Source organism: Bifidobacterium asteroides (genome assembly GCF_048001765.1).
Classification (GTDB): domain Bacteria; phylum Actinomycetota; class Actinomycetes; order Actinomycetales; family Bifidobacteriaceae; genus Bombiscardovia; species Bombiscardovia asteroides_K.
On record NZ_CP181447.1, the window covers coordinates 2133150 to 2215407 of the forward strand.

Below are 82258 nucleotides of genomic sequence, written 5' to 3' on the forward strand. Positions count from 1 at the left end.
ACCAAGGAGCAGCGGGGAGACAACCCTGACTTCAAGCCCTTCCTGGAGAAGATCCAGAAGATGATGGACGAGGGCAAGACCGGCAAGGATTCGGGAGAAGGGTTCTACACCTATCCCAACCCCGCCTTTGCTGATCCTGACTTCCTGAAGGCCTGAGAGAACCGTTTTCACCAAACAGGACCCACCCGTTGCAAGGGACCACAACGCAACTCGCCTCCCCGCAATGGGAGGGTCTGTTTTCACTGCCGATTTTCAAGCGAATCTAACCGTCAAGCTGCTCGTCAACCTTTGCAAATCGCCGACTGCGCCTCTTTACTACCATTGAATCAGGCATCCAAGGAAGGATGCCGACACAATGAAAGAGGTCATTCATGACAAATATCGAACAGGTCACCGTCGCCGGTGGTGGTGTTTTGGGCAGTCAGATCGCCTATCAATGTGCATTCAAGGGCAAAAATGTCACGGTCTACGACATCGGAGACGATGCCGTAGCAGCGGCCAGAGAGCGAGTCAAGGCGCTTCGCGCCGCCTATAAGGGCGACATAAAAGCAACAGACGAACAGTTCGATGCCGGATTAGGTCGAATGAGCTTCACCACCGACCTGAGCAAGGCAGTCAAGAACGCGGATCTGGTCATCGAGGCAATTCCTGAGAAGCCCTCCATCAAGCACGACTTCTATCAGAGCCTGGCCAAGCTGGCGCCCGAAAACACCATCTTCGCCAGTAACTCCTCCACCTACGTGCCCAGCACTTTCGCATCCGACACAGGCAGGCCAGACAAATTCCTGAACTTGCACTTCGCCAACCAGATCTGGCTGATGAATACCGCTGAAATCATGGGAACCGATCAAACCGATCCAGACATCTACAACCAAATCGTTTCCTTTGCCCGGGAGATTGGTATGGTCCCCATCCAGCTGCACAAGGAACAGCCCGGCTATGTGCTCAACACGTTGCTGATGCCACTCATGGGCGCTGCCGGCATGCTATGGGCGCACGATGTGGCCGATCCACAGACTATCGACAAAACCTGGATGATCGCCACTGGCGCGCCCAAGGGACCCTTCGGTTTCTACGACATGGTCGGCCTTCGGACCGCCTACAACATCCTCAGCCAGCGTCAGGGTGACAATCCTCAAGCCAAGCCCCTCCTGGACAAACTCAATGCCATGATCGAGCAAGGCAAGCTGGGCGAAGAGACCGGTCAGGGCTTCTACCAGTATCCTGATCCCGACTACCGAGATCCCGGATTCCTCAAGTCCTAATCAAATCCGACCAAGAGGGCTATGGAGGGCCAGATAAGGGCCCGCCACAGCCCTCATCATGAGGCGTGGTAAGCTGTATATTTATGGCATTTTTGTGAAAACCACCAAAGGAAGAGGCAGACAGGGAAATCACAAAGGCGGAAAAGACGAACAACGGCCTAGTGGCCGGAGAAGGAATAATGGCAGAGGACGATAAAATTTCGGCTGCAGCTAGCGGCCAGCACGAGCAGAAACAGCGTGATCGACAGACAGCCAAGCAAATCAAGAAGCAGCAGGCCGCCGCAAAACGCAAAGCCCGCAAGCAGAATCCCAAACCGCATCGGGGCTGGAGCGAGCGCCTGCATCTGACCGACATCAACGTGGTGGACAGGTCCACCCTCAAGCGGGCCATTGCCGGCACCGTGGTCGGGAACTTCATGGAATGGTATGACGTGGGGGTCTACGGCTACCTGGCGGTGACCATTGGCCGCGTCTTCCTGTCCGACGCTTCCGATGCCGTTCAGCGGCTCTTCTCCTTGGGTGTCTTCGCTGTCACCTTCATCGCCCGGCCTCTGGGTGGCGTAGTCCTGGGCCAGCTGGGCGACAAGGTCGGCCGTCAGCGCATCCTGGCTTTCACCCTGCTGAGCATGTCCGCAGCCACCCTGCTGATCGGCCTTCTGCCCAGTTATGCGGCCGTCGGTCCCCTGGCGCCTATCCTGCTCATTCTGCTCAAGCTGATCCAAGGCTTCTCCACCGGCGGCGAATACGCAGGCGCCTCGACCATGGTCACTGAATACTCCCCGGACCGACATCGCGGCTTCTTCGCATCCCTGCTGGACGTGGGATCCTACCTGGGCTACGCCTTCGGAGCAGCCTTGGTCTCACTGCTTGAGTTCTCCATCTCCCCGGAAGCCATGCTGGCCTGGGGCTGGCGTATCCCCTTCATCATCGCCCTGCCGCTGGCTGCCATCGCGGTCTACTTCCGGGCCAAGGTCCAGGACACACCTGCCTTCCGTCAGGCCCAGGATGCCAGCGACGAGAAGACCAAGAGCCAGCACAAGAGCCTACTGGACCTGATCCGTGGCTACTGGCGGGAACTGCTCATGGCCTTCATCCTGGTGGCTGCGGCCAACACCCTGAGCTACACGCTGACCGCCTATATGCCCACCTACCTATCGGGCACCCTGCATTACAACACGGCCCAGGCCAACCTGCTCTCCCTGCCGGTTCTGCTTATGGTGGCCTGCTGCATCCCCATCACGGGAGCTCTTTCCGACCGCTTTGGCCGCAAGAAGGTGCTGTTCATGGGAGCCTTTACCGGACTCTGCCTGTCCTTGCCGGCCTTCCGCCTGCTGGAGCATGAGACCACGGGCGCCGTTTTCGGAGGCTTGGTTCTGCTGGCCATCCCGGTCATCTTCTTCGTGGCCAACCTGGCATCCACCCTGCCAGCCCTATTCCCGACCGCTTCCCGTTACGGCGGCATGGGACTGTCATACAACCTGGCCGTAGCCGTCTTTGGCGGGACCGCGCCTGTCATCATGGAGGGGCTGGTGACCGCGACCGGCAAATCCCTGGCACCCGCCTACTGGATCATGTTCACCTCAACCTGCGGTCTTGTTACCGTGCTCTTCTTGGCGGAGACTGCACGACGCCCCATGCCTGGTACCCTGCCCACTGTGCTCAACCGGCAGGAGGCGCGCGACCTGGTAGCCACCCAGGACCGCAATCCCGACCTAGACGTAAAGACCATCATCAAGGATGCCGAGGAGAGCGGCGTGCGCAAGACGCCAAAAAAGCTGGCTGCCGAGGCACGCAAACTTCTGGGCATTCCCCGCTCCGGAGCCAAGAACAAAAAGTAACAATCGCATTCAAGGCGCATGAACGTCTACTAGCTCAGGTTGTGGGAGTTGAGTCCGAATTGAAGACAGGATGCTATCTTCTCTTCCGATAATCGGGATGAAGATAAGGATTTTGCATCGCCAGCATCTGGAGAAGGCGCCAAGCGCAGCATTCGGCTGGTGGGCCAGAATGGAAACCATTCCTGGCCCACCAGCAGATTTTATCCGCAGATTTGATCTCACCAATCAGAGATATAAATACCCATTACCACTGGTTTTGGCAAAACCGACGTTGAGGAGCACAACTTTTGCTGGTTCTTTCTGCTCTTCAGACAAGAACGGAAAGTCTTCATCTAGACAAGACCTTGGAGTCCGTGGTCTTTCCCGTCACGCGCGAATACTGGGATAACATCAATCGGAGTCTGAACCTGCACCTCTTGTCCACCTCTTAATTCCTCACCCGTGTTCAAGTTACACCAACGAAGACCCTCATCACCAGGCAACCAGACTTTCCTCGCTCTGGCACCTGCTTCGACGACGGGAGCCACCAGCAGATCGGGACCAAACATGTATTCGTCCGATATATCCGCCGCCATCCTGTCTCCAGGGAATTCGAAGAACAGCCCCCGAACCAAAGGAAGACCGCATTCATGCGCCTCTCGGAAAAGACTTCGAGTATAGGGTCTCATCACCTCCCTGGCCTTAATGAACTTGCGGAAGACCTGCTCAACCTGCGGCCCATAGCTCCAAGGTTCATTGTCGGCACCTGATGGCGAACGGCGGCATCCATTAGCAGTTTTCACGCTCTCCTTGCCACCTGCGGAATGAAGACTACGATCACCGTGGTTGCGCATCACAGGCAGGAAACATGAGAAGGCGCACCATCTGGAAAGGAGCTCACGGAAGTCCTCCGTATCGACAATACCGTCATGGAAACCACCCATATCCGTGGTAAACCAAGGAATGCCAGCCATTCCCATATGTATGGCACAGGTGATCTGCGAGCGCATATCTTCAAAAGTAGAACCGACATCACCTGACCAGACCAGTGATCCGTACCGTTGCGAACCCGCCCAAGCACATCTGGTCAGGTTGACGATCTGTCCCTTGGCCCCCTCAGCTACTTGTCCATCGTAGAAGCCCTTGTTATACAGCTGAGGATATATGTTGCCTACATTCAGATCACTACCGAGACTGTACCGGTAATTGCGGAAGTCGTATACTCCATACTCTGGTTCTGCCTCATCCAGCCAGAAAGCACGAACTCCTTTATCCCAGTAATTCTTCTTGCAGAGGTTCCAAACGAATTCCCGAGCACCAGGGTTGGTCGCATCATAATTGACGCTAGGCTCTTCGAACATCATGTCCAAATCCAAGCCTGCCTCAGTGCTGGTGAGGTAATTCCGCTTCTTCATTTCAACGAAATTCTCGGAAGCAATCGAGACCTGCGGCCATATGGACACCATGAGTTTGATGCCTAGTTGATCCAGCTCCCTGACCATGGCTGCAGGATCAGGCCAGAACTCATCCTCGAACCTGTAATCACCCATGTGGGGCCAATGAAAGAAGTCAACCACAAGGAGATCCAAAGGTATATCTCTTTCCTTAAAACCATGGGCGACCTTTATTACCTGATCCTGATTCCAATATCGCAGCTTGCTCTGCCAGAATCCCAGACCCCATTCAGGCATAACAGGGGCATGACCGGTGGCATCCGCATACTGTGACTCGATCTGCGCGTAGTCGTCACCAGCGGTGATCCAGTAATCAATCTGATCACTAGAGCGCGCCTCCCATTCTGTTCTGTTCTTTCCAAAGACGGCCCTTCCGATGGCTGGATTGTGCCAAAGGAAGCCATACCCGGCAGAAGAAACGACAAAGGGCACGCTAGCCTGAGAATTGCGATGAGCGAGCTCGAAAGTACACCCTTTGATGTCCAAAATATTCTGCTGATATTCCCCCATACCGTACAGGTGCTCATCCTGCGACGAAATGAACGAAACTTTCAGACCATAACTCCCGCCAGCTATTGGTTCATACTGTCTGGCTTTGAGCATCAGAGACCCGCCTGCTGGGGCCTCACGCAACAGGCATCGCCCCTTGTCGTCCCAGAAACTCAGTTCGCACCTGAACACCTCATAGCCAACGCTTCCAACATAATGATGAGATGACCGTGCCTTCACAATGATCGAGCCATTGGTCAGTGTCGCTTCTCCCTTATTCTGATCGAGACTTATGCTGCAGGACTCGTCAGATGTCTTCTCAATTTTGTTTTGATAATCTATCGTGCTTTGATTCGCCTCCACCACCTTGTCTTTGGGCAGCAGAGCCCAATCATGAGGATTAAAAGCATCGTTTCGAGTGGCTCTTACCCGAACGCTGTTCCGTCCCCAGGCTTCAATACGCATCGTCTCTCCGGCCCCGGTCCAAACCAGGTAATCCTGTCCAATTTGAAAATCCTCGTACACCTTGTCTCCTTTGTGCCATCCGTCATGGTTGCGCAAATTCAGTCTTTAACGGCTCCTGCCGTAACCCCTGCCGCTACGTATTTCTGGGCAAAGACCAGCAATATAGTCGCCGGAATCGATGAGAGAACAGCCGTGGCCATCATCGGTCCCCACTCCTGTGTCTGAGCCCCGATATAGGCATATAGTCCCAAGGTGATCGGTCGCCTGCTGCCTCCACCATCCAGAGTACTGGCAAAGAGGAAGTCAGACCATGCCCACAAAAAGGCGAACAGGCTGACAGTAACAATGGAATTGCGTGACAGTGGGATGACGATGCTAATGAACCGTCTCATTTTTGTCGCGCCATCAACTTCTGCTGCCTCCAAGAGGGATATAGGAATGCTCTCCATGAATGAAGTCAGGAGCATAACCGCGAACGGAACGGCAATTGTTGAATCCGCAAGCACCAGCCCGGGAATCGTATCAAGCAGGCCAATCTTGTTGTAGATCTCATAGAATCCCAGCGTGACAACAACGGCGGGAATCATCTGCGCAACAATCAACAGAAAACTGATCACCCTTGAGCCTCGTACACGCAATAGCGATAGGGCATATGCCGAGGGCAAGGCTATGAGCAAGGTCAAAATCACACAGCACAGGGCCAGGATGATCGAGGTGGCCAGATTGGGCAACTGGATATCAAGCACTCGGGCGTAATTATCCAGAGTGAAATCCTTGGGAAACAGGTCACCGGATCTGATAGACCCCTTTGCGGTGAAAGAGATATTGACCATCCAGTAGACAGGGAACAGCATAATAGCCGTAAAGAATATTCCCAGCGCAGTTTTGAGACCAGAATGTCTGTGCATCATCAGTTCTCCTCCTGAGACTTCTGCACCCATAGGTAGATGAAACCGAACACCAGGGCAACCAGTATCAGGATGCTGCCCAACACCGCCGCCTGCGAGTACTTGATCGTGGCAGAAGTTCCCTTGCCGAAGGCCATGGAGTACGCCCACGTCGCCAGAGTTTTAGAGCTTCCTGTGCCCATGCTCATCACCCAGATCACGTCTACAACCTTCAAGGTGTATACGAAGCCGAGCAGCAGAGTAATGGATGTGACCGGCCGCAACAGCGGAAACGTGATATTCCAGAATCGGTTCCAAGCATTACAACCGTCCAAGGCGGCAGCCTCATAAAGATCGGCACTGATATTCTGCAATCCCGAATAGAGAATGACCAAGTTGAAGGGAATGCCAAGCCAGATATTGGCAATGGTTACCGCCCACAGCGAATGATCTGCCTGCAGCCACCAAATTGGAGCAATACCGAATAAGCCGAGGAATTTGTTGAGAATTCCGCTATCCGGATTCATCATCCATTGCCATGTAGTCCCTGAAACGATCAGAGGCAAGAGCCAGGGGATGAGCATGATGCCACGCAAAAGTCCCGACAATTTGAAGTTGTCGTTGAAGAATACCGCCAGAGCCAAACCAATAACGTATTGGAAGACCAGCGAAACCACTACAAAGATCAAAGTCTGCAGGACCACAGGCCAGAATTCAGATGAAGTGATTACCTCACGATAAATATCCAGCCCCGCGAACGGGGCATCGCCGGTAACGAAAGTGCGTCGAGTATAACGATGCAGGCTCATCGATATGTTCTGGATAAGTGGCGCTGCATAGAAAATTAATAGGTAGACAATCAATGGCAGCACGAATCCGATTGCTGCTATCCGCCCGTCTAATCTGCGAAGTATGCCACTACGACGATTCGATCGTCTCGACAGCTCGCTCATTTCACTCGATTTGTGTTCCATGGAGTCCCGTCCCTTTCACACATGTCTTCAATATCCAATCCACGGCGGTACAGGGGTCAATCAGACCTCCGATACCGCCGAGGATGTTTGCTTCACTTCATTGCTTGTTGAGAGCATTCAGCAGGGATTCAGATAGAGAAGCGGAAGTCTCTTCATACTTAAGACCGAGATCGGAAGTACGGCCCTGAGCTTTCTCGATTGAAGCTTCCCACTGAGCTAGTCCGGCGTTTTCCTTTACCTGGCGGCTACGCACGCTCTTCTTGGCGGAAAGATTGCTCAATGCGTTATTAACCTTGAAGAGTTTGTCAGGCTCAGACAAGCACGAAATCACCTTTACTGCCTTGTCGTAATGCTCTTTGGCATTTTTCTTGTGTGTTGCCACCATGGCGAATTCACCACCAGTGGGGACCGGGGCCACACCGCCGTCCTTGGCGGGGATGGGGATCATTTTGGCATTTGCCTTGTCGGCCTCTGCCTGCATCCAAGTGCCAATTTCAACGAAACCATAGTCTCCGGCAAGGAAAAGATCCCAAGCAGCCGATTGCGTATCGGTGGTTGCGGACTTGGGGGCCCAACCCTTCTTTATCCAGCCCGCAAGCAGATTCTGAGCATCAGTCCGTGCCTGTGAATCCGGATGCTTCAAATCTCCCTTGGCGCCCCAGAACCAGGGCAAAAATTGGAATACGCCCTCTTCACCGGATATCCCGGAAAATGCGATTCCTTTATGACCGGAGTTAACCACAGCCTCAATTGCTTTATTCAGCGAATCCCAATCATGGATACTAGAGACATCGACTCCTGCCTCACTAATGATTTTGGGATTATAGATAAGGCCTAATGTGTTGGATCCACCGAGTGGAACTCCGTAGGTCACCTTGTTTACAATCCCTGGCGCCTCTAAGTTGGCATCATAGCCCGTTGCTTTCAGACCGGTTTCATCCCCGCCGGCGACCAAAGCAGCATCAACTGCCGAAGGAATCATGGGGTTGTCAATCACCGCTACATCTGGGCCATTGTCTTCCTTGACGGCAGTAGTCAGATTATTAAGCAAATCGGATGTGGCAATGGACTGTCGCTTGATGGTGTACCCTTCCGGAGCGCAGGATTTGACCAGCTTATCGAACTCGGATCCATTAGTATGACGCGTCCAGTCGTCCCAGAACTGTATAGTCTTATCATTCTTCCCAGCCTCTTTTGACGAGGAACCACAGGCACTTACCCCAAAGGTGGTAGCACAGACGCACACCAGTGCCGCCGTTTTGATCATCGCCGACTTTATCCTTTGCATATAAACTCCTCCTTGAGTATTCCGCTCAGTCTTCATTGTGGAAGTAAGGTTTACAACCACTATGTAAACCGGTTTTACAAACCGGTTTACATCACTATATACCGCCACCTAATCCTACGCAAATCACCATTCTGGAATCGGGCATTCTTCAGCTCTGAAGCAAGACTTATCTAAGCCCGCGGGATATCATGAATGGTAATCCCAAAATGGTTGAAAGGAACGGCACAGTGTCCACCATCAATGATGTGGCCAGAGAGGCAGGCGTCTCGAAAACAACCGTTTCCTTTGTTCTCACTGGTTTTCGATCGGTCTCGAAAGAAACAGAAGCCAAAGTCAGAGCAGCTATGGACAAGCTAGGATATGTGGCCAATCATTCTGCACAAAGTCTGTCAACATCAAAAACGAACACTATAGGTGTCATCACCAGTAACCGACAAGGTGCATACTTCGAGCTGGCCAGGGGCGCTTACATCAATTGGCTCTCAAAGGCGGCGACCAGCGCAGGTTATGATATGCTCATCGTCAACGACCCGGATGGAACGGCCACAGCCAATGTCTGCCAGTCGCACAAGGCGGATGGCCTCATTTTTCTGGATGTGCGAAGGAAAGACTCTCGAATCCTGTATGCTGCCAAGTCAGGAATACCAACTGTCTGTCTTGGCGTTCCCGATGACAGGATGAATCTGGATGTTGTCGACACGGATTTCGGACATGCAGCATCAAGCATGGTCGAGAAGCTTGCGTCCGAAGGTCACAACAAGATCTGCCTGATAACCCTGCCCCAGCCCATTCTGGACCAGGAACTCAATGACACATTCAGATTTATCCAATCTGCCAACAAGACTTCCCAACGCCTTGGTCTCAATCTCAGCATCCGCACTTGCACCACCGATACGGAAAAAATCGAAAGCGAACTTGATGACATCCTATCGATGCAGGCAGGGACAACTGCTTATATCATCCAGAACGAATCTGCAATTTTAGTCTTTCATCACCTTATGGAGATCAGACACGTACCCATTCCGGAGCAATATTCAGTATTGGTCTCATGCGAAAAGCAAATGTCAGATGCGCTCTATATGCCATTTTCAGCCTGGCAGAATGATGTTCAGCTTGTCACTGAAACGGCAGTAAAAACACTCATTAACCACTTCAAGCACCCTAAGCGCAAGCCCCAATTCAAGCTTCTGCAAGGGCAATATATGGACCGCGGTACTATTGCGTCACCCTGAGAGGAAACCTATTCATCATTATGAAAGAGAAGCGCCGCGTCTAGAGACTCGTACTCAATTGGGCAAAACCCAGGGATTGTAATTTATCGGACCGGATGACTGACCAAGTCGCGCTCGATCCAGGCCATGACCAGCCTAGCCAAGGCATCCACCTCGGCATCGGTCAGAGCCCGGCCGCGCGGAATGTGATGCCAGCGCTCGATGCACCCCCTGCAGCAGGTAGCCGTGGCATGCTGGGCCGTGAAGACCGGATGTCCGCGGTAGGGGGTCTGCTTGCCGTCCTTCAGCGGATGGGCAGGCCCCACACGCTTGGCCAGCATCTCATGAGCGTGGCGGTCGATGGTATCCCTGCCCTTGGCGCGGGCGTAGGCGCGATCCTTGGCCGACAGGGAGAAGCTGGCCCGGAAGCGCGAATGCCCCAATCTGGCAAGAGTGTCCTGGATCCAGGCTTCATCCGCCCCGACCGACGCTGATCCACTGCTGGTCATTTCCTGCTCGCCTCCATGCTCAGCATTACCAAAGAGTCTGTACCCAGGCAAGGTTTCCCATGCGGAATAATTCACCGAACATGACACCGATGGGGACCAGTGTCAGGGGTAGGGTGAAGACAGTACTTGTATCCACTAACTACCAGACCCGCCATGTTCGGTCATGTCCGGGTCACACAAGGGGGCTTCATGGCCAAAAGCAAGATGACTGTAGCCGAGATGATCGGGCTCTTCCTCACCCCTGACGCGCCTGTGCAGGTGACCGCCTTTGATGGGTCGGTCTTCGGGCAGGAGCAAGCGCCGCTGCATCTGGAAGTCAAGAATTCTCGTGCCATGTACTACATCACGGAAAATCCCAACGACCTGGGTCTGGCCCGCGCCTACCTGCAGGGCGATCTGGATTCTCCCGAGCTGCTGCCAGGCAACCCCTACCAGGTTCTCAAGGAGCTGATGAGCCTCAGGCACTTCGTCAAGCACCCCAGCAAGATGGAGCTGGCCCGGGCGGCTGGAGCCGTCTTCTCGCACGGAGTGCGCGTGCCCGAGCCGCCGGCCATCGAGGGACCTTCTCTGGCCAAGCGGCTGACCGAGGGCATCCGCCCCCACACCCGCCGGGGTGACGCGGCCACAGTCAGCTACCACTACGACCAGTCCAACGACTTCTATCGGCTCTTCCTGGGGTCCTCCATGACCTACACCTGTGCCGTCTTCGAGAAGGCGGACGGCAGCCTGGAGGACGCTCAGTGGCACAAGCTCAACATGGTCCTGGACAAGATGCACCTGAACAAGGGCGACCGTCTGCTGGACGTGGGCTGCGGCTGGGGCTCCATGGCAATAGCGGCCGCCCGCCGTGGCATTCACGTCATCGGCGTGACTCTGGCTGAGGAGCAGGTGGAGTGGGCCCAGAACTGGATTCGCCAGGAGGGTCTGGAGGATCTGGCCGAGGTTCGGCTGATGGATTATCGCGACGTGCCCGAGTCCGGCTTCGATGGAATCTGCTCCATCGGCATGATGGAGCATGTGGGCTATAAGCAGTACCCCTCCTACTTCAAGGAGATGATGGACAAGCTGCGTCCGGGCGGCATCCTGCTCAACCACCAGATCACCCGCACCAACTCCCACGACCACAAGCGGGCAGGCGGATTCATCGACCGCTACATCTTCCCCGACGGCGAGCTGGCCAGCCCAGCCGAGATCGAACTGGCCATCCAGGACACCGGCTTCGAGGTCATCACCCAGGAGAACCTGCGCCAGCACTATGCGCTGACCCTCAAGCACTGGACTGAGAACCTCCAGGAGCATTGGGACCAGGCCAAGCCCATGGTGGGCGAGCCCAAGGCGCGGCTCTGGGGCCTGTATATGGCCGGCGCGCGGCTCAACTTCGAGCTCGACAACATTCAGATACACCAGTTCCAGTGCATCAAGCCCGATCCCGAGACCGGCACGGACACCTATCCGCTACGGCCCTGGTGGGACCGGTAGTATAAAGGCCTGAAGAGGGGCGAGGAGTTGAATCCTCGCCCCTTCTTGTTTCCACCGCCCGTGCAGCCCACGACTTGCACAATCCGCCCAGAACTCAGGACGACCTGTCCGCCGAAGCCTCCAGCCGTGCCAGGTCCAGGGCCTTGTTGAAAGCATCCGAAGTCCAGCTGGCTCCAGCCACCTTGTCCACCTTGAGATCCTTGAGCGGGCGCCCCTGGACCACTCCAGGCACAGCCCGAGCGAAACGTTCCATATGGCCGCGTGATATAGGCGAATCCGAATGCCCCTGGACCTGGACCCGGGTCACCTGACCTCCCGACAGGTCCAGATCCACATCGACGCTGTCAGCTCCGTCATGCCCGTACTTGCCCGTCAGGGCGTAAGTGCCATCGTGATAGTTGCCCGTGTCAGCCGGAGCACTCGGCAGCCCATCACGGGAGACGGCCGTGGGCGTGCCCTCGCCCGCAGAACCGGCTCCCGACTCTGGAGCAGAGCTGGATTCAGCGCCCGACCCGGCGAACTCGTCGTCCATGGGCTTGGCCTGCTGGCTTCCGCAACCGCCTAGGAGGGAGCCGACCGCCACCAGAGTCGCCAATGTTGCCGAAGCTGTGGCCAGCCCACGAGACTTGCTTTTGGCCATCTCAGCGTCCTCCTTCTGATTCACCGGCCGATCCCGGCATAGACCCACCTGTCTTGGCCATCTTAGTGGGGTCGTGAAAGCCCACAGGAATATCCTGGTCCCCGGTGTCGCCAGAAGCCCCGCTGAAGGCCGGCCGGCCTCCGGCTGCCAGGTAGGCCCGCTTGGCCTCCTCATCATTCCACTGCTCGCCGGCCAGCACCCCGTGGTTGAGCATGATCTCCCGCTGGGCGCATGAGGCCACCAGGGCATCGTGGGTGACCACAATCAGGGAGGTCCCCTGGTCATGCAATTGCCGGAAGAGGTCCAGCACAATCCGCTCATTGGCCTCGTCCAGGTTGCCGGTGGGCTCGTCAGCCAGAATCAGCTTGGGCTCGTTGATCAGCGCCCGGGCCACGCAGACCCGCTGCTGCTCGCCGCCCGAAAGCTGACTGGGCAAGTGGCGGGCCCGATCCGCCAGACCCACCCGGTCCAGGGCCTTCATGGCCTGGTCCTCATCCACCACCGAGTGGTAGTACTGGGCCACCATGACGTTCTCCAGAGCGGTCAGATGCGGGACCAGGTAGAACTTCTGGAAGACCAGGCCGATCACGTTCTTGCGCACATCGGCCAACTGGGACTGGCTCAGATCCTCCAGCGGCCGCCCCTGCAGGCGGACCGAGCCGCGGCTGGGGGTGTCCATGCAGCCCAGGATGTTCATCAGCGTGGTCTTGCCTGAGCCGGAGGACCCAACCACGGCCAGCCACTGACCCTGCGGGACGCTCAGATTCAGGTCGTCCAGAGCATGCAGATCGCCGTAGATCTTGGAAACATGGTCCAGATCCAGCAGCATGCCGCCGCCCGACTGGCCCTCGCTAGCCTTTGCCTGCGTCATTGTCATTCCTCCCTCAAAACCAGAGCCGGATCGATACGCGAAGCCCGGAGGACCGGCCGGATGGATGCGATCATGGATATGGCCACGCTCAGCAGGACCGTGCCCAGGGCCAGCCACCAGTTGAAGCCCAGCGGCCGCTGGAAGACGGACAGGCAGAGCAGCCGGGCGAAGCCATAGCCCAGGGCAGTGCCGATCAGACCTCCAGCCAATCCGTAGCAGGCCGACTCCGCCAGAAACTCCATGGCTATTCCCCGCGAAGAGGCACCCAGGGCCTTGCGCAGGCCGATCTCGCTGCGCCGCTGGGAGACGATGGAGGCCATGGTGGTCCCCACGCCCACGAAGGTCAGGACCAGCACCACCACCGAAACCAGCCAGAAGAGCGACTGGAGCATGGCGATGGTGTGGCTGTCGCCCGCTGTGATCCTCGTGACCGGCCGAGCCTTGACCCCCATGGAGGTCATGTCGTTGATGCTGGCAGCGATGGTCTTCAGCCCCGAGGTCATGGTGTTGACCGAGTATTCGATGACATCGGTGCCCCGCTTGGTCCCGGTCAGGAGCTCCAGGTCAGCCAGGTCGGCGTAGATGATCCGATCCTCGGGACCACCGGTATCGACGATGCCCCCCACACGAAAGTCACGGCCCTGGCCTCCAGCCTTGCCTGTGCTGGTGACCTGTCCGGCCGGGTAGCCGATGGTTATCTGCTTGCCAGTGGTAAGCCCCAGTGAATCTGCCAGATCCCGCCCCACCATGACCGAACCGGGCCGGGGCCAGGAACCTTCCACGCTCCAGTGACGGTTGAGCTGACGCACCTGGTCTGGGTGGATGCCGGCCATCTCGCGGGCCCCGGCATTGACCTGCACCGTTTCATATCGATAGGTAGCGTACCGGGCCGGGGCCTTGGCGGTCACCATGTGGGTGGTGTGGTCCACCATGCCCTGTTCGATGCCGGACCCGGACCGGTTGCCCCCCTGAATGGGCGAGACGACCAGATTGGCCCCGTAGGAGCGCATCTCCTGGTTGATCTGTCTAGGGGCCTCGATGCAGACCGCCGCCAGGCAGAAGAGGGTGGCGGCACCCACCAGGGATGCCACCACGGCCATCAGGGCCCGGCCCCTACGGCGGAAGACGGCCCCGAAGAGCATGGTCAGGAACATGCGGGTATTGGTCATATGGCTCTTATGGCGATCAGCGGCCATGAAGCACCTCCGCCGGCCGAAGCCGCAGAATCGATCTGATGGACGAGATAGACGCCAACAACACTGTAATGGCCAGCAGCACGAAGACCAGCACGAAGACCATGGGTCGCATGGTGATGCCCGAGCCGAAGACCACCCTGCCTACGATCTGAGCCACTCCAGAGCCCAGTAGGGCACCGACCAGAGCCCCAGCCAGGGCGATCAGGGCCGTCTCAGCCAGCACCAATCGGGACACAGCCCCGTCGGTGGCGCCCAAGGCCTTGAGCAGGGCGAACTCCGAGGACCGCTCGGATATGGAGGACGCCATCAGGTTCGCCACGGCGATGGCTGCCGCCAGCAGGCTGAGCACGGTCATCAGGATCATGACCGCCTGGGTCTTCTGCAGAACGTCGCCCTGCAGGGCTGCCACCTGTCTGACCTGCTTGGCCATGGACCCGGGGATGGCCTCCTCGATCTGGTAGGCGATGGATGAGGGATAGGCCGTGCAGTACCAGGTCTCCCACTCATCCTGGGATAAGGCGGCAGGGTTTCGTGCGGCCTTGCGGGCCAGGTCGTTCTCGGGCGTGGTCAGAGCCTTGACCTCCACCTGGTCGATCTGATCGGTCAGGCCGGACATCTCCTGCAACGGTCGGGTGGGCAGGTAGAGGGAGGAGGCATCAGAATCACCGGAGTCGAAGATGCCCACAATGGTGACGGTCTGCTGTTTACCATCCAGACCTACCTTGACCCGGTCGCCGACCTGACGGCCGCCCAGCCGTGCAGCCAGCTCTTTGCCCATCATGGCCTCGGTCCTGCCGCCGGACCCAGCCTCGTCCTTGGGCCAGCGGCCTTGAACCTTCCACCAGGGCCGAAGACCTTTGAGACCCGCAGTACTGCTCTCACCGCTGTCAACCTTGACGGTCCGGCCGAACCAGGTGCCCACCAGGGGGGCGCCGACCTGGTCCACAGTGCCACGAAGGTCCAGGCGGGGGGCAAAGTCGGTGATGTTGTAGGCCCAGAAGATGGTCTTGATCTTTGGCACCTGGGACTCCTTGAGGAAGGCGGTCGGCGTTGACTCGTCGGCCGAGGGGCCGCCCTCCTGGTCGCCGTAGAGGTCGGAGACCACGGCATCCGCCTTGGCCTGGACGGTGATGTTGGATCCGTAGGTGGACAGTTCCGCGTTGAGCTTGTCGCCCACGTCGAAGACCACCCCCAGCATGGCCGTAGCCACGCAGGCAGACAGACAGACTGTGACGGCGATGAGCATTCTTCGCCCGAACTGGCGGCTGAATGACCGCAGCATCATTCGCATGAAGAACATACCAACCGCTCCTTCCCTTTTTCAGCTCTTGAAGTGCGATGACAGAGCGTCCAGGTCGGCAGTACTGATCAGTATGGCGCCTCGGCCGGTCTTGTATGGCAGAGGGACGGGATTGCAGCCGCCCTTGAACCCGATGGTGGCCAGATTGATGGCTACGTCGCACTTCTTGCAGATGATCTTGCCGTCTTTTTCGTAATAGCCCGCATCCCCGCAGTTCTCGCAGGCATCCAGCCCGACTCCGTAGGCTGCGCCATTCTTGCGGATGATGATAAAGCGCATCTCGGTGCCGTCCTTGGCCCGGTAGCTGAATCGATGCAGATGGCCATCCTCCACCTGGGAGAAACGAATGGTAGCCGTATCGGCAGTCAAGGAATACTGTTCCGGAGGCGAGAGCACGGGCACCTGGTGGGCCTTGGCCGTTCCCACGGTCAGAGCCAGGGTGACGCCGATCATGGCCACCAGGCTCCAGACCGCTGATGCCAGGGCCCTCCGGCGGAAGGCACGGTGGCTGCGGTCGTCGGCTGTGGAGGCTCCGGTCACCGGCATGCGCCAGCCTGCAACAAGGCAGGCCAGGACCGGAATGATGAAGACCAGCACCTGGGCAAGGACCAGGATCAGGTCGGCGTTGTAACCCAGGGCCATGACCCGGAAGGCCCAGCCGTGCAGAAGAACCAGACCGGTGGTCTGCATCAGGGCCACCAGGGCTACGACGTGCCGGATCAGCAGCAGGACCACCATGAGCAGGGCGGCCAGACGAAAGGCCATTCGAGGGCAGGAGGTATGCATGGTCCTCAGAATGGCGGCCACCGTCACAGCGGCAGCCAGACCGAGCAGGAAGCCCAGGGCCCGCAGGAGCATGGCCGAGGTCAGCACCGGCTCCCCCGGCTCCACAAAGGCCGTAAGCTGCAGGATGACATCAGGCAGGGCACGGAAGGTGGTCAGGGCTATGGCCAGGGCCGCCAGAGCATTGGCCAAATCCATGGCCCAGGGGCGGCGATGCCAGTCTGAAACCAGCCGGTCGGCGGCCATCACCACCACGATGGTCGCCAGGTCGGTCAGAACGCAGGCTACCAGGGTCGGGTAGTTGACCATGGTCCTGCGGTTTATGATCACGGTGGCGCGCAGGAGGGCAAAGACCAGGGCCCCCAGCACGCCAACCCCCAGGCCGATCAGTCGCCAGGAGGAGGAACGGGGCCGATCACGGCCCTCCCCCACCCCCAAAAGCACACTGAAAACCATGACCAGGAGGGCCGGGGCCAGCGTCCCCGGCAAGACCGTGACAAATTGCTCAAGCATGGTGCATAGCAGCTTACCACTGGTGGGGCGTATAGTCCCAGTCCCAGCTGACTACGATGGGCTCGGTCCAGAAGTGTCCCTTCACACCGGTTTCCGGGTCGACGTGCAGCATCCAACCCTTCTTCTCAGGAGAGTCGATGGAATAGGTCAGCTTGTAGGATCCGGCCTTCTCCATTTTGATATTGGCCCCGTAATGCGGGCCATCGGAGGCGTTCATCTGCATGAAGGTGCCGGACTGCTTGTCGTTGGGATCATCCTTGTTCTGGATGGTGTAGTTGACGGTCAGATCCGGAATGAACTCGCCCTTGGCGTAGCCCAGGTTGTTATTGGGCAGGGCGTGGATATCAGCCTCCAGGTGCAGGCTGGCATCCGCTGCCTTCAAGCCCATGGATGCGGGTTCCATGTCGATGGGCTGGAAGAAGACCGTGCCGATGTTCAGAGGGCCCTTTTGCTGATCGTCGGGCGGGATGGGAATCTCCTCGAACCCGGCCCCTTTGCCATCCGAAGACTTGGAGCTGCTGGAAGCCTCAGGCGCGGGGGCCTCACGGGTGCCTGATCCGCTGGAGCCGCACCCTGCCAGGGCCAGGGTGCCTGAGATCACCAGCGCGACCAGGGCGGTCAATTGTCTCTTCTTCATGATTGTCCTTCGCTCTTTGGTGTTTGCATGGATGCCGTGACCTGGGAGGGCACAGCCCCTTCGGCGGTCTGCTCGGCTTCCGCCTGATGGACGGCTGCCGACGGCGACCCGTCGGAGTCCTGATTCGACCGCGATTGCTCCTGCTTGTGCAGGCGGTGGGTCGACACAATTGCCAGCACGACCACGACCAGGGCCGCCAGAATCTGGGCGCCGATGGTCTGCGTGTAGGGATACAGCCCGATCCAGTCGCTGGTGGGCACACCGGGCAGATAGGTGGCCGGCACCAGGTCGCCCTCAATCAGGGCATGGACGCCACCCCCGGCGAAGATGACCACCATGACCGCCATGAGCAGGCTGGTGATGATGAAGAAGGGCCGGATGGGGATCTTGACCGAGGTGAAGCGGATGAGTACGAAGACGATGACCAGGACCACGGCGGCAGCCGCAAAACCGGCCCAGATCTCCCGTGAACCACCAGGGGCCATGGCGAAGATGGCCTGGTAGAACATGACCGTCTCGGCTCCCTCTCTGAAGACCGCCAGGAAGGAGAGCAGGGCCAGGGAGATCACACTGCCCTTGAAGATGGCCGCCACCGTCCGGCTTCGGATGTAGTGGTTCCAGGATTCCACAGAGGACTTGGACAGCATCCAGTTGCTGGTGTAGAGCAACATGAGCATAGCCACCAGGGCCACCACGCCCTCCAGGATCTCCTGCTGGGGACCATTCCCGTTGAAGAGCAGGGTGAAGAGCAGGGCCACCAGACCGCTGGCCACCAGACCCGCTGCAATGCCCCAGTAGATGTGCCCAACCTTGTCTTTATGGCCGGACTTGACCAGATAGGCAATGATGGCCGCCACCACCAGGATGGCCTCCAGTCCCTCACGCAGCAGGACTACGAAGGCCTGGCCGAAGGCGGAGGTCAGGAAGGACGTCCACCCATTGACCTGGTCCGCGGCGCCTCCGTCCAGAATTGCTGCGTCCTCGACTAGCATGCTCTTCAGGTCGTTCACCAGGGTTTTGGCCGGCTTGCCCGCCACCATGGCCATCCGGGTCTCCTTGAACTGGTACTCGACCTGGGAGACCCTGTTGCCGCTGATGGCGTTCATGACGTTCTTCTCGAAGCCCAGCTTCTCGTAATACTGGTAATAGGCCTTGTTGACCAGGTCGGATCCCGCCTGGCCCTGCCCCTTGGATGCTTGCGCGAGTGCCTGATCCAGGATGGGCGTCATCTCGTGGGCCACCTGGGTCCAGGTCCGGTCGCCCTTGCCCTTGTTCCGATGCTTCTTGGCCGCGTCCAGCCTTTGACGGTCCGCCTTGATCTGCTCCTGCTGAGCCTTGGCATAGGCACGGGGATTGGCCAGCCCTTGGGTGGCATCCAGCTGGGTGGCCGCAGCGGCCAGATCGGCCTTGAGTTTTTCGCTGCCCTGGGTCAGGGTCTGTCCGGCATCCGGGGCGTAGGCCTGATTCTGCAGGGCCTGGAACTGCCCGTCCAGTGCGTTGCGCCTGTCCTGCCCCAGGGTCGACTCCACGACCGAGACGAATCCGGAACCCACGTAGCCCACGTTGTAGGCTCCCATGAATTCCGATGCCGCCCCGGCGCGATCCCCCCTGGCATAGTCCTCACAACCTCGATCCAGCTGATGGGATACGGAACCAGCCACCTGGGTCCAGCTGTCATAATCCGTGGCTCCGCTCGCCGCCATAGCCGACTGCGGAGTCTGCAGGACCAGGAATATCAGGGCCAAGAGCAGGCATGAGAGCAGGGAGCCAGCGGTCCTGGCCACTCGTGTCCTGCCGACCTGTGCAACCATGGGCGATGATCTCCTTCGTCAGTCCCTCGTAATCGAACCTGCGGGAAACGGAGGCCGATTTGACAACTACCGAAAATCAATCTAGCCCAAGCACAAATGGAAAAACAGACTTGTTTATAGCGTTTTGAGGCCATATAATGCGCCCACGCTCGCAGGCGGTCAGTCGACCGACAACGGCTCACCCTTATGCTTCCACAGACAGATGCCGCCGAACACCAGTAGCCAGACCAATCCCAGTATGGCTGGATACCGGGTGTCGGGAGCCAGGAAGAGCGAGAGATAGATCAGGACGAAGAAGGCGATGGCAACGGCTCCGGTCACCCGGTAGGCCGGCATGATGAACCCATCAGGCATGAAGTCCTTGCTGGTCCGGTAGCGACGGTGAGCAAGCAGGGTCAGGATGTAGATGAATATGATGACCGCGCTGGAGCAGGAGGTGAACAGGACGAAAGTATCCTCAAAGCCGGGCAGCATATGCAGCACCGGGGATAAGAGGATCAGCACTCCGGACAGGACGATGGCCCGGGCGGGCACCTTGCCGCGGCGTGAGATTGTGTGCAGGCTGCGCATAACAGGAGAGCGGCCGGCGGCGGCCAGCTGGAAGAGGTTGCGGCCGGCGGAGTAGAGCAGGGAGTTCAGCGAGGAGCTGGCTGCCGTGATGACTACGAAGAAGACCAGTGCGGCCGCCCAGTCCACCCCGGCGTAACGGAAGACCATGACGAATGGCGAGGTGAAGCTGCCGTCGGCGTTGGGGCGGAAGGAGCGCCAGGGCACAATCAGCATGATGGCGACCAGGGCACCCACGTAGAAAATCAGTACGCGCAGGATGATCTGATTGATGGCCTTGGGCAGGACCTTACGGGGGTTCTGGGTCTCGGAGACGGTCACCCCCACGAATTCGATCATCTCATATGCGAAGAAGACCATCTGGAAGCTCATGAAGAAGGCCATCCACCCGTTGGGAGCCAGGCTCAGGCCGGTGGTGATGTTGTCCAGGCCCGCATGTCCGGCCGGGCTGATCCCGTCCTGTCCCGGCATGTGGACGGCGGGATAGTGGAATCCCGTGATGACCATGACCACGGCCGTGGCGATCATGGCCAGGATCAGGGTGATCTTGATCATGGAGAACCAGAACTCGGTCTCCCCGAAAACCCGCACAGCAATCAGGTTGATGCACACCATGGCCGTCAGGAAGCAGAGCTCGATCAGACCCCGCCAGGCGCTCAGATCAATTCCGAAGGTGCCGAAGAAGGTGACGAAGTAGGTGCCCACGGCAGTCAGCTCGGACATGCCGATCAGAATGAGCACGATCCAGTAGGACCAGCCGGCGAAGGACCCCCACCCCTGGCCTAAGTAGCGGCTGATGAAGGCGATGAAGGTGTGCTGGACAGGGCTGCGATACATGAGCTCGCCAATTGCCCGCATGAGCAGGTACATGATCACACCGACGCCGATGTATACCAGGATGATGGAGGGTCCGGTCAGGGCTATGGACTTGCCCGATCCCAGGAAGAGCCCGGTACCGATGGTGCCGCCAATGGCGATGAACTGCACATGTCGATTGCTCAGACCACGTTCCATGCCGTCGCCTGCCGAGGTGCTGTCACCTTGATTCTGCTGTGCCACAGGGCCATTGCCCGTACGGTTCATGCGACTGCACCTCCTTGTCTTCACAACCCATCTATCGTCACCGGCCAGAAGGGGACATCCTGTCGAGGCCGGTAGGTCAGCAATACCACAGAGGTGCCGATAACCGGGAACAGATGGCAGGCACCGACGCCCATGGTAGGGCCCGACAATCACGATTCGGTGAATTGACCGTCTCATATGGCGGACCCCTATATTCCACAATGCAAAGGTCTTATCATTCCGCGCGGTTCGGCTCCGATAGGGTTGGCCCTGTCAGCCGGTCATATTCAGCTGACAACCATCACCACCTAAGGAATGGCATCCCCATGGATCAACCCAAGGAGCCGCAGGGCAAGAACCTGCGCAAAACCCTGAAGAACAGGCACATCCAGCTCATCTCGCTGGGCGGCGCCATCGGGACGGGACTCTTCTACGGGTCCGGGGAATCCATCTCATTGGCAGGGCCGGCCATCATCATCGCCTATCTGATAGGCGGTCTGGCCATCTTCATGATCGTCAGGGCCATGAGCGAAATGAGCGTGGAAGACCCCAAGTCCGGCGCCTTCAGCTACTACGCCACCCGCTACTGGTCCAAGCGGGCAGGTTTCGTTTCAGGGTGGAACTACTGGATGAACTACGTGCTGGTATCCATGGTCGAACTGTCCGTGGTGGGCACCTTCGTCAACTTCTGGTTCCCGGCAATACCCGCCTGGGTCTCTGCGGCCTTCTTCCTGGTGGTCATCACGGCAGCCAATCTGATGGGAGTCAGCAAGTTCGGCGAGTTCGAGTTCTGGTTCGCCATCATCAAGATCGCGGCCATCGTCGCCATGATCATCGGCGGACTGGCTGTCGTGGTCATGGCCCTGCCCACTGCCAACGGACTGCGGGCCTCCTTTGCCAACTGGTTCACCGTGGGCGGCGGATTCCTGCCCAACGGACTCATGCGTCACGGGGCCAATGGCCAGTGGACCGGTCTGCTTATGTCGCTGGCGGTGGTCATGTTCAGCTTCGGCGGCACGGAACTCATCGGCATCACCGCGGGAGAGGCCTCCGATCCCCGTCGGACCATCCCCAAGGCCACCAACGCCATCATCTGGAGGATCCTGGTCTTCTACATCCTGACGCTTGGGGTGATCATGGCCGTGGTCCCCTGGAACGCCATCGGCAAGCCCAATGCTCAGGGTATGGTCGTCAGCCCCTTCGTCCAGATCTTCGACTCGGTTGGAGTCCACGCGGCCGCAGGCATCCTCAACTTCGTCTGCCTGACCGCAGTCATGAGCGTCTACAACTCGGCCCTCTACTCCAACTCCCGCATGCTCTTCTCCCTGGCCCGGCAGGGCAATGCCCCCAAGTATCTGGGGAAGCTGTCCAAGGGAGGGGTGCCCTACGCAGGAGTGCTGACATCGGCCTGCATCATCGCCCTGGCCGTGGTCGTGGTCTTCCTCTGGCCCCAGTTCGCCTTCAACTACCTGATGAGCATCGCCACAATCTCGGCCATCATCAACTGGTCAATGATCATGGTGACCGAGATGCTCTTCCGGCGTGCTGTTGCCCGCGGCGAGGGACCCGGCGACCTGGCGGGCAAGACCGGCGAAAACGCTCTGAACGCCCTGCACTTCAAGCTGCCCTTTGCCCGGGTGACCCCCTGGGCGGTCCTGGCCTTCCTAGCCATGATCGTGGTGCTCATGTGCTTCTCGTCCAGCTACCGGGTGGCCGTCATCGCCGGGCCCATCTGGCTGATCGTCCTCCTGGTGGCCTACCAACTGACCCAGCGGCGAGCGCAGTAGCGATACAAGCGGGAGAACTCAGCGGCCCTCCTCCTTCTTGCGGTCCGCGACCAGCGCCTCCAGCAGCCGCCGGTCGCGGTCGGCGATCATGGCCTGGCTCTCGGCCCCCTGCCAGGAATAGAACCCTTGGCCGCTCTTGGCGCCTAGCTCTCCTGCTTGAACCTTGGCCTTCAAGATCGGATCCTCGCCGGGACGGTTGTCCAAATCGTCGTAGAGGTACTTGGAGATATTGTCGAAGACATCCAATCCTCCCAGGTCAGCACTGGCGATGGGTCCAAGGATGCTCCACCGCCGCCCAAGGCTGTAGGTGACAATCTCGTCGACGGCCTGCGGGGTGGCGATGCCCTGTTCCACGATATTCAGGCACTCCCGAATAACAGCCGCCTGGATGCGATTGCCCACGAATCCGAGTGATTCCGTGGACAGCGCCACGGCATGCTTGCCGATGCGGTTCATGAGCTCGACCGTGGTGTCCACCACGCCCTGGTCGGTGCCCGCAGCAGGCACCACCTCGACCAGGGGCATGAGCTGGGCGGGATTCCAGAAGTGGGCCACAAGGAACCGCTGGGGATGTTGCAGCACCGAGGCGATCTCGGTGGGCCCTAGTCCCGAGGTATTGGTAGCCAGAATGGTCTGCTCGCCAACTATGGTCTCCACCTGCTGCCAAACCTGGTGCTTGACATCCATGTCTTCCAAGACGGATTCGATGACAAAGTCGGCATCAGCCAGAATGCCGTAATCAGTGTCCTCCTGAATCCGATCCAGCACGCTCTCCCTCTGATCCTGGGAAATCAGCCCGGCACCGATGAAGGTATCCAGATCATGCTTGATCAATCCCCTCCCACGGTCCAGGGCCTGGCGGCTGGAGTCCACCAGCCGGACCGGATACCCTCGCATGGCGAACTGGAGCGCCGTGGCATGCCCCATGGTTCCCGCTCCGATATTGCCGATTACCTTGATGTCGTCGACCTTCATCAGTGGTTGCCTTCTTTCCTAACGAATTCATACTTATCCTAAGGCAGTCAACCGGCGCAACCAGGACCGCCCAGCGCAGCCAGGGACATTGCGGATTTGCCTATCGATCATCGAGGACAGGTGAGCGGTTTGAGCCTTGTCTGAGAATCCCTCTATGCTGGCCCGTAATTGCAAAACCACTGAAGAGGTCGCCGAACCTATCAGTAACCGGGAGCAGACAGTGCGGTGTCGCCCATTCCCGGCGAAAGGAGGCCCGGCCGAAACGGTGCGGATCCGCCCATCCGTCCCGTTGGGCCCGGGTCGAACAGGTCCGGGACTGTCGCAACCCCATGTTGCGGAGCGCTATGTGCAGTGTCACGGACAGGCAATACGTCTGGATTCCGCCTGAGCGGAAATGGTCAGGACCGTCGTCATAGGGCTCTCAGGTCAGTTCGAGGAGAAGAGCAGTCATGGCGACCAGGCAGGGCGGAAAAGCCAGTCCCCCCGCATCCACCGATCGGGTCCAACGCAACCTCAAGACCCGCCACGTCACCATGATCGCCCTGGGCGGCTGCATCGGCACCGGCCTGTTCATGACCTCCGGCTCCACCATCTCCAAGGCCGGACCGGGAGGCGCGTTGGTGGCCTATGCGGCCATGGGCCTCATGGTCTACTTCCTGATGACCAGCCTGGGCGAGCTGGCCACCCACCTGCCCACTTCCGGCTCCTTTGCCGCCTACAACACCCGCTATGTGGATCCGGCCCTGGGCTTCGCCATGGGTTGGAACTACTGGCTGAACTGGGCCATCACCGTGGCTGTGGACATCTCCACCGCAGCCCTATTGATCCAGTACTGGCTGCCCCACACTCCCGGCTGGGTCTGGAGCCTGCTGGTCCTGGTGACTATCTTTCTGATCAACGCCCTGACCGTGTCGACCTTTGGCGAGACCGAGTTCTGGCTCTCCCTGATCAAGGTGGTTACGGTGATCGTCTTCCTGGTCATCGGTCTGGCCATGATCTGTGGAATCATGTTCCGCCCAGCCGTGGGCCTAGGCAATTTCACCTACAAGGACGCCCCCTTCGTGGGAGGATTCCCCGCCATCCTCAACGTCTTTCTGATTGCAGGCTTCTCCTTCCAAGGCACCGAGCTGATTGGGGTCACGGCCGGCGAATCCAAGGACCCGGCCCGGGCCGTTCCCAAGGCCATCAACGATGTCTTCTGGCGGATCCTGCTCTTCTATATCCTGTCCATCTTCGTCATCGCCGCGCTGATCCCCTATACCAGCCCCAATCTGCTCAGCTCCGCCCAGGGCGACATCGCCATGTCGCCCTTCACCCTGGTCTTCCAGCGGGCGGGCCTGGCCTCGGCAGCCAGCATCATGAACGCCATCATCCTGACCTCGGTCCTCTCGTCCGCCAACTCGGGGGTCTACGCCTCAACCCGGATGCTCTACGCCCTTGCCAAGGACCATTACGCCCCAGCCTTCTTCGGGCACACCACCCGTCATGGCATCCCCATGGCCTCGCTGGTCGCCACTCTGGTGGTCTCCCTGGCCACCTTCGCCGCCAGCATTTTCGGCCAGCGTATCTACATGTGGCTGGTGGCCGCCTCGGGACTGACCGGATTCATCGTCTGGATCGGCATCGCCCTCAGCCACTATCGCTTCCGCCGCGCCTGGGTGGTCCAGGGCCACCGGGTTGAGGAGCTGCGCTACCACGCCAAGCTCTTCCCTCTGGGACCCATCCTGGCCCTGATCCTATGCGTCATCGTCATCGGAGGGCAAAACCTCGAAGCCTTCGTCAACTGGAACTGGCAGGAGATCGGCGTCACCTACATCAGTGTGCCCCTGGTGCTTGCGCTCTACCTGGGCTACAAGATCCGTTACCATACCCGGATCGTGCCCCTGGAGACGATGGATTTGAGCGGGGATCCGGAATCGCTATGAAAGATTTGCCAGCTACCATGACACATTGTGACCACGGGAGCCGAAAGGCCACACCAATGGCATAGACTCCCTAAGCGTTCGAGGACCGGCTCAAGGACCCGGCCATATGAACCTATTCCGGCATCCGGCCGGTATATCAGGAATCGCATTTTCAGTACGACCCCGGACTCCCCGGTGCGTCGCCCAGCCAAAAGGAGGAGGATCATGACGCAGAACACCAGCAATGCAGCGTCGAACACCAATCAATCCGACCGGGCCGGGCAAGAGCATCATGGCTACGGCAGCGTCAAGCGCAACCTCAAGACCCGTCACATCTCCATGATCGCCCTGGGCGGCTGCATTGGTACCGGCCTGTTCATGACCTCCGGCTCCACCATCTCCACAGCCGGCCCCGGCGGCGGACTTCTGGCCTATATAGCCATGGGCGTCATGGTCTACTTTCTGATGACCAGTCTGGGCGAGCTGGCCACCCACCTTCCGGTGTCAGGATCCTTCGCCGCCTACAGCGCCCGCTATGTGGATCCGGCCCTGGGCTTTGCCATGGGCTGGGACTACTGGCTGAACTGGACCATCTCGGGAGCAGTGGACATCTCCACCGCAGCCCTGCTCATCCAGTACTGGCTGCCCCACACCCCAGGATGGATCTGGAGCCTGCTGGTCCTGGTCATCGTCTTCCTGATCAACGCCCTGACGGTCTCCGCATTCGGAGAGACCGAGTTCTGGCTCTCCCTGATCAAGGTGGCCACCATCATCGTCTTCCTGGTCATCGGCATGGCCATGATCTGCGGAATCATGTTCCAGCCGGCGGTCGGCCTGAAGAACTTCACCTACAAGGACGCCCCCTTCGTGGGAGGATTCCCGGCCATCATGAGCGTCTTTCTGATCGCCGGCTACTCCTTCCAAGGCACCGAGGTGGTGGGTGTGACCGCCGGCGAGTCCGAGAACCCCGGCAAGGCGGTTCCCAAGGCCATCAATGACGTCTTCTGGCGGATCCTGCTCTTCTACGTGCTGTCCATCTTCGTCATCGCCGCCCTGATTCCCTACACTAGCCCCAACCTCTTGGGAGCCTCTGACGGGAACATCGCCATGTCGCCCTTCACCCTGGTCTTCCAGCGGGCCGGCCTGGCCTCGGCAGCCAGCGTCATGAACGCAGTGGTGCTGACATCCATCCTCTCGGCCGTCAACACCGGAGCCTACGCCTCCAGCCGCATGCTCTACGGACTGGCCAAGGATCACTATGCCCCGGCCATCTTCGCCAAGACCACCAAGAGGGGCATCCCACTGGCGGCCCTGGTGGCCACGGTCTGCATGTCCCTGGCCACCTTCGCCTCCAGCATCTTCGGCCAGTCCTTCTATATGTGGTTGGTGACCGCCACAGGACTGACCGGGTTCATCGCCTGGATCGGGATTGCCCTGAGCCACTTCCGCTTCCGGAGGGCCTTCAAGCTCCAGGGGCACGACCTGAGCGAGCTCAAGTACCACTCCAAGCTCTACCCGTTCGGCCCGGTCCTGGCCATGGTGCTCTGCGTCATCGTCATTGCCGGACAGGATATCCCCTCCCTGCTCAGCCTGAACTGGTCGCACATGGCCATGACCTACTTCAGCGTGGTTCTGGTCCTGGTCCTCTACCTGGGCTTCAAGTTCGTCAACCACACCAAGATCGTGCGCCTCAAGGACATGGACGTGTCTGGTGCCGAATCCGCCCAATGAGGCAGTAGGCGCGGTGGACGCCCTGTAAATAGTTCAACGTCCTTATATAACCAATGGTGCCCCGCAGATGGTCGTTCCACCCGCAGGGCACCGCCGTATATCCTCCAGCATTGAATATTTCACACATCCATGTGACCAATCCGGTCAACGAACAATCTGACCGCCCGATTGAAACGTGAGCGTCGGGACACGACAACGAAATGGCCGTTCCGTCATCGGCATTGCATCCGGATGAGGGAACGGCCATTTGCTGAATGGTCAGTCGGACTATGCAGGGTCCTCCCGACAGAACCTAGAGGTCACTGCACCTGGGAGCGGGCGATCTTGCCGGTGAAGGACTGGGCCTCGTCGGCATCCTTGACATCCTTGTTCCAGGAGAACATGGCGCGCAGCTTGGGGCCGACCTCCTCGATCTTCTCGTGGGAGTACTTCTCCTGGAGCTCCTTGAACTTGGGGGCGCCGGCATCCTGGTCATCAATGAACTCCTTGGCGAAGGAGCCATCCTGGATGCGCTGCAGCTGGTGACGCATCCTGTCCTTGGTGGACTCGTCCACCACGGTCGAGGTGAAATCACCGTACTGAGCGGTGTCGGAGCAGGACCAGCGAGCCTTGTTCAGGCCGCCCTCGTTCATCAGGTCGACCAGCATCTTGAGCTCGTGGCAGACCTCGAAGTAGGCGATCTCGGGCTGGTAGCCGGCCTCGGTCAGCACCTCGAAGCCAGCCTCGACCAGGTGGTTGACGCCGCCCATGAGCACATCCTGCTCGCCGAAGAGGTCGGTCTCGGTCTCTTCCTTGAAGGTGGTCTTGATGGCGCCGGCGCGCAGGGCGCCCAGAGCCTTGGCATAGGCCAGGGTGATGTCCCAGGCGTCGCCGCGCGGATCCTGCTCCACGGCCACGACCACAGGCACGCCACGGCCAGCGACATACTCACGGCGGACGATATGGCCCGGGCCCTTGGGGGCAACCATGAAGACCGGATGGTCGGCGCTGGGTTTGATGTAGCCGTAATGGATGTTGAACCCATGGGCGAAGGCAACTGCCGCGCCCTCCTTGATGTTGGGCTCGATGTCGTCCCGCCAGATGTTGCGCTGGTACTGATCGGGGGCCAGGATCATGACGATGTCGGCCTCTTTGGTGGCCTCGGGCACGGTCTTGACCTCCAGGCCCTGCTCCTTGGCGAAGGGCACCGACTTGGAGTTGGCGCGCAGGCCGACCACAACGTCCACACCGGAATCACGCAGGTTCAGCGCATGAGCATGTCCCTGGGAACCGTAGCCGATGATAGCCACCTTCTTGCCATCCAGAACCGAAAGGTCCCCATCCTTCTCATACCAGATCTGTGCTGCCATTATCTACACTCCTTTATGTGCGGTCCAACCGGACCGGCTCTTCCAGGCCGGGGAACGCTAAAATACTGTGAATTCCTGTCGTTGTTCCAGGCGGACGATGCTCTTTCGACCGGGGCGACGGATTTTGTCCTTGACCCCGATCCGTACCCTGTGGATACGGTATGCCTCCAACCATACTCGTGATATGGCCAGATGGACTGTCCGCAATTCGTTGTTCGGACACCGGCGCGATTCAAAGAATCGGCCGGCGGGATGCATCCGGGGCTTACTTGGTGAAGTCCACATCCTTGGTTTCGTGGCAGGTCAGCACTGCTACCAGGCAGCAGACCGCCATAACGGCCAGGTAGAGCCCGACCGAGCGCACTCCCCAATGGGAGGAGAGCCAGGTGGCGATGGTGGGCACGAAGGCCGCGCCCACAATGGCCGCCAAGTTGTAACCGATGCCGGAACCCGAGTAGCGCACGTTGGCGTCGAAGAGCTCCGGTAGGAAGGCGCCGATAGGCCCGAAGGCGATGCCCATCAGGGCGAATCCGACGCAGAGGAAGACCATGACCTGGAAGGTGTTGTGATGGGCCATGAGCAGGTAGGGGAAGACCAGGCTGAAGACCACCAGCATGACGGAGCTGCCGATCAGCACCCGGCGACGGCCGATGCGGTCCGCGTAGACGCAGGCCAGCACGATGAAGAGGGCGAAGACCAGGATGGAGACCATAAGCATGAGCAGGTACTCCTGGTTGGTGAAGCCCAGTCCGCCGCCACCCTGGGACTTGGGCTTGGTTCCGTAGGCCAGGGACCAGGTAGCCAGGGTGTAGAAGAGGGTATAGGTGACTGCGACCAGGAAGGTGGCCTGGAGCACCTGGCGCCAGCTCTTGCGGAAGACCTCCAGCAGCGGGGTCTTGACGACCTTCTGCTGATCCAGGGCCATCTGGAAGATGGGGGTCTCCTGCATGGAGACGCGCACAGCCAGCCCCACGACCACCAGGATGGCGGAGAGCAGGAAGGGCACGCGCCAGCCCCAGCTCAGCATCTGCTCGGGAGTGCAGAACATCTCCAGCAGGAAGTAGGTTCCGTTGGCAAGGAAGAAGCCGATGGGGGCACCCAGCTCAGGGAATGAGCCGTAGAGGGCCCTCTTGCCTTCCGGGGCGTTCTCGGTGGCCACCAGAGCCGCGCCGGACCACTCGCCGCCTAGGCCGATACCTTGCACGAACCGGCAGAGGCAGAGGACCACCACGGCCCAGAGCCCCCAGGTGGCATAGGTGGGCAGGACGCCGATCAGGACCGTGGAGCAGCCCATGGTCAGCAGGGAGACCACCAGCGTGGTCTTACGCCCCTGACGATCCCCGAAGTGCCCGAAGATCAAGGATCCCAAGGGCCGCGCGATGAAAGCGATGGCGAAGGTCAGCAGGGAGGCCAGCAGGGCTACGGTCGGATCGGTCTTGGGGAAGAAGAGCTTAGGGAAATAGTTGGCCGAAGCCGTCCCGTAAGCGTAGAAATCGTAGAACTCGATGGCCGTGCCGACCATGGAGGCCCCGATGACTGTGCGAACCGAGCTGCGGGTCACACGGGTGCTGCCGGACACAGAGGCTGCCGGGGCCGGGGAAGCAACACTGACATCGTTTGCCGTCACTTCATCTCATCTCCTTATAGAAAAACCCCGCTGTTGGCAGGGTCTGATGCGATGAAGCCTATGCGTCCAGCCCCGCCTTCCGACGGGGTCGAACAATGAAGATTGTCGAGTCAGTCCGCCGGTGAGGACGGGCTAATAATTCGTGCGGACACGGTGCCGAATCGGCGGGTGTCTGTCAAGCTGGTCATCACGGCGAACCTCCCTTCATCATTCTCGAACCGGATGCGTATTCTGTGCATCCGCATTGGTGCCGACCATAGGCCTGACATCGGCCGGTCCAGCCAGACTGGTCCACTATGTGGACGGATGGACGTTGGGATCAGTGAAGAACCGGCCCGGAAATTCATCGGAGATTGCGGCCTGGCGGTCGGCATACATCAGGGCGCAGGAGAAGGAGAACCGGGCAGCCAGCACATCCGGCGGCGCCAGGAAGAGGGCGGTGGCCAGACCGTCAGCCAGGCCCGTAGGATGTTCGTTGTTCTTCTCGTCAGTCACAACCCAGGAGGCCAGCACATGGTCAACCGGACGGCCGTCAATGGCATCCAGAATGTGGTGAAGCGCTGTCAGTCCGGCCGCTGCAGCATCCTCGGACCGGTCTGTCCAATGGCGGCGGCTGGGTGCTGAGGCGCACAAGGAACCATGGGACAGCTCGATCCGCCCCACCCCTGCAGACAGATCACTGGGATCCTCCATGGCAATGGAGACCGGGTGAGAGGTCCGCATACGCATGTCGCCACCTGCATCAATCAGATACTCCTCGACCTTAGGTTCGAGCATGTCGGCAATGAGGTCAACCAGATAACCTTTGCCGACCGCCCCGAAATCAAGGCTGACCGGGCCGGCAGTCATAAGGATGACATCCTGACGCCTGAGGTCATCGCCCCAGGTCGGTCGCCCGTGGATCCGTCCCAGATGACCGACGGCGTCGGCCTGCAGCCGGAAGGTGGGCTGTCGGCCGTAGCCCAGACGGGTCAGGTCCTCGCCCACCATGGGGTCCAGGGCCCCGTCGGTGGCGGAATACAGCCTGTCATACAGATCAAAAAGCCCCCGGCAGTAGTCAGGAAAGACGAACCTGCCCCCGTGAGAGGCCTGGGCCATTTGCGCAGGTATGGCATCCTGCCTGAACCGCGACAGGGCCCGCTCATAATCTTCGATCAGATCGACGATGGCACCGTGCAGTCGTTCTCCCAAAGGCCTGTCCGTGGAGATGATGATTCCCGTCCCGACCGCCCCAGGGAAGGCGGTCAGGCAGGGCAGCGCCATAGAACTTCCTCAGTCGATCAGGGAGTGGATCTGCACGATCTGGTCGCGGCCCGGGCCCGAGCCGACGGCCGAGATGCGGCAGCCGGACAGGTCCTCCAGGCGATGGATGTAGTCCTTGGCCTTGGTCGGGAACTCCTCGAAGCTCTTGGCGCCGGAGATGTCCTCGCGCCAGCCCGGCAGCTCCTCGTACACCGGTTGGGCGGATTGGAACTCAGCCTGGTCCACGGGCATCTGGTCCACCCTGACCTGGGAGCCGTCGGACCGGGTGATGTCGTAACCCACGCAGACCGGAATAGTCTCCAGACCAGAGAGGACATCCAGCTTGGTCAGCACGATATCGGTCAGACCGTTGATCTGCACTGCATAGCGGCTGACAAGCGCGTCGAACCAGCCGCAGCGCCGGGAGCGGCCTGTGGTCACCCCGTACTCGTGGCCCTGACGGCGTAGCCATTCGCCCTGCTCGTTATCCAGCTCGGTGGGGAAGGGCCCCTCGCCCACGCGGGTCACATAAGCCTTGGCCACGCCGACCACCCGGTCGATCTTGGTCGGGCCCACACCGGTGCCGGTGCAGGCACCCCCGGCTGTGCAGTTGGATGAGGTGACGAAGGGATAGGTGCCGTGATCCACGTCCAGCATGGTAGCCTGCCCGCCCTCGAAGAGGACATTCTTGCCCTGCTCCAGGGCCTTGTTGAGCATCAGCGAGGTGTTGGCCACGTATGGCTTGAGCCGTTCGGCATATCCCGCCAGCTCTTCAACCGTGGCCTCCACCTCGATGGCCCGGCGATTGTAGAGCTTGACCAGCATCTGGTTTTTCTGGTGCAGACTGGCCTCCACCTTGTCGCGCAGATGGTCGACATTGAACAGGTCGTGTACACGGATGCCCACACGGTTGATCTTGTCGGCATAGGCCGGGCCGATCCCGCGGCCGGTCGTGCCGATCTTGTGCTTGCCCAGGAAGCGCTCGGTCACCTTGTCCAGCGTCCGATGGTAGGGGGCGATGATGTGCGCGGACTCGCTGATCCTCAACCGGCTGCAATCCACGCCGCGGGACTGGAGCACATCGATCTCCTCGAAGAGGGCGGCCGGGTCGACCACGACGCCGTTGCCGATGACAGGGGTGATAGACGGGTGAATGATCCCCGAGGGCAGAAGGTGGAGGGCATACTCCTGGTTGCCCACAACCACGGTATGGCCGGCGTTGTTGCCCCCATTGAATCTGGCGACGTAGTCCATGTGCTCGCCGATCAGATCCGTTGCCTTGCCCTTGCCCTCGTCGCCCCACTGGGCCCCGACGATCACGATTCCCGGCATACGATGCTCCTTATCCACTGGTCGCCATTCAAGGAAAACAAAGGCAGACCATCCATAGACGAGCCTAACCCCATGTATGGAGCGGAAGACCGACCGACCCAGGCACCATGACTCGGCAGCCAATCATGACTGTCCCGTCCACAGGACCATATTCGAACCGGAAATCATCGATCATCTCATGGCTCTTCCCGCACTGCCCAGTTGCTGGCAGGCCTCGACTACGCGCGCCGCCATAGCGTCCTCGGCCTGGCGCCCCCAGGAACGGGGGTCGTACTCGCTCTTTTCGCCGACCTCTCCGTCCACCTTGAGGACCTTGTCGTAGTTGGCGAACATGTGCCCGGCCACGGCCCTGGTAAAGGCGTACTGGGTGTCGGTGTCCACATTCATCTTGACCACGCCATGAGCGACGGCCGAGGCGATCTCCTCCGGCTGCGAGCCGGAGCCCCCGTGGAAGACCAAGAGGAAGGGTTTGTCAGCAGGGGCACTCGGAGTGGGTATGCCGCCGACTTCCCCATCGGATATGGCTCTGGCCGTCCTGGCCTGGATCTGCCCCAGCAGGTCGGGCCGCAGTTTGACCACACCGGGCTTATAGGACCCATGCACATTACCGAAGGTAAAAGCCACCATGTAGCGGCCGCGCTCGCCCAGGCCCAGGGCATCGACCACCCTGGGGCCATCCTCGGGCGAGGAATAGAGCCGCTGGTCGATGGCAGCCGAGTGACCGTCCTCCTCGCCGCCGACAGTACCCACCTCAATCTCCAGAACGGTGTGTGCGGCCCGGGACAGCTCCAGCAGCTCAGCCGCCATGGCCAGATTCTCCCGCAGGGGCAGGCCGGAACCGTCCCACATATGTGACTGGAAGAGCGGCTCCTGACCGTGGGCCACCTGGTTCTTCTCGTAGGCCAGCAAGGGCCGCACCCACTTGTCCAGATATTGCGGGGCGCAGTGATCCGTATGCAGGGCCACAGTGATGTTTGGATAGCGGGTGATCACCTCGTGGGCGAACTTGGCGAAGGCGATGGAGCCAGCCACCCTGTCAGCCAGGCGCTGTCCGGACAGATAGGCGGCACCTCCCACGGAAACCTGGATGATGCCGTCGGACTGGGCCTCGTCCAGCCCCTGCAGGGCCGCGTTCAGGGTCTGGGTGCTGGTCACATTGATGGCGGGATAGGCGTAGGACCCCCGTCTGGCCGCATCGAGCATCGCCACATACTGTTCAGGAGTCGCTAAAGTCATACCCTCATTATCGTCGACTGCGCAGAAAAACGGCCGTCAACCCGCGAATGCATGATCACCGATAAATTTGCGGGTCTCTGCCCTGATGGCGAACACCCCCCGACGCGCTTTGACAAGCCTTCAAGCCGCAGGTAGTTTAGCTCCGTACAGTTTGATGAAACGTTACATCAAACAGGTTGTTTGTTTCACGGCAGTAACGAATCAGCCTAGGGAAGGCACGACATAGGTAAGCAGAAGGTTGGGGCTGCCCATCCTTCTGGGAAGGAGACCAACGTGTCAGCAAGCAAGGAAACCGTCCGCAAGATCATCCTGGATCTGGACACTGGCATCGATGACACGCTGGCTCTGTCCTACGTTCTGGGCTCCCCGGACGCCGAACTGATCGGCATCACCGGCACCTATGGCAACGTGGTGCTCGACCAAGGCGTCGACAACGATCTGCGACTGCTGGCCATGTATGGCAGGGAGGATATCCCGGTCTTCAAGGGGATTGATCACCCCAGCACAGCTGACTCCTTCAGCGTTCCGCCGGACTCCGAGATCTTCCACGGGGCCAACGGCACCGGCAACATCGAAATCCCCGCACAGACCGACCGGCAGGCCAGCCAGCAGAGCTCGATGGACTTCATCATCGACGCAGTCCGTCGTTACCCCAAGGGTGAGCTGGTCGTAGTGCCCACCGGCGCCCTGACCACCATCGCCGCCGCCCTGGAAAAGGCCCCCGACATCGTCGACCGCATCAGCATCGTCATGATGGGCGGCACTCTGACCCAGCCGGGCAACGTGGGACCCTTCGCAGAAGCCAACATCAACCAGGATCCCGAGGCCGCCAACCGGGTCTTCGCCACCACCGCAGACATCACCATGGTTGGCCTGGACGTGACGACCCAGGCTCTGATGAGCCGCGAGGACACCGAGGCCCTGCGCGCAACAGGCACCAGCGCCGGCCGCTTCCTGGCAGACATGACCGACTACTACATCGACATCAGCGAAAAGGAGAGTGGGGTCTACCTGGGAGGCTGCAACCTGCACGATCCCCTGGCCGCCGCCGTGGCCATCGACCCCAGCCTGGTCACCACCTTCGCCACCAACCTGATGGTCGAGACCGAGGGACCGCAGCGGGCCCGTACCATCGGCGACCCCAGCAGGCTCCTGGACACGGTCAAGAACACCAAGGTGGCCCTGTCGGTCGACACCGAGCGGTTCACCCGGCGCTTCATGGACAGGCTCCTGACCCTGGTGCATAAGACCGAGAGCGAACGATAGAAGGACGGCAGTCATGAGCGAATCCATCACCACCGCGGCTACCGAAGCAACCGTGGACGAAAACCGCCGCAGCACCAAGCGGGCCCTGCCGGCCCTGCTGACCATCTTCCTGCTGGGCACACTGATGATCCAGGCCTTCAACCTGGTCTTCCAGAACGTGGGCGACTCCCTGGGGATGTCCGCCAACGCCTCGCTGATCAGCACCCTGCCCGGCATCGTTCTGGGCGTGGTCTGCATGCTCTACGGAACCCTCTGCGACTACATCTCCCCCCGGAAGATGACCCTGTTCGGTGTGGGCGCCCTGATCATCGGCAGCCTCCTAGGCTTCTTCGGCGCATCGAACTTCTGGGCCGTGGTCCTGGCCCGCATGATCCAGACCGCGGGCGGCCAGGTGGCTGGCTCGGTCTTCCTGGTCATGGCCATGAAGTACCTGAGCGACAAAGACCGCGCCTTCTACCTAGGCATCTTCAATGCCGTCTACTACGCATCATCTGCCGTAGGCATTTTCGCCGGCGGGCTGATCACCTCCATCGACTGGCGCTACCTCTTCCTGGTGCCGCTGGTCTCCGTCCTGCTGATCCCCCCGGTGCTCAAGTACACGCCTGACACCGGCATCAAAGGCGAGCGCATCGATGTCTTCGGCATCGCCCTGTTCGCGCTGATCGCCGGATTCGTGGCCGTCTACTTCTCCTTCCCAGCCACCTGGATGCTGGGGGTGCTGGCCGTCCTGATCCTGATCTTCGCCGGCTACGTCTGGAAGGGCGCCAACCCCTTCCTGAGCCGCGGGTTCGTGACCAACGGCGCCTACATGGCTGTCCTGCTGGCCCTCTTCGTCTTCTACTTCTTCAACTTCGCCTGCGTGCCCATCTACAACGTGATCGGCGACCGCATCTACGGGATCTCCCTGAGCCAGGTTTCCCTCTGCCTGACCATCGTCTACATCGTGGCCACCCTGGTGGGTTGCCTGTCCGGAGTCATCATGAACGCCATGGGACGCCTGCCCATGCTGATCCTGTCCGCCCTGCTCATGATCGCCGGAGCCGCCGGTTCGGCCCTGATGCTCACCTCGGGCTTCTGGGTCCTGACCGCGCTGGCCTCGGTCTTCATCGCAGGCATCACCATGTCCTACACGCCCCTCTACGACTCCTTCTCGGCCACCCTGCCTGTGGACCAGAACGGACGCGGCATCGGCATCGGAGACCTGATGATGAACACCTCGGCCTCCATCGGCATGGCTGTCTACAGCGGACTCATGGCCAATCCCCAATTCGGGTCGCATGCACTGGCGGGCGTCAAGACCGGCATCCAGGCCCAGGTGGCCAACATGTTCTGGGTCATGGCGCTGGCCGCCCTGCTGGCCCTGATCATCGTGGCCGTCTTCCACAAGGCCATGTCAGCCAAGGCTCCCCAGGAGGAGTAAGGCTGGTGTGACCTACACATACTTGGTCGGATAGCCGCGCTGCTTGGTCCACTCTTCCTGGCCTCGGGAATGAGTCGGGCCCGGCACCGGCACCCGGCCGCTCGAACCGGGGAGGGAGCGGAGTTCGGACTGCTTTCGGCAATGTGATAGTCCCCCTCTTCCCTCAGCCGCCGAAGGCAAGAAGAACGCCGCCCCTCCCCCCGGTGGAGAACCCCCGTCATAGCCATAACTGACGGGGGTTCTTCCATATCTTCAGCTCTTGTCTTCAATTCTGCGCCTATGACTCAGACCTTGCGTCGAAACTCGATTTATATAGACGCCAAAGAAGGGGAATCTGAATCTGAGAATTTTGCACACACCCGATCATCCTGTAATAGGCCTTAACGAACTCAATCGAGCCATTGGTCATCTGGTTTCACGTGAAACGTCGACGCACTGAAAATCGTCCCAAAATGAAGAGAACCCGGCGGTGCGTGAACACCGCCGGGCGAGAGAGAAGAAAGGGAAATCAGTTGTCGGACGGAGGTCAACCGCCCGTTCGGTTTTTGAGCCGATATCTATAGTAAAGAACTGCTACCTTATGGTGACGATAGTGTTATCTGAGAATTCTCTGTGAATCCAGCCAAATCAGAAGGCGGGCATAGGGCCGGTTAGACTGGATTTCAGATGGTTTCCCGCCATTGGAGAGACCCTGGACCAACGAACCTAAAGGAGATGCCTAGGCATGTTGCTCAGCGACCATGACATCCTGGATGCCCACCAGGCAGGACACCTGAATCTGGACCCGTGGACGCCCGCCATGGTTCAGCCCTCCAGCGTGGACGTACGCCTGGACCGCTACTTCCGGGTCTTCAATAACCATCAGTACACCTACGTGGATCCCGCAGAGGACCAGGGTGCATTGACCGAGCAGTTCGAGGTGCCCAAGGACGAGCCCTGGATCCTGCACCCCGGCGAGTTCGTGCTGGGATCCACCTGGGAGTACGTCAAACTGGACTCCACCCTGGCTGCCCGGCTGGAGGGCAAGAGCTCCCTGGGACGCTTAGGCATTCTGACCCATTCCACCGCCGGATTCGTCGATCCCGGCTTTGAGGGGCACATCACCCTGGAGCTGTCCAACGTGAGCACCCTGCCTGTCAAACTTTGGCCTGGCATGAAGATCGGACAGATGTGCTTCTTCCAGCTCTCCTCGCCCGCCCAGTACCCTTACGGCTCCAAGCACAACGGCTCCCACTACCAGGGCCAGCGCGGCCCAACTCCCTCCCGCTCCTACATCAACTTCTACAAGGCCGACGTCTCAGACTAATCATCCCAGACCAGGACCATAAAGGCCTGGCACCGGCATGCCTGTACCTGCATATTCGTCGACAATCCCCAAATGCCCAGGCCGGAAGTCTGCCTTCAGCCGCCATACTTGAAGCAAGCTCTGGCCACTCCCACCGCCCGGGTCCAGATTGGCAATAAATGGCAATGCCTTAATACGATGTACCCTGCCTGTTGACCGGCCATGATGGCCGGTCGGGAACTGACATCAGCGGGCAGTGAGGCGAGGCGGCGTGAAACTCAATCTCAACGGCATCTGGGACTTCCATCCCGACGACGGAGACCGGGGATATCCCGTCATGGTGCCCACTTGGTGGGACAGCCTGCCGGAGACCACCGGCTATCCGGACTCCTGGAGCCGGGATCTGCACCATGGCGTCTACCTCAAGGAATTCTTCCTGAACGCCCTTGACCCGAACGAGGATATAATCCTGCACCTGGATGCCCTGGCCACCCTGGGCAAGGTGTCGATCAACGCAATTCCAGTGGGACCGTCATCCACCAAGGGCTATCTGATGACGCTGCTCCCCTATGATCTGGATATCACCAGGGCGGTTCATGCCGGACGCAACCAGATAAGGATTGAAATCTGGAGTGTCAAATCCCTTCCCGCCGATGCCCTGACTTCTACAGAGGGCCCCGATCGGCTACTCTTCCCCTTCGGCACTGAGAACCTGGTCGGGCGGCTGGGGCTGGGCGGCGATGTCTGGCTCAGCAGCAAGCCCAAGAACCGCATCGAAGATCTGCAGATCATCCCCGATCTGGGCGGCGACGCCGACCCCTCCAACGACCGGCTGGAGCTCAATGCGACGCTGATCAACACCAGCGAGCGCACATGCAATCTGCGATTCAGGGCCGAGGTACGCCCCTGGAAGGCTTCGATGTCCAAGGGCCGGACCGTGCTGGCCTTCAACCCCGTGTCCTGCTCCCTGGATCCCGGCTCCTCCAAGGTCGTCCGCCTGCAGATGGCCTGGCCGGACGCCCACTACTGGTCCCGGACCGATCCCTTCCTGTACGTCATGCGGGCTGCTCTCGACATCGACGGCCATGTGGTCGACCGTTCCCAGGAGCGATTTGGCTTCCGGCAATTCCAGCGCCAGGGAAATCGGTACCTGCTCAACGGCATCCCCATCCGGTTGCGCGGCGACTCCCTCTGCCTGCTCAACCAGGGCAGCCGCGACTTGATCAACGAGGCCGGCGATGCCTATGGGCTGATCCTTGACGACAACCAATCCGGTCAGGACATGACCAAGGCCTGGGTTGACGCCTATCGACATGCCAACTTCAACATCCTGCGCAACCACATCTGCTCAGTCCCCTCGCAAGCCCTGGCCGACCGTGCCGACGAGGCCGGCATGCTCCTTGAGGAGGAGACGGCCTTCTGGAATCCGGGCTCTCCAGCCAATGTGCAACTGGATCCTCCCTTCCACATGAGCTATGGTCCTGAAGCCATCGGCCACTATGTCGAGTGGGCGCAACGATGGGTGCGGGCCTATAGGAACCACCCCAGCATCGTCCTCTGGTCCACCACCAACGAGGCATGGAACCCCAATGATGGCGACCTGCTCATCCCAGCCCTGCAAGCGGCAGTCCATAAGCAGGACGGCACCCGGCCAGTGGTCAATGACGGCTTCAATGCCCCCATTACCGACGAGGATTCCCGCCACTATTACGGGGGTTATCCCTCCGGCATGACCTCGGCCCCAGACATCTATGCCCTCTACGACATCGATTCGTCCCTGCCCCTGGCCGCCGGCGAGGAATTCTCAGTCTCCACCGCGGGAATTCCCCGCTACGATGGGCAGGGACGGATTGCCGACATCTACCACGGCCGGCTCAACGGCGATCCGGACACCATCTCCCGGGCGGACTTCGGCCGGGAGGTCGGACGAGTGACCAGGGGCATACGGACCACGCGAGTGGTCGACTGGAAGCCCTTCTGCATTTCCGCCTTCATCTACGACAACATCGAGGCCTGCCTGGAACCGGACCGGCGCAGAATCCCCAGGGGGCTTAACCCTAAAAGGCTGCTGCGTCCCCAGTTCGATCCCTGGCGCAGTAAGGAGGAACCATGGCAGGAGGGGCCGGCCTTTGGATATATAGCCGCCTCCTTCGCTGATGTCGCAGCCTACGACAAGGAGTTCGACCGCGAACCGCGCCTGGGGCAACCTCACAGGATCTACCCGCGCGCAGTGACCAGCCACCGCACCATCATCGTCCACAATGACGAGGAGCGGCGGGGAACCGACCTTGAGCTGGTCTGGCAAGTGGCCTGGCAGCGTGGCCCAGGGGGCAGACCGGTAGTTGTCGACCGAGGATGCCAACAGGTGCAGGTCCCATACGCCTCCTGGCGGACCGTACCCGTGACCATCACCTTGCCCAAGGATCAGGCCAGCCAGGGGGCCCGACTCCTTCTGGTCCTGTGCGTGCGCAAGCAGGGGCAACAGGTCTTCCGGGAGGAGAACTTCCTGGGATGGATCGACTATGCTGCTCCGCCTCGACTGGGGACCGCACGCCCCTGCATTGACCTGGGCCGGGTGGAATGGGTATCAAGGGAGGTCAAGCACTGCATCCATCTGCGTCAGGAGGGCGGCGCAATGAGCGAGCGCTGGAGCGCCCAGGTCCTGGAGGATGCCGAAGGCGCCTTCAGCCTGGAAAGCATGAACGGGAACCTGCGCCACGAGCAGGATATCTACTACACTGTCAATCCCTCCGGCCTGGAACCCGGGCATCTCTACCGGGCCCGCGTGCGCTTCCAAGGGGAGCTGCAGGAGACTGCCACGGTGACGGTCACCTTCACCGCCGGGCGGCGGCCTCCCCGACAGGCCCGGGCCAATCTTGCCGCAGGTGCCCGGGTCCAGGTCTCCTCCCAGGCTGAACTGCCAGGGTGGACAAGGGCCGCCTTGGTCGACGGCAGTCTCGGAGCCGCCTACGACCGATTCGGCTGGTCCAGCTCCGTCGGCAATCGGAACCGCCCGGAGTGGATTCTCCTGGAGATGCAGCAGGCTGCCACCCTGTCCCAAGTGGTCCTAGCGCCCCGGGGCCGCAATCCGTCTGGAGATGCCAGCCAATCCAGCCAGCGATCAGGCACCGATCCCTTCGGTGTGGTGGAGTACGCAACCGGCAGCAGATCGACCGACTCCAACCAAGGTCAGGGCTTTCCGCTGGACTTCTCCATCAGCCTTTCATCGGACGGTCGCAGCTGGACTCGGGTCTGCAGCCGCCACAACTATCCGCCGCCAGCGGACGGTAGGCCGCAGGCCTTCGATTTCGCCCCAATGAGCGATATCAGGTTCATCAGAATCGAGGCAACCCGGCTGCGAGCCAACCCTTATCAGGGAGGACGGTACGCCTTGCAGCTGAGCCAGATCATGGCCTTCGCCCGCCATCGTCTGCCAGCCATACCTGCAGCTCCCCAAAGCATCGACGCCCAGCCTCACGGACACCGTCTACGGCTGACTTGGCAGCACGGACCGATCCGACACCAGGCCGACGCGCCGTGCACCGCCCGGGTCCTTCTGCATGATCGAAAAGGCAGGTCCATGACCTTCTACCTGGACAGGCCTCAAGGACGGGCCGACCTGGACGGAATCCCCTTCGGCTCCTGGCGGCTGATCCTGCAAGAGGGCAACCCCATGGGAATCGGCGAACCTGCGGAGCCGCTTGAGCTGCGTATGGGACCTCCCAAAGCCGAAAGGACTGATCCGACGTTGCCCCGGCCCAGCGACCCCCAGGTCAGCATTGACCCGGCAGACATGACCGTCCGTCTGACTGTTGACCTTGTCCCACGCGGGTTTTCAGGGTGCGAACTGACCTTGAAACCGGCTGACAATCATGAGCCCAAGCCGACCGTCTGGCTGCCCGCCGACCAACAGACCCATAGTTTCCGGCAGGTTCCGCCAGGCATCTACCGGGTCATGGCAGCCTTCACCACCGAGGATGGCCGGGTCTCGCCCACCTCTTCCCAAGGCGATCCCTTAATCCTGGGGCATGCGCCCGGACGTCCGGCCAAACCCGGGCTGACCTCTTCCGGTAAAACCATGCAGGCATCCTGGTCTCCCCCAGACGATGGCGGCCTCCCTCTACAGGCCTATCTGGTCACCATGCGCGAAATGGGCAGTGGGCAGAATACGAGACTGCGATTGACTGCAAAACAGACCACCCTGACCCTCGATGATCTGGCACCCGGCAAGTACACGGTCAGCGTCAGTGCCATCAACGCGGCAGGAGCCGGACCGGAATCCCCCGCCTTCCTTCCCTGCCTCATCGCCGAGGGCGACCATGAGCGCTGAGTCCCTGCCCTGGTCCGCCATCCTGGGCTACGGACTGGGCGATGCCGCCAATAACGTCGGCTGGCAGATGACCAACCTCTTTCTGACCACCTACTACCTCTACTTGGGCATGGACCCCATGCTGGTGGCCGAGATCTTCCTGGGAGCCCACCTCTTCCAGGCCCTGGTCTACCTGGTCGCCGGAAGAATCACCGACGGACGCGACAAAGACCAGGAGGGCGGTCTGCGGCGGCTAGTGGGCGTCTTCGGCCTGCCGATGATGATCTCCGTCACCCTGATGTACACCATTCCGGCGGGTGCCCCCATGGCGGTACGCATCGGCTGGGCCATCGCCACCTACCTGCTTTATCAACTCTTTGGGGCCTTGGGCGGCGTGCCCTACGGGGCCCTTCTGGGAGCCATGACCCGGGACCCAGATGACCGCCAGCGCCTGGCAGCCTCCCGCACCTTCGGCGGAGCGGCGGCAGGGGTCATCCTGACCTTTACCCTGGCACCGCGGGTCAACGACATGGACCCCTCCCGCCTCTTTCTTCCGGTGGTCGCCGCCTGCTGTCTGCTAGGCTCCTTGGGCTATCTGATCATGGCCCGGACCACCAGGGAGCGCTACCTGCCTCCGGCAACCCCTCGCACCTCACTGAAAGAGGATTTGCGGCTCCTGGTCGACAATCGCCCTCTGCTGGTAGTCTGTCTGGCTACCCTGTTCATGACCAACCCGGTGGCCTCGCTGGCACCGATCGTCGCCAAGGAGGTCCTGACCGTCGGCAACCCCGGGCTGACCGGACGAATCACCTTCGCCCTGACGCTGGTGGGCGTCCTTGCCGGGGTGGTTGTAGCCCCCTGCTCGCCCTGGCTGGTGCAGCGCCTGGGCAAGCGAGGCACCTGGACCTTGGGCGGGCTGATGGTCATCGGATCCTCGCTGGCCTTCATCCTGGTCCGGTCCGCCTGGCCTGCCGTCGCCTGCATAGCCTTGAACGGCATCGGAGTGCAGGTCATCACCCCTTGCATCTGGGCCATGCAGGCGGATTCGGTCCAGTACGAGCAGTGGCGGACCGGCAACGGAAACACTGCCGGAGCCTCCATGGCCGCCCTCAGCATCACCCGCCAAGTCGGAGCGGCCATCAATGGATGGGCGGGGCCGGCCATCCTGTCATTCCTGGGTTACAGGCCGGGCATGAATGTTGCCCAGGATCCGGCCCTGGGCGCCAACATGCGGCTGGCTGTAGGCCTGGTACCGGCTGCCATGTTCACCATCTCGGTCCTGCTGATCCGCTGCTATCCACTGACCGAGGAGGTCTTCGGACGCATCAGTGCCGACCTGCAGGCAGGCCGTCTACAATGCCAGTGCAGCCATATCAGGCAAGGAACGGAGCATCAGGCTTGTCCAGAAGATCCCCGGAGCCCGCACAGGGGCGGGAAGGGCACCGACGCGTGCGCATGATCGACGTGGCCGCAAGGGCCGGAGTGTCCCCGTCCACGGTCTCCCGCGCGCTCAACAATCCCGGTCGGCTGAACTCGCAGACCGCCGACCATATCCGCTCCCTGGCCCGATCCATGGGATACCCCCTACCCGACCATCCTCCCAGCAGGGATGCGACCGGGCCGGTCATGATAACCTTTCTGGTCCAGGACACCTCCAACGGCATCTCCTCCCAGATCCTTGCCGGCGCTCAGGAAGCACTCCCTGAGCAAGGTGCAGTCGGCATCATCGAGGCCGGAGCCGAGCTGGGGCGTACGGAAGACCTGCTGGAACAACTGTCCGGCCATACCCACGGAATCATTCTGGCCACTGATCAGGTCCGAGCGCCGACGGCCCGGCGTCTGGGACGACACCTGCCTCTTGTGGTTCTCAACCGCCCCATGGAGGGCCTTCCCTCCGTCCTGCCCGACGCCTCCACCGGCCTGGCCCAAGCCCTGGAACTGCTCCGGCGGCAGGGACGACGGTCTATAGTCTACATAGCTAGCCGGGTGGGGGCCTGGTCCGACCGATCCCGCTGGGAGAGCCTGCAAGCACTCAGTCGGACTATGGGGCTGGAATGCCGACGAATGGGTCCAGTGAATCCGACTGTCCAAGGCGGCAGGCAGGCTGCCATCGCTCTGGAGCAGGAACCTCCCGATGCTGTGGTCGCCTACAATGATCTGATCGCCGCCGGGGTCATTCTGGGACTGCAATCCAAAGGAATCACTGTGCCCGACAGGGTCGGTGTCCTCGGATTTGACAACACCATGGTTGCTCCTGTCGTCAAGCCGGCCATAGCTACGATTCGCATCCCCCGCAGAGCCATAGGACATGCCGCAGCTGATATTCTGCTGGGTCGTAAGCCCGAGACCGGGCAGTCCCGCCAACAGTCCACCTTGATTGCGCGGCTGCGCAAAGCCGGCATCCCGCCTGTCACCGAGGACCTCGGAGCCCTGACCCTGCCTACCTCATTGATCATCCGGGATAGTCTGGGCACCTTGACTTCGAGCGCACTCGAAGGGGTATAGCTGAATCTGCCGGAATGACCCGGCCAAGATGATGGCAAGGAGACTAACCCATGGCAATCAAACAAACGGCGGGCCACGACCAGCTCGGTCGGTTCGCACCACAATTCGCCCACCTGAACGACGACGTGCTCTTCGGCCAGGTCTGGTCCCGCGAGGACGAACTTTCGGCTCGGGACCGCAGCATGATCACCTGCGCCGGTCTGATGAGCATGGGACTCTTCCCCCAGTTGAAGAGCCACATGGCCATGGCCAAGGGCAATGGCGTCACCCGCACCGAAATGGTGGCGCTGATCACCCACCTGGCCTTCTACGCAGGCTGGCCCAAGGCATGGTCAGCCTTCGGCCTGGCCAAAGAGGTCTACGGTGAGAGCCGGGACAGTGCTGCAACCCCATCCAAAGCCGGGACCGAGCCGGATTCAGGGCCCTACCCCTTGGGAGATTCGGCTGACGGCCCCAACTTCACCGGTCATGTCTGGCTGCATCGCCTGACCGATCCGGACGCGGAATGCTCGGCCAGCAATGTGACCTTCGCACCCGGGTGCGTCAACCGTTGGCACACCCACCCGCATGGCCAGCTCCTGATCGTCACCGCCGGGCAGGGGTGGGAGCAGGAGGAGGGCCATCAGCCGCGCAGACTGGAACCCGGCGACGTGGTCTTTTGCCCAGCAGGCGTCAGACACTGGCATGGGGCCTCGGGCCGGACATCCATGGCCCACATCGCCGTCACCCCTGCATCGAAGGGACAGTCCCCGGTCGAGTGGATGGAGTTCCCGGATCCTGACCAAGTAGCCGCTCTGGGATGACTCACACGGCCTGGTTACAGTGTGTCTTCGCCCTGCAGGCATTGAGTTCGACGGACATCTGACCGGTTCCCGCCTGCCTTTACACTGAAGACATGGCTAACAAGAAAGGCCCGACCAAGGGTTCGGGCGGTAAGCACCGCAACAAACTGCGCGGCCGGGGGCCTACCCCCAAGGCTGAGGATCGCGTCTACCACAAGGCCTATAAGGCCCGGCAGGCGGCCCAGCGCAGGCAGGCGGCCGATCCACGTCTGGCAGCCCGCCGCCGGGCCGACCGATTCACCTCTGATTCCGACGACCTGGTCATCGGCCGTAATGCAGTCCTGGAAGCCCTGCGCGTAGGAGTCCCGGCCAGCCAGCTCTATCTGGCCGCCCGGATGGAGCACGACGACAGGACCAGGGAAATCATAAGGCTGGCAGGACAGGAGGGACTCAACCTGCTGGAAGCCGACCGCCTGGAGATGAACCGCATCGCCCGGTCCAGCAACCACCAGGGCGTGGTCCTCAAGGTGCAGCCCTACCAGTACGCCTCCCTGCAGAGCCTGGTCGATAGGGCCGAGAAGCACGCGGCCGCTCTGGAAGGAGCCGGCCAAGCGACCAAGGTTGCCGCCCGTCCGCTGTTCATCGCCCTGGATGGGGTCACCGACCCGCAGAATCTGGGGGCAGTGATCCGTTCAGCAGCGGCCTTCGGGGCCTCTGGTGTAATTCTGCCCGAGCGACGCAGCGCCTCGGTCACAGCCGCAGCCTGGAAGGTCTCCGCCGGAGCCGCCGCCCATCTGCCCGTGGCCCGCGTGGTCAATCTGACCAAGGCCATCCAAGGGCTCAAGGAACGCGGTTACTACGCGGTTGGCCTGGACGGCGCAGGCACCACCACAGTAGGCGAAACAGGCTTCGAGACCGATCCGCTGGTGGTGGTCCTGGGCTCCGAAGGCAAGGGGCTGAGCCGCCTGGTCCGCGAGAACTGCGATGCCCTGGCCTCCATCCCCATCTCCAGCTCGGTGGAATCCCTGAACGCCTCGGTGGCGGCCGGCATCAGCCTCTACGCCGTAGCCATGGCACGCCGACGGTCCGCCAGCCAGGCCAAATAGCCCACCAGTCAGATACCGGTAATCTGAAGACAGGCAAGCCAAACGGCAAGGGTCTGCCTGCAGCATCCAGCATGCAGGCAGACCCTTGCCGCACGAACCAATCAGTCAGCTGGAGGCCCAGACCGCGTCATCCTGGTCGTCCTGGTCGGCAGCCGCATCCAGGCTGCCAGGGGCGTAGACCGATCTTAACGAGCTTCGGCCTCCATTCGCATCCTCAAAGGCTGGCTGTGACTGCACCTCTTCGCTAGCCCGGTCACGATCCGTCTGGGTGCCCGCTCTGGTCTGGCCTTCAGCATTGGCTTGGTCAGCCACCCCATCATGGCCATTTGCGTCCTTGTCGGTCCGATCACTGCTGACTTGCTCACCCCGACCGGCCTGGGCATGGGCGCCTTGCCAGTTCATTTCGTCATCAACCACACCGGCATCGGCCTCTTCGTTGATGGTCTTCATGTCCTCGGAGTCCAACCGATATTCAGGCAAGGACTCGCTGATATAGCTCTGCACGGCCTCGGCCATGGGCACATCGTGACCTGCCTTCTCGGCCATCAGCCAACGGTGGGTCAGTACCTCATGGAAGAACTGGGCCGGTTCAATCTGCGAGCGGTATTCCGGCGGAATCATGCGCACGGTAGGCTCGAAGACCTCGCGCATCCAGTCGGTGGCCACAATCTCCAGGTCCTCGCCCTGCCGCCAGGTGGATGCCCGGTAGGCATCCAGATCGTTGAGCAGCCGCCGGGCCTGGTTCTCCTGCACATCCAGACCTGTCAGCCGCAGCAGCTTGCGGGAGGCGTAGCCGGCATCAACAACCCTGGGGCGCACCAGCACCCGGTTGCCGTCCTCCTCGGTCTTCATCTCCAGCTCATCCACGTCGAATCCAAGATCGTTGAGGCGGTTGACGCGGCGCTCAATCTTCCACATCTCATCCGGATCGAAGCTGTCCACGTCCGTCAGAGCACTCCAGAGGGAGTGATAGCGATCCACCAGCCGGTTGCCCACGCCGACCTCGTCCACCTCGCCAGCCAGCAGGTTGCCGGAATCCAGATCCATGAGCTCACCGATGATGTTGGTTCTGGCCAAATCGATGTCGTACTCGCGCTGGCCATCAGTCAGGCTGGGGTGCAGATCGCCGGTCTCGGCATCGACCAGGAAGGCCGAGAAGGCATCGGCATCTCGCAGGAAGAGCACGTTGGACAGGGAGACATCTCCCCAGTAGAAGCCAGCCAGATGGAGCCGCACCAGAAGGACCGCCAGGGCATCGATCAGACGTTCGGCCGTATCCGGACGCAGATTACGGGCGAAGAGGGCACGGTAGGGCAGTGAGAACTTCAGGTGCTGGGTGACCAGCATGGCCTCAAGAGGCTCGCCCTCGCGGGTGTGCCGACCAGTGACCACGGCGATGGGATTGACCGTGGGCAGCTCCAGCTTTTGCAGCTTGCGCAGGAGCTCGTACTCACGCTCGGCCACCCGCTGGGTGATCTCCTTCATGGCATAGACATCGTCGCCCACGTGGACGAAGCGCACCACGTGCCGGGAGATGCCCCTGGGCAGGTTGGCCAGCAGATCGCGAGGCCAGGTGGCCAGCGGCCGCTCCCAAGGCAGGGTAAACATCCTGGGGTTGGAGCTGGTGGCCGTGATGTGCAGGGCAGCCGGCTCCTGCTCGGAAGAGGGGTCGGCTGTGGTCTTTATCGAGGTGGCTTTCATGGCGCGAGGGTCCAGAGAGGAGGCCGTCGCCCGGTTGATGTTCACGCTAGTCATGCTTCATCCATCCCATCGCCGCCCATCCTATACGGGAAGAGCCCCGCACGGATGCGCCGCGCGGGGCTCCTGGTCACCCGGTCAACAAGGAAAGGAGATGATATCAATGATCGATACGGGCCCTGCGGCTCGGCGGGAAACCGTGGCCGGACCACAGGGTCACAGGAATACTCAGTTCAGCCGCAGCTCACTGGCCGGGGAGAACAGGTGCATCTTTTCAGGATCGATGTGGATCTTGACCACGTCACCCACCTTGGGCAGGTCGCGCGGGTTGACACGGATGGTGGTCAGCTTGTTCTGGTCGGACATGACGATGGCCCGCTCGGCCACGCTGTTGTCGGTCAGAATGTTGCCATAGATGTAGCCATCGGAGCCCAGATCCTCCACGTTGGCCACCTTCAGGGAGAAGGCGTCCGGATCGGAGGGACTGGCCAGACCGGCGTTCTCGGGACGGAAGCCCACGACGATCTTGCCCTGGTCCTCGGGGGTCAGCTTGTCGACGGCCTCGCGCGGCAGGCTGATGGTGTCCTCGCCAATCTTGGCCTGGCCGTTGACCACGGGGTGAATGTTGATGTTCATGGAGGGCGAGCCGATGAAGCCGGCCACGAACACGTTCTCGGGCCGATCGTAAAGCTCGGTGGGCGCACCCACCTGCTGCAGGACACCCAGCTTGATGACGGCGATCCTGTCGCCCATGGTCAGAGCCTCGGTCTGATCGTGGGTCACGTACAGGGTGGTGACGTTCAGCTGACGCTGCAGGGCGGCAATCTGTGTACGGGTCTGGACACGCAGCTTGGCGTCCAGGTTGGACAGAGGCTCATCCATCAGGAAGACCTTGGGCTGACGCACAATAGCGCGGCCCATGGCCACACGCTGACGCTGACCACCGGACAGAGCCTTGGGCTTGCGGTCCAGGTACTCGGTCAGATCCAGCACCTCGGCGGCCTTTTCCACCCGCTGGCGAATCTGATCCTTGGGGGTACCGGCAATCTTCAGGGCGAAGCCCATGTTGTCGGCCACTGTCATGTGGGGGTAAAGAGCGTAATTCTGGAATACCATGGCGATGTCGCGGTCCTTGGGCTGCATGGTCGTCACGTCCTTGTCACCAATCATGATGCGACCCTTGTTGACCTCCTCCAGGCCGGCCAACATGCGCAGGGTGGTGGACTTTCCGCAACCGGAAGGCCCTACCAGAACAAGGAATTCACCGTCTTTGATGTCCAGACTGAGGTCACTGACCGAGGGCTCATCGTTGCCCGGGTAGATACGAGTGACGTGGTCGAATACCACTTCTGCCATTGTTCATCCTTTCATCGGCAGGTACGTGCCGAACGATCCGTAGTGAAGGGTTGATTTTCACTGTGGTTCCGTCCCGGGGTCAACACCGACATCGGCATGGCCATGCGACGGTTTTCTATTTTGTGGTTAAGAGAAACTCTCCCTTGAGCCATTGCCCACTATACACCAGGGTCTGAATTCGACGTGCGAACCCTAACCGAGACTCAATCCTTGGGCTTGTCGGAATCTTCAGAATCGCGCTCGAAGACCGTCCTGGCCACGTTAATCGCGTTGATGACCCTGGGGAATCCCACGTAGGGAGCACATTGAAGTATGGCTTCGACCACGGCCTGCTTGCTCAGCCCCACATTCAGGGCTCCCTGGATGTGAACAGTCAGCTGCGGAGCAGTGTCACCCTGCGTCACCAGGCTGCCTATGGTAACCAACTCGCGCTGCTGAAGATCGAGTCCTTTCCGGGTGTATATGTCGCCAAAGGCGAATTCGACAATCCAGCGACCCAGGTCCGGCGCTATGTCCTGAAGGGAGTCGATGACAGCCTGGCCTCCCTTGCCGTCAATAGCTGCCAAGGCCTCGGATCCCTTTTCAAAGCGCGAAGCTTCCATGAAGCCCCTTCTTTCTGTTGTTTTGCATATTGCCCAGCCGAGAATATTGTATCAGCGCATGTTTACGGATTATGCCGTCGACTGTCTAGCCATTTGCGGCAATCTCGGACGCGGCGAAACAGCAGGAACCGCAATCAGGTGCTTTTCAACCAGTCGGGGCACAATGGAGATATGAGCGATCTTGAGGGTTTGGACCTGAGGCCGGGACGGCTGGTCGGGGGCTACACCCTGATTGAGCCCCTGGGCGGCGGTGCCATGGGGTCCGTCTGGCGCGCACGGGATGGCGGTGGCCAGGACTACGCCATGAAAATCCTGCGTGAATCCCTGGAGGAGGACCAGGTCTCGTCAGACAGCCCCGATGTTCAGGAGCGCGCCTCGGCCCGCGAGCGCCTGCGACGCGAGGCTCTTGCCCTGCAACGGATTCGCCATCCAGGTGTCTGCAGGATCGTGGATATGGAACTTGATGATGCCCTGGCCTTCATCGTGACCGAATTAATTGAGGGGCGCAACCTTCGCGACGACGTGGCTGTCAACGGTCCCTATCGTGGCGACGACCTGGAGCGGCTGGCACGCAAACTGACCGATGCCGTCGCAGCCGTCCACCAGGCGGGCATCGTCCACCGAGACATCAAGCCCACCAATGTCATGATCTCGGTCTCGGGGCCGGTGCTGGTGGACTTTGGCATCGCCATGGGCCAGGGGCAGAGCCACGTGACCCGGACAGGACTGGTCATGGGAACCCCCGGTTTCATCGCCCCGGAGATCATCGACGGAGCCGAGGCCGACCAGGAAACCGACTGGTGGAGCACGGCAGCTGTTCTGGCCTATGCAGCCACCGGACGAGCGGTTTTCGGCGACAAACCCATGATGGCGGTCCTGGAGCGGGAGGCCTCGGGCAATGCCGACCTGTCCGGACTGCCCATGGGCACCATGAGAGCCCTGCGCTCGGCCCTCTCCCCCGACCGAAGCGCACGTTGCACCCCCCAGGAACTCCTGGAGGCCATTGGTCGGGACGCCATGGATCCGCAGGCCTGGCAAGGAGAACAAGACGACAAGGGCAGTCAGGAGACGATGCGCCCTTTTGGCGGCGGCTCTTCGGAGGCTGAGGGGCAGGCCGACTCCCCCACCATGGTCGTTGAGCCGGCCACCATGCCCATGCCGCCTATTACCCAGGCTGATCCAGACAGTCCGCGGACGGCCTGGTCACAACCTCCGACAGACAACAGAACCGATGAGCAGACGACCCTCCTGCCCGACTCGGAGCAGCCCACCAGATTCTTGAATCCCCTTCCCGCAACCCAGGAGCAGCAGGAGCAGACGCAGACCTGGCAGGACCAGCAACCCTTAGCAGATCGCCAAGATCTTCAGGCCACCACCGTTCAGGATCCGTTGCCGCCGGCACAGCCCCCGCCCAGCGGATACCGCGACGAGGCGAACGACCACTGGCTGGGAGACCAGCCCCCCGCCCAGTTGCGGCGCCTGCGCTACTTGAAAGCCGGAACCCCCTGCCTGGTCATGTTGGGAATCCTTCCCGCCCTACTGACAGCCCTTGCCCCGGTCTCGGCTCTGGCCGCTGCCGGAATCCTTCTCTGGGCCCTGAGCACCGCAGGATGGAGCATAAAAGCCCAGATCGAACGGGAGTTGCGCCGCGAAGGCCCTCGACGGAGCACCGACCGTCTGTTGAACGCAGCCGCCCTCCCCTGGCACCTGCTCAAGGGCCTGGCGGCCGCCCTACTCCGCCTGCCGGGCATGATCCTCGTCCAAGCCTTGGTTGCTCTGCCACTGACCTGGGCGGGCGCCTTCACCACCGTTCGCGCAGGCCTGACCCTGGGCGATCACCTGCTGACCTTTCCCCTGCCAGCTGCCCGACCCCTGTCCGCAGGCGGACTGGCCATGGCCCTGGCGACGCTGGTCGGTTGGTTGTTGACTACCCTGCCTACGCAGGACCGTTCAGCCCCCAAGGCCAACAGCGGCAACGTGGTCCTGCGTCTGGCGGCGGGCCGAATCCCCATGGGCCGTCAAGATCCCGATGCGCAGGACAGCCCCCGCCGCAGGTGGATTCTGCTCCTGATCTGGCTGCTGATTGTGGCCGTCCTCCTGGCCGGGTTGATTGCCCAGCCCTCCATGGATTGGGCCCCCATCCACCTCCTGCGTGCCTAAGGTCGTGCTCCACCCCTGGCGGCTACACTATGCTCAGTACGCCAAGGAAAGGATCCAGGTCATGTCCAAGGGCAAGCAGAACCGCAAGGCCGCGCTCAAGGCCCAGGAAGAGGCACGGCGGCTCCAGGAGGCCAAGGAGCGCCGCCAGCAGACCATGATCGGCGTCTTCGTCACCGTGGTGCTCATCGCTCTGATCGCTCTGGGCGGATTCCTCTACTGGCGCAGCCATCGCCCGGTCAAGACCCAGGACCTGGAGCAGGCCCGTCAGGCCGTCGCAAAGGTCAAGGAAAAGCCTTCGGCCGCCAATGACCAGGGTGGCTTCCTGATCAGCTCCCAGGGGCTCAACAAGCCGGTGGCCAAGGCTCCGACCGTGGAGATCTACATGGACTTCATGTGCCCAGGCTGCGGCGCCCTGCATCGCGGACTGGACTCAACCCTGACCGGTCTGGTGGATGCCGGGCAGATCAACCTGGTCATCTACCCCATGAGCTTCATGGACCGGCTCTCCACCGACAATTACTCGAGCAGGACGGGCACGGCCGCCATCTATGTGGCCCAGCACGACCCCGACCACCTGCTGCCCTTCATCGCCAACCTCTACGCCAAGGACTTCCAACCGGACGAATCCGACTACCACCCCATCAGCAATGACAAGATCCGTCAGCAGGCCATCAAGGCCGGGGTTGATCCCAAGGTGGCCGAGCAGGCGGTCAAGGGCCACTACCGGGACTGGATCAAGGCCATGGACACCTACACCCCTCTGCGCAAGGAGCTCTGGAATCCCTCCGGGTCCAACAAGGGACAGATGACCACGCCCACGGTCCGCATCAATGGCAATTACTGGGAGCTGGGCAACCTGTCCCGGGCGGGCTTGGACTACAGTTCGGGCCTGCTCAAGGCTCTGGGCCTGGACCAGTCCAAGGTAGGCGTCAAGGGCGCCATGCCGGCCATCGGCGCCTCCGGCCAACCGCGCTCACTGAACTGACCCGGGCAGGTCGAGAGAAATTTCGCGTCCAGCGTCCCCTTGGGGGGACGGTGATGGTACGATATCATTCCGTACCGCGGCCCGGAATGTTGTAATGGACCACCGGGACCGCCTCCTTAGCTCAGTTGGCCAGAGCAGCCGCCTTGTAAGCGGCAGGTCGTCAGTTCGACTCTGACAGGAGGCTCTACGCCAGGAACGAACCATTAAATTCGACTATTCGGCTTTGTCTCCGGGCAGGCTATAATAATGGACATTACCTGGATAATTACAAATACTTCCCTCGAGTAAGTCATTTCGGAGGCTCGTTCTCCGAAGTACGAACGGAGCTTTTCCCCAACCATCTCCGTTCGTATTCGAGGACGGGATCATTCCCCTTCATTCCCGTCCTCTTGACGTTGATCCGCCGGCCCAGGGCCCGGGTCTTGAAAAGCCGACTGACCGATGACGGTTAAGTCGGCTTTTTTATTCCCATCCGCCTGCGACAAATGTGGATGTTTGCCCGACCTTGCGGATTGTGCGGCCTCAGTCCATGCCCTCACCGCTAGAATTGCCGGGTACAGACAAGGCAGGAACGGGGAGGCGAGCACATGGCCAGACGCTGGACACCGCGGCGTTTCGTCGTGCTCAGAAGGATTCGCGTGGTCTCTTGCGCCCTCCTGGTCGTTCTGGCCATGGTCCTGACTTTCTTCATTTCCGCGCGCAAAAGCGTGGCATTGAGTGTCAACGGGCAGACCAAAATGGTGACCACCTATGCCTATAGCGTGGACGGTCTGCTGCGCGAGCAGGGAATCAAGGTCAAGACCCACGACCTGGTCGATTCCACCTCCGGAGGCCAGCTGCGCAACCATGCGGCGGTCACTGTGCGCTCCGCCTATCAGACCACCATCGTCATCCAGGGCCAGCGGGTGCCCTTCTGGACCACAGCCACCAGCATGGACCAACTGCTGGGATTCTTCGAGGAAAACCGCAAGCAGGCCATGAAGGTCACCGTGGATGTGGGCAACGTCTATAACCAGCTGACCGGCGGTCTGGTCATCAACCAGGCAGGGCCGGTCACTGTCATAGCTGACGGGAAGACCTCGGTGGCCCCTGACGGCAAGCTCCCAGCCGCATCCATACTGGACTCCAAGGGCATCGTGCTGGGCAAGGAGGACCGGGTCAGCGTGGAGCATGACCAGGGCACCACCGTGCTGCGGGTCCAACGGGTCACCCACGGAAACACTCAAAAAACAATCCCCATACCCTTCGCCACGAGGACCGTGGTCGATTCGAGCCTGGCGCCCGGTCAGACCCAGATACGTCAGGCGGGCGTAGCCGGTCAACGACTGCAGACCATCCAGGTCACCTACGTGGACGGACAGGCCGAATCGGAGCAGGTGATCAAGGAAGAGACCGTAGCCATGCCAGTGGATCAGGTGGTGGCCGTCGGTCCCGACAAGCCGAGGGAGGAACAGAACAGCGGGCAGCAGTCCAAGGACACAGACAAGGATTCCCAACAGGCCCAGAAGACGCCATCTCCGAGCCCCTCGCCCAGCAAGGATTCGCAGTCGGCAACGACACCGGCCCCTACGCCAACACAGACCAAGCCTCCGCAGACAACCAAGCCGAAACAACCAAGCACACCGGCTCCAACTCAGCCCGAGAACAAACCAGCCCCGTCGCCAGCGCCGAGCCCATCTCCTAGCGGTCTTTGGCACGCACAACCTGATGTAGCCCAGGCCTATGCCGGTGGTGCTGCCGCCCAACGCGGATGGACAGGTTCGCAGTTTGCAGATCTGGTAAAACTCTGGGACAAGGAATCGAAATGGTGGTGGTATAAGAAAAATCCCAACTCCGACGCCTACGGGATCCCCCAATCTCTGCCAGGCTCTAAGATGGCAAAATTTGGCGACAACTGGCGCGATGATGCCGCAGTCCAGATTGACTGGGGACTCGACTACATCAGCAAATCATATGGGGATCCCAGCACGGCCTGGCGCCTCTGGAACGAACGCCACCCACATTGGTACTGACCCCTTACCACACTCGCCGCACAACGAACCGACATGAACAGTAAAACCGAGAGCAATAGCCTTCTGGGCGCCGCCGACATCCGGCGCATCGCCGACCAGATCGGCATCCACCCCACCAAGCGACTGGGACAGAATTTCGTCATCGATCCAGGGACTGTCCGCAGAATCGTCCGTCTGGCCGGGGTGGAATCTGGACAGACCGTTCTGGAGGTAGGTCCTGGTCTGGGATCCCTGACTCTCGGTTTGTTGGAGGCGGGCTGCCTGGTGACCGCCGACGAGATCGATCCCGTCCTGGCCCAGCAGCTGCCGCAGACCGTCCGCGAGCGCATGCCGGAGAGCCTGGAACGGCTGACCGTGATCAACCGGGATGCCCTGACCCTGACCCCTCAGCTGGCAGGCGACGCGGGCGCGGCCACCGACCTGGTCATGGTGGCCAACCTGCCCTACAATGTAGCCACTCCGATCATTCTGACCCTCCTGGCCCGATTCGCCAATCTGAGCCGGTTCCTGGTCATGGTCCAGAAGGAGGTGGCGGACCGGCTGACGGCCGCCCCGGGCTCCAAGGTCTACGGGGCTCCCAGTCTGAAGCTGGCCTGGTACGGCCATGCCGCCCAGGCTGGCAGAATCGGGCGCCATGTCTTCTGGCCAGCCCCCAACGTGGACTCGGCCCTGGTCTCCTTCACCCGGGACAAGGATGGACCCGGACGCGAGGATGAAGGGACGAGAACCGAGGTCTTCTCCCTGATTGATGCCGCCTTCGGACAGCGCCGCAAGACCCTACATGCCGCCCTGAAGGGTCTGGTGAACGCCGAAACCTTCCAGGCTGCAGGCATTGACCCTGCACGTCGGGGGGAAACCATGACCATCGAGGAGTTCGTCGCCCTGGAGCAAGCCCGCCGCGAGGTGACCGAGTGAGCCCGGCAGCCGGAAGGGATGGCATTGCTCTCTACTGTCCCGCCAAGATCAATCTGAGACTCCGCGTCGGCCCGACCCGAGCCGACCTTGGAGGTCAACACCGCCTGGACACCATTTACAGCGCCGTGGGAATCTGGGATCGGGTGGAACTGCGGCGGAGAGAACCTGGCAGTGGCTTCCGCTTGACCCTGGAGGGCGAGCACCTGGGCGACCTGAACCGCCGGGATGCCGATCCACGCGCCAACCTGGCCGTCAAGGCCCTCCTGGCCATGGCCCAGGCCGCCGGACATCAGCCTGATGTGTCCATCCACATCGTCAAGCGGATACCTGTGGGTGCCGGTCTGGCCGGCGGATCCGCGGATGCCGCCGGAACCATGCTGGGCCTGAACCGGCTCTGGAATCTAGGGATGCCTGCCGCCAAGCTGGATCGCATCGCTGCCGGTCTGGGCGCGGACCTGCCCTTCTGCCTGCATGGAGGGCTCAGCAGAGGGACAGGTTTCGGCCAGATTCTGGAACCCCTGGATCCGGATGGCCCACAGGCCCAGCGGCTATCCCGAGCTGGGCTGACCGGGCACCTCCTTATCGGGGCCTACGATGACCAGCTGAGCACCGCCCAGGTCTACAAGGCCTTCGACCTGATCGGACCCGATCCCCACGACCTGAACGACCTGCAGGAGACCGCCTGCACCCTGCACCCGCGCTCGCGCAAGGCCCTGGACCTTGCCCGGCGGGCAGGCATCGGACCGGCCTTCGTCTCTGGGTCGGGCCCCTCGGTGGTGGTCATGACCCCTCGACCCGAGCAGGCAATCGCACTGATAAGGCTCTGGCGGGAGCAGAATGCAGTGGACAGGATCATCGAGGCTGACTCGCCAGTCCTGCCCAGGATGGTCCCACTGCGAGTCACCCATGAACAGTAGAGTAGGCAACATGACGAATCCCGAACCACTCGACGAACGCGAGGCCCGCAGGCAGTTCGTGCGACGGCGCCAGAAAATGGTCTTCACCATAGTCGTCAGCGCCCTGGTTGCCATCCTGATCATCTGCGGACTGATCATCTTCGGGTCCATCGGGCATACCGCCAAACACGCCAGCATCGCCAAACCCAACTATGGCGTCGCCGTGCCCTGCCCGCCTGCGAATGCCAAGCTGGTCAACCACCCCGATATCCGCGTGCGGGTGCTCAACGGAACCAATAAGTCCGGTCTGGCCACTGCCTTGGCCTCGGCCCTGCGTAATCGGGGATTCAACATGCAGGATGTGGCGGACTATCCGGGCAAGACCGAGACAGCCCGCACCGAGGTACGTTTCGGGGCTTCGGCCATTGACCGTGGCTACACAGTGGGGTCCCAATTCAACGATGCGGTTCTGATCATGGACGATCGCAACGACGATCTGATCGACGTGGTCATAGGGGCCACCTTTACTGATCTGGACGACGAGGACAGCAACTCCGTCGTAGGCCGCAAGATCGAAGCCATCAAGGGCTGCCAGACCGACCCCTCCTCCATGAAGAACCTGCCCAAGGCTCCCAAGGCCTGACGCCGCCGGTCCGGCGTACTGCCGGATTCAACATCACGTCACCACAACATCCGCAGTCTCCTGACCAAGGGGGCCTGGAAAGGTGTGACTTAGGGTCAGGCTTGGTCGGCGCCCTCTCTTTGCCACCAGTCCTTCAGCTCCTGCTCGGCTGTCTGCTGGTCGACCGGGCCCTGATCCAGGCGATAGTCCAGCATGTGCCGATAGGCGCGTCCCACCTGCGGCCCGGGTTCGAGGCCCAGAATCTGCATGATCTGTCGTCCGTCCAGGTCAGGCCGGATGGCATTCAGATCCTCCTGCTGACGCAGTTGAGCCACCCTGTCCTCCAGCTCGTCCATGGCGGAAGAGAAAACCTGAGCCTTTCGCTTGTTGCGGGTGGTCGCATCGGCACGAGTCAGACGATTGAGCCGCTCATAAAGCGGACCGGTCTCGCGGGCATAACGGCGGACAGCCGCATCGGTCCACCGCTCGTCCACATAGCCGTGGAAACGCAGGTGCATGGAAATCAGATCGCAGACGTCGGCGATCAGGTGGTGGTCGAAGCGCAGGGCCTTGAGGCGCTTGCGGGCCAACCGGGCTCCAACCACATCGTGATGATGGAAGCTGACCTTGCCGCCGGGCTCAAAGCGTCTGGTGGCGGGCTTGCCGATGTCGTGCAGCAGGGCGGCCAGGCGCAGGGTCAGGTCCGGGGCGGGCACAGGTCCGTCAGGTCCGGTCTCCAGGGCGATGGCCCGGTCCACCACCATAAGGGTGTGCTCGAAAACGTCCTTGTGCCGGTGATGCTCGTCTATCTCCAGCTGCAGAGCCGGCACCTCGGGCAAAACGATGTCAGCCAGGCCGGACTGCACCAGGGCCTCGATGCCCTGGACGGGGTGGTCAGCCAGCATGAGCTTGGTCAGCTCGTCGCGAATCCGCTCGGCCGAGACGATGCTGATTCGATCGGTCATGCGGGTGATGGCCTCTGCGGTCTCCGGGGCGATAGTGAATCCCAGCTGGGCCACGAACCGCACGGCCCGCATCATCCGCAGGGGGTCGTCGTCGAAGGACTGGCGGGGATCCACTGGAGTCCGCAGCACCTGCTTGGCCAGGTCGTTGGCCCCCCGGTAGGGGTCCACGAAGACCAAGTCGGGCACCCGCAGGGCCATGGCATTGACGGTGAAGTCGCGCCGGGAAAGGTCGCCCTCAAGACTGTCCCCGTAGTCCACCTCGGGCTTGCGGGAATCGGGATCGTAGGTGTCTTTCCGGTAGGTGGTCACCTCCACCTTGACCTCGGTACCGTCAGGACGCCGCCGCAACGCGCCAAGGGTGCCGAATTTGCGCCCCATGTCCCAGAAGCCCGACCCCCAATGGCGCAGGATGGGCTCGAACTGCTCGGGCCGGGCCGAGGTGCAGAAGTCCAGGTCGTGGGAGGGCCGGTGCAGGAGCAGATCGCGTACAGGACCCCCTACCAACGCCAGTTCAAAACCCTGCTCGGCGAAGAGGCGCCCGAGCTCGATGGCCTCCGGCCAGACTTGGAAATCCACGCTCACCCTTTCCTACGGAGTTGATGCGCCTACTAGCATACCGTTACCCCACCTGCACATTACCTTACGTAAAGTTGGAGTATGATTACGCCCGCGGACATGGCGCGCATGCTTGCACATAGCGCCGACTCTGCGGATATCCATGCCCGCGGCCAGCAGGGGCTGGACCACCTGGTGGAGACTGTAAGCGAACGTCTGGATCCGCAGGTCCGCGAGCGCATACAGACCGAGGATGACGCTCCCACACCTGCCCTCATGCCCCGGCATAAGCATGCCTCAGGACCTTCAACCTTTGCCTCTCTGGATGCCCAGGAGCTGCCGGTGGTGCGCGAGTATTCGGCAGGCGGACTGATCTTCGACCGGCATGACCGGGTGGCCATCATCGCCCGGCACTCCCGCTCGGGCCACCTGGAATGGTGCCTGCCCAAGGGGCATATCGAGAAGGGGGAAACACCCGAGCAGACGGCGGTGCGCGAGGTCCACGAGGAGACGGGGATACTGGGTAGGGTGACCGACTCCATCGCCACCATCGACTACTGGTTCACCGGAACCAACCAGCGGGTACACAAGCTGGTTCATCATTTCGTCCTGCGGATGATCGGCGGATCCCTGAGCGTGGAGGGTGACCCCGACCATGAGGCCGAAGATGCCATCTGGGTGGACTTCTCCGACCTGACCTCGGTGCTCAGTTACCCCAATGAGCGTAAAATAGCCTGGCTCTACGCGAGGAAGTACAAAAAACAGCCATGATCCAGACCCCCCTGCGCCCGGGCGGGCGCACCAGCCAGCACACTCATGCCTTCAATCGATGGGCCCGGCGGGCCCGGATCCTGCTGGTGACCGTCCTTCTGCTGGCCTTGGTGATGGTTCCCTGGCAGCCAGCGCCAGCCCTGGCAGCCAGCGATCATCAGAGCTCGGCCGAGGTGGCCCTGCGCTGGTCCACGCCAGTGGTGACCGACAAGTCCGGCTACGCCCTGCGCGCTGCGGTGACCAACACCGCCAACCAGCCCATGGAGAATGCCCATCTGAGCGTATCCACCAGCGCCCTTTACTCCTTCAGCTCCCGGGCCGACATGCAGGCCTGGTCCGAAGGCCACGCCCGCATCCCCACCCCGGATGTGCTGGGTACACAGGCAGTACCGACAATCCCGACCGGGCAGAGCACCGAGGTTGCCGTCAACGTACCGGCTGATCAAGACGCGATCAAGAAAATGACCAGCTGGGGGCCCAAGCCCGTCCGGCTCTCTTTGAGCGACGATCAGGGTCGGGTCCTGGGCGACGTGTTCACCTTTCTGACCCGGACCTGGGATGGCCTGCCCACCGCAGGCACCCCCGCCCTGTCCCTGACCATGGTTCTGCCGCTGACCTCCTCGGACTGGAACATTGACGACAAGGCCATGACGGCGCTGATGACCCAGTCCAGTGCCGAATCCGAGTCAGGCCCAGGCAACGATAAAAACCGGAGCGTGACACTGACCCGCCAGGGGGCCCGCCGCCAGGAGGACCAGAGCCAGCTGCTGTCCAAGCACGGGTCCCTGCAGGCACTGGGCGACCCGGTCTATCTATCCGCATTCACCAACCGTCCCCAGATCCAAGGGCTGATTCAGCCGGCCGACTTCGACATCACCGGGTATGCATCCCAGAATCAGGACCGTTATGCCCAGGCCGGAGTCACCCCCGAGTCCTGGAGTGCCCAGACCGCGGCCAAGCTCTATGCTGACGCAGCGCCTGGCATATACGCCTGGCAGGGCCGACAGGAGTGGACCATGGAGTCCATCACCGCCGCCCGCCGTGCCGGCTATCAGACGGTCATCGCCCCCCAGGGCTTCGAAGTCGGCGCCGGCACCTCCGCCCACACCGGCAAGTACACCATCGAAACCAGGGCCGGAAATGTAACCGTCCTGTCGGCCCAGCGCGAGCTCAGCAACCTGGCCAAGGGCCACCCCAGCTCCACACGCGCCACCGGTGAGCAGACCCAGGCCGGGCAGACGGCGCGCTTCATAGCTCAGAGCGCCTTCTACCAGATGGAGCAGCCCTACGCCGAACGCTCCCTCCTGGTCTGCTTCGACGCCGATGAGGACACCCAGCAGGCGGACCGGATCATGACCGAACTGGAGCATGCTCCATGGATCAGCCTTAAGTCCATGGACGACCTGATGCAGGCGCCCGACTTCACAGGTGGGTCGTCAGGTCTGCTCAAGGCCCTGGAGCCCGGCAGCGCAAAGGGCAACGCCAAACATGGCGATGGCCCGACAGGCACCCTGGACTCCCTGATCGCCAGCCGGGCTGACATCGACCGATTCGCCACCTCCATCCTGGCTGACGACAAGCAGGATTCCCAACCCACCGCCAGCGCCTCGGCAGGCAAGACCGACAGCCAGGCCCTGGCCCGCCAGGATGCCGACACCACCGCCCGCCAGCCCAAGGATCCGCATCAGTGGCTGAGCCAGCTGACCGCCGCCCACGACGACCTGGCCCTGAAGTCCCTGGGGGGAACCGCAGCCGCCTCTGGACTGGCCGATCAGGCCGAGGCCATATCCCGACGGCTCCTGGACGGGATCAGCATCACGCCCAGCGAGTCATTGAACGTCGTCAGCGAGACGGCCTCCATGCCCGTCACCGTCAGCAACAGCCACCCCTATCCTGTCCACGCCCGCATCAGCGCCCGAACCGACTCCATGGAGATCGTCACCTCGCGCATGGCGGAGGCGGTCATTCCCGCCCGCTCCGAGGCTCAGGTAACCTTCAAGGTCAGGGTGGCGGCAGCCGGTAGAGCCAACGTGGACATCGGCCTGCTGGACAGCCAGGGCCGTCCATTCGGCCAGGTGCGTCGTGCTCAGATCACCAGTAATCTGCGACTGAGCGACATGAGCGGCCTGATTATCATTGTCATCGCCGTGCTCCTGGGACTCCTGGGGCTCTGGCGGCAGTTCCACCGTACGAAGGACCCGGACGAATGAGTTCCGTAGGGCGCAATTCCGCCATCATGGCCACGGGCACCGCGGCCTCCCGCGTAACCGGGCAGATCCGCACCATCCTGCTGGCAGCCGCCATAGGCACCACCGGGATCGCGGCCGATGCCTATCAGACCGGTGCCATGATCCCTCAGGTCATGTTCACCCTAATCTCGGGCGGCATCTTCAACGCCGTCCTGGTCCCGCAGATCGTGCGCACCCTCAAGGAGCGGGACGCGGCAGACCGGCTGAACAAGCTGATCACGGTCGCCATGGTCCTCCTGGCCCTGCTGACCCTACTGCTGATGCTGGGCACCCCGGTGCTGACCACCATCTATCTGAACTCCAAGTGGAACCCGGCACAGCGGGCCCTGGCCAACTCCTTTACCCTCTGGTGCATGCCACAGGTCTTCTTCTACGGGCTCTACACGGTCCTGGGGCAGATCCTGGCAGCCAAGGGCCGGTTCACCGCATACGCCTGGAGCTCGGTGGGCGCCAACGTTATCAGCTGCCTGGGCTTCCTGGCCTTCATCTTCCTGTTCGGCAACGCCCGCAATCAGCCGGTCGGCTTCTGGGACAACGGCAAGGTGGCCCTGACCGCCGGGGCCTGGACCCTTGGAGTGGCCTTCCAGGCGCTGGTCCTCTTCATCCCCCTGATCATGAGCGGCTTCCGCTATCGTCCCCGCTGGGGCCTGCGTGGAATCGGCCTGCGATCCATGGGCTCAGTGGCGGCCTGGAGCATGTGCGTGGTCATCATCAACCAGCTGGCCAACGTGGTCAATGCCCGCATCAACAACGGTGCACCCCTGGAGGGCAACCCATTCGACATCGCCGGCAACGGCTCCTATCAGAACGCCTACACCATCTTCATCCTGCCCTACTCGCTGGTGGCCGTCTCGGTCAGCACGGCCCTCTTCCCCAAGCTGTCCAAGGCAGTTTCCGACGGCCGCATCGGGGATGCCCGCAATGATCTGAGCCAGGCCCTGCGCAATGTGGGACTGGTCATGTTCTTCTTCGCCGCAGTCCTCCTGGCCATTCCGGTGCCCATCACCCGAGCCCTGCTGCCCTCGGTAAGCGTGCACGAGTCCGTCCTTATATCAGGACCGCTGATAACGCTTTCCCTGGGGCTGGTTCCCACGAGCGCCTTCCTGCTCATTCAGCGCACCTTCTACGCCTTCGAGGATGGCCGGCATCCCTTCATCTTCGCGGCCGTCTCCAACACCATTCAGGTGGCAGTGCTTCTGGTATCCATACGCCTGTTGCCTCCCCGTTACTGGGCGGCGATGGTAGGGCTGAGCCTGTCCCTGAGCAGCCTCCTCAGCTTCCCTGTCCTGGCTCACATGCTGCGCAGCCCCTTCCAGGGAAACCTGGACGAGCGGCGGATTCTTATCACCTACGCCAAGGCCTTCCTGGCTGCGGGATTGGCCCTGGCGGCCGCCCTGACGGTCAAAACCCCGGTGACCCACCTGGTCGGCGCCTGGATTCAGGGTCGGCAGGGTCACATGAGCTGGGTGCAGGCGCTCTTCATCTGCGTGGTCATCACCCTGTTGACGGCGGTCATCTATGTCGTGACCCTGGTAGCCCTGCGCACTGAGGAATTCATCCAGCTCCTGGTCGATCTGGCCCGTCGGCTGGGCAGGACAGCCCGGCACCCCGTCCGCAGCCTGGACGCACTGCAGGAGCGACCCTCCCGGCTGGCCGACCGCTCGGTCAGGGTGGTGCACTCCTCCTCCCCCGACTCCGCTCTGCCCGGCATGGACGCAGCGCTGGAGAACTTCGAGGAGGCCCGCGAATCCGACGCTGATGGAGAATCCGCGATAGCCGGACCTCCACCGGCTCCCCCGACCCCGCAACCCGTTAGGATTGTACCTAAGAACAGCAAGGTCCACCACGGTGTCGCCGACTACAGGCGGCGCCCCACTTCTGATGAGAGCTCGGCAACCATGAACGCGCATATCGGAGACACCATCCTCGGCAGATACACCCTGGTCACCCTGCTCCGCCGCGCGAACGGTCTGAGCGCCTGGCGGGCCAAGGACAAGGTCCTGGACAGGGATTGCCAGCTCTTCATCGCGGGGGATTCCACCTGCATGGACCGGATCAACATCAACGCCTCAAGCCTGGCACTGAGCAAGGATCGCCGTTTCACCCCGGTCTATCAGCTGCACACTCGTGACAAGGTCTCCCTGATCGTCACCGCCCCCGATGCCGGCATGTCCCTGAGGGACTACATGCACGGACCCGCCGGGGGAACGCTCAGCGACCGGGCCATCGGCACCATCATGGGCGAGGTCACCGAAGCCATGCGCACCCTGCATGCCGCAGGCATGGTCGACTATGCGGTCTCCACGAGCACCATCAGGCTGGCCCCGGCCTCGATCACCCTGGCCGATGCACCCATATCGCCCATGCTTGAGCACCCATCGGCCTCGACTGAGACGGGACTGACGGACGAGGAGTATGCCATACGCGAGCTGGCAGGCGTGCTCTATGCCATGCTGACGCGCCGACCCGACCAGGACGGACGGCGGCCCAGCCTGCAGGAGCTGCCCAAGCAGACCCCGGAAGAGTTCAAAATCATCTGCATGCGTGGGCTGGGCCTGACGAACGAGCAGGGGGCCGTGCCGGTTCCACTGGTCACCCTGGCGGAGCTCTCGGCCCTGCTCAGCCCCTGGATCCCGCCCGAAGAGCTGACCGACAGCGATCTGATCTGGCCCGAGCTGGACGGCCGCGCCTCCATCGAGTCCGTCGCCCTGCGTCCGGTGGACCCCAAGAACGTACTCCCGCTTCCCGAGGGGCTGACCTCTTCAGACCTGCCTGCCGCGCAGACCGTATCCCACCGTGAGCCGCACTGGAAGACCAACCAACTGCTCTTCCCCGGCCGCAGCGAGATTGAAATGCTCAATCCGGAGGATACGGATACCGACCTCTTCTCGCTCTTTGACGAACGCCAGCGGCTGCGCTCGCTGAACAGCTCCTCCCGCAAGACCGCAGCCATGGACGTGAGCGCACTCAGGGCGACAGCGGCCAGGCCCGCAGCCGTGTATGAAGAAGAGTCCAAGGCTGTGACCGGGCGAATGCCGACCGTCAAAGACGATCAGCGTAAACCGTCCGAGGCTCTCAGCGGCAACGGCGTGACTGCCAACAATCCCGTGGAGCGAGGCTTCTCCCAATGGGACTTCCACAAGTCCAGCGGCGAGGAGAACGGTGCGGCGGTCGGCAGCAACCAGGCCACCAAGGCAACATCCAACATGAGCGCTCCACATGGCAACGTCGATTCGCGTGCGCGCCACTCAGGAACTGCGGCCTCCGAACCTCTTATTGGAGGAGAATCTGCTGCCCGGAATGAACACCATTCTTCCGCCGCTGCTTCTGACAAGACCAAGGCACCTAGCAAGGCCACTGCCCAGTCAGCCCGATCCTCCAAGAACCATGATTTCGATCAGGAGGAGCAGGAAACTACAGTCATGGAGCCGTTGCCCCCCAGCTTCACACCTGAAATCCACTCCATGCCCATGCCGGTGACTTACTCGGTACTTCCCGACGATGAGCAGGACAAGGATCTGGACGACGAGGCCGATATGGCTGACACTCGCCTGTTCGGCCGCTTCACGACTCGCTCAGTAGTCATCGCCATAGCAACCGTAATCGTTGTGGTAGCCCTGGTCTGGGCCCTCTCGACCATTACCGGATCCCGATCCAAGGTCGGTAAAAGTGAGGGCGGCTGGCCTGTCATGTCCAACGTGCCCTTCCCCGGCAAGACCAATGAGAGCGAGGAAGCAACTCCTTCCAGCAATGCCGACGGCAATGACCAAGCTCAGGCCGATGCCGACAAGGTCAGCCACGCTGACAAGGAGGCCGGGAAGGTTCCCGATCCGCCCAAGCCCAAGAACACCACGGCCTATCGGACGAGTCGCCAGATCTTCCTCAATAAGCCTGCCGGTTTGCAGGGCTATGGATGGTATATGCACCTGACCCAGCCGGAAGAGGTCTCCCGCCTGACCATCGTCGCGCCTCAGAGCGGTGGCCATGCCCAGGTCTACGCGAATTCCACGGCGGCTCAGCCCAACCAGGGACAACCGCTGGCCGACTTCAGCTTCGATGCCTCGGGAACCACCCAGGTCACCCTGCGCGAACCGGTGACGACTCAGGACCTGGTCGTCTGGGTGCCCATGGACGGCATGCCGGGAAACACCCTGCGCTTCACTTCCGTCCAGGCCTTCTGAGCATGGCTGTGGGTCGACGGCGGCGGAGGCCAGTCATCCCGACGTCGACCCACAGACCATCCATCGAGCGCAATTGCCTGCAAGTCCCATGGACCCCTTCGGCCAGACATGACTGCCTACCCATCCATATACCGATACTATGGGTGTACCGAAATGGTAATGTGTTGGATTTTTCCTCCTACATAGCGCCCGCAGGTAATACAGTTTCCTTAGACAACGGCGGCAGGAAGGCGGAAGTCAGTTATGGCGGATGATCCCAATATTGCGTCCAAGGTCATCAAGAACGATCCTTGGTATAGCTCCTATGCAACACGAGCCGAGCAGATGCGCGCCTCTGAGATTCGCGCCCTCTTCGCCGTGGCCAATCGGCCCGAGGTGGTCTCCCTGGCGGGCGGCATGCCCTACTTGGGCCGGATGCCTTTCGATAAACTGGCCGACCAGCTTGGCGACATGCTACGGAGCAAGGGCCAGGTGGCCTGGCAGTATGGGTCGGCACAGGGCGATCCCCACCTGCGCGAAGACGTGCTGCCCATTATGGAACTGGAAGGCATCAAGGACGTCCAGCCGGATGACGTGGTCATCGTCAACGGTTCCCAGTCGGGACTGGACCTGATTACCAGGATCATGTGCGACCCCGGCGACGTAGTGCTGGCTGAGGCACCCAACTATGTGGGCGCCCTGGGCGTCTTCCAATCCTTCCAGGTCGATGTGGTCAATGTGGCCATGGACGGCGACGGGCTGATTCCTGAGGCTCTGGAAGAGACCATTCTGGAGCAGCGCCGCCAGGGCAAGGCGGTCAAGTTCCTTTACACCGTGCCCAACTTCCACAATCCTGCCGGTGCCACCATGAGCGTGGAGCGGCGGCCGCGAGTCATCGAGATCGCCAGAAAATACCATGTGCTTATTGTCGAGGACAATCCTTACGGGCTGCTGGCCTTCAACGGCCAGACCTATCCTGCCCTGCGCTCTTACGACTCCGAGGGCATTGTCTACCTGAGCAGCTTCTCCAAAATCATCGCCCCGGGCATGCGCGTGGCCTGGATGGTTGCGCCTCCCGGCATCCGACAGAAGTTGGTTCTGGCCAACGAGTCAGCCATCCTTTGTCCCTCCAACATGAGCCAGATGACCATCACCACTTATCTGGACAACTTCGACTGGAAATCGCAGATCAACGATTATCGAGGAATGTACAAGGAACGCTGCGATGCCATGGATGAGGCTTTGAAGGAGTACCTGCCCTACTGTTCGTGGCTCAAGCCCAAGGGCGGCTTCTACATCTGGCTGAAGATACCCCAGGGGCTCAACGCCAAGGACATGCTGCCCAGGGCGATCACCGCCAAGGTGGCTTACGTGTCCGGCACAGCCTTCTACGACAATGGGGAGGGGGCGGACCATATGCGTCTGTCCTTCTGTTACCCCACCCCAGATCGGATCCGAGAGGGAATACGCAGACTGTCCACGGTCATCGAGAACGAACTCGCCACCGTCCGGCTGTTCGAGCCCGACAGCGGCAAGGAAAGGGGCTGAATCATGGCGGCCAAGCACAGCAAGACACCACGGCAGCAGACCGGTGGCAAAACCCCGGCAACCGGCAAAGCCAAAGCAACCGCGAGCGCGACGACGACCACAGTCGCCAGCCCGGATACCACCGCGGCCAACAATGCGTCCATGGCTACTGGCGAACCGGCCAAAAGAGCCAGGAGGACCTCGCATCGCTCCACTCGTGAGGCCACGCCGTTCACCATGGACGATGTCCTCTCCCTGGCGAGCAAGGCCACCAAGCGTGCTGATAAGTCACTCTTGGTCATCTGTGGTGGCCTCAGCCATGAGCGCGATGTCTCCATCAGCTCGGGGCATCGAGTCCAGGGATTCCTTGAGGAGGCCGGATGGACGGTCCATGTCCACGACATGGATGGCTCGCTTCTGCCTTACCTGACCGACGAGTCGACCCGTCCTGATTTGGTCTGGCCTCTGCTGCACGGTGCCAATGGTGAGGATGGCTCCATCCGTGATGTCTTGGAGATGGCTGAATTGCCTTACATCGGTTCCCGGGCCAAGGCCTCCCGGACCGCCTGGAGCAAGCCCATCGCCAAGAACGTTGTCCGCATGGCCGGATTGCACACTCCGCATTCCGTGACCTTGCCCGAATCCATGTTCCGCGAGCTGGGAGTCGAGCCTGTCATTGATATGCTCCTAGGTTCGCTGGGACTCCCGCTCTTCATCAAGCCCACCATGGGCGGCTCAGCCATGGGTTGCACCATGGTGACGGAACAGAGCCAGCTCACTCAGGCCTTGATCAACTGCTTTGCCTACGGTGATGTGGCCCTAATCGAACAGGCTGTCACGGGCACTGAAGTCTCAGTCTCCATCCTCGAGTTTGACGGACATCCCCTGGTTCTGCCACCGCTCGAAATCTGGACCCCTTCAGGCACCTACGACTTCGAGGCTCGCTCCACACCTGGCCCGACGGAGTTCTATGTTCCAGCTCGACTGGATGCCAAGACCACACAGGCTGTGAGCGATGCTGCACTGACCGCCCATCGGGCTCTGGGGCTCCGCGACATCTCGCGCACCGACTTCATCGTTGATGCCCAAGGACAGCCGCAATTCCTGGAATCCAACGTAGCGCCTGGCATGACGGACACCTCGCTTCTGCCGCAATCAGCCTTGGCTGCGGGCTACAACCTACCAGAGCTATACACTGCATTGGTTCAATCAGTTTTGAATCAAAAGCGAACCGACTGAAGCTTCAAGGCCTGTCTAGTTCTGCCTATCATTCGGTTGTCCTGAACACGGTCCGCCTGATGCATAACGCGCAAATTTGCACGCCATGCATCAGGCGGACTTGCAATATACGTAGCGTACAAATGCATGTAGAACAGATAGTGCGCAGGGCGGGCACCCTCATACATATGCACTAACAGGTTGACACAGTATGGACTAACAGTTTGTAATCATTAAAACCCATACTCTATTCTGCGTTCATTATTCTCACCATCATTTTTCTCTGGCAATCAAATGTCAGTCGTTCACCATTCACCACCCCACCGTTGGTTATTTCCCTCCCTTTATGCGTTAAGCTCGACTCACCGCTCACCCTATGCGCTCCACTTCCCCTTTACTCCCCCGCTTTTCCTTTCCTGCTCAGCCAATGCCAACATTGAGCCAAAGGTATGTTCAATCTGCTCCCGGGTTTTGTATTGTTGACAAGACTAACGTGCAAAAGCAACGCAGTCTAATAAATTGCCGATGCCAGAATGGCTGGTCACTCTCTAGGACTCAACTCACAATAGACAGCTGTATTGCTCCATACCCATGCATGCAATTGTGGTCGGTATCGAATGTTTCACGTGAAACATTCTGGCGTGGACAACTTACTTCATCGACTCCAGCGAGAGTCCCACACGGTATAGCGCCTAAGATTGACACCAAATCCTGCCTGTTAAAGGCATGAGTCGAATAAAGATATGGGACGAATGAAGACGAATACGACCTTCCTGGGATCGCAATCGCCACGAGTCCTGCATTAATCAGCACAGGATGCTTTAGCCAAATGTTTGTCAAGCAGACGTTACTGCATATATAGATATATAGGCATCGCCGCTTTTGTATCTTCGAGAATCGAACACCTCTCTACTTAACAATCAAGAACTCCGAGCGAGAGCTGAGATCGCACCAGTAAATTGCCGTTCTGTCACCGGCAATGCTCCACAAGTTCAATGGCCCCAATTCGTTGATCCTCATCGTCGAGAGCACAATCTTCCCATCAGAATTAATCCATCGTGTCATATTGGTTATTGCTTACGCTGTTTGTTCACGTGCCCACTGCAAAGCTCATCGATAAACACCCATATATACCCCGCCAGTCAGAGGTTACACATATATACACATGTCCAAGCGCATCCGTGCTTTTTGAAAGACTATGCTTTCGTAAGATCGAACTAACAGCTGAAACTGCGCCCACCGTGTTTGAAGCGTTTGCGTTACGGCCTGGCAAGATATGTCTTACTTGTCTCTGCTGCTTTCCTCGCCCTCTTTCAATGTGCGTGAAGAACTTTCACTGGGTCCCTCCTGAGTTGAGGGTGCATACCGGCCGGCAGTCCTGGCAGTCGCATCTTCATCAGCCTCAAGGCTTTTGTCTGTTATCGAAGAGTCAGCGTCTAAGTCGTCGTCATTCTCATCAGGATTTGGAGGATTCCAAAACCGCCAGCTATGCCAGCTGTCATCCTCGCTTCTATCCTCTGTTTGGTGGGTGGGGTGCTCCCGCAGCAACCGATCAACTCGGAGCATAAACCAGATCAGCACCAGAATCGTCCCAATATTGGTTACGATGGCCACTATCACGGTTTTCTCCATGGTTCAAGGATAGCCCGCTCCTGCCAGAACCCAACTGACTGTGGAATAACAAGCGCTCTTTTCGCCCACCGCGTGTGACCCAGTCATCCTAAATGGATACAGTAGCGTTATGAAGCAAACTGTTCATGATGCCATTGTTATAGGGTCCGGACCCGCAGGATACACCGCCGCCATTTATCTTGGCAGAGCCGGATATGCTCCACTTGTTATTGCTGGAGCACTAACGCCCGGCGGTCAGCTTATGAACACGACGGAAGTAGAGAACTTCCCAGGATTCCCTAAAGCAGTGCTCGGTCCCGATCTGATGGATCAGATGCGCGATCAGGCCGAACATTTTGGTGCTCAGATCGAATACGATGATGTCGTCTCAGTCGACTTGAACGGAGATGTTAAGCGGATCACTACCGACGGAGGCCAAGAATACCAAGCCCGATCCGTCGTCATCACCACTGGTTCGCAATATCGAAAATTGGATATTCCTGGCGAGCGCGAGTTCTCAGGACGAGGAGTATCCTACTGCGCAACATGCGACGGCTTCTTCTTTAAGGATAAGCCAATCGTGGTTGTTGGCGGCGGTGACTCTGCTATGGGTGACGCGGACTTCCTGACCCGTTTCGGCTCTTCTGTCACACTGATCCATCGTCGCCAAGGCTTCCGCGCTTCAAAAATTATGGTGGACCGCGCCAAAGGTAATGACAAGATCAACTTCCTTCTCGATTCGGTCGTCACACGGATCAACGGCGACGATAGTGGCGTTACCTCCTTGGATGTGCGCAATACAGCCACTGACCAGCAGACCACCATTCCGGCTAACGGAGTCTTCGTCGCCATCGGATTCACCCCCCAGACTGCTTTCCTCAATGGCCAAGTTGACCTGGATCAGGACGGATATATCCTGGTCGAGGGTGGGTCAACGAAGACTTCTGTACCTGGAGTCTTTGCCGCTGGTGATGTCACCGACAAGATTTATCGTCAGGCCATTTCTGCTGCTGGCATGGGCTGCCGTGCTGCCCTAGACGCTCAGGAATATCTTACAAGCTTGGATAACCGATAAGGGTTGGTACGCCCCCGCAAACAAGAATTCACGTGCCTGGCAGTTTACAATTGCCAGGCACTTCGTTTATCGATTACGTGCAGCTGCCTATGAGGTTTCCTTTAGTTCTTCATTGACCGCGACCGGGTATCCTACTCAAGAAACAAACAACAAGTCGTAAAACTACTCCAATCGTCCCCGCTGACATCAAAATCACTCTCCGCTGAGACGGCATACCTCAACTGGTCCTCCCCCCATAGCCACATCGATAACTCTACAAACTTCACCTGCTGAAGGTTATCAACTCCTTGTTGGGCAAGGGCCATCCTCCATCAGAAACCGGTTACTGGCTATAAGGACTTAACTAACCAACGGACACATACCTAAGCAACTTTCGATAATGCCCAACCAGCCAATCAGTCAACGACTCACTGTATATCTCACCATTGAACATACTCATCCGTTTATCGACAGCTGTGCGCTTGAGATACCAAACATTTGAGATACTGACCCACCCAGAAGTAGTCAGCTGGCACAATAACCAGGATGATCTTTCAGCAGGTTGTCACAATCCATAGCCAACCAGCAATATGCGGATTTCACACAACCATTCAGTACAGGCATCTGAGATCTTTGAATGGTACGTGCTCGTAACTGCCACATCATTCCGATACTAAGACAAAAACAGCGATTGCTATCAACTCAGACAAATCAGACTGAGCTTGAAGCAATCGCTTGCCTTATCGAGGGATTTAGTTGAGCAACACTTTCAGTCGCATTTTAAGAATAGGAGCACCGTATGTGATCAAACCCAGCCTTGATCGTCCGAATGACTGTGATTATTTGCGGATGGATTCTTCTCCAAGAGAATGGCAACGATTCGGTCCATGTCTTCAGGCGAAGAAAATACTATTTCTATTTTCCCATGCTTTTTAGTGCCCTTAATAGCCACCTTGGTATCAAAATGACTTTCCAGATCCTGGCGCACAGGACTATCCGCCCAGGCGTTTACCCTAGGCTTTTTTGCTTTCTTCTTCGCCTGCCCTGTCTGCAACGCGACAAGTTCCTCGGTAGACCTTACCGACAAACCTTCAGCAATGATCTTGTCTGCCAGGGCAGCCATGGACTTTTCATCCGGCAAGGTAAGCAAGGCGCGGGCATGCCCAGCCGACAACACACCTGAGCTAACTTTTTTCTGCACACTTGGGGGCAACTTCAACAACCGAAGTGTGTTGGTGATCTGAGGTCTGGACTTAGAAATCGACTTAGACAAACCGTCCTGAGTCAAGCCGAACTCGTCAATCATTTGCTGATAAGCGGCTGCTTCTTCCAGCGGGTTAAGAGCTACTCTATGGAGATTCTCGAGCAAGGCATCTCGCAACATGGTGTCATCGCTCGTTGTTTTCACAATTGCCGGTATTGTATCCAGGCCAGCCAATCGAGTAGCTCGCCAACGACGCTCACCCATTATGATTTCATAATGAGTTGTTTGCGGCTGATTCGATTGTTTCTCATCTGTCTTAACGTCAGATGCTGTGAATTTACTTTCCGCACTGCCAACTGAGGTTGTTTTATCCTCAATTGTTCTTGGACGGTCTGCAAGAGTTGATCTTCGCACCACTATGGGCTGCAATACACCAACTTCTTTGATGGAGCGGGACAACTCCAAGAGTTCGTCTTCATCGAAGATTTGCCGTGGTTGCTGTGCGTTGGGCCTAATATCGTCCACACGCACCTCGGCCAAGTACCCACCTTGGACGGGTTCCAACTCCTCTTGGCTATTGCCCTCCGACTTATTTGTTTTGTTACCACTGCGAACAGCACCTGCTTGATTAACGCTTTGTCGAGTCCCATTTGCCTGACTGTCGACGCCCTCGCTCGATTCCATCGTGGACGATGTTTCACGTGAAACATTTGTCGTTGTAGGTCCAAAGAATAGATCACTTGGGTGTTCTAGGCTGCTGATGGACGGGACAGACCGACGCTTGGTAGTCCTCTTCGAAGTGGGTGTTTCACGTGAAACATTCTCGCTGAGAGACTCGGAAATGCTTACACGCTTTTGTCCCGTGGCGGCACGTTTGCGACCGCTCTTAGAAGAAGTTGTCGTAGCCGCTAGTTGAGAGCTTGCACGACCCGAATGCGTAGTACCGTGCTCTTTTTTGACTCCGTCTTTTTCTGAAGAGTCCGTCATCGGGCGCTGTTTTCTGTCCGATCCCGTAGCCAAGCCTTGAGATGTGGGCTGCTTGTTGTCTGAATTCAGTCCCTTGTTATCTTGTGGCCGACTTTTGTCAGTATTGGTTTCGTCATCTTCACCTGGCAGGGCGGGAAATAGAGCCCCCAAGCCCTTGCCCAACCGTGAACGGCTTGTCATGTCCTCACTCCCCCTGTCTTCTATTGGCAATATGTTCCAGCACTTGCTCGGACCTCTGAGCGATTTCTAACGCTGCCTCTTCATAAGCGATAGCACCAGCCCCTTTAGGATCGTAGGTGACGACGCTTTGCCGGAAGCTGGGAGCTTCAGAGATTTTGACTGAGCGCGGGATGGTCGTATTAAGTACTATCTCCGGATAATGCGCCTTGACTTGATCGAACACTTCTTTGCTGAGCAGTGTCCGTCTGTCATACATGGTCAACAACATGGTCGAGATTACCAGATAAGGATTATAGCTCTGCTGAACAAGCCCTATAGTATGCAGCAATTGTTGCAGTCCTTCGAGAGCATAGTATTCAGCTTGCACTGGAATCAATACCTCATTGACTGAACACATGGCATTCAGAACCAGCAGTCCAAGACTAGGTGGGCAATCAACAAGAACATAGTCATAATGCTGATGGCAGACTTTGAGATAGTCGGCAACTGCTTTTTTCATAAGTTGATTGCGGTTGGGCATATCCGCAACTTCGAGCTCAGCCCCACTCAGATCGATAGACGATGGGACGACTTCAAGGTTTGGAAATTCAGGTGAAACCACCTTAACGTCTTCGATCCCGAGACGACCTTCAAGGACATCGTATGTTGATGGTGTCCCGGACTCGTGGGTGACACCCAGTGCAGTAGAAGCGTTGCCTTGCGGATCCATATCGATGACCAAGACACTTTGGTCAAATTCAGCAAACGCACACGCCAAATTAACGGTGGTCGTTGTTTTCCCTACCCCGCCCTTTTGGTTTGCAATGGCAATAAAGCGAGTTTTTGTCGGATGAGGGAATTCAGCCTGGCGTATTGCCTGATAGCGTGCTGATAGATCTGCCAACTCCGCACCGGACACCGAACCGGTCCCGTCAGCGAATATTCGCTTCAGAATATCCGTTGCCGTCTCCATACCTGATGTGTTCGGCGTGGACTGCTCACCGACTTCCGGGGTATTTCTCGAAACGGGTTTCACCTTCTTCGATGCGGTCACGAACCTTCCTCCTTTTGATAACCATTCAATTTTCCCGTCCTCGTTGGACATGTCAGAACGGCCGCCAGTTATGCACCGTCACTGTTCATAACTGTGGATAAGTGTGGATAGCTCTATCAAGGCCTACGCAATCGATTCTTTCCTTAATTCATTAGTTTTGCCTTGTAATTATTGACAATTCTGCCGCTTGGAACATCATGTCATAGTCCACAAACGGTGATGTGGATAAATCAATCACTGGGTCTAAATTGTGCATAACTTAAGAGCAGCGACTCAATAAATTACATACGCCGTTAGTTTAAGCAGCAACATTCATGGTTATAATCAATGATTCCATCCACACATCGGATGGCCACTATAAACACTGCCGGAACTCTAAAATCTCTGGACATTAAACCTTATACAACTGTACAGCGTGAGGTTGTTTCACGTGAAACATCTATATTGGTTTTAATGCATTGTTGCCATGTTAATAGTCAGCTTAAACGGTCGAATCACTCCGTTCTTTCTTTCATCTTCAAAGCCTGTTAGCCTGTAAGCATTAAATAAAGCCTGCTTTAGCGAACCGCACTGAATCTTTAATTTTCAAAGTGGAGTTTAACATTGTTGACCAAGTTTCAACGAGGAGCGGTCAACAGTTTTGTTCAACCTAATTAGATTATTGTTAAAGGACAATCATCTGTACATTCATACATAAAGTATCTATCAATGCTTCGTATAAAAAATTCTGTTTTTGGCCAAATGCTCCAGTAACCCTAATTAGATTTTTGCATTAGATGCTCATTGTTTCACGTGAAACATTACGACCAATCACTACAACGAAATAATGCACTAAGTTCTACTACAAATGAATAAGCTAATGAGCATAGATACCACAAAATCTAAACGTAGCAATAATGTTCTCACATATCACGCTCACGCTTCTATATTTACGCGCATCGGCTTGCTAAGTCATTGTGATCTATTGCAATTCTTATAAATAAAGCTCTCTATCTTTTACAAGCCAAAGCAAATATTAATTTGCATTGTTTCACGTGAAACATTGTTTAGTGGGTCTATCCAAAACCGATGAATACCTCTTGGGCTGCTTCATGTGATTATCGCACTACAACAGACACTACAGGACTGTTTAATGTCGGGGACAGATTCAGAAACTTCTTCGGTACGATTAACTGCTGACTCCCCCAAGCCTCATACATTTGCAGGGACCACCATAACTCTGTGAAGATTGTTGAAAAGAGAATAAAGATTAATTCACAGGTTAAGACACAACCAACAGACTCCCCTGATCTAAAGAAAATATGTATATGAGTTCTATAAACCGAGAATAACTACAAATACCCGGTACGTGAAACAGGTAAACTCATGGATCGGTAAGCAGCGAAGCGACGAGATCTCCTAGTGGTCTGAATGCAACATCAGAAAAATAGCGGTACATCCAATTCCGAGATGATCCTCATACGTCCAGGTCGCTAATGATTGGAGGAGAAAACAGAATGGAATGACACATGCGGCAAAGCAAAAGAGTCGCCATACTGTGCACAATATTCAAGAGATAGGATATCTATATTTCAAAATATATAGCAATATCGAATCAGGCGACTATCATGTATCGTGCCGTCTTAGAGCTGAACATCAAAAAAAAAATGGGAAGCTTCAGACTGAAAATACTGCCATTACAGGCAGTATGGATCACCATAGATCACCAACATACTTACATTGCCTTATGATCTGAGAGTCGACCAATCTCGATTAATTATCGGCCAAGCTGTTGCCTGGAGGAGACGAATTAAATCTAGTTTGACGTAATCGGCGATTCCCAATCAACCATTTATAATGCCCTGTGTTGATTAGTGATAATTTATTATCTTGACTAGGCGATTCTTTTCCACCTGTTAGCAGATCTTAGACACCTAAATCATTCAATAGTTTCAAATCAGTGTTCAGCTTTAGCGTTTGTCCACAAGAACCACGTGAGTATCCTCAAGACCAGGAGCAACTGGAGCTTGGCAAACTCGTGGATTCTCTCCATGACATTTTTTTATCTCTTTAGCAGCCTTATCCAGTTCAGCCTGTGCAGAACGACCCTTAAGAGCAATAAGCTCACCACCCGATCTCAAAAGAGGTAAAGTCCATCCGGCTAGCTTAGTCATGGGCGCTACAGCCCTACATGTCACGACATCGAAAGTCTGAGGAACCGAAGGATTTGAATCGACCTTTGCTAGATCTGCTCTCCCAATTACTCCCCAAGAGTCATGGCCATTTATATCTTGTTTACTGTCACCATTTCCGACTGTAGCCAAAGTTGAAGAATCACCGTGGCCGGATACCGAAACAGGCTGTTCCTCGCTTCTACGACGACCATGGCGGCGATTCTGCGAATCTCTTTTGGTATGCCGCTTCGACGCATGGGATGATTTCGGGGCCAGATCCTCTGCACGCTTGCGAAGCACAACCGCATTAGCCAGGTGCAACTCATCGACAACTTCCTGCAGCCACGTTACACGCCGCTCCATTGGCTCGACCAGGACAACCTGGCATTGCAGAAGGCAAGCTGCCAGTACAATACCTGGGAAGCCTCCACCAGAACCAATATCTGCCACTGTTGCCGCGTGACTATCGGTAGTCAATCGCTCTCGCACGAAAGGGACAATAGCAGCTGAATTGAGTATGTGCCGCTCCCAAATAATGTCTTCGTCGCGAGGGCCAATGATGCCCCTTTCCACACCCTCACGCAGGATCTTGTCGTGGAAACGCTGCATGGGTACCAGAGCATCGCCAAGTACCTGGCTTAAGAGGGGACTATCGTTCAGCTCATCATCCACAACAGCCATTTCAACTCCTCACATTCACATTTGGCGCCCAGTCAATTACAGCCACAGACCACGACAGCGTCTTGCTGTTCCGTATACAGCGAGGTTTCACTCTGCCAGAGCCGAAACCGTCGGATTCCCAAAACTATTACCAAGGTATGGTTTTCAACCGAAAAGAGCGCCGAGAGCCAAATATCAGTATCCTATCGCAAGCGGCATAAGTGCAGTCCCTGATAGAGGATCAACAACCTAGAGCATTGCTAATTAAGCATCATGGTGAACTAACCATCATTATGAGCGAGACAAGACTAAACAGCTGGCAGATGACACGATACACCTGCCAAATAGCACAACAGCCTGAGACAGTAACTGCACCAAACAGTGGACCAATCTAAAAGGCCGACGTCATAAGTACCTCATCGGCCCATAGCCATGAATGGGTCCGCAATCACTCCCTGTCGGCATCATCTGGATCGTCATGAGCCTCGTAATCAGCCGAATCATCGAGCTGATCGGTCTCATCCGCGTCCAACGGGACATCATACCCGACTGCCTCGTCCTCAATATCGTCAGGCAGGTCCTCGTCTTCGCTCTTAGCCTTCAGGTAGACAGTGACGTAACGGTGGGGTTCCTCGCCGTGGGAGCGTGACTTCAGCCCCTCCTCGCGGACCATGTCATGGACGATCTTGCGTTCGAAGGAATTCATAGGCTTCATATTGACAGGTTCGCCGGTCTCACGGACCTCGTCAATCACATCCAGGGCCTGCTCGCGCAGATGTTCCCGCTTGCGCCGCAGGAAACCGTCCACATCCACAATCAGATGGGAGCGCTCCCCTATCTTCTGCTGCACGGCCAGCCGCGTCAGCTGTTGAAGAGCGTCGACTACCTCGCCATCCTTGCCGATCAGATGCCTGATATCCGTGTCGTCGTCAGCCACAATCTGCACGGTCGGACGGTGGTTGCGCACCCCCATCTCGATATCGCCCTCGTAATCGACGATGTCCAGCAACCCCTCCAGATAGTCGGCGGCGACATCCGCCTCCTCATTGAGTTGCTCGATGGTCTTTCCCTGGTCCAGAGACTGAGACATCTATGCTCTCCTTACACGCGTTTACATCCGATTCATAACCTCAGGTCCACTGGATTCCTGGTCGGATTCCTGGTCACCAATCGAGTGTCCAGTATTGAGGATACACGGACGTGATGATTGCAGACTACTCCAGTATCCGCCCGACCGAAAGCCGGGTCATCACGCCAGCCACCACGGCCATTAGCCGCCTCAACGGCCGCGACGCTTGCGGTGGGGCTGAGAACGTTGGTGGGAGACGTTCTTGTTGTTGCGGGCCTCCTCCTCAAGCCGCTTGGCCTCCATCAACTGCTCCTCCTCCAAAGAGGGCAGCCCCTGACGCTTGCGGCGAGCATTCTCACGGTGGTGGTCCCGCTCCTCCTTGCTCTCTGCGGCCGGCGAGCCCGGCGTGGGCATATGGCGGACCTGGAAGAGGGTTCGGCCCAGATTCCAAAGGTTGTTGGTCAGCCAGTAAATCAGCACGGCGAAGGGGAAGTAGATGCCTGAGAAGATGTACATAACCGGGAAGATGAAGGCCATCATCTGCTGCATCTTGTATTGCTGTCCCTGCATGGCCGACCTGGGCATGTTCCGCCGGACGTTGTGGAACTGCGAGTAGAACATGGCCAGGCACATGAGCACAATGAAGACCACGATGACTATGCGGCCCGCACCCTGGGCGGACATGAAGTTGTCAGAAATCCGCAGCCCGAAGAAGGTGGTCTCCTCAAATTCTCGCGCCACCTGTCGGTTGAAGGCTCCCAGGGGCGCCCGCTTGCCCCGGGCGATGAAGGGCACAGCCGAAAGCACATAGAACATGGTCATGAAGACCGGGCCCTGGACCAGCGCGGGCAGACAGGACCCCATGGGGTTGGCATGGTTATCCTGATAGACCTTCATGGTCTCCCGGCTCATGGCCTCTCGGCTGGCCGGATCCTTCTTGTTACGGTACTTGTTCTGGATCTTCATCAGCTTGGGCTGCAGGGCCTGCATCTTTTGCATGGATCGCAACTGCTTGATGAAGAGCGGCAGGACGCACAGGTTGACGACCAGCACCAGCATCACTACCGAGAGCGCCCAGGCCACACCGGGACCCTTATGGAACCCGATCAGGGTCAGGAACTTGTGGCAGTAAGTCATGATGTAGGTCATGAGCCACTCGATCGGGTACAGGATCTTGTAGAAGAAGCCGTATATGCCCGTATCGAAAGTGAAAGTGTCGTTGTTCTGGAACATTGTCAGGCCGTCTCCTTGTCTGGGGCCATGGGGGTCAGCCGGGCCTCCTCATGAGCCTTGGACCACGAGAACCGATAGAAGATGGAAAATCTTTGGGGCACGTCATCGATTCCGCCGTTATTGAGGGGCGTGCACCGCAGTAGCCGCAGAACGACCAGGATGGTTCCACGCAAGGCACCGAACCTCCTCAGGGCAGTCAAAGCATATTGGGAACAGGTCGGGTAGTAACGGCACCTCGGCGGCGACAGAGGCGAGATGTGGCGCTGATACCAGCGGACTGCACCCTGCAGAACCCGGGATGCCAGGCCGCTCATGCCCTGCATCCTTCTGTGGCTTTCTGCTGTTGAATCGGTTGACCCTTGGACTCGGCGATGAGCTGCAGACCTGACTGCCTCTGCGCATCGAGACCGCCGGCAGTCTTTCCAGTCTTGCGCATAAGGTCACGGAAGAGCCTGTCCACCTGCTCCTCCAACTGCTCGTAGGTGGCATTGGCGGCGCTGGGTTTAGCACGCATGACCAAATCGCAGGAGGATGGCAGCAGGTCCTCCTTGGATCCGGCAAGTTGCCTGAATCTGCGCTTGACCTTGTTCCTGGTCACAGCCTTACCCACATTTTTGGATACAGCGAGCCCCATGCGGCGTCTGCCTGCAGGCAGGATGTCATGCCGCCCTTCACGCACAGCCGATGTCACCGGCAGCGGGGTCGCCGTCCGGTCAGATCCGGGTATCAAGTAATGTATGACCAGATCCCTGCTGCTGACCCGATGGCGTCGCCTGAGCACCGCCGTGAACTCCCGGTGGCTCCTCAGCCGCTCCACCTTCTGAAAAGGGATTGGGATCCGATTCAGGCGGAGAGGGTCCGACGACCCTTGGCCCGGCGGCGGTTGATCAGGGCGCGACCGGAGCGGGTGCGCATGCGAGCGCGGAATCCGTGCTTCATGTGACGACGGCGATTGTTGGGCTGGAATGTCCTCTTCATAATTCGTTGCTCCCGTGTGTAGACATACTCGAGTACGGCTCGTTATGAGTCAAGCTATATCACGGTACACATGAGCCGGGACGGAGTCAAACGAGCCCCCACCATCCAGCTGGCGAGAACCGCTCCATACCCTGTGCAAACCCTGTCATAGAGGGAGAAAGAGCATCTTTACTTATCCACAAATTACATTACTGTTATTCACATTCGGCGCAGATACAACACGCTATCCTGTGGATAACCGCGCAAAGTCGGTGTAACAATGGGCTACTGTCTACTTTGAGAGAAGCAGGAAGACCGGGAAATCCGTCGTCGAGAAGAGAGGAGCACACTG

Annotated in this window: 58 protein-coding genes, 1 tRNA gene, 2 pseudogenes and 1 riboswitch (1 of these 62 running past the window's edge); of the genes and pseudogenes, 29 read left to right on the forward strand and 32 right to left on the reverse strand. The window is 59.5% G+C overall.

Going from position 1 to position 82258, the window contains the following annotated elements; translation table 11 throughout:
• From ACNAOV_RS08765 to ACNAOV_RS08775, 3 genes are all read left to right on the forward strand, one after another.
• On the forward strand, nt 1–156 hold the 3' portion of the coding sequence (locus ACNAOV_RS08765; RefSeq protein WP_416517391.1) for a 3-hydroxyacyl-CoA dehydrogenase. The gene continues 738 nt to the left of window position 1, outside the view; 156 of the gene's 894 nt are visible here — the last part of the coding sequence; the start codon falls outside the window, past its left edge; it ends in the stop codon at nt 154–156.
• A 215-nt stretch (nt 157–371) separates the two neighbouring features.
• Entirely contained in the window at nt 372–1265 is an 894-nt protein-coding gene (locus ACNAOV_RS08770) for a 3-hydroxyacyl-CoA dehydrogenase (RefSeq protein WP_416517392.1), read from the forward strand.
• A 179-nt stretch (nt 1266–1444) separates the two neighbouring features.
• Entirely contained in the window at nt 1445–3103 is a 1659-nt protein-coding gene (locus tag ACNAOV_RS08775; RefSeq protein ID WP_416517393.1) for an MFS transporter, read from the forward strand.
• Nucleotides 3104–3435: 332 nt separating this feature from the next.
• Here ACNAOV_RS08775 and ACNAOV_RS08780 read toward each other — a convergent pair whose 3' ends face one another.
• From ACNAOV_RS08780 to ACNAOV_RS08795, 4 genes are all read right to left on the reverse strand, one after another.
• Nucleotides 3436–5550, reverse strand: coding sequence for a TIM-barrel domain-containing protein (locus ACNAOV_RS08780; protein WP_416517394.1), 2115 nt, complete (start codon nt 5548–5550; stop codon nt 3436–3438).
• 38 nt (nt 5551–5588) lie between these two features.
• Nucleotides 5589–6431 carry a carbohydrate ABC transporter permease gene (locus ACNAOV_RS08785; protein ID WP_416517395.1) on the reverse strand — a complete coding sequence of 281 codons (843 nt, stop codon included), beginning with the start codon at nt 6429–6431 and terminating at the stop codon, nt 5589–5591.
• Nucleotides 6401–7351 (reverse strand): carbohydrate ABC transporter permease, encoded by a 951-nt coding sequence (locus ACNAOV_RS08790; protein ID WP_416517396.1) that lies wholly within the window; start codon nt 7349–7351, stop codon nt 6401–6403. The genes ACNAOV_RS08785 and ACNAOV_RS08790 overlap by 31 nt, the downstream gene beginning before the upstream one ends.
• 97 nt (nt 7352–7448) lie before the next feature.
• Nucleotides 7449–8639, reverse strand: a complete 1191-nt coding sequence (locus ACNAOV_RS08795) for a sugar ABC transporter substrate-binding protein (RefSeq protein ID WP_306221497.1) — start codon at nt 8637–8639, stop codon at nt 7449–7451.
• 227 nt (nt 8640–8866) lie between these two features.
• On the opposite strand from ACNAOV_RS08795, the gene ACNAOV_RS08800 reads away from it, so the two are divergent.
• A complete protein-coding gene (locus tag ACNAOV_RS08800) occupies nt 8867–9871 on the forward strand; it encodes a LacI family DNA-binding transcriptional regulator (protein WP_416517397.1) in 1005 nt (334 codons plus the stop codon).
• Nucleotides 9872–9954: 83 nt separating this feature from the next.
• Here the strand turns inward: ACNAOV_RS08800 and ACNAOV_RS08805 are convergent, their stop codons facing one another.
• Nucleotides 9955–10359 carry a DUF4186 domain-containing protein gene (locus ACNAOV_RS08805; RefSeq protein WP_416517398.1) on the reverse strand — a complete coding sequence of 135 codons (405 nt, stop codon included), beginning with the start codon at nt 10357–10359 and terminating at the stop codon, nt 9955–9957.
• 189 nt (nt 10360–10548) lie between these two features.
• On the opposite strand from ACNAOV_RS08805, the gene ACNAOV_RS08810 reads away from it, so the two are divergent.
• Entirely contained in the window at nt 10549–11838 is a 1290-nt protein-coding gene (locus ACNAOV_RS08810) for a class I SAM-dependent methyltransferase (protein WP_416517399.1), read from the forward strand.
• A gap of 94 nt (nt 11839–11932) precedes the next feature.
• Here ACNAOV_RS08810 and ACNAOV_RS08815 read toward each other — a convergent pair whose 3' ends face one another.
• The 8 genes from ACNAOV_RS08815 to ACNAOV_RS08850 all read right to left on the reverse strand — a co-directional run bounded on the left by ACNAOV_RS08815 (nt 11933) and on the right by ACNAOV_RS08850 (nt 21239).
• The gene (locus ACNAOV_RS08815; protein WP_416517400.1) at nt 11933–12478 is read right to left on the reverse strand and encodes an FMN-binding protein; all 546 of its coding nucleotides are present in this window, start codon (nt 12476–12478) and stop codon (nt 11933–11935) included.
• Between the two features lies 1 nt (nt 12479).
• On the reverse strand, nt 12480–13307 hold the full coding sequence (locus ACNAOV_RS08820) for an ABC transporter ATP-binding protein (protein ID WP_416518197.1): 828 nt from the start codon (nt 13305–13307) through the stop codon (nt 12480–12482).
• Between the two features lie 44 nt (nt 13308–13351).
• Entirely contained in the window at nt 13352–14518 is a 1167-nt protein-coding gene (locus tag ACNAOV_RS08825) for an ABC transporter permease (protein WP_416518198.1), read from the reverse strand.
• A gap of 16 nt (nt 14519–14534) precedes the next feature.
• Nucleotides 14535–15845 carry an ABC transporter permease gene (locus ACNAOV_RS08830; protein ID WP_416517401.1) on the reverse strand — a complete coding sequence of 437 codons (1311 nt, stop codon included), beginning with the start codon at nt 15843–15845 and terminating at the stop codon, nt 14535–14537.
• 21 nt (nt 15846–15866) lie between these two features.
• Nucleotides 15867–17141 (reverse strand): Fe-S-containing protein, encoded by a 1275-nt coding sequence (locus tag ACNAOV_RS08835; protein ID WP_416517402.1) that lies wholly within the window; start codon nt 17139–17141, stop codon nt 15867–15869.
• A gap of 13 nt (nt 17142–17154) precedes the next feature.
• Nucleotides 17155–17778 (reverse strand): iron transporter, encoded by a 624-nt coding sequence (locus ACNAOV_RS08840; protein ID WP_416517403.1) that lies wholly within the window; start codon nt 17776–17778, stop codon nt 17155–17157.
• Nucleotides 17775–19589 carry an FTR1 family iron permease gene (locus ACNAOV_RS08845; protein WP_416517404.1) on the reverse strand — a complete coding sequence of 605 codons (1815 nt, stop codon included), beginning with the start codon at nt 19587–19589 and terminating at the stop codon, nt 17775–17777. The genes ACNAOV_RS08840 and ACNAOV_RS08845 overlap by 4 nt, the downstream gene beginning before the upstream one ends.
• 159 nt (nt 19590–19748) lie before the next feature.
• Nucleotides 19749–21239 carry an amino acid permease gene (locus ACNAOV_RS08850; RefSeq protein WP_416517405.1) on the reverse strand — a complete coding sequence of 497 codons (1491 nt, stop codon included), beginning with the start codon at nt 21237–21239 and terminating at the stop codon, nt 19749–19751.
• Nucleotides 21240–21544: 305 nt separating this feature from the next.
• Between ACNAOV_RS08850 and ACNAOV_RS08855 the strand changes: the two genes are divergently transcribed.
• Nucleotides 21545–23005: an amino acid permease gene (locus ACNAOV_RS08855; protein WP_416517406.1), complete on the forward strand. Its 1461-nt coding sequence runs from the start codon at nt 21545–21547 to the stop codon at nt 23003–23005.
• 18 nt (nt 23006–23023) lie between these two features.
• Here the strand turns inward: ACNAOV_RS08855 and ACNAOV_RS08860 are convergent, their stop codons facing one another.
• Nucleotides 23024–23980 (reverse strand): 3-hydroxyacyl-CoA dehydrogenase family protein, encoded by a 957-nt coding sequence (locus ACNAOV_RS08860; protein ID WP_416517407.1) that lies wholly within the window; start codon nt 23978–23980, stop codon nt 23024–23026.
• 174 nt (nt 23981–24154) lie between these two features.
• Nucleotides 24155–24333, forward strand: a riboswitch (Lysine riboswitch).
• Between the two features lie 96 nt (nt 24334–24429).
• Here ACNAOV_RS08860 and ACNAOV_RS08865 point away from each other — a divergent pair.
• Nucleotides 24430–25905 carry an amino acid permease gene (locus tag ACNAOV_RS08865; protein WP_416517408.1) on the forward strand — a complete coding sequence of 492 codons (1476 nt, stop codon included), beginning with the start codon at nt 24430–24432 and terminating at the stop codon, nt 25903–25905.
• 204 nt (nt 25906–26109) lie between these two features.
• Nucleotides 26110–27615, forward strand: a complete 1506-nt coding sequence (locus ACNAOV_RS08870) for an amino acid permease (protein WP_416517409.1) — start codon at nt 26110–26112, stop codon at nt 27613–27615.
• A 299-nt stretch (nt 27616–27914) separates the two neighbouring features.
• On the opposite strand, the gene ilvC is transcribed toward ACNAOV_RS08870, so the two are convergent.
• The 5 genes from ilvC to fbaA all read right to left on the reverse strand — a co-directional run bounded on the left by ilvC (nt 27915) and on the right by fbaA (nt 34401).
• Nucleotides 27915–28964 carry a ketol-acid reductoisomerase gene (ilvC, locus tag ACNAOV_RS08875; RefSeq protein WP_015022635.1) on the reverse strand — a complete coding sequence of 350 codons (1050 nt, stop codon included), beginning with the start codon at nt 28962–28964 and terminating at the stop codon, nt 27915–27917.
• A 265-nt stretch (nt 28965–29229) separates the two neighbouring features.
• Nucleotides 29230–30486 (reverse strand): MFS transporter, encoded by a 1257-nt coding sequence (locus ACNAOV_RS08880; RefSeq protein ID WP_195760154.1) that lies wholly within the window; start codon nt 30484–30486, stop codon nt 29230–29232.
• Nucleotides 30487–30885: 399 nt separating this feature from the next.
• Nucleotides 30886–31854, reverse strand: a complete 969-nt coding sequence (locus ACNAOV_RS08885; RefSeq protein ID WP_416517410.1) for an FAD:protein FMN transferase — start codon at nt 31852–31854, stop codon at nt 30886–30888.
• Nucleotides 31855–31863: 9 nt separating this feature from the next.
• On the reverse strand, nt 31864–33165 hold the full coding sequence (locus tag ACNAOV_RS08890; RefSeq protein WP_416517411.1) for an adenylosuccinate synthase: 1302 nt from the start codon (nt 33163–33165) through the stop codon (nt 31864–31866).
• Between the two features lie 171 nt (nt 33166–33336).
• The gene (gene fbaA / locus ACNAOV_RS08895) at nt 33337–34401 is read right to left on the reverse strand and encodes a class II fructose-bisphosphate aldolase (RefSeq protein ID WP_416517412.1); all 1065 of its coding nucleotides are present in this window, start codon (nt 34399–34401) and stop codon (nt 33337–33339) included.
• Between the two features lie 273 nt (nt 34402–34674).
• On the opposite strand from fbaA, the gene ACNAOV_RS08900 reads away from it, so the two are divergent.
• The 8 genes from ACNAOV_RS08900 to rlmB all read left to right on the forward strand — a co-directional run bounded on the left by ACNAOV_RS08900 (nt 34675) and on the right by rlmB (nt 47074).
• A complete protein-coding gene (locus ACNAOV_RS08900) occupies nt 34675–35667 on the forward strand; it encodes a nucleoside hydrolase (protein ID WP_416517413.1) in 993 nt (330 codons plus the stop codon).
• Nucleotides 35668–35680: 13 nt separating this feature from the next.
• Nucleotides 35681–37087 carry an MFS transporter gene (locus ACNAOV_RS08905; RefSeq protein ID WP_416517414.1) on the forward strand — a complete coding sequence of 469 codons (1407 nt, stop codon included), beginning with the start codon at nt 35681–35683 and terminating at the stop codon, nt 37085–37087.
• A gap of 724 nt (nt 37088–37811) precedes the next feature.
• The gene (gene dcd / locus ACNAOV_RS08910) at nt 37812–38393 is read left to right on the forward strand and encodes a dCTP deaminase (RefSeq protein WP_015022650.1); all 582 of its coding nucleotides are present in this window, start codon (nt 37812–37814) and stop codon (nt 38391–38393) included.
• A gap of 250 nt (nt 38394–38643) precedes the next feature.
• Nucleotides 38644–42702 carry a fibronectin type III domain-containing protein gene (locus tag ACNAOV_RS08915; protein ID WP_416517415.1) on the forward strand — a complete coding sequence of 1353 codons (4059 nt, stop codon included), beginning with the start codon at nt 38644–38646 and terminating at the stop codon, nt 42700–42702.
• On the forward strand, nt 42692–44140 hold the full coding sequence (locus ACNAOV_RS08920; RefSeq protein ID WP_416517416.1) for an MFS transporter: 1449 nt from the start codon (nt 42692–42694) through the stop codon (nt 44138–44140). Before ACNAOV_RS08915 ends, ACNAOV_RS08920 begins: the two co-directional genes overlap by 11 nt.
• Complete coding sequence (locus ACNAOV_RS08925; RefSeq protein ID WP_416518199.1) at nt 44137–45186, forward strand: LacI family DNA-binding transcriptional regulator; 1050 nt, start codon at nt 44137–44139, stop codon at nt 45184–45186. The genes ACNAOV_RS08920 and ACNAOV_RS08925 overlap by 4 nt, the downstream gene beginning before the upstream one ends.
• Before the next feature lie 50 nt (nt 45187–45236).
• Nucleotides 45237–45989 carry a carboxymuconolactone decarboxylase family protein gene (locus ACNAOV_RS08930; protein ID WP_416517417.1) on the forward strand — a complete coding sequence of 251 codons (753 nt, stop codon included), beginning with the start codon at nt 45237–45239 and terminating at the stop codon, nt 45987–45989.
• A 92-nt stretch (nt 45990–46081) separates the two neighbouring features.
• Nucleotides 46082–47074, forward strand: a complete 993-nt coding sequence (gene rlmB, locus ACNAOV_RS08935) for a 23S rRNA (guanosine(2251)-2'-O)-methyltransferase RlmB (RefSeq protein ID WP_416517418.1) — start codon at nt 46082–46084, stop codon at nt 47072–47074.
• 105 nt (nt 47075–47179) lie between these two features.
• Here the strand turns inward: rlmB and ACNAOV_RS08940 are convergent, their stop codons facing one another.
• From ACNAOV_RS08940 to ACNAOV_RS08950, 3 genes are all read right to left on the reverse strand, one after another.
• The gene (locus ACNAOV_RS08940; RefSeq protein WP_416517419.1) at nt 47180–48829 is read right to left on the reverse strand and encodes a DUF4032 domain-containing protein; all 1650 of its coding nucleotides are present in this window, start codon (nt 48827–48829) and stop codon (nt 47180–47182) included.
• Between the two features lie 171 nt (nt 48830–49000).
• On the reverse strand, nt 49001–50128 hold the full coding sequence (locus tag ACNAOV_RS08945; RefSeq protein WP_416517420.1) for an ABC transporter ATP-binding protein: 1128 nt from the start codon (nt 50126–50128) through the stop codon (nt 49001–49003).
• 203 nt (nt 50129–50331) lie between these two features.
• Nucleotides 50332–50730 carry a carboxymuconolactone decarboxylase family protein gene (locus ACNAOV_RS08950; RefSeq protein WP_416517421.1) on the reverse strand — a complete coding sequence of 133 codons (399 nt, stop codon included), beginning with the start codon at nt 50728–50730 and terminating at the stop codon, nt 50332–50334.
• Between the two features lie 171 nt (nt 50731–50901).
• On the opposite strand from ACNAOV_RS08950, the gene ACNAOV_RS08955 reads away from it, so the two are divergent.
• The 7 genes from ACNAOV_RS08955 to ACNAOV_RS08985 all read left to right on the forward strand — a co-directional run bounded on the left by ACNAOV_RS08955 (nt 50902) and on the right by ACNAOV_RS08985 (nt 58341).
• Nucleotides 50902–52890 (forward strand): serine/threonine-protein kinase, encoded by a 1989-nt coding sequence (locus ACNAOV_RS08955; protein WP_416517422.1) that lies wholly within the window; start codon nt 50902–50904, stop codon nt 52888–52890.
• Nucleotides 52891–52951: 61 nt separating this feature from the next.
• Nucleotides 52952–53875: a DsbA family protein gene (locus ACNAOV_RS08960; RefSeq protein WP_416517423.1), complete on the forward strand. Its 924-nt coding sequence runs from the start codon at nt 52952–52954 to the stop codon at nt 53873–53875.
• A 110-nt stretch (nt 53876–53985) separates the two neighbouring features.
• Nucleotides 53986–54059 (forward strand) — tRNA-Thr (locus ACNAOV_RS08965).
• A 403-nt stretch (nt 54060–54462) separates the two neighbouring features.
• Complete coding sequence (locus ACNAOV_RS08970; protein ID WP_416517424.1) at nt 54463–55887, forward strand: G5 domain-containing protein; 1425 nt, start codon at nt 54463–54465, stop codon at nt 55885–55887.
• A gap of 33 nt (nt 55888–55920) precedes the next feature.
• On the forward strand, nt 55921–56802 hold the full coding sequence (gene rsmA, locus ACNAOV_RS08975) for a 16S rRNA (adenine(1518)-N(6)/adenine(1519)-N(6))-dimethyltransferase RsmA (protein ID WP_416517425.1): 882 nt from the start codon (nt 55921–55923) through the stop codon (nt 56800–56802).
• Nucleotides 56799–57719: a 4-(cytidine 5'-diphospho)-2-C-methyl-D-erythritol kinase gene (locus ACNAOV_RS08980; protein ID WP_416517426.1), complete on the forward strand. Its 921-nt coding sequence runs from the start codon at nt 56799–56801 to the stop codon at nt 57717–57719. Before rsmA ends, ACNAOV_RS08980 begins: the two co-directional genes overlap by 4 nt.
• Before the next feature lie 10 nt (nt 57720–57729).
• The gene (locus ACNAOV_RS08985) at nt 57730–58341 is read left to right on the forward strand and encodes a LytR C-terminal domain-containing protein (RefSeq protein ID WP_416517427.1); all 612 of its coding nucleotides are present in this window, start codon (nt 57730–57732) and stop codon (nt 58339–58341) included.
• Nucleotides 58342–58436: 95 nt separating this feature from the next.
• On the opposite strand, the gene ACNAOV_RS08990 is transcribed toward ACNAOV_RS08985, so the two are convergent.
• Nucleotides 58437–59861, reverse strand: a complete 1425-nt coding sequence (locus ACNAOV_RS08990) for a CCA tRNA nucleotidyltransferase (RefSeq protein ID WP_416517428.1) — start codon at nt 59859–59861, stop codon at nt 58437–58439.
• 81 nt (nt 59862–59942) lie between these two features.
• Between ACNAOV_RS08990 and ACNAOV_RS08995 the strand changes: the two genes are divergently transcribed.
• The 5 genes from ACNAOV_RS08995 (at nt 59943) to ACNAOV_RS09015 (ending at nt 69786) form a co-directional block, all read left to right on the forward strand.
• Complete coding sequence (locus tag ACNAOV_RS08995) at nt 59943–60611, forward strand: NUDIX hydrolase (protein WP_045935953.1); 669 nt, start codon at nt 59943–59945, stop codon at nt 60609–60611.
• On the forward strand, nt 60608–62821 hold the full coding sequence (locus ACNAOV_RS09000; RefSeq protein WP_416517429.1) for a DUF6049 family protein: 2214 nt from the start codon (nt 60608–60610) through the stop codon (nt 62819–62821). The genes ACNAOV_RS08995 and ACNAOV_RS09000 overlap by 4 nt, the downstream gene beginning before the upstream one ends.
• On the forward strand, nt 62818–67041 hold the full coding sequence (locus ACNAOV_RS09005; protein WP_416517430.1) for a lipid II flippase MurJ: 4224 nt from the start codon (nt 62818–62820) through the stop codon (nt 67039–67041). Before ACNAOV_RS09000 ends, ACNAOV_RS09005 begins: the two co-directional genes overlap by 4 nt.
• Nucleotides 67042–67284: 243 nt before the next feature.
• Nucleotides 67285–68568 (forward strand): PLP-dependent aminotransferase family protein, encoded by a 1284-nt coding sequence (locus ACNAOV_RS09010; RefSeq protein ID WP_416517431.1) that lies wholly within the window; start codon nt 67285–67287, stop codon nt 68566–68568.
• A gap of 3 nt (nt 68569–68571) precedes the next feature.
• Nucleotides 68572–69786, forward strand: a complete 1215-nt coding sequence (locus ACNAOV_RS09015) for a D-alanine--D-alanine ligase family protein (RefSeq protein WP_416517432.1) — start codon at nt 68572–68574, stop codon at nt 69784–69786.
• 1260 nt (nt 69787–71046) lie between these two features.
• On the opposite strand, the gene ACNAOV_RS09020 is transcribed toward ACNAOV_RS09015, so the two are convergent.
• A complete protein-coding gene (locus tag ACNAOV_RS09020) occupies nt 71047–71397 on the reverse strand; it encodes a hypothetical protein (protein ID WP_416517433.1) in 351 nt (116 codons plus the stop codon).
• 109 nt (nt 71398–71506) lie between these two features.
• Here ACNAOV_RS09020 and trxB point away from each other — a divergent pair, with 109 nt between their 5' ends.
• Nucleotides 71507–72451 (forward strand): thioredoxin-disulfide reductase, encoded by a 945-nt coding sequence (gene trxB / locus ACNAOV_RS09025; RefSeq protein WP_416517434.1) that lies wholly within the window; start codon nt 71507–71509, stop codon nt 72449–72451.
• Nucleotides 72452–73235: 784 nt separating this feature from the next.
• Here the strand turns inward: trxB and ACNAOV_RS09030 are convergent.
• The 8 genes and pseudogenes from ACNAOV_RS09030 to rpmH form a co-directional block, all read right to left on the reverse strand.
• Nucleotides 73236–74801 (reverse strand): ParB/RepB/Spo0J family partition protein, encoded by a 1566-nt coding sequence (locus tag ACNAOV_RS09030; protein ID WP_416517435.1) that lies wholly within the window; start codon nt 74799–74801, stop codon nt 73236–73238.
• A gap of 4 nt (nt 74802–74805) precedes the next feature.
• Nucleotides 74806–75753 (reverse strand): ParA family protein, encoded by a 948-nt coding sequence (locus tag ACNAOV_RS09035; RefSeq protein WP_416518200.1) that lies wholly within the window; start codon nt 75751–75753, stop codon nt 74806–74808.
• A gap of 2030 nt (nt 75754–77783) precedes the next feature.
• Nucleotides 77784–78668 carry a 16S rRNA (guanine(527)-N(7))-methyltransferase RsmG gene (locus ACNAOV_RS09040; RefSeq protein ID WP_416517436.1) on the reverse strand — a complete coding sequence of 295 codons (885 nt, stop codon included), beginning with the start codon at nt 78666–78668 and terminating at the stop codon, nt 77784–77786.
• A 532-nt stretch (nt 78669–79200) separates the two neighbouring features.
• Nucleotides 79201–79737: pseudogene (locus tag ACNAOV_RS09045) on the reverse strand (protein jag); the annotation flags it as partial.
• 189 nt (nt 79738–79926) lie between these two features.
• Entirely contained in the window at nt 79927–80949 is a 1023-nt protein-coding gene (gene yidC, locus ACNAOV_RS09050; RefSeq protein WP_045935959.1) for a membrane protein insertase YidC, read from the reverse strand.
• Between the two features lie 2 nt (nt 80950–80951).
• Nucleotides 80952–81263, reverse strand: a complete 312-nt coding sequence (gene yidD, locus ACNAOV_RS09055) for a membrane protein insertion efficiency factor YidD (protein ID WP_416517437.1) — start codon at nt 81261–81263, stop codon at nt 80952–80954.
• 169 nt (nt 81264–81432) lie between these two features.
• Nucleotides 81433–81766: pseudogene (gene rnpA / locus ACNAOV_RS09060) on the reverse strand (ribonuclease P protein component); the annotation flags it as partial.
• Nucleotides 81767–81792: 26 nt separating this feature from the next.
• Entirely contained in the window at nt 81793–81927 is a 135-nt protein-coding gene (gene rpmH, locus ACNAOV_RS09065; RefSeq protein ID WP_015022700.1) for a 50S ribosomal protein L34, read from the reverse strand.
• Nucleotides 81928–82258: the final 331 nt, after the last annotated feature.

Coding starts and splice junctions, on each gene's coding strand:
- ACNAOV_RS08870 (WP_416517409.1), top strand. CDS start 26,110: ATGACGCAGAACACCAGCAATGCAGCGTCGAACACCAATCAATCCGAC.
- ACNAOV_RS08905 (WP_416517414.1), top strand. CDS start 35,681: ATGAGCGAATCCATCACCACCGCGGCTACCGAAGCAACCGTGGACGAA.
- ACNAOV_RS08925 (WP_416518199.1), top strand. CDS start 44,137: ATGATCGACGTGGCCGCAAGGGCCGGAGTGTCCCCGTCCACGGTCTCC.
- yidD (WP_416517437.1), bottom strand. CDS start 81,263: ATGAGCGGCCTGGCATCCCGGGTTCTGCAGGGTGCAGTCCGCTGGTAT.
- ACNAOV_RS08820 (WP_416518197.1), bottom strand. CDS start 13,307: ATGCTGCTGGATCTGGACCATGTTTCCAAGATCTACGGCGATCTGCAT.
- ACNAOV_RS09035 (WP_416518200.1), bottom strand. CDS start 75,753: ATGGAGACGGCAACGGATATTCTGAAGCGAATATTCGCTGACGGGACC.
- ACNAOV_RS09005 (WP_416517430.1), top strand. CDS start 62,818: ATGAGTTCCGTAGGGCGCAATTCCGCCATCATGGCCACGGGCACCGCG.
- ACNAOV_RS08825 (WP_416518198.1), bottom strand. CDS start 14,518: ATGACCAATACCCGCATGTTCCTGACCATGCTCTTCGGGGCCGTCTTC.
- ACNAOV_RS08860 (WP_416517407.1), bottom strand. CDS start 23,980: ATGAAGGTCGACGACATCAAGGTAATCGGCAATATCGGAGCGGGAACC.
- ACNAOV_RS08805 (WP_416517398.1), bottom strand. CDS start 10,359: ATGACCAGCAGTGGATCAGCGTCGGTCGGGGCGGATGAAGCCTGGATC.
- ACNAOV_RS08815 (WP_416517400.1), bottom strand. CDS start 12,478: ATGGCCAAAAGCAAGTCTCGTGGGCTGGCCACAGCTTCGGCAACATTG.
- ACNAOV_RS08845 (WP_416517404.1), bottom strand. CDS start 19,589: ATGGTTGCACAGGTCGGCAGGACACGAGTGGCCAGGACCGCTGGCTCC.
- ACNAOV_RS08775 (WP_416517393.1), top strand. CDS start 1,445: ATGGCAGAGGACGATAAAATTTCGGCTGCAGCTAGCGGCCAGCACGAG.
- trxB (WP_416517434.1), top strand. CDS start 71,507: ATGAAGCAAACTGTTCATGATGCCATTGTTATAGGGTCCGGACCCGCA.
- ACNAOV_RS08890 (WP_416517411.1), bottom strand. CDS start 33,165: ATGCCGGGAATCGTGATCGTCGGGGCCCAGTGGGGCGACGAGGGCAAG.
- ACNAOV_RS08885 (WP_416517410.1), bottom strand. CDS start 31,854: ATGGCGCTGCCCTGCCTGACCGCCTTCCCTGGGGCGGTCGGGACGGGA.
- yidC (WP_045935959.1), bottom strand. CDS start 80,949: ATGTTCCAGAACAACGACACTTTCACTTTCGATACGGGCATATACGGC.
- ACNAOV_RS08880 (WP_195760154.1), bottom strand. CDS start 30,486: ATGGTCGGCACGGCCATCGAGTTCTACGATTTCTACGCTTACGGGACG.
- ACNAOV_RS08955 (WP_416517422.1), top strand. CDS start 50,902: ATGAGCGATCTTGAGGGTTTGGACCTGAGGCCGGGACGGCTGGTCGGG.
- ACNAOV_RS08985 (WP_416517427.1), top strand. CDS start 57,730: ATGACGAATCCCGAACCACTCGACGAACGCGAGGCCCGCAGGCAGTTC.
- ACNAOV_RS08945 (WP_416517420.1), bottom strand. CDS start 50,128: ATGGCAGAAGTGGTATTCGACCACGTCACTCGTATCTACCCGGGCAAC.
- ACNAOV_RS09040 (WP_416517436.1), bottom strand. CDS start 78,668: ATGGCTGTTGTGGATGATGAGCTGAACGATAGTCCCCTCTTAAGCCAG.
- ACNAOV_RS08865 (WP_416517408.1), top strand. CDS start 24,430: ATGGCGACCAGGCAGGGCGGAAAAGCCAGTCCCCCCGCATCCACCGAT.
- ACNAOV_RS08930 (WP_416517417.1), top strand. CDS start 45,237: ATGGCAATCAAACAAACGGCGGGCCACGACCAGCTCGGTCGGTTCGCA.
- ACNAOV_RS09015 (WP_416517432.1), top strand. CDS start 68,572: ATGGCGGCCAAGCACAGCAAGACACCACGGCAGCAGACCGGTGGCAAA.
- ACNAOV_RS08795 (WP_306221497.1), bottom strand. CDS start 8,639: ATGCAAAGGATAAAGTCGGCGATGATCAAAACGGCGGCACTGGTGTGC.
- ACNAOV_RS08790 (WP_416517396.1), bottom strand. CDS start 7,351: ATGGAACACAAATCGAGTGAAATGAGCGAGCTGTCGAGACGATCGAAT.
- ACNAOV_RS09000 (WP_416517429.1), top strand. CDS start 60,608: ATGATCCAGACCCCCCTGCGCCCGGGCGGGCGCACCAGCCAGCACACT.
- fbaA (WP_416517412.1), bottom strand. CDS start 34,401: ATGACTTTAGCGACTCCTGAACAGTATGTGGCGATGCTCGATGCGGCC.
- ACNAOV_RS09030 (WP_416517435.1), bottom strand. CDS start 74,801: ATGACAAGCCGTTCACGGTTGGGCAAGGGCTTGGGGGCTCTATTTCCC.
- rsmA (WP_416517425.1), top strand. CDS start 55,921: ATGAACAGTAAAACCGAGAGCAATAGCCTTCTGGGCGCCGCCGACATC.
- ACNAOV_RS08960 (WP_416517423.1), top strand. CDS start 52,952: ATGTCCAAGGGCAAGCAGAACCGCAAGGCCGCGCTCAAGGCCCAGGAA.
- ACNAOV_RS09020 (WP_416517433.1), bottom strand. CDS start 71,397: ATGGAGAAAACCGTGATAGTGGCCATCGTAACCAATATTGGGACGATT.
- ACNAOV_RS08855 (WP_416517406.1), top strand. CDS start 21,545: ATGGATCAACCCAAGGAGCCGCAGGGCAAGAACCTGCGCAAAACCCTG.
- ACNAOV_RS09010 (WP_416517431.1), top strand. CDS start 67,285: ATGGCGGATGATCCCAATATTGCGTCCAAGGTCATCAAGAACGATCCT.
- ACNAOV_RS08950 (WP_416517421.1), bottom strand. CDS start 50,730: ATGGAAGCTTCGCGCTTTGAAAAGGGATCCGAGGCCTTGGCAGCTATT.
- ACNAOV_RS08785 (WP_416517395.1), bottom strand. CDS start 6,431: ATGGGTGCAGAAGTCTCAGGAGGAGAACTGATGATGCACAGACATTCT.
- ACNAOV_RS08840 (WP_416517403.1), bottom strand. CDS start 17,778: ATGAAGAAGAGACAATTGACCGCCCTGGTCGCGCTGGTGATCTCAGGC.
- ACNAOV_RS08830 (WP_416517401.1), bottom strand. CDS start 15,845: ATGTTCTTCATGCGAATGATGCTGCGGTCATTCAGCCGCCAGTTCGGG.
- ACNAOV_RS08850 (WP_416517405.1), bottom strand. CDS start 21,239: ATGAACCGTACGGGCAATGGCCCTGTGGCACAGCAGAATCAAGGTGAC.
- rlmB (WP_416517418.1), top strand. CDS start 46,082: ATGGCTAACAAGAAAGGCCCGACCAAGGGTTCGGGCGGTAAGCACCGC.
- ACNAOV_RS08995 (WP_045935953.1), top strand. CDS start 59,943: ATGATTACGCCCGCGGACATGGCGCGCATGCTTGCACATAGCGCCGAC.
- ACNAOV_RS08970 (WP_416517424.1), top strand. CDS start 54,463: ATGGCCAGACGCTGGACACCGCGGCGTTTCGTCGTGCTCAGAAGGATT.
- ACNAOV_RS08920 (WP_416517416.1), top strand. CDS start 42,692: ATGAGCGCTGAGTCCCTGCCCTGGTCCGCCATCCTGGGCTACGGACTG.
- ACNAOV_RS08835 (WP_416517402.1), bottom strand. CDS start 17,141: ATGCTTGAGCAATTTGTCACGGTCTTGCCGGGGACGCTGGCCCCGGCC.
- ACNAOV_RS08770 (WP_416517392.1), top strand. CDS start 372: ATGACAAATATCGAACAGGTCACCGTCGCCGGTGGTGGTGTTTTGGGC.
- ACNAOV_RS08810 (WP_416517399.1), top strand. CDS start 10,549: ATGGCCAAAAGCAAGATGACTGTAGCCGAGATGATCGGGCTCTTCCTC.
- dcd (WP_015022650.1), top strand. CDS start 37,812: ATGTTGCTCAGCGACCATGACATCCTGGATGCCCACCAGGCAGGACAC.
- ilvC (WP_015022635.1), bottom strand. CDS start 28,964: ATGGCAGCACAGATCTGGTATGAGAAGGATGGGGACCTTTCGGTTCTG.
- rpmH (WP_015022700.1), bottom strand. CDS start 81,927: ATGAAGAGGACATTCCAGCCCAACAATCGCCGTCGTCACATGAAGCAC.
- ACNAOV_RS08940 (WP_416517419.1), bottom strand. CDS start 48,829: ATGACTAGCGTGAACATCAACCGGGCGACGGCCTCCTCTCTGGACCCT.